This is a genomic window from Bradyrhizobium cedriense (assembly GCF_054602315.1).
In genome coordinates, this window is sequence record NZ_JBTSWB010000005.1 from 431,380 (window position 1) to 543,911 (window position 112,532).

A 112,532-nucleotide genomic window follows, 5' to 3' on the forward strand; every position below is an offset into this window, starting at 1 on the left:
CGGCCCAATGCGACACCAGCAGCGCGCGGGCACCTGCATAGAAGAACGAGCGCGCCAGGCCCGACAGCGCCTCGGCACCGGGCTTGTCCCCGGCGATGGTGTTGCAGGCGGACAGCACAACCCAATCGGCGTTGAGCTTGAGCTGAGCCACTTCGCTCGCGGTCAGAAGACCGTCGTCGAGCTCCGATGGCTGATCCGGTATGGAGAGAGCGAGCGAGGGCTCACCCAGTCCCTTGACGTCGCCGGCAACGAGACCGTGGGTGGCAAAGTAGATGATGCCGTATTGGGCAAGCGCTGCACGCTTGACCGTCGCTTCGTTGGCATCGCGACCGAGATGGATATCGGCCTCGGCGGCGCCGACATCTCTTGCCACCGCGTTCAACTCGTCGGCGGTATCGGGCAACTGCGGCAGCGCCTGGGCCAGCCGCGCGCGGTCGACGCCGGCGCCACGCCAGAAATCGGCATAGGCGATCGTCGCGATGCTGCGCGCGGCCATCTTGCCGCTCGCGGCGCGCCGGTCGGCAGGACCTTCGGCGGCAGGGTTGAATACCGGATCGCCGAAGCCGGTCATCGGCTTGACGCCCAGATCCCGGCGGGCAAAGGCGCGCAGCGATTTCAGGTTGATCACCGACGGCAGCACCGAGACCGCCTGACGCCGCAGCAGCCAGGCCGCATTGCGATAACCCTCGAGCCGGTCCGGGATCGCAGCTTGCGGCGTCTCCGTGACCAGCAGATGAAACGGCAATGCGGTCAGCGCTGCGGACGGCACGACCAGCAGGTTGCGCTTGTCCTTCGTCATCGCCTCAACCGGGCCGAGCAGCGCGACATAGAGCTCGCTCGCGAGCGCCAGGTCGAACAAGCCGGATTTGCCGGAGGCATCGTGCGCCTTGCCGACGTCCAGCCCCTTGCGGAAGGCGGCCACCTTCCGCGCCAGCACATCCGCTCCGAGAGGAATCTCCTTCCAGTCGACGCCCTCGCGCGTGATCGCGACGACATAGCTCTGCTTGTCGACGACGGAATAGACCACCATCGCCTCGTCGGCCGAGAGCAGCGACTGGATATCCTTCACGGCCAGCGGCAGCGGGTTGGAGAGCGAGGCATAGTCGGGAAATTCGACAGCAAGCGTCTTCTGCAATCCATTGCGCGCGCTCGCGATCGCCGCGATCCGCGCGCGGCTGCGCTGCTCGGCCGCAACGTCGCGGTGGGCGGACGGCTTCGACACCGCAGCGACGATCGCCTTGTCCAGCGCTTCGGACTCGGCCGCGAGATCCTGGTCCTTGCGCACGAGCTCGGCAAGCCGGTCGCTGCCGGCGGCAAGCCGCACCGCGAGCTTGTTCACGGCAGACGCGGCGGAAGATTGCGTGCCGCGCTGGATCGCCGCGAGCGCGTCATCGAGCGCCTTGTCGCTCGCCAGCAGCGACTGTTGCCGCGCAGCGAACAGGATCGGCAGCACGACACGCAGCTGCGCACGATTGGCCGCGAGCGTCTTCTGCGCGAACGGCAAAGCGTCCGCAGTGCGTCCCGTCGCCTGAAGGAAATGGGCGAGGTTGCCCGTCGAGGTCGCGACATCGGGATGATCAGGCCCGAGAGCACGCTCGCGAATCGACAGCGCGCGACGATAAAGCGGCTCGGCCTCGGCAAAGCGCTTCTGATGCTGATAGAGCCCGGCGAGATTGTTGAGCGAGCGCGCCACGTCCGGGTGATCCGGTCCAAGCACCTTTTCGCGGATCGCGAGCGAGCGCTTGATCGGGGCCTCGGCGTCGGCGTCGCGATTGAGGTCGCGATCGACCTGACCGATGTTGTTCAGGACCGTGGCGACTGCTGGATGCTCGGGTCCGGCGGCTTTCTGATAGATCGCGAGCGCACGCCGGAACAACGGCTCGGCGTCGGCAAAGCGCTCCTGCTTCACGTAGAGCGTGGCGAGATTGTTCAGAGCCCGGCCGACGTCGGGATGCTCTCGCGACAGACTCCTTTCACTGACGGCGAGCGCGCGCTTGAACAGCGGCTCGGCTTCAGTGAAGCGGCCCTGCCGCTGATACAGCGCGGCGAGATTGTTCAGTTCAGGCGCGATCAAGCCGGTGTCGAGGCCGAGCGACTTTTCCATCAGCGCGATGGCCCGCTTGTAGATCGGCTCAGCCAGATGGTCGCGGCCCTGGCCGGCATGGACCTGGCCGAGATTGTTGAGCGCGGCGGAGAGTTCGCGACCGTTGTCGCTCTTTTCGAGGCTTGCAACCATCGCCTGAGCCAAAGGCAGCGCTTCCGAATATCTGCCAGCGCTCACGAGCGCGTTGATCCGCACGCTCTCCGCGGCGAGCCCCTTTTGGGCGAGGCCGGACGTCGGCAGCGCCGCGATCGCGAGCGCCACAGCCGCGATCAGCATCAAACGACGGTGTTTCATGAACCCTCTCGCTGCGAGCCGTAAGACGTTACGGCCTTGGGTCGCAGCGATGGGCGGCAGCGTTCAAAGCGCTGCGCCCTGGTCCATCTTCTTGCGTGCTTCGCCAGCGAGCCGGACCAGCATCTTGCGCAGCGACGTGCCGTCAGTCACCCGCTCCGGGAAATCCAGCCGCAGCACGGCCTGGCCGTCCTGCATGTCGATGCCCTCGGGATCGCAGCCGGTGCAGCGCCACTCGCCCTCGGCCGCGCCAAGGAGCTTGGTCGCATAGAGGTTCATGGCGTCGCGATGGTCGGCATTCATGTGCTCGGCGGCGCCCTCTTCCGCCGCCAGCAGATCCTCGGCCCCGGTGAGGTCCGTGAGGAACTGCTCGGGCTCGAGATCGACGATCCGGCCGAAGCCGGCGACCAGATGGGTTCCGGTGGGCCGGATCCGGAAAAAGGAAAAATCCTTAAAGGATACAAAGCCTTCCGCTGAGGGATGGGCATTGAGGTACCGCCGCTGGAGAAGATCCCTCTCGGCGTCGGCCTGCTCCGCCCGACCGGACAGCATGATGCGGGCGCCTTCCAGGGGATCGCCGGCGGCGCGTTCATCCAGCATCAGGGAGACCCGGTTGTCCGCCAGGATGTTCCTGGTGTGCACGGCGAGGCGCGAGATCAGCAGGATCGGCGAGCCATCGGGGTGGCTGGCCAGATTGACCAGGGAACAATAGGGATCGCCGCTGCCGGCCATCAAGGTCGCGAGCGCCCCCTGCCGCGACCGCCGCAGCAGCGATCTGGCGAGCTTGCCGGGGTCGAAATCGGAGGTCGGTTGCATCGGCTTTCTCAGGTCAGGTGGTTGCATGAAGGGCCTTTTTTCGGGTAAACCGGGGCCCGGTTATGGGTCGAGACGCGGCGAATCTGCCGTGTTTCGTGGAACTTGGTCACACTTCAGCCTAGCTTGCATTGCTCGGTGACAAGGTTCGAACGCCACTTCGGCACCCATGTATGCGGCGCATCACTGGATTGCTCGCCGTTTCAAGCCACGACCCAAACGGAAAGCAGAAAGCAGAGGCTCATGCCCACAATCGCTTTGGTCGACGACGACCGCAACATTCTCACATCCGTCTCGATCGCGCTGGAAGCCGAAGGCTACCGCATCATGACCTACACCGACGGCGCCTCCGCGCTCGACGGTTTCCGCACCACCCAGCCCGATCTCGCCATCCTCGACATCAAGATGCCGCGCATGGACGGCATGGAAACGCTGCGACGTCTGCGGCAAAAGTCCGACCTGCCCGTGATCTTCCTGACTTCCAAGGACGAGGAGATCGACGAACTGTTCGGCCTCAAGATGGGCGCCGACGACTTCATCCGCAAACCGTTCTCGCAACGCCTTTTGGTCGAGCGCGTCAAAGCGGTGCTGCGCCGCTCGGCGCCGAAGGACCCGACTGTCACGCCGAAGGAGAACGACGCCAAGGCGCTCGACCGCGGCCTTTTGCGCATGGATCCGGAGCGGCACACCTGCACCTGGAAGAACGAGCCGGTGACGTTGACCGTCACCGAATTCCTGATCCTCCAGGCGCTGGCGACCCGCCCCGGCGTGGTGAAGAGCCGCAACGCGCTGATGGACGCCGCCTATGACGACCAGGTCTATGTCGACGACCGCACCATCGACAGCCACATCAAGCGGCTGCGCAAGAAGTTCAAGGTGGTCGATAACGAGTTCGAGATGATCGAGACGCTCTACGGCGTCGGCTACCGTTTCAAGGAAGCCTGAGGCTCACACAGCTTCACGGACGACCGAGAGCATCGCCGCTTCTGATTCCATCGGGAGCGGGATCGCTCTAGGATGCGGGGACCTTTTCGACGAATGTCCTAATGCGGACGTAAGCATTGCTTGACCGAACGCAGCCTGATCAAAACCAGAGCGCCGAGGATGTCGCATCCGGCGGCGTTCAGGAGCACGTTGCCGAAGACAAGCCGCAGGGCTGGCGACCGCTGAACTGGCTGAAACGCGCCGGGCAGTTCTTCTTCGCGCTGTCCTTCTCGAGCCTGACCCGCCGCATCGTCTCGCTCAACCTCGCCGGCCTCGTCGCGCTGGTGGCGAGTATCCTGTACCTGTCGCAATTCCGCGCCGGCCTGATCGATGCGCGGGCGCAGAGCCTCCTGGTGCAGGCCGAGATCATCGCCGGCGCAATCGCGGCCTCCGCCACGGTGCAGACCAACGCCATCACCATCGATCCCGACAGGTTGCTCGACCTCAAGCCGGGCGAGACCTATGGCGGTCCGGACGAGTATTCGCCGCTGGACTTTCCGATCAATCCGGAGCGCGTGGCGCCGGTGCTGCGCACCCTGATCTCGCCGACCAAGACGCGCGCCCGCATCTACGATCCGAACGGCAGCCTGCTGCTCGACAGCCGCAACCTCGAAAACGTGCTGCGCTTCGACCTGCCGCCGCCGGCCGAGAAACCGGGCTTCGTCGAGCGCGGCATGGTCGCAGTGCGCACCTGGCTGAACCGCGGCGACCTGCCGCTCTACCGCGAGCTCGGCCCCGAGAACGGCAACGGCTATGCGGAGGTAGGCGACGCGCTTCAGGGCCAGAAGCGCTCGATGGTGCGGGTCAATGCCCGCGGCGAGGTGATCGTCTCGGTCGCGGTCCCCGTTCTGCGCTCGCGCGCGATCCATGGCGCGCTGATGCTGTCGACCCAGGGCGACGACATCGACCAGATGGTCACCGCCGAGCGCCTCGCCATCCTGAAGGTCGGCGGCGTCGCCGCCGCCGTCATGATCATGTTGTCGCTCCTGCTCGCGAGCACGATCGCCGGGCCCGTGCGCCGGCTCGCCGACAGCGCCGAGCGCGTCCGCCGCCGCATCAAGGCCCGCATCGAGATTCCCGATTTCACGCGCCGCCGCGACGAGATCGGCCACCTCTCCGGCGCGCTGCGCGACATGACCAGCGCGCTGTACAGCCGCATCGAGGCGATCGAGATGTTCGCCGCCGACGTCGCCCATGAACTGAAGAACCCGCTGACCTCGCTGCGCTCGGCGGTCGAGACGCTGCCGCTGGCGCGCAACGAGACCAGCCGCGCGCGCCTGCTCGAGGTGATCGAGCACGACGTCAAGCGGCTCGACCGGCTGATCTCCGACATCTCCGACGCCAGCCGGCTCGATGCCGAGTTGCAGCGCCAGGATGCGATCCCGGTCGATTTGCGCCGCCTGCTGACGACGCTCGTGTCCGTCGCCAATGAGACCAAGCTCGGCCACGACGTTGCGGTCGAGACGCGCTTCGAGGGCCGCGGCCCGACCGACACCTTCGCCGTCAGCGGCCACGATTCACGGCTCGGGCAGGTGGTCTCCAACCTGCTCTCGAACGCGCAATCATTCTCCGAAGCCGGCAACAAGGTGCGCCTCACCTGCCGCCGCGTGCGCGGCGAGATCGAGATCGTGGTCGACGACGACGGCCCCGGCATTCGCGACGACGCGCTGGAGCGCATCTTCGAGCGCTTCTATACCGATCGTCCGCATCAGGGTTTTGGCCAGAACTCAGGCCTCGGCCTGTCGATCTCCAAGCAGATCGTCGATGCCCATGGCGGACGCATCTGGGCAGAGAACCGCCCCGGCCCGCTGGATGCCGACGGCGAGCCGACGGTCGCCGGCGCGCGCTTCGTGGTGCGGCTGCCGGCCCTATGACCGATGGCGGGCCCAGCGTTCACGCCTCCGCCGTCAAGGTCGGGACTTTTGCCGTCCTGATCCGTGGGCCGTCGGGCTCCGGCAAGTCCCGCCTTGCCTTTGATTTGATCATGGCAGGCCGCGCCGGCGTGGTCGAAAGGGCGGTCCTGGTCGGTGATGACCGTGTCCATCTGGCGACAGTCGGCCATGAAATTGAGGCCCGTCCCGCTCCGGCTTTGGCTGGCCTGATCGAGATCCGCGGCTTGGGGATCCGCCGCTGCGACTTCGTGGAGCATGCGACCGTCGGTCTCGTGGTCGATCTGGACGCGACGGATGCGGAACGCTTGCCGGCGCCCGAAGCCCTAAAAACAAGCATCCTCGGTGTCGAAATACCGCGAATACCCGTTGGCCGCGGCTATTCGCCCCTCCCCCTGGTTGTCGCCGCCTTGACCACTACCAAGAGTTCATCTTCCGTTAACCTCTCCGGCGATTGTTCGAAGGGAAATGGTAACCATATGAACCCCACTATCGCGACCGATTAGACCGGCGCAGCTCCCCTCATCCATCCGTCTAGATTCAGGGAGATACGCAACATCCCCTCTTGCGCGGGGGCTCTGGATGGTCAAAGTGGCGCGTTCGTGCGGTGCACCAAAAGCGCCCGCGAGGAGTTTTCCGATGATTGGTCTAGTACTTGTGACCCACGGGCGCCTTGCCGACGAATTCAAGGCAGCGCTTGAGCATGTCATGGGTCCACAAAAGCAAATCGAAGCGATCACGATCGGCGCCGAAGATGATTCCGATCTCTGCCGAAGCGACATCATCGAGGCGGTCAACCGCGTCGATTCCGGCGACGGCGTTGCGATCCTCACCGACATGTTCGGCGGCACGCCGTCGAACCTTGCAATATCCTGCATGAGCCGGCCCAAGGTCGAAGTGCTCGCGGGCATCAACCTGCCCATGCTGGTGAAGCTCGCCAAGGTGCGCGAGGAGCGGTCGCTGCCCGACGCGATCGCGATGGCCCAGGAAGCGGGCCGCAAATACGTCACCATCGCCAGCCGCGTGCTCGCCGGCAAATGAGCGACGAGGCGCCACAAGCGGGGGCAGGCGTGCCCGCGGGCGCGATCTCCAGGGATCTTCTGATCGTCAACAAGCGCGGCCTGCATGCCCGCGCCTCCGCGAAATTCGTCCAGCTGGTCGAGCGCTTCGACGCGCAGGTGTGGGTGACGCGCGGCGGCGAGACCGTCGGCGGCACCTCGATCATGGGATTGATGATGCTCGCGGCAGGGCCGGGCACGACGATCACGGTTGCGGCGGCAGGTGCCGACGCCGAAGGCGCGCTCGCGGCGATCACCGAACTCGTCGAGAGCAAGTTCAACGAGGAAGGGGTTTAGGCTCCTCACCGTCATTCCGGGAGGGCGCGTTAGCACCAGACCCGGAACCTCGAGATTCCGGGTTCGATGCTGCGCATCGCCCCGGAATGACCTTCTCTCACTTCGCCGGCGGCGCGATGTAGACGTTCCAGCTCATCGACGGGCCCGCCCTGCCGTGGGTGAAGCGGCGCGTCGTCATCACGATGCGCTCGGCATTCGGCGCGGTCTCCGACACCCATTTCTCGAAGGCAGGCAGACGACCGTCGGTCGGATCGAACACGCCGATGAAGCCGTATTTCCTGGCGTCGTCGCGCGAGGTCAGCCCGGAATCCCAGGCCTCCAGCGGCAGCAGCGCGGCCGGATGATCCGGGCTGTAGAACACCATCGGCTGGATCGACTCCATGGTGCCGGCGACGACGGCCCAGCGCAAGGCGAAGCGCGCGTGCCAGGCCTGGGTCAGCTCGCGCGCCAGCTCCGATCGCGCGCCATAGGTCGACGTATTGCCGGCGTTGGCCGCCATCTCGCGCGTGGCGATCCAGGGCGAGGCGGCAAGCGTCGCGACGCTGAGCACCAGCCAGATCGCGGCGATGTTGAACAGCGCTGCGCCCTGCACGCGCAGCGTCGGGATCGCGACCAGCGCGAGCGGGACCAGGAAGAACAGCGAGATGCCCCAATCGGTCTTCATGTAGATGCTGAAGACGAGCGCGCCGAGCGGCGGGCCGAAGGCGACGATGACCTGGATGATCCAGACGTTCAGCGCCTGCGAAAGATTGACGCCGGAATTGCCGCGGCGCGCCCAGGCACGCGTGACGATGCGCGAGGGGGCGCGCAGCAGCAACTTGATCCAAGGCGGCACCAGTGCCATGGCCAAGGCCGCGAGCGCCACCGGTAATGCCAGCAGCCCCAGATTATGCAGCACATAGCCGGCGACGAGCTGATGCACCTGGCCGCTGTCCTGGAGGCTGTAGGTGTCGCCGGCATAGGTCAGCGGCACGAAATGCACGTCCGCCAGCCAGACGATGTGCGGGATCATCGCCGCGACCATCGTCGCGATCGCCACCCATGGCGCGGGCGACGACAGGAATCGCAACCGGTCGGGATGGATCAGCGCGGCAAGGCCGATGGCGCCGATCATGGTCAGCACCCAGTATTTGGTCATCAGCGCCAGCGCGCCGGCCAGCCCGAGCAGGACTCCGGATTGCCAGCTGCGTTTCTCGAAGGCGTTGAGATAAGCGAGCACCAGGAGCGGCAGCGTGACGAGCTGGAGCAGGTCCGGGTTGTACTTGAAGCCCTTGAAATTGAAGATCGGGTAGAGAGCGATCATCACCACGACGAGGAACGCGCGTCGCGCATCCACCACGCGCAGCGCGACGAGCCAGCAGATCACCATGCCGACGCTCACCGTCGTCATCGCGAGCGCGTAGGTCGCCCAATCCGCCGCCGGGAACGCCTTGAACCAGAGGCCGGCCACCCAGCCCGACAGCGGCGGATGCTTGCCGTAACCCCAGAGGAGTTTCTGGCCCCAGCCATAGGCTTCTGCGACGTCCATGTGAACGTCCTGCGCCGCCTTGAGATTGATCAGGATGAAGGTCCAGAGCACCGCGTGCAGGATGGCGAACTGGATCACCAGCCAGAGCCGCGCGTCGGGGCGGACCGCACAGGCAACCAGCCAGGCCCGGAAGCGGTCGTAACTCAAGCGGGTCTTCGCCCGCGCTCTGGCGGATGGGATCGAGGTGGTCGACATGGGCCTGGACATGAGGCGTTGCGTAGCGCGTTTTGGCCTGCCGTGGAATCAGCTTGCGTGAAGAAAGGCCCTGAAATTACAGCAATATGGTTGCCGCACGGGGATGTGAGTGGTATCCCGCGCCCATGACGACCGTCCCCATTTCCAACATCCGCAATTTCTCCATCGTCGCCCATATCGACCATGGCAAATCGACGCTGGCCGACCGCCTGATCCAGATGACGGGCGGGCTCTCCGACCGCGAGATGGCGGGCAAGGAGCAGGTGCTCGATTCCATGGACATCGAGCGCGAGCGGGGCATCACCATCAAGGCCCAGACGGTGCGTCTCTCGTACCGCGCCAAGGACGGCAAGGATTACATCTTCAACCTGATGGACACGCCCGGCCATGTCGACTTCGCTTACGAAGTCTCGCGGTCGCTGGCGGCCTGCGAGGGTTCCCTGCTGGTCGTCGACGCCAGCCAGGGCGTCGAAGCGCAGACGCTCGCCAACGTGTACCAGGCGCTCGACAACAATCACGAGATCGTTCCGGTCCTGAACAAGGTCGATCTGCCCGCCGCCGAGCCCGAGAAGGTCAAGCAGCAGATCGAGGACGTCATCGGCATCGACGCTTCCGACGCGGTGATGATCTCGGCCAAGACCGGCCTCGGCGTTCCCGACGTGCTGGAAGCGATCGTCACCCGCCTGCCGCCCCCGAAGGGCGACCGCGACGCGACGCTCAAGGCGCTGCTGGTCGACAGCTGGTACGACGTCTATCTCGGCGTCGTCGTTCTCATTCGCGTCGTCGACGGCACGATGAAGAAGGGCCAGCGCGTGCGCATGATGGGCACGGGCGCCGCCTACGACGTCGAGCGCGTCGGCTTCTTCACGCCGAAGATGCAGCAGGTGGACGAGCTCGGTCCCGGCGAGATCGGCTTCATCACCGCCGCGATCAAGGAAGTCGCCGACACCCGGGTGGGCGACACCATCACCGACGACAGGAAGCCTGTCACGGAAATGCTGCCGGGCTTCAAGCCGGCGATCCCCGTGGTGTTCTGCGGCCTGTTCCCGGTCGATGCCGACGACTTCGAAACGCTGCGCGCGGCCATGGGCAAGCTTCGCCTCAACGACGCCAGCTTCTCCTTCGAGATGGAAACCTCCGCCGCGCTCGGCTTCGGCTTCCGCTGCGGCTTCCTCGGGCTGTTGCATCTGGAGATCATCCAGGAGCGGCTGTCGCGCGAATTCGACCTGAACCTGATCGCGACCGCGCCCAGCGTCATCTACAAGATGAAGCTCAACGACGGCAGCGAGATCGAGATCCACAATCCCATCGACATGCCCGACGTGGTCAAGATCGCGGAGATCCAGGAACCCTGGATCGAGGCCACGATCCTCACCCCCGACGAATATCTCGGCAGCGTCCTGAAACTGTGCCAGGACCGCCGCGGCTCGCAGAAGGAGCTGACCTATGTCGGCTCCCGCGCCATGGTGAAATACGACCTGCCGCTCAACGAAGTGGTGTTCGACTTCTACGACCGCCTGAAATCGGTCTCCAAGGGCTACGCCTCGTTCGACTATCATCTCACCGACTACAAGCCGGCCGATCTCGTCAAGATGCAGATCCTGGTCAACAACGAGCCGGTCGACGCACTCTCGATGCTGGTGCACCGCACCCGCGCCGAGGGCCGCGGCCGCGCCATGGTCGAGAAGATGAAGGACCTGATCCCGCCGCACATGTTCCAGATCCCGATCCAGGCGGCGATCGGCGGCAAGGTGATCGCCCGCGAGACGGTGCGCGCGCTGCGCAAGGACGTCACCGCGAAGTGCTATGGCGGCGACATCACGCGAAAGCGCAAGCTCCTGGAGAAGCAGAAGGAAGGCAAGAAGAAGATGCGGCAGTTCGGCAAGGTCGACATCCCGCAGGAAGCCTTCATTGCCGCGCTGAAGGTGGATAGCTGAGCAAGCGCTCACGCTTTCACAGACGCATCAGCCCCCGTCATGCCCGGGCCATTCGGATCGGGCAAAACAAAAATCCCGAAAACAACCCCATGCACAGTAGACGGGGCCTTGTTGGGATTGAGTTTTTTCGAAACTTCTGTTTTTGCGAATAGTATTTGACTCGTCGGGCAAAGCAGGCGCATGATGCCACCATCGCCCCCGTCGCGTCGCACCTCCCGTCGAGCCGGCCTGTCAGACTCCACCGCCGTCAGAGGGACGATCGCCAAGGCGGAGGAGACGCGAACTCATCGCGTTCATGAATTCGCGCCCGCCCGCTCAGCTCGAACCTGACACGCGATCAGTAGTCCCAGAACACCGGCACGAACCGAAAGGCGTCGCCGTCGAGCGCCACCCGACCGACGGACGGGAACGGCATATGGGTGGCGACCAGCAGCTCGCCGGTCCTCGCCAACTCCCGCAGGAGCCGGTCCCGGACGCGGGCGGCCTCCTCCGGGTCGTGTTCAAAGCCGTTGTACCAGTCGGGATGGTCGAAGCCGACCGTGAACACGGCGTCGCCGGCGAAGGTCAGCGCGTCACCGCCGGATGTCAGGCGGACCACGCTGTGCCCGGGGGTGTGTCCACCGGTGCGACGGACGACGACGCCCGGCGCAATCTCGTGCTCCTCGTCGAACTGCCGCAATTGATTGTGATATGCCTTCGTGAACTGCCCGGCGGCCGCCCGGAGCGCGTCGGGAAAGCCCGGCGGCATATCCGTACGGGAGAAATCAGGCGCCTCCCAAAACCTGACCTCGGCGGCCGCAACGTGAATCTGCAGGTCGGGTCGCAGCCGCTCCTTCACCCCATCGACGAGCAAGCCGCCGACATGGTCCATGTGCATGTGGGTCAGCACCACGTCGGTCACAGACGCGAGATCGATGCCGGCAGCTTCCAGTCGCCTGACCAGCTGCCCGGCCCGCGGCAAGTGCAAGTCCGGATCAGATCCGAGCCCTGCGTCGATGAGAATGGTCTTGCCGCCGCTGCGGACCAGGACCGCGTTCAGGGCCCAGTCGAAAGCGTCCGTCGGCAGGAACATGTCCTTCAGCCAGGCCGTTCGGACGGACGGGGCGGCGTTATGTCCCAGCATTTTTGTCGGCAGCGGGAGCACGCCGTCGCTGACCACCAGCACGTCGATCTCTCCGACCTTCAAGGCGTAGCGCGACGGGACCAGTTCTTCGGGCTCCGGCTTAGCGAGTTGCGAGGTGTTGTGTCGATTCATGTTCGTCTCCTGTTGCGTGGTGCGGATCGTTCGGTTCATTTCGAAATCTCCAGGTCTGTGTCGACGAGGTGTTCAGAGATCGGTGACGCGCTCCGGGTCGGCCGAGGCGAGCGCGGCGGCGCGTTCGGCGAGCGGCGGATAGATCCAGATCGTGTTGATCTCCCGCTTCGTCTTCTTCGCCTCCTCGCCGACCATCTCGACCTTCCGCTCCCAGCCGCGCGTGAAGAGCGCACCGGCTTCGCCGAGATCGAGGCAGGTGACGTAGGCCTTCTGGTGATACGGCCTGGTCGGAACGCCGAGCAGCTCGGCTGCGGCGTTGTTGCCGGCAAAGGCGCCCATCCGCGTGGCGTGCTGGCACGACATCAGCGCGTAGTTTCCGGCATCGTCGCAAGCTGCGCGCGCCGCGTCGCCGGTGGCGAAGACACCCGCCACGCCCGGCACGCGCAGATCGCGGTCGACCAGCAGCCGGCCGAAATTGTCGCGCTCGGCGGGAATCTGCGCGGTCAACGGGGCAGCCCGCATGCCCGCGGCCCAGATCACCGTCGCGGCTTCGATTCGCTCACCGTCGGACAGTGTGACACCGGTTTTGTCGAGCGAAGCGACACCGACGCCGAGCCGGGTCTCCACGCCGACCTGCCTCAACGTATCCTCGATGATGGGACGCGCAGCTTCGCCCATATCGGGAGCGATCGCCTCGTTGCGCTCGACGATGACGACCCGCGGCCTGGCATCCCGGCCGAGGCTCTCGCGGAGCCGCGCCGGCATTTCCGTCGCCGCCTCGATGCCGGTGAATCCGCCGCCGGCGACGACGACGGTGTCGCGCATTTCTGATATCGGCCAGCTCACCAGATGTTGCAGATGCCGGTCGAGAGCGATCGCATCGTCGAGCGTATCGACGCTGAAGCCGTGCTCGGCAAGGCCTGGAATGTTCGGACGGAAAAGCCGGCTGCCCGTGGCCACGACCAGGCGATCATAGGACAGCTTCGTTCGCCTCCCTCCGGGCGTCGCCACGCCTACTTCACGCGCCTTGATATCGACCGTCTCGGCACTGCCCTGCACGTAGACCACATCGACCGCCTTGAGCACGTCCAGCAGCGGCGCCGTCAACGTCTCGGGCTTCGGCTCGTAAAGCCGCGGGCGAACCACGAGTGTCGGCTGTGGTGCGACCAGCGCGATCTCGAGCTTGTCGGGCGAGGCACCCTTGATGTCGCGCAGGCGCGCGGCGGACAATGCGGCGTACATGCCGGCGAAGCCGGCGCCAATGATGACCAGTCGCATGTGGTGTCTCCTGTGATGTGAATGGATCGATGCGCAGGATCAGGCCGCGATGAACGCCGACAGCTCGGCGTTCACAATGCTCGCATGGGTCGTGCAGATGCCGTGCGGCAGTCCCTCATGGATTTTGAGCGTGCTGTTCTTCAGCAGCTTCGCCGACAGCGGCGCGGAGTCGGCAACCGGCACAATCTGATCATCGCCGCCATGCAGGACGAGGGTCGGCACCGCGATGCTCTTCAGGTCTTCGGTAAAATCGGTCTCCGAGAAAGCCTTGATGCCGTCGTAATGCGCCTTGGCGCCGCCCATCATGCCTTGGCGCCACCAGTTCCAGATCACCGCCTGCGATGCCTTGGCGCCGGGGCGGTTGTAGCCGTAGAAGGGACCGCTCGCGAAATCCAAATAGAACTGCACCCTGTTGGCGGCGAGTTGCCGGCGCAGATCGTCGAGAATGTCGATCGGCAAGCCGCCGGGATTTCCTTCCGTCTTCAGCATCAGCGGCGGCACTGCGCTGATCAGCACGAGCTTGGCCACACGACCGCGACCGTACCGCGCGACGTAGCGGACGGCTTCGCCGCCGCCGGTGGAATGTCCGACATGGATGGCGTTACGGAGATCGAGGTGGTCGACGACCGCCGCGGCATCGGCCGCGTAATGATCCATGTCGTGGCCGCCGCCGACCTGGCTCGAGCGTCCGTGCCCCCTGCGATCGTGTGCAATCACGCGATAGCCCTTACCGACGAAGTACAGCATCTGGGTGTCCCAGTCGTCGGCGCAAAGCGGCCAGCCATGATGAAAGACGATCGGTTGGGCGGATTTCGGTCCCCAGTCCTTGTAGAAGATCCGTACGCCATCCTTCGTGATCACCGACGTCATCGGATCGGTCCAGTGAGCGGAGGATTGCGAACGGCTCGATTCTTCTCCCGCCGTTGTCGATGAGCGGACGAAGAGTGAAATCGCAGACATGACCGAGGTCGCGAGGACCTTCCGGCGCGAGGTGTTTGCAATCTGATTGAGCGGGACTTTCCAGGTCATTCCTCTTCTCCATGTGGTTGGCATGGGCACGCTGCTGATCTAGCGAACCGGATGTGCCGGTGCCCCAGCGCCATTGCGGCGATTGCAGAGCAATTGCTGCTCGAGTCTTTCCGTTCAGGTTCGATCGAGACGCGGCTCCTGATTTCGTTCTGACGCGTTCTCTTCACGTGAACCGATTTCCACTTCGCCCGAAAACGCCCCTAGCGCCCACGCCGGCGCCAATCGGTCGGGGTCGCACCGGTCAGCCGTTTGAATGCAGCGGCGAACGCGGTCTGGGAGGCGTAGCCGAGCGCGGCGGCGACCGTCACGACCGACGCGTCCGTCTCGCGCAGCATCTGCATCGCCTGCTCGAGCCGGTGCTGGCGCAACCAGGCATGGGGCGAGAGCCCGGTGCTTTCCTTGAAGGCCCGGCAGAAGTGGAAGCGCGACAGGCGGGCCTCCGCAGCGAGCGCCGCGAGCGAGACATCCGCATCGCTCTCCGAACGGAGGCGCTCGATGGCGCGCATGAGCACCTTCGGCGCCAGCCCGCCCACGACCGGATGGACCGCAGTCGGCGCACCGGCATGCGCGGCCAGCAGACGCGTCGCGAGAAGGTCGGTCAGTTGCTGTCTGAAGAGCGAATCCAGCGTCTCATTGCCTTCCAGGACATCAGCGGCGCTCAGGAGCAGCCGGGACGTGATGGGATCGGGATGCGCCGTTCGCTCGACGAGATCGATCGGCTTGACGGTGTCGGCTTCGTCGGCCACGCGCGCGAGCGTTCTGTGCGGAAGGTAGAGCTGAACGACGTCGACGGGTTTCGGAATATCCCATCTGGAGCTCGCTCCCTCGGGGATGATGATCACGACCCCCGGACGAAACGTTCCCGTCGAGACAAACCGGCCCGAACGCCGCTCCATGCGCTGCACCGCGCCGTTGTAGGCCATGATCACATGATGGGTCATGGGCGCGACGACGTCGTGCAGCGGTTCGTGTTTCCAGTGTGCGATCCCGCCGCCGGATGGGTCCAGGGCCATGCGGAACGGCTCGGTACCGAGCACACGGGCCATTTCCGCGTCGGCGAGAGGCCGCTCGGCCGCGGTCGGAGTGGCCTTGCGCGCCTCGGACGGAGCCGTCGGCTCCTCCTGCGAATGATCGTGCGAGACAGGCTTGGTCATGGAATTGGGCATGGGCATGGGCTCGCATGCGCGGCGGCATGACGGTCGCGATGAAGGGCCGACGGCAGCGGGGGGTTACTTGCGAAGGGTGGCCAGCCAATCCTCAAAGCGGATGGCGCCGAGCCGCGGGCGGTCGCCGGGCGTGAGCGATCGGTCGTCCAGCTCCGCTCCGAAATAGCGGGCGTGGATGTCGGCAACGACCTTGCGCGGATCCTTGATCGCGGCCGTGTATCTCCGGCCGAATTCGTCGAGGCTCAGTCGCTCGGGACCGGCGAGCTCGATCATGCCGTTGATCGGATCGGCAAGCGTCACATCGGCGAGCGCGGCAGCGACATCGTCCGAGGCCACCGGCTGAAACAGCGCGGGCGACAGCCGGGCGATCTGTCCGTCGGAGGAGGACTCGACGATGCCGCCGACGAATTCGAAGAACTGGGTGGCGCGCAGGATGCTGTAGGGAATCGTCGAGCTGCGGATCAGATTCTCTTGTGCGAGCTTGGCGCGGAAGTAGCCGCATTCCGGAAGGCGGTCGGTGCCGACGATGGACAGCGCGACGTGATGCCGCACTTTGGCGACGGCCTCGGCCGCGAGGAGATTACGGCTCGACGTTTCGAAGAACGCCAGCACCGCACGGTCCTCGAAGGACGGTGAGTTCGCGACGTCCACGACGACGTCCGCGCCTGAAAGCGCCCGATCGAGACCCTCGCCCGTGATGGCGTTGACGCCTGTACGGGAGGATGCCTGAAGGACATCATGGCCCTTTTCACGGAGCATCCTCGCCAGTTTCGCTCCGATCAAGCCGGTCCCGCCGATGATGACGATCTTCATGATGATTTTCCTCGATTTTTCCGGCCAACGATGGCCTTGTTGCTGAAAGCGAGGATGCGCGCATGCGGACGGAAAAGCCTTGCAGCCGGCCTGAATTGGCCTTCAATTTTCCTTCGGTTCTCGTCCAAGCGGAGCGCGGACTTGCGTTTCTTGTTTGAAGATTTTTGTCTGGACGCCGAACGGCGCGAGCTCACCCGCGGGCCGGAGCTCGTCGCAATCGGGCCAAAGGTGTTCGATCTGCTGCTCCATCTGGTTCGCAAGAGGGAGCAGGTCGTGACGCGTGACGATTTGCTGGCGGCCGTCTGGGACGGCCGGATCGTCTCCGAATCGACGCTGACGAGCCACGTCAACGCGGTGCGCAGGGCGATCGGGGATACCGGCAAGGAGCAGCGCCTGATCCGAACGATTTCGCGCAAAGGCATGCGCTTTGTCGGCGAGGTCCGGGAAGACGAGCCGCCCGCTCGCGCGGTGGCTGCACAGTCGAACATCGCGGTCGAACCGCCCGGGCTCGCCCTGTCGCTGCCGGATTCTCCCTCGATTGCGGTGCTTCCGTTTCGAAACCTCAGCGGCGACACCGGGCAGGATTATTTTGCCGACGGCGTCGTGGAAGACATCATTACCGCGCTGTCGCGCATCCGCTGGCTGTTCGTGATCGCCCGCAACTCGAGCTTCACCTACAAGGGCCGGACCGTGGACGAGAAGCAGGTCGGCCGCGAGCTTGGCGTGCGCTACGTCGTCGAAGGCAGCGTGCGTCAGTCCGAAAGCCGGGTGCGCATCACGGGACAGCTCGTGGACGCCGCAACAGGCACCCATCTCTGGGCCGAGAGATTCGAAGGAACGCTCGATGACATCTTCGAGCTGCAGGACCAGGTCGCAAACAGCATAGTCGGCGCGATCGCCTCCCAGCTCGAGCGTGCGGAGATCGAACGCGCCCGGCGCAAGCCGACCGGCAATCTCAGCGCCTACGATCACTATCTGCGCGGCATGCCACATTTGCACCGTGGCACGCGGGAAGCGATCGACCAGGCGTTGCCGCTGTTTCTCAAGGCCATCGCGCTCGATCCCGAGTTTGCGTCGGCCCATGCCATGGCGGCCTGGTGCCATTGCTGGCGCAAGATCAACGGATGGATGACCGATCAGCCGCGGGAGTCCGCCGAGGGCATCCGGTTGGCTCGTCTGGCGATGGAGTTCGGCAAGGACGACGCCGTCGCGCTGACACGGGGCGGACACACGCTCGCCCATCTCGCCGGCGACGTGGACGGCGCCGTCGCACTGCTCGACAAGGCACTGTTGCTCAACCCAAACCTGGCAGCGGCCTGGTTCCTGGGAGGCTTCCTCCGGGCCGAGCGCGGCGATCCCGAGGCTGCAATCGAGTTCTTGACCCGCGCCATGCGGCTCAGCCCGCGCGATCCCGAGATGTTCCGGATGCAGGCCGGCATGGCGATGTCGCACCTGTTTTCCGGACGTTTCGACTTGGCCTTATCCTGGGGCGAACAATCTCTCCGGCAGCTGCCAAGCTTCGTGTTCGTCGCGCTGATCATTGCCGCCTGTCATGGGCTCGCCGGACAAGCGGAGCAGGCGCGGGATGCAGCGGATCATTTGCGCAAGCTCGATCCTGCGTTTCGTATCTCCAAGCTCGATGGCTGGATACCAATCCGGCGTCCGGAGCATCGCGCCAGCCTCACGAACGGCTTGCGGCTGGCGGGCTTGCCCGAGTGAGAGGCGCGCCGATGCCCCGCGTCCATGCCTTGCCCTCCGCCGGCAGATGAGCCACCATCCGTGCCGCGCACCACCAACAAAACCAAAAGCGCCGAGGAAACGCATGAGCAAGCCGTCAAGCTTCGATTATGGCTGGGTCGTCGTCGCCGCGGGAGCGCTGATGACCTGCGTCGGGTTTGGCACGATGCTGTCGCTTGCGGTGTTCCTGCAGCCGATCTCGGAAGCGATGGGCTGGTCGCGCGCCGGGGTGTCGGCGGCGGCGACGCTGGATTTTCTCTGCATGGCAGTTGCCGCGTTCTTCTGGGGCACGCTGTCGGACCGGTTCGGCACCCGCATCGTGGTGCTCGCAGGAAGCCTGCTGCTCGGTCTCGGCCTCGTCACCGCGAGCCAGGCGGCAACCCTCTGGCAATTCCAGCTTGGCTTCGGCGTGCTGATCGGCGTCGCCGCCGGCAGCTTCTACGCGCCGATGATGGCGCTCGCGAGCGCCTGGATCGAGAAGAATCGCAGCCTTGCGGTAGCTCTCGTCTCCGCCGGCATGGGCGTATCGCCGGTGACGATCGCGCCGGCCGCGAGCTGGCTGATCACGGCCTATGACTGGCGCACCGCGATGCTGGTGATCGGCATCGCCGCGTGGGCGCTGCTGATCCCCGCGTGCTTCCTGGTGCGGCCGGCACCGGCCGCGGCGGCCCCGGCAAGCAGCGACGCGGCACCGGAGATCGAGCTGACCGCGGCGCAGGCGCTGCGCACGCCGCAATTCATCGCGCTCGCGGCGGCGCATTTCGCCTGCTGCGCCGCGCATTCCGGCCCGATCTTCCACATGGTGTCCTACGCGATGGTGTGCGGCATCGCCCCGCTCACGGCGGTGACGGTCTACAGCGTGGCCGGCGTCTCCGGCCTCGGCGGGCGCCTGCTGCTAGGGGCGCTGGCCGACCGCATCGGCGCGAAGCCCGTGCTGGTCGGCGGACTGTTCGTTCAGGCGATGTGCATCGCGACCTATCTCGCGGTGGCGCAGCTCGGCGAATTCTACGCGCTCTCGGTGGTGTTCGGCCTCGCCTATGGCGGCGTGATGCCGCTCTATGCGGTGCTGGTCCGCGAGTTCTTCGGCGCTCGCATCATGGGCACGGTGTTCGGCGCGGTCTCGGCCTTCGCCAGCCTCGGCATGGCGCTCGGGCCCTGGGCCGGCGGGCTCGTGTTCGACAATTTCCAACGCTACACATGGCTGCACGCCGGGTCCTTCGCGATCGGGCTCGCCGCCGTCGCGGTGGCGCTGAGCTTCCCGACCAAGCGCAGGCGATCGCTCGATCTCGGCCCCGCCGCGGCCTGACGGCGGAACAATGCGCCTCGCGCCTTCGTGTTCGAACTACAACGGCCGGAGATTTGGGAACACACCGCGATCGATCGCGGCGAGCAGGACCGCCATGCCGCTCATCAGGCCCAGGCCCATGAGAGTGACCAGCGTCTGCGACGCGAGGCTGTTCCAGCCTTCGCTGAGGACTGCATGGGCAGCGAGGGACAGCAGAACACTGGCGCAATAGATCGCGAGCGAGTATTCGCCGCATCGTATCAGCGGGCGCAGCGGTCTGGCGTTCAAGATGCTGGCATTGCTCGGCAGAAGGCGCCAGCAGAGCAGTGCAAGCGCAGCAAAATGCAACAATCGCAAGATGTCGAGATTGGTCTTGTCGATCGGATAGATCAGCCGCGACAGCCATCCCGGCACGTAGTCTTCAATGGCATGGATCTGCCAGCCCAAGGTGATCACGAACGAGAACAGCACGTAGCTCGCCGCCAGCGCAGTAAGGACCCGCGACCTGAGAATGGCGAGTTGCCAATCGCCTCGGTTCGCCCCCCACCAGATGCCGATCACGAACAGCAACTGCCAGTTCAGCGGATTGAAATAGAGCTGCCCCCGTGGATAGGCCGGGATGTACCAGTCGAACAGATAAGCGAGAACATAGAGAGCAACGGATCCGGTCAGGGCCAGCGGCCAGGCGCCTATCGTCAACGGCAGGACGAGGATGAGCGCGAAGTGGAGGATGACCATCAACAGCAGAGGGTCCAGATTGACCGGTGAATACCGCAGCAGCGCCGCCTGAAGCAGCGTTTCAGCGGGCTGCTGCAGCAGGATGGCCAGGTTGGCGTGGTCGAACATGTCGGGCTGCCATGCCGCGATGAAGGACACCTCCGCCAGCAACAGGAAGACAGTCAGAATTTGCGCGATGTAGATCTCGACCGAACGCCGCAACATGCGCATCCCCGCCACCGCCGGGCCGGACCGGCGCAGGAGGTCGCCGTATACGATGCCCGACGCGAGGCCCGACAAGAATACGAGGATCTCCGCCGCATCGCTGAAGCCGAAATTCTTGGGCGTGAACCTGTTCAGATAGCTTTCCGGGATGTGATTGATGAAGATCCACCATAGCGAGAGGCCCCGGAACAGGTCGATGCGAAGATCGCGCTCCTTCATGGGCGGCGGTATGGTCGCAATCCACGTCACTCCTGTGCGCTGCCTCTCGTGATCAGGGCGTCTCGCCACAGCGAGCGTACTGGGCCGGCGCGGTAATGTCGTAGACGCCGGCTCCTCACTTCAATCAACCGCTGAAGGTACATTGCCGCGCCGCTACGGTCCAGAAAGCATGCCGCAGTTGCCATTATTGTCGAGACGTACCGAGGATGCGGGCGAAGCCCTCATTTTCCGCCCTGCATCGGCATGGCGCCCATCCGGCCACCCTGCATCATCGGCATCATGCCCATATTGGGCGCGAGCAATTCGTCGGCGGTCTTCTTCTGCTCGTCGGAGAGGGTGCCGACGAGGTTGGTCAGCGCCGATTTCATCGCACGGGTGGCCTCCAGCCGCGCCGACAGCCATTTTTCCTGCCAGGTCACCCGATCCAGCAAGGTCTCTGATCCGGAGCCGGCCATCGACCCGCGCAGCTCTCCGAGAGCCTTGGCATTTGCGCGCAACGCATCGGCGAACGCGTTCCAGGCAGGCGTCTGAGCATCGGTGACCTTGAGCTCGGTCCGCAGAAAGGCAATCCGGCCCTCCACGCGATCGACGGTCTCCATCCCGCTCATGCAGTCACCGCCGGACTGACGCATCATGCCCATCATCCGCATCATGTCGGACATCGGCATGTTACCGCCCATCATGCCCATCATGCGGCCGCCCATCTTGCCGTGAGAGGGGCCGGTGTTGCGGGGCGTCTCGGACGGCGTGGACGGTTTGGTCGCCTGTGTCTCCGACTGGTCCGGGTGGTGGCCCTGGTGCTCGGCAGGCGATTGCGCGAAGGCGGATGTGCCGAGGAACGTGAGCAGCAGGGTCGCCGCAAGCATGGGATGTCGCATCGTGTCTCTCCCGACGTTTGGCGTTTGCTGTGATTGTGGAGATCGCCCGCGGAATTCGACTTGACCCATGTCAAGGAAGCCGCTCGCCGCGAGCCGCACCATGAGACTGGATTGCTTCGTAATCCGCCCCCTCCCGCAAGCGGGGAGAGGTAGCCACATCACGCCACCAGCGCGGCGTCCTCGCTGCCGTCGATGCCGCGCTGTGCCGCGAGCAGGCTGATGATCTCCGCATTCGGCCGGGCCTTGCTGAACAGAAAGCCCTGGCCCTCATGGCAGCCTTCGGCGCGAAGACAGCTCAGCTCGGCTTCGGTCTCGACGCCTTCGGCGGTGATGGTGACGCCGAGGCCCTTGCCGAGGCTGACGATGGAGCGGATGATCGCCTGGGCCTCGCGATTGGCCCCTAGATCGCGCACGAAGGACTGGTCGATCTTGATCTTGTCGAAGGGGAAGCTGCGCAAGTAGCTGAGGCTGGAATAGCCGGTGCCGAAATCGTCCATTGAGATGCGTACCCCGAGCGCGCGCAGCGCGTGCAGGGTGGCCAGCACCTGGGCGCTCTTCTCCAGCAGCAGCGTCTCGGTTATCTCGAGCTCGAGCCGGCGCGGCGGCAGGCCGGAATGCTTCAGCGCGTCGGTCACCATCGAGAGCAGGTTGCCGCTGCGGAACTGGAGCGGCGACAGGTTGACGGCGACGCGGACGTCGTCGGGCCAGCTTGCGGCATCCAGGCACGCCCGGCGCAGCATCAAGCCCCCGAGCGGGTTGATGAGGCCGGTGTCCTCGGCAACCGGAATGAACTCGGCCGGCGAGACCATGCCACGCTCGGCGTGCGGCCAGCGCACCAGCGCCTCGAAGCCGGTGATGCGGCCGCTCTGGAGGTCGATCAGCGGCTGGTAATAAGGGCGCAGCACGTCGTTCTGGATCGCGTCGCGCAGCTCGACCTCGATCTTGCGGCGGCTCTGCGCCTTCGCATCGAGCGCGGCCTCGAAGAAGGCGAAGGTGCCGCGCGCATCCAGCTTGGCACGCGACAGCGCCATGTCGGCGCTCTTGAGCAGCTTCTCGGAATCATCGCCATCGCCCGGAGCCATCGCGATGCCGATCGAGGCGCCGATCACCACGGAATGGCCGTCGAGCAGATAGGGATCGGCGATGGCCTCCAGCAGGCGCTTGGCCAGCATGACCGCGTCCTCGGGGCGCGTCAGCCCGCTTTGAACGATCGCGAACTCGTCGGAATTGAGCCGCGCCAGCGCGTCCTCCTCGCGCAGGGTGGAGCGCAGCCGCTTGGCAACGCCGCGCAGCAGCTTGTCGCCGACCGCATGCCCCAGCGTGTCGTTGACCGCCTTGAAATTGTCGAGTCCCATCATCAAGAGGGCGACCTTCTCGGCGCTGCGCCGCGTGTGCAGCAGCTTCTCGTCCATCTCTTGCCGCAGCAGGCTGCGATTGGGCAGGCCGGTCAGGGCGTCATGCTGGGCCATGAAGGCAAGCCGCGCCTCGGCCCGCTTGCGCTCGGTGATGTCCATCAGCGCGAGCAGCACCGCAGGGCGGTCGGCATAGGTCAGCTCGCGGGAATAGATCGCAAGGTCGATCAGCGCGCCGTCGGCCTTGACGTGCTTCCAGGTGCGGCCGGCCTGTTCCTCGCTGGAGCGATCCGCGGTCCAGGGCGGCTCGCTGTCGAAGGCCTGCAAGGAGCGGATCTTCAGTTTCTCGAACTCGGCCCGGCTGTAGCCGTAATGCGCGATCGCGGCGGCGTTGACGCCGATGATGCACTCGTCGTCCAGCGCGCAGACGATCATGGGCACGGGATTGCCGTCGAACAGCAGGCGGAACGAGGCCTCGCGCCGCTTCAGCTCGGTGATGTCGACGCGCAGGCCGACGACGCCCCCATCATCGGTCAAGCGCTCGTCGATCAGGATGACGCGGCCGTCCGACAGCTTCTGCTCGTGGCGCGCGCCGGGCTGATAGAGCCTTTGCAGGCGCTCGGCGATCCACTCGTCCTCGTTGCCGACGGCCTCGGGATAGTCGCCGCGGGCGACGCCGATGCGCAGCGTGTCTTCGAGGCGTGCACCTTCCTCGAACAGATCGGCGGTCTTGCTGTAGATCTCGGCGTATTTCTTGTTCCAGAGAACGTAACGGCCTTCGGAATCGAGAAACACGATGCCCTGAGGCAGGATATCGATGGCCTGGCGCAGGCGCTCGTGGGATTTGCGCGCTTCCGCGATCGCGGCCTCCGCCTCGGCACGGCTGCGCAGGACTTCGTCGCGCGCGGAGCGGGCACGCGGCGCGCGCGCGAAGCGCGGCTTGCGCGCCTTCTGGCCGGCGCGGGCAAGCACGCTTTGCTTTCGCCTTCTTGCTTTTCGAGACCCCAAACTCAACTTCACTCGTCCCGGTACGCGCATTGCGGCCGCAGTCTTGGGGCAAGTGTCTGAAAAAAAAGTAATCTTGCCCGGCCGCGGCCCGCGCGAGCTGGACCTTGCTGCCTCTTTGCGCGCCGCGGTTGCGGCGGCAAGCGCCGCAAGAGCGTGTCTTGCGCCGCAATCAATGGGCGATCTGGCGCAAAATTGCGCGCGCACTTGAATCCGTTCCGGAATCGCACGCGATTGCATGCGGGCCGGAGATATTCCTCACGTCGCGCACGAATTTTGGTCAATGCAGGATACGGTTATTGCGCCGTTAAAAGGTGGCCGTTTGAGACGCGATTGGGCTCGACTGCCATGATGTTCGGCCCGCTCAAAGCCTCGTTCTTAACCCTGATGCAGCATTCGGCTATAAGGACGCCAGCATGAGTCGCCGCTGCATCACCCTCCTCCTGTTCTCATTCGCTTGCCTGGGCGCCGGCGGCGCGCTGGCCCAGGACAAGGGCAGCGTCAACCCCAAGCCGCTGCCGTCGCTGGCCAATCCGAACGATCCCGACCTCGCCGCCAAGGAACTGTTCGCGCGAAAGCTGCTCCCGTCGAAGGGGCCCGCCCATGTCATCGGCTCCTACACCAGGGGCTGCATCGGCGGCGCGGAGCAGATTCCGGTCAACGGCGACCATTGGCAGGTGATGCGCCTATCTCGCAACCGCAGCTATGGCCATCCCGACATGATCGCGCTGATCAAACGGCTCGCGGCGAGGGCGCACAAGAACGCAGGATGGCCCGGCATCCTGGTCGGCGACATCGCCCAGCCGCGCGGCGGGCCCGCACTGTCAGGCCATGCCAGCCACCAGATCGGCCTGGATGCCGACATCTGGCTGACGCCGATGCCGGACCGCCGGCTCTCGCGCGAGGAGCGCGAGGACATGTCGGCGGTGATGATGGTGCGCCAGGACCGGCTCGACGTCGACCCCAGGGTGTTCACGCCGGCCCATGTGCTGGTGCTGCGCGATGCGGCGCGGGAGCCCGCCGTGCAGCGCATCTTCGTCAACGCCGCGATCAAGAAGGCGTTGTGCCGCCAAGCCAAGGGCGATCGCGCCTGGCTGTCGAAGATCCGGCCGTGGTGGGGGCACGACTACCACTTCCACATCCGCATGCACTGCCCGGCAGGCGCCGGCGACTGCGAGGGCCAGCCGTCACAGGCCGAGGACGAAGGCTGCAAACCCGCCGATCTCGCCTACTGGTTCTCCGACGCGGTGCTGCACCCCAAGCCTCCGCCGGAGCCGCCGAAACCGAAGCCGCCGATGACGCTGGCGCAGATGCCGGCGGCCTGCAAGGCGGTGCTGCACGCGGCGGACGCGAGGCCGTAGCAGGCGCCACACTCACCGCTGTCGCCCCAGACAAGCGCGCCCCAAGCGTGCGCCGATCCGGGACGCCCGTCGTGATCGAGGCGCCGCCCTTTGACCTCCGGCGCCAGCCTGCTATCTTCGCGATTGCGATATCCCTGCCGGTCGTAAGCCGTCGCAAGGCCACGTGGAACAGCGCTTCCGCCCGTCGCGACCCGACCCACCCAACGCCAGATTTGCGCGCGCTTCCTGCGCCCGCGAACTCGCTCGGAGCGCATTCCATGTTTCGCATGTCCGGACTTTTCACCGCCTTCGTGATCCTCGCGAGCGCGAGCTTTTCGCCTGCAACTGCCGAGGACAAGACCATCACCGTGTTCGCCGCCGCCTCAATGAAGAACGCGCTGGACGAGATCGACGCCGCCTACACCGCGCGAACCGGCATCAAGTTCAGCGTCAGCTATGCCGCAAGCTCGGTGCTGGCGAGGCAGATCGAGCAGGGCGCGCCGGCCGACGTGTTCGTCTCGGCCGACACCGACTGGATGGACTACGCGATCTCCAAGAAGACCATCAACGAAGCGACCCGGGTCAACCTGCTCGGCAACAGCATCGTGCTGATCGCGCCGAAGGATTCCAGGATCGACGAGGTCAACATCGCGCAAGGCTTCGATCTCGCCAAGCTCGCCGGCGACGGCAGGATTGCGACCGGCGACGTCAAGTCCGTTCCGGTCGGCAAATATGCCAAGGCCGCGCTCGAGAAGCTCGGTGCGTGGCAGGCCGTCGAGCCGAAGTTCGCCATGGCCGAGAGCGTGCGCGCCGCGCTGACGCTGGTCGTCCGCGGCGAAGCCGCACTCGGCATCGTCTACTCGACCGACGCCAGGATCGAGCCAGGCGTGAAGATCGTCGGCACCTTCCCTTCGGAGTCGCATCCCGCGATCATCTATCCCGTCGCCGCGACCACGACCGCGAAGGGCGAGACCGGCGGCTACCTGGCTTTCCTGCGCTCCGCGGCGGCCAAGTCCATCTTCGAAAAATACGGCTTCAAGTTCCTGGTCAGTCCCACCACGTGATATCTGCGGCTTGATGTCCGAGATTTCCCCTGCCGAATGGACGGCGATCCTGCTCTCGCTCAGGGTCGCCATCATCGCGACGCTGGTGGCGACGCCATTCGGCATCGCGCTGGCGTGGCTGCTGGCGCGACGCGATTTCTGGGGCAAGTCGCTGCTCGACGCCGTCGTGCATCTGCCCCTCGTGCTGCCGCCTGTCGTCACCGGCTATCTGCTCCTGCTGACCTTCGGCCGCCGCGGCCTCGTCGGCGGCTTCCTCGCCGACCATCTCGGCATTGTGTTTTCATTCCGCTGGACCGGCGCGGCGCTAGCCTGCGGCGTGATGTCGTTTCCGCTGCTGGTCCGCCCGATGCGGCTCTCGATCGAGGCGATCGATCGCCGGCTCGAGCAGGCCGCCGAGACGCTTGGCGCTGCGCCGTGGAAAGTGTTTTTCACGGTGACGCTGCCCTTGGCGCTGCCCGGCGTGGTCGCCGGCATGGTGCTCGGCTTCGCCAAGGCGATCGGCGAGTTCGGCGCGACCATCACCTTCGTCTCCAACATTCCCGGCGAGACCCAGACGATTTCCTCGGCAATCTATTCGTTGATCCAGACGCCGGACGGTGATGCCGCGGCGGGCCGGCTGGTGATCGTCTCGATCGTGCTGGCGCTGGGCGCGTTGATCGCCGCCGAGTGGTTCGCCCGCCGCGCGACGGCGCGGCTGCACGGGAACTGACCATGCTGCGCGTCGACGTCGAAAAGCAGCTTGGCGAATTCTCGCTGCATGCATCCTTCGCCAGCGAAGGCCGTGCCATCGGCCTGTTCGGCGCCTCGGGCGCCGGCAAGACATCACTGGTCAACATGATCGCAGGGCTGTTGCGGCCCGACCGCGGTACCATCGTGATCGACGGCGAAACCGTCGACGACACCGCGGCGGGAATCCATGTCCCGGCTTGGCGCCGCCGCATCGGCTATGTGTTCCAGGACGCGCGGCTGTTTCCGCATCTCAACGTCGCGCAGAATCTCGACTATGGACGGCGGATGAACCGCCTGCCGGCCGATCCCTCTCAGCAGAAGCGCATCGTGGACCTGCTCGACATTGGCGCGCTGCTCGATCGCCGTCCCGGAAAGCTCTCGGGCGGCGAGCGCCAGCGCGTCGCCCTCGGCCGCGCGCTGTTGTCGAAGCCGCGGCTGCTGCTGCTCGACGAGCCGCTCGGCGCACTCGATGAAGGCCGCAAGCTCGAGATCCTGCCTTATCTGGTGCGGCTGCGGGATGAAGCCAACGTGCCGATGGTCTATGTCAGCCACGACGCCGCCGAGCTGCGCCAGCTAGCCACCCAGATCGTGATGCTGAAGCAGGGGCGCGTGACGAGCTTGGGCGGGGTGAAGGTGCTGACGTGAGGACGAGATGCAATCCCGCCGCAGCGGCGGTCTGGATGCTTCGGCGCAAAAGCTCCTCGCAATGACGAGGAGACACTAAACTCCCGCCACCGATGCCCACACATCGGCAAGCTTCTTACGCAGCGCCTGCGTGCGCGTCAGCGGCGCGGGCGTCTCGTCCTCTTCGGGCAGGCGAAGGCCGACGAGATTGACGCGGCCGCCGGAGATGCTGCGGGCAACGAGCACGATCTCGTCCAGCGCGAGCTCGGCGCCCTCCTTTGGCGCGCGCTCGAGATGGACGTCGAAATAGTCGGCGAGCGTGAGCTTGCTCTCCTCGTCGCTCGCCTTCACGCCGTAGATCTCGGCGAGCTCGGCGAGCGTGTGCTCGCCGGAGACCATGAAGTCGCCGAGCAGATGCGGATCGGGCGCTATGCCCGGCTGCATGTCGACGAAGAAGCGGTCGAGCGACTCGGCTTTTTCCGGCGGGGCCAGCAGGTAGATGTAGTCGCCGGGCGCGATCGGGTCGGCTTCCGCCGGCGTCAGGATGTGTTCGTTGCGGATCACCAGCGTCGGCTTGGACCAGGACGGGATCAGGCCGCGGCGAAAATACAGGCTCTTGGGCCGCACCGGATAGCCGACGAGCTGCTGCTCGAGCTGGCCGGGCAGATCCAGTTCGACGCGCCGCGGGCCGCGCTCGGCGCGCGGCAGCGCCACGTGCAGCTTGCGCGCGGCCGGAGCCAGGGTCCAGCCCTGCAGCAGCAGCGAGATGATGACCACGACGAAGGCGACGTCGAAATAGAGGTAGGCTTTGGACAGGCCGACCAGCATCGGGATCGAAGCCAGGAAGATCGCGACCGCGCCGCGCAGGCCGGTCCAGGCGATGAAGATCTTCTCGCGCCAGTTGAAGCGGAACGGAGCAAGGCACACGAACACCGCGAGCGGCCGTGCCACCAGCATCAGCACGAGCGCGACGGCGATTGCCGGTAATATGCTGGCGCCGAGCCGGCTCGGCGAGACCAAGAGGCCGAGCAGCACGAACATCACGATCTGCGCCAGCCAGGTCGCGGCGTCGAGGAACGTCACCACCGAATTGTGCGCGCGCGTCGGCCGGTTGCCGATGATGATGCCGGCGAGGTAGACCGCGAGGAAGCCGGAGGCGTGCATGATCTGCGAGCCGCCGAAGATCACGAGCGCCGCCGTCGTGACGAACGGCGCATGCAGCCCCTGCGGCAGCGCGACCTTGTTGAGCGCGATCACGACTAGGCGCCCGCCGATGACGCCGACCACGGCGCCGAGCACCGCTTCCTGGACGAACTCCATCAGAACATGGCCCGGCGAGCTCGAGCCGGCCGAGATGTACTCGACCAGCATCAGCGTGAGAAAGATCGCGAACGGATCGTTGGTGCCGGATTCCACCTCCAGTGTCGCGCCCACGCGCGGTCGCAGGCGCAGGCCCTGGGTGTGCACCAGCAGGAACACCGCGGCCGCGTCGGTCGAGGCCACCACGGCACCGACCAGCAGCGACTCCGTCCAGTTGAGGTCGAGCGCGTATTTCGCGAACGGCGCCGTGACCAGCGCGGTCAGCAGCACGCCGACCGTCGCGAGCACCACGGACGGCGCGAGCACGGTGCGGATGCTGGCGATGCGCGTGCGCAGGCCGCCGTCGAACAGGATCAGGGCGAGCGCGACCGAGCCGACCAGATAGGTGGTACGGACGTCGTCGAACTGGAGCTGCCCCGGCCCGGAATCGCCGGCGAGCATGCCGATCGCGAGGAAGACGAGCAGCAAAGGCGCGCCGAAGCGCAGCGCAAGCAGGCTCGAGAGAATGCCGGCCATGATGAGGACGGCGCCGAGCAATATGGCGATGCTGACAGAGTCGAGGGAAGCCATGCGGTGCTGCGGTTACTCCGGGAAACGGATGCGGTGTCGGTCAGGGAGGCAGCGGCTGCGCGCCCCCTCGCCTCGCCTGCGGGGAGACGGTTGGGGCTCGCCACGGGGGCGGCGACGGATGGACTCGCGGTGAGGCCCCCTCACCCGGATCGCACCTGACGATGTGATCCGGCCTCTCCCCGCAAGCGGGGACAGGCGAAGAGCGCGTTTGCCGACAGACCTGTTCAACCAACAATCATCCTGCTCCTGCATCCTTATCGTCCGTAGACTCGTGCGCCAACCCATTTTCCATGGTTCGCGGCAATCTGGCCCTATTTTACGGCCTTAACGCGCTTCACTTCGCGGTGTATCGATGGCCCGGCCCCACCCTTTGTGGGATTCTGCGGCGCCCTCGAATCAATTCCTCCCCGCTTGCCGACGAGACCGATGGACATGGACCTCAAAGACTTCATGGAGTTCGTGCAGACCACCGCACGCAGCGTCGGGGCGGAAATCTCCTCACCCTGGTTCTACCTGCAATTCGGTCTCATCCTGGCCGCGGCCGGCATCGCCTACGCCGCGGAAGCCGCGATTCGCAGCCGCATCGACATGACCTCGCTGGCGATGCGCTGGCCGCTGCCGCTCCGGCACTTCGTCCGGGTGATGGTCTCCAGCGCCTCGACGGCGGTGTTCACGCTGATCGTGATCATCTCGCGCGTGGTGATGTACCACGCGACCTGGCCGAGCCGCAGCTATCTCCTCATGGTCGCGGCCAAGCTTGGCTTCGCCTGGCTCGTGATCCGGCTCGTGACCTCGGCGCTGCGCAACGCCTTCATCGTCAAGCTGGTATCGATCACGGCGTGGTTCGTCGCCGCGCTATCCATCGTCGGCCAGCTCGATGCGACGGTCGACCTGCTCGATTCCTTCGCGATTGTGCTCGGCGGTCTCAGGCTGACCCCGCTGCTGGTGCTCAAGGCCGGCGCACTGCTTCTCATCGCGCTGTGGCTCACCAACATCGCAAGCAATTTCGCCGAGAGCCGGATCAACGCGACCACCGACCTGACGCCATCGGTGCAGGTGCTGCTGATGAAGATCATCCGGATCGGGCTGCTCACGGTCGCGATCGTGATCGCGCTCGGCGCCGTCGGGATCGACCTGTCGGCGCTCGCGGTGTTCTCCGGCGCGGTCGGCGTCGGCATCGGTATCGGCCTGCAGAAGATCGTGGCCAATTTCATCTCGGGCATCATCCTGCTCGCCGACAAGTCGGTGAAGCCCGGCGACCTCGTCACCATCGGCGACAATACCGGTCGCATCAGCGCGATGAAGACGCGCTACATCTCCGTCGCCGCCGGCGACGGCCGCGAATTCCTGGTGCCGAACGAGGATCTGGTGACGCAGAAGGTCGTCAACTGGACCTATACCGACAAGAACACGCTGGTGAAGATCGCCTTCGGCACCAATTACGACGCCGACCCGCGGCTCGTCTGCAAGCTCGCCGCAGAGATTGCTGCCGCTCATCCCCGCGCGCAGAAGGGCAAGCCGCCGAACTGCATCCTGACCGAGTTCGCGGAGGCCGGCATGAAGTTCTCGCTCACCCTTTGGCTCGCGGACCCCGACGGCATGGACACCGTCAAGAGCGACGTGATGCTGGCGCTGTGGGACGCGTTCAAGCGCGAAGGCATCCGGGTTCCCTATCCGGTCCGCGAAATCCGCATCCGCGGCGGCGCCCTGCCGGTTGAAACCACCGTAGAAGTCCCGAATTAGGCCGCTTTCGCCCCCAGGCTGGCACCCTCGGCTTGCATGAAGGCCCGCAATCATTAAATTGGGGCCTGAAATCAAGACTTTCCGCCAACACCGAGATCAGCCCCGAAAAGACCTGACACGCATGAGCTACGTCGAAGCCACCGATACCTCCCTGCGCAAGACCGGACAGATCAAGCTACATGGGCCGGGCGCCTTTGCCGGCATGCGCAAGGCGGGCGCGCTGGTAGCAAAATGCCTCGACGAGCTCACTGACATCGTCGGGCCGGGCGTGCCGACCTCGAAGATCGACGAATTCGTCCGCGACTTCGCCTTCAGCCATGGCGCCTATCCGGCGACGCTGATGTATCGCGGCTATCGCTACTCGACCTGCACCTCGCTCAACCACGTGGTCTGCCACGGCATGCCCGGGGACCGCCCGCTGAAGGAAGGCGACATCGTCAACATCGACGTCACCTTCATCGTCGACGGCTGGTACGGCGATTCCAGCCGGATGTATGCGGTCGGCCCGATCGCGCGCAAGGCCGAGCGGCTGATCGAGGTGACCTATGAAGCGATGATGCGCGGCATCGCCGCCGTGAAGCCCGGCGCCACCACCGGCGACATCGGCCACGCCATCCAGAGCTTCGTCGAGCCGCAGGGCATGAGCGTGGTGCGCGATTTCTGCGGGCACGGTCTGGGCCGCATGTTCCACGACGAGCCGAACATCATCCATGTCGGCCGCCCCGGCGAAGGTGTGCAGCTCAAGCCCGGCATGTTCTTCACCATCGAGCCGATGATCAATCTCGGCAAGCCCCATGTGAAGATCCTCTCCGACGGCTGGACCGCGGTCACCCGCGACCGCTCGCTCTCGGCGCAGTTCGAGCACTCGGTCGGCGTCACCGCGACGGGCGTGGAGATCTTCACGCTGTCGGAGCGGCACGGCGAGAAGCAGATCGGGTGATGCTTTTGGGCGGCGGCTCGGCATGAGCCGCATCGGCCATAGCAATTGACGGTTGCAAAAGCGGAGTTCCCCGGCGATGCTTGCCGCGCGATGCCCGCCAAGTCCGACCACGACAAGAGCAAGCCCGAGCCGGACACGCCGCATTATCACGGCCATCGCGAGCGGCTGCGTGAGCGCTTCTACAGCGCCGGTGCGGACGCGCTCAGCGACTATGAACTGCTGGAGATGGCGCTGTTTCCGGCGCTGCCGCGCCGCGACACCAAGCCGCTGGCGAAGACGCTGATCAAGACGTTCGGCTCCTTCGCCGAGGTCGTGCACGCGCCGGTCGCGCGGCTGCGCGAGGTCGAGGGGATCGGCGAATCCGTGATCAACCAGCTCAAGCTGATCGCTGCGGCGGCGCATCGCGTCGCCAAGGGCGGGGTCAACAGCCGCAACGCGCTGTCGTCCTGGAACGAGGTGATCGAGTATTGCCGCGCCAGCATGGCGTTCGCCGACAAGGAGCAATTCCGGCTGCTCTTCCTCGACAAGCGCAACCAGCTGATCGCCGACGAGGTGCAGCAGACCGGCACCGTCGACCACACCCCGGTCTATCCGCGCGAGGTGATCAAGCGCGCGCTGGAGCTGTCCGCCACGGCGCTGATCCTGGTGCATAACCACCCCTCCGGCGATCCCTCGCCGTCGCAGGCCGACATCCAGATGACGAAAGCCATCATCGACATCGCCAAGCCGCTCGGCATCGCCGTGCACGACCACATCATCGTCGGCAGGAACGGGCATGCGAGCCTGCGCGGCATGCGGTTGATCTAAGGCTGCTCGACCGTCATCACGACATGACGTTCGCTTCGGCCTTGCCGCTCGCTGAGTGCGTTGACCGGCGAAGAAGCGAAGGTGCGGGTTCCGCGCATGCGGCGAAACCGCAACCGAATTCAGGCAACGGAAACGACCCGAGACAGAGGAACAGAGAACCAGCTAAACGCGTTTTACCGGTCAACATGGAAAACGGAGATGTCCATGTCCAGTACCGGCGTCAGCCATCGATGGGCAAATATCAACGGGCGCAAGCTCTTCCTACGAGAGGCCGGACCTGCCGAGGCGCCGGTCCTGCTTCTGCCGCACGGCTATCCCTGTTCTTCCTTCCAGTTCCGGCGCCTGATGCCGGCGCTGGCCGACCGCTGGCGCACCGTCGCATTCGACTGGCCGGGCTTCGGCTACAGCGACACGCCCGATCCGGCGGAATTCAGCTACGACTTCGACGCCTATGCCAATGTGCTCGCCGATGTCGCCAATGCACTGCGGCTGGAGCGCTACGCGCTGTGGCTGCACGATTACGGATCGCAGATCGGCCTGCGGCACGCCATCGCCAATCCCGACCGCATCGCAGCCCTGATCATTCAGAACGGCGACATCTACGCGGACGTTCTTGGTCCAAAATATCAAACGATCAAGGCATGGTGGGCGGACAAGTCAGTTGAAAACCATCGGCCTCTCGAAGAAGCCGTGAGCGAGGACGGATTCCGCCACGAGTTCGTCGGCGAGGTCTCGGATGAGATCGCCAAGCGGGTTCCACCCGATCTTTGGAAGCTGCATTGGCCGCTCATGGACACGCCGACGCGCCGGGCAATTTCGATCCGGCTGATGGAAAAACTGGAACAGAACCTCGAATGGTTTCCGCGCTACCAGGCCTATCTCCGCGAGCGGCAACCACCGACGCTGATCGTGTGGGGGCCGCAGGACGGCTACATGCCCGAGCCGTCGGCGCACGCTTACCGACGCGACCTTACGAATGCGGAGCTGCACCTGCTCGGAGACGCCGGCCATTGGTTGCTGGAAACGCATTTCGAGGAAGTCCTGCCGCTCGTCCGCGACTTTCTATCGCGGACGTTGCGCTGAACTTCAGCAGGGGGGGAGTGAAAGGAGATCGTCATGTCGACAAGGCCGACCATTGCACGAATCTGGCGCGGGCGCACCCGACGGGACGTCGCGGAGACCTATGAATCCTATCTGCGAGCCGAGGGTATTCCGCCGCTGCAAAAGGTCGCCCTGGGAGTCCAGCTCTTCCGCGAGGATCGAGAGGAGGAGACCTGGTTCACGACCATTTCCTACTGGCCCGATATCGAGGCCATGACCGCCTTCACGAAGGGCCAGCCCACGAAGGTCCATCATCTCGATCGCGACGCCGAGTTGCTGATCGAACTCCCCGAACGTATCGAAGTCCACCGCATTCTCGTCAACGATCAAAACTTGCGCTGAAGGCGGCCCATGAGCAAACGTGCCGGAAGCAAGCAAGGCGTGCCCCATGTCACTGCCTCATCGCATCGCGGGTAACCTCGCCCTCGATCTCGCCAACACCATCAGCTGGCGCGGGACGGATCGGGAGGTCGACCATCTGGCAACGCACGCGGACATCCTGGCATGGTCGAGAGCAGCCGGATTGATCGACGGCAACCTCGCTCTTCGTCAGGCAGATCACAAGGCGCTGATGAAAGGCGTCCTCGACCTTCGTCTGGCGATAGGCGAGGTTGGATCGGCAATCGCGACAGGCAAGCCATCTCCCCGGGCTGCGCTGGACATCATCCGCGACTATGCCGCGAAAGCGCTCCGTACGGCCTCGCTGGCAGGACGCCCCGCGTCCCTGCGTTTCCAGGGCATAGACTCCATCACCGGCGCGGTCGCCTGGTCGGCGCTCGACCTGCTTCGGAGCGATGAACTCTCGCGCCTGAAGCAATGTCCATCCGACGACTGCCGCTGGCTCTTCATCGATCGAACAAAGAACGGCTCCCGTCGCTGGTGCGAGATGAGCACCTGCGGAAACCGTGCAAAGAAGCAGACCTATCGCGTAACCCGCGCTGACTGATCAGCGCGACAAAAAAGGGAGGGCTGCACATCGGCATGGACGTTTGCAATCAGAACGCCTGGTTCTTGGCGACTTTCAGGTGCTCATCTGCTGCTCTGATACCGCTCAATGCCTTGAGCGTCAGAGCGGTCGGTTGCTGCTTCCATTCGGCAACTATCTTCTCGGCCTTCTCGAGCTCCGGCTTGGACAACATGGAAGCCATCTCGTCCACGTTCTTTGCCGGCGCCAGCTGCGAGAGCTTGAAATACGCATACGACAGAGACAGATCTCTCGGCGTTCCCTTCCCTGCGGAATACGCGCGGGACAGGTTGAAGAGGGAGGCAGGATGTCCCTGATCGCCGGCCATCTTCCACCATTTCAGGGCCTCTTCCGAATCTCCTCGTCTGTCATACAGAAGAGCGACGTCGTGCTGGGCACGCGCATAGCCGGCCTTGGCGGAAACGAGCTTGTACTTCAATGCTTGATCCGGGTCGGTTGCGACGATGCCAACGCCTTGCCCGTCATAGTAGCAGCCGAGCTTGTAGGCTCCCAACGGGTCGTTGGCCGCAGCCGATTTCTGAAACCACTCGAATGCCTGGCTGCGGTCCTGCTGCGTGCCGATGCCGTTATTGAACATCATGCCGACATGGTACTGCGCCTCGGCGTCCCCTCGATTGGCCAAGGCCACCATCGCATTGAAAGTGCGGGTGTCATTCGCATTGGCGGGCATCGCGAAAAGCAGAAGGCACGAAAAGGCCAGGGCAACGAGTTTCATGTCAAAGCCCGATCGAGTTTGAACCATTCTGTCTTGGTCACTCGGAAGGCAGGAAGGTTCGAAACCTGGCCGAAATTTCGATATCGACGAATTGACCCGCCTTCGGGCAGGCGCGGCTCGAAGCAGCCCCGGCCGCAGTTCGTGACCTCGAAGCCGAGACCGCGCAGGCGCAGGAGCTGCGCCTCGATGTCGCTACGGGCATGTTCGAGCGTGAGCTGCGGGGGCTCCGGTCGGCCGTGGCGACGGCCTGGACGCCTACTGGCGCAGCATGATCAGGGGATCGGCGGTATCGGGGACGCGCCGCCATTGCGCGTTGTCGTCGGCCTCGAATTGCCAGGCCTCGCCTGATTTCGACATCAGGATGATCTGGCCGCGCTCGAGCCGCCATTGCGTCGGGTTGAACTGCGCGATCGCCGTATCGCATCTCGGCTTGAGGAAGACCTGGAAATTGTCCGGGCTCGCCTCGGTGTTGGTCAGCGTCAGCCCGCACACCGGCTGGCCGTTGCCGCGCACCATCGACCAGTCGCCGATCATCTGGTCCATCGACTTCGCCATCGAACGCGCGGCGGCGAGGTCCTGAAGGATGTAGACGCCCTCGCCCTGCCGCAGGCCCTCGAAAATGCCGGCCTCGACCTCGGTGAAGTCGATCACGGCATCACCGGCTGCGTCCTGCAAGCGAACGATGTCGAGGCCCCTGACGTTCCAGGCGACGATGTCCTTCGTGAAAGGCAGCGCGGTCTTGCAGGCGGGCTCGAGCTCCAGCTTGAAGCCTTGACCCGCGGCGTCGGCCTTGAGCGTGACGACGCAGGTCTTGCTGCGCTCGGTGGTCGAGAGCTCCCACTGTCCCGGCATCGATTTCTTCAGTGACGTCGCATCCTGCGCATGCGCGATGCCGATCGCGGCCAAGCAGGCCGCGACGGCGAATGCAACGACCCGAAGACCACTCATCAGCGTCCCTTGAACGGCGTTTCCGCAACAGGTGTCAGGGGCGCCTTGCCGGCGAACCAGGCCTTGAGATTGTCGACCACGAGCTGGTCCATCGCATTGCGCGTCACCACCGAGGCCGAGCCGATATGCGGCAGCAGCACGACATTCTGCATGGACTTGAGCTCGTCCGGCACGTTCGGTTCGGCCGCGAACACGTCGAGGCCGGCGGCGAGGATGGTGCCTGATTTCAGCGCCTGGATCAGCGCCGGCTCGTCGACCACCGAGCCGCGCGCCACGTTGACCAGCACGCCGCGCGGGCCGAGCGCCTTCAGCACCTCGGCATTGATCATCTTGTTCGTAGCCGCCCCGCCGGGCACGATCACCATCAGCGTATCCACCGCCTTCGCCATCTCGATCAGATCGGGATAGTGCTTGTACGAGACGTCCTTTGACGGATTGCGCGAGTGATAGACCACCGGCACCAGCGAGGCATCGAGCCGGCGTGCGATGGCCTGGCCGATGCGGCCCATGCCGACGATGCCGACCTTGCGGTCGCGCAGCGAGCCGACGCTGAGCGGATAGTTCTGCGTCTGCCATAGCCCGGAACGGACGTAGCGGTCGGCCTTGACGAACTCGCGCAGCGTGGCGATCAACAGACCCATCGCGACGTCGGCGACCTCCTCGGTCAAGACATCGGGCGTGTTGGTGACGATGATGTCGTGCTCGGCGGCGTATTTGGCATCGATGTGGTCGTAGCCGACGCCGAAGCTCGCCACCATCTCGAGCTTGGGCAATTGCGACAGCGAATCCCTGTCGGCGCGCACGGTGTGATAGGTCACGGCGACGCCGCGGATCTTCTCCCGGATCGCCGGCGTCAGCCGCTCGAGATCGCCGCGCGTCTCCGCCTTGTGCACGACGAAATGGTCGGAGAACCCGTTCTCGAGGATCGGCCGCACCGGCCCATAGATCAGAAGGTCGGTCTTCTCGGACGAAATCGAACCGGCAGCCATCAGTTTTCCTTTCCAAGCGCGCTCTCGTGCCAGCGCCGTAAAACGAGGTGCGAAACTAGCGCCAGCACCCCATAGATGACAATCCCGGCGAGCGACAACAGAAGCAGCGCGGCGAACATGCGGGGTATGTTCAAGCGATAGCCCGACTCGGCGATCCTGTAGGCGAGCCCGGAGCCGGCGCCGGCTGTTCCCGCCGCAATCTCGGCCACGACCGCGCCGATCAGCGACAGGCCGCCGGCGATGCGCAGGCCGCCGAGGATGTAGGGCAGCGCCGAGGGCAGCTTGAGAAAGCGCAGCGCTTGCTGGGGCGAGGCGCCATAGAGCTGGAACAGGCCGGCGAGATTGCGATCGACCGAATTGAGCCCGAGCGTGGTGTTGGACAGCACCGGGAAAAAGGCGACGATGAAGGCGCAAGCGACGACCGCGGTCTGCTGCTCCAGATAGATCAGGAGCAGCGGCGCGATCGCGATCACCGGCGTCACCTGGAGAACGACGGCGTAGGGGAACAGCGAATATTCGACCCATTTCGACTGGTTGAACAGCAGCGCCAGCGCGATGCCGCCGATGCTCGCCGCGACGAACCCCTCGAGCGTGGTCAGCAGCGTGGTCGCGAGCGATTGTGACAGCACCGCCCAATCCCTGACCAGCGTCAGAAAGATGATCGAAGGCGCCGGCAGCACGTAAGGCGGGATGTCCTTGAGGCGGACCACCGCTTCCCAGACCAGGAGACCGGCGGCGAACACGACGACGGGAAGCAGGAAGCGCAGCGCGCGCTGCGCCGCCGACGGCTTTGCGGAGACGACGGCTTGCGCGCTCATAGCGTCGACTGCCCCGAATAGGACGGCGCCAGCGCCGCCGACACCCTGCGGCAGTAATCGGAATAGGCGGCCGAGGTCCGAAACTCCTCGCCGCGCGGCTCGACCGTTTCGATGCGAAGGTCGGCCTGGATGCAGCCGGGCCGCGCCGTCATCACCACGACGCGCTGCGACAGATAGACGGATTCGAAAACCGAATGAGTGACGAAGATGACGGTCTTGCCGAGCCTGCGCCACAGCGCCAGCAGATCGTTGTTGAGGCGGAAGCGCGTGATCTCGTCGAGTGCGGCGAACGGCTCGTCCATCAGCAGGATGTCCGGATCGGTGACGAGCGCGCGCGCCAGCGACACCCGCATCTTCATGCCGCCGGAGAGCTCTCGCGGAAAGGCCTCTGCGAAATCGGCGAGCCCGACGCTGGCCAGCGCTGCGTCGGCACGCGCCCGCGCCTCCGCTTTCGGCACGCCTGCGAGCCTCAAGGGCAGCCGCACATTCTCGCGCACGCTGGTCCAGGGCATCAGGGTCGGCTCCTGGAACACGAAACCGATGCCGTGGCCGGGTTGCGAGACGCCCTCGCGGCGCGCCACCCGGACGATACCTGAAGACGGCGTGCTGAGTCCCGCGATCAGGCGCAGCGCGGTGGACTTGCCGCAACCGGACGGGCCCAGCAGCGAGATGAACTCGCCTTTGCGGACAGTGAGATCGAGCGGTCCGAGCGCCATGACGCCGGTGTCATAGACCTTCGTCACGCCGCGCAGGCTGACGGCGAGCGCCGTCAGGCTGGCTTCGACGACGGATGGGGTTTTGCGCTCTATCATCGATCGCAGGCTGTTGTCGGGCTCGATCGCGCCGCGTCTTTCACCTCTTCCCAACAGGGAGAGGTGAGCCCCAGCCGCACTGTCGTGCCTAAACTCAGCATGCGTTACGGCTTGTTCGGGCGCAGCTCGACGCCGACGCCCTTGTTGACGAAGCGCAGTGTGTAGGACTTGCGGAAGTCGAGATCCGACTTCACGACGCCCGCCTTCACCATCTTGTTGAAGAAGGAGGCGTAGCGCTCATCGGTCATCGCGCCGATGCCGTTCTTCAAGCTGTCGCCGGAATCGACGATGCCGTGCTCCTTCATCTTCGCGACGGAATAGGTGAGCAGGTCGTCGGTCATCTCCGGATTGAGCTTCTTGATCAGGGCATTGCCCGCGGAATTGTCGCGGTAGATGTAGTTGTACCAGCCGATCATGGAGGCATCGACGAAGCGCTGCACCAGATCGGGCTTCTTCTCGACGACGTCGCGGCGGGTCTCGATCAGCGTCGAATAGGTGTTGAAACCGTAATCGGCGAGCAGCAGCACGTTCGGCTTGAAGCCGGCGGCCTTCTCCACCGCGAAGGGCTCGGAGGTGACGTAGCCCTGCATCGCGCTCTTGGGATTGGCGATGAAGGGCTGCGGATTGAAATTGTAGGGACGGACGTTCTTCTCGCTGAAACCGTATTCGGACTTCAGCCATTGGAAGTAGCTGGTCATCCCCTCCTTGGAGACGAACAGCGTCAGCGGCTTGAGATCCTCGATCTTCGTGACCTTGGCGTCGGGCTGCGTCAGCATCACCTGCGGATCCTTCTGGAAGATCGCGGCGATGGTCACGACGGGGACGTTGTTGGCAACGGCGTCGAACGACATCAGCGTATTCGCGGCCATGAAGAAATCGATCTTGCCGGCGATCAGCAGCATGCGGTTGTTCTCGTTGGGACCGCCGGGGACGATGGTGACGTCGAGGCCGTATTTCTTGTAGGTACCGTCGGCGACAGCCTGGAAGAAACCGCCATGCTCGGCCTCGGCGACCCAGTTGGTGCCGAAGGTGACCTTGTCGAGCGTTTCGGCCTGCGCCGGCGCAAGAGAGACGAAAGCGGCCATCAGGCCCGCGATGAACGCTCGCCGCATATGAGAGGGGGTCATGATGGCACTCCGTCGATCGCTTCCAGCCCAATCGCGTCTGGCTCATATCGAACCAACGCGATAGAACCACATCACATTTTGGGGACGCGAGCCGGCCTGGCCCGCATCCCCCAGGGACGCAAATTACGTGACAAATTCGGGCAAAGAAACCTCCAAAGAAAATTCGCTGGCGCCGTCGCGCGACTGGACCGAGATCCGCTGGGCCGATGCTGCCGCTGCCGACGTGTCGCGCTGGATCGCGGTGCTGCCGCTGGCGGCAACTGAGCAGCACGGCCCGCATCTGCCGCTCACGACCGACGTGCTGATCGCGGACGCCTATCTCGCGCGCGTGCGCGAGCTGTTGCCCGCCGACGTTCCGGCCAGTTTCCTCCCCGTTGAGCCGATCGGGATTTCCACCGAGCATATCGACTATCCGGGCACGCAGACGCTGCCGACCGAGGTGGCGCTGAAGAAATGGACCGGGATCGGCGAGGACGTGGCGCGCCGCGGCGTGAAGAAGCTCGTCATCGTCACCAGCCACGGCGGCAACAGCGCAGCCATGATGCTGGTGGCGCAGGATCTTCGTGCACATCGCAAGCTGTTCGTGGTGACGACATCGTGGTCGCGGCTATCAGGGGCCGACACATTGTTCCCGGCTGAGGAAGTGCGCCACGGCATTCACGGCGGCGCGGTCGAGACCTCGATCATGCTGGCGCGCTATCCGGACCAGGTGCGCGGTGATGCGATTGCGGACTTTCCCGCGAGCAGCATCGCTATGGAGCGGCAATATCGCTGGCTGTCGACGCAGCGGCCCGCGCCGTTCGCCTGGCAGGCCCAGGATCTCAACGCCAGCGGCGCGGTCGGCAATGCGACGCTGGCGCGCCCCGAGAAGGGCGAGCAGTTGCTCGATCAGGGCGCAGCGGCGTTCTGCGAACTGCTGGCTGAAGTCGATAACTTCGACGTGAACAGGCTCGCCAAAGGCCCTCTCGGCTAGCCTGCATCCTACTGGATTCATTCAGGAAAGATCGGGACACCGCCTTCTCGTTTCCGGTCTTCGAACCGGACGCGAGGAGCGCCCGTCCAACTGGGCACGCGGGCCACAACGGACCGCCTCAACCCGGATGGAGTTTCACATGTCGATCAGGACCAAGATTGCCACCGCAGCGCTCGCTGCCCTCGCCGTCACCGGCAGCATCGTGTCCACCACCTCGCAGGCCGAAGCCAAGCAGCCCGGCTGGGTCTGGGGTGTGGGCGCCGGCATCGCCACCGCCGCCGTCGTCGGCTCCGCGATCGCCGCCACGAACGACCCCTATTATCACGGCTATCACCGCTGCGGCTGGGTCGCCCAGTACAACGCCTTCGGCCAGTACGTCGGCCGCGTTCGTACCTGCTACTGATTTGAGTATCTGAGGCCGATCTCTCGTGGATCCTGCGTCCGACACGGGCGCCTCATCCACCCCGTGTCGTGCCCCCGACCCCGCCCGGCTGTCCCCCCGGGCGGGGTCTTTTGTTGAGGCCCCGGGTCGTTGTTGCACACCCGTCACAATGCAGTGCGAAGCATCCACCCGCAGCAATCCACGCCAGTTGCAATTGCGAACTATTCGCAATAAATCTAGCAAGGGCACAGGAATCTGGGACTAAGTCGCGCCGGATCGCCTGGATGACTGAGGCCTGATGACATGGGCGCCGCGAATCGGCAGGGATGCCGGGTGTGGCGGGTGGGACAGATTCGCGTTTGGGGGCGTGCGTTTTGACGTTGAGGGGTCACCGTTACAGGTCCGTGCGGACGGCCGCGGCGATTGCCGCGGGCGTGCTGGCTTTTCCCGCGGCTGGCCACACGGCTGATCTGCCGCTGAAGGCCCTGGCCTTGAAGGCGGTCTACGACTGGACCGGCCTCTATATCGGTGCGCATGCCGGCTTCACCCGCGGCACATCCGCTGCAACGCTGGCCGATCCCGCAGTCGCGACCGACGATCACGTGTTCAACGGCATGACCGGAGGCGTCCAGGCCGGCTACAACCGGCGCCTCGACTCGGGTTTCGTGCTCGGCGTCGAAGGCGATATCTCCTTCCCGAACTACCTCCCCTCCAACCACGTCGTGTCATCGGCGGCGACCGCGCTGTCGAGCGCGGAGGAGCGCTGGGACTATGTCGCGAGCCTGCGCGCGCGGCTCGGCTATGCCAGCGGCAACTGGCTGTTTTACGCGACCGGCGGTGCCGCCTTCGCCGGCGAACGCTTTCTCTCGACGCCGACCGGCGGCAACGAAGAGAAAGTGTTGCACACGCGCTTCGGCTGGACTGCCGGGGGCGGCGTCGAATACGCCTTCGCGCCGCACTGGAGCGCGCGGCTCGAATATCTCTACAGCAAGTTCGAGAATGCCAACGTCACCTTCCCCTCGGGTGGACAATATTCGTCGTCGATGGACTTCCAGAGCCTGCGCATCGGCCTCAATCGCAAGATCGATTGGCCCGGCGTGCCGACCTACGACCCGAAATCCGACGTCACCGACACCGAGTCCAGCCGCTGGGAGATTCACGGCCAGTCGACCGTGCTCGGGCAGGGCTACCCGGCGTTCCGCGCGCCCTATACCGGACCGAACAGCCTGCTGCCGTCGCCGGATTTTCAGCAGACCTGGAGCAATTCGCTCTATCTGAATGCGCGGCTGTGGGACGGCGGCGAGGTCTATTTCAATCCCGAGTTGCTCCAGGGCTTCGGCTTCAACAACACGACGGGCGCCGCGGGCTTCCCCAACGGGGAAGCGCAGAAGTCCGGCTTTCCCTATCCGCACTTCAACGCCTCGCGGCTGTTCGTGCGACACACCTTCGGCTTCGGCGGCGAGCAGGAGGAGCTCGCCAGCGGCCAGCTTCAGCTCGCCGGCAAGGTCGACGTCTCGCGGCTGACCGTGCAGGTCGGCAAATTCTCGGTGGTCGACGTGTTCGACGGCAATGCCTACGCGCACGATCCGCGCAGGGATTTCATGAACTGGTCGATCTGGGCGTCCGGCGCCTTCGACTATGCCGCCGACAAGCTCGGCCTCGGCTATGGCGCCACCGCTGAATTGAACCAGAAGCAATGGGCGCTGCGCGGCGGCTACTTCCTGATGGATGCCGTCTCCAATTCCAACAATTTCGACATGAATATCGGCCGTCGCGGCGAGTACGTCGCGGAGCTCGAATTGCGCTATTCGCTGTTCGGCCAGCCCGGCAAGCTGCGCACGCTCGGCTTCGTCAACAGCGCCTTCTCCGGCAGCTATCGCGAGACGCTGGACAATCCCGCGTTCGGCGTCGACATCAGCCAGACCCGCCGCGGCCGCCTCAAATACGGCTACGCGTTCAACCTCGAACAGGCCATCACCGGCGACATCGGCGTGTTCGGCCGCTGGAGCTGGAACGACGGCCGCAACGAGATCATGGCCTTCACGGACATCGATCGCAGCCTGTCCGGCGGCGTTTCGGTCAAAGGTGCGACATGGGGCCGGCCCGACGACGTCGTCGCGATCGCCGGCGCCGTCAACGCGCTGTCGCAGGATCACCGCGACTTCATCGCAGCCGGCGGTCTCGGCCCGCTGATCGGCGACGGCCGGCTCAACTACCGCCGCGAACGCGTGCTGGAGACCTATTACGCCTACGCGCTGAACAAGAATCTCACCTTCACCGCCGACTACCAGCTCATCGTCAATCCCGCCTACAACGCGGACCGTGGACCAGTATCGGTGTTCTCGGGACGGCTCCACGGGGAGTTCTGAGCGGGCCTCAGAACAACAGCGCGACGCCCGAGCCGAACAGCAATGCGAGCACGATCCGGCGGAACGTGGTCTCGTCGATCCGGCCGAACAGCTTGAGCCCGAGCCACATCCCGGCAAGCAGGAACGGCAAGCCTAGCGCGAACAGCCTTGCCGTCTCGAGCGTAAGCGTCCCCTTGGCGCCCAGCAGCAGCGCCGCCATGGCGAACACCACGACCGCGACCGGCTGGAAGGTCGCGCGCTGGACGTCCTTGGGCAGTCCGCGCAGATTGTACCAGATGGTGACGACGATACCGGCAAGGCCAGTCAGCCCGCCCAGCAGGCCGTTGAGGAAACCGACCGTCATGTCGGCCGCCGGCGGCACGACGGCGGCTATCTTGAGCCGCGGCCGGAGCAACGCATAGAGGCTGTAGGCGATCAGGATCGCGCCGACCGCGATGCGGACGTTCTTCGGATCGGCCCAGGTCAGAAGCGACACGCCGACCGGAACGCCAAAGACGGCGCCGACGAGCAACGGCCACAGCCGGCGCCAGTCGAGCGCTGCGCGCAGCTTCCAGACCGAGTAGCCTTGCACCAGAAGACCGAAACCGACGATGAGGCTCGCGCTCTGCAGCGGCGTCAGCACGTAGAGCCACAGCGACGCTGCGACGAGGCCGAAGGCAAAGCCGGAGAGGCCGGCGACGAACGCGCCGGCGAACGTGGCCATCAGGAAAAGCGGAAGCTCGATTGCGATCCCGTCCATTGCTCGCTCCATAGATCAGCGAGCAGCACTTGCGTGGGATCACCACTTCACGGGGAGACTGCGACATCCCCGGGCTGCAAGCCTAGGTGAAGCCGCTTCCCTCCACAACGACATTTCTACGCCGCCCGGATCGCGTCGAGGAATTTTCCGACCTCGACCTTGAGGCGGCTGCTCTCGCCGGACAGCGACCTGGCCGACGCGAGCACGTTGGAGGAGGCCGATCCAGTCTGGTTCGCGCCGCGCTGCACGTCGACGATGCTGGCGGAGACCTGTTGGGTGCCGCGGGCGGCCTGCTGCACGTTGCGGGAAATCTCCCGCGTCGCCGCGCCCTGTTCCTCGACCGCCGAGGCGATCGCAGACGCAATCTCGGACATGCGCGTGATGGTGTCGCCGATCGCCTTGATGGCGCCGACCGAATCCTCCGTCGCGCTCTGGATCCCCGCGATCTGCTGACTGATCTCGCCGGTGGCCTTGGCGGTCTGCTCGGCCAGCGCCTTGACCTCGGAGGCGACGACGGCGAAGCCGCGCCCGGCCTCGCCGGCGCGCGCCGCCTCGATGGTGGCATTGAGGGCCAGAAGATTGGTCTGGCCCGCGATCTGGCTGATGAGCTCGACGACGTCCCCGATCCGGCCCGCGGCCCTGGCGAGCTCGCCGACATGGTCGTTGGTGCGCCCGGCCTGCTGCACCGCCTCGCCGGCGATGCGCGCGGAGTCCTGGACCTGGCGGCTGATCTCATCGACCGACGAGGCCATCTCCTCGGCCGCCGCGGCAACGGTCTGCACGTTGGTGGAGGCCTGTTCGGAGGCGGCCGCAACGGTCGCGGTGACCGTTTCGGATTGCGCGGCGGTGCTCGTCAGCGTTCCCGCAGACGCTTCCAGCTCCGAGGAGGCCGACGAGACCGTATTGATCACGTCGCCGATCATGGCTTCGAACTCGCGCGCGATCTGATCGACGCGTTGGCTACGCTTGAGCTTCGCTTCGGCTTCGACCGCGGCCGCCGCGTCGGCGGCTCTCTTGGCGAGCAGCGAGTCCTTGAAGTGCTGGAGCGAGCCCGCGACCTGGCCGATCTCGTCGTTGCGGCCCGTCGCCGGGATCTCGACCTCGTGCTGTCCGGCGGCGAGCGCGCCGATCACGTCGGCGATCCGGCCGAGCGGCGTCACCACGCGCCTGCGCAGCATCACGGTCACGCCGCCGAGCGTTCCGAGCAACGCCAGCACGGCTACACCGGCCAGTGCGAGCATTGCCAGCGCGCCGTCGCGCGCGGCCGAGGCGCGCTCGGCTGCTTCCGCCAGCGCGGCATCGCGCACGCCATAGAACAGCTGGATGGCCGGCACGATGACCTTCGCCAGCTCTTCGGCGGTGGCGCCGTACTTGCCGTCACTGCGGGCTGCAGGAATCTCCTTGTCCACGGCAATTGCGGCCTGTCCAAAATAGGATTCCGTTGCCGCCTTCAGCGCGGCAGCGATGCGGGAGGGATTTCCGAGCTGGTCGATCCCGGCCTCGATGCGCTCGCGGTCGGCCTCCACGCGCCCCTGCATGCGGTCCATCAGCGACAGTTCGGCCGCGGTGAGCGGGCGGCGTGCGGAGAGCGCCGGGGACAGCGTGGCCGCGCGGCTGCCGGCCGAAACCCGCAGATCCTGCGCCGTTCGCGCCAGGCTCAACAGCGCCGCAAGCGAGGAATCGGCATTGATGACCTTCGCTTCGAGCCGGTTCATGACCGGTTCGATGTTGCCGAGGACCTCGGCAACGCCGGGCAGGAAGCCCTTTGTCGCGGTGCTGTCGCGCGCCGCCAGGGGAACGCTCATCGCGCGATCCGCAGCGGTTGTGATCTCCTTCAGCCGACGCGCGGCACGGTCGAGATGTTCGGCAATCGCTCCGCCGTCGTCCAGCACCATGACGGCGCGCTTTGCGGCGTCGAAGCCCGTCTCGGCCGTTTTCGCAGCCTTCGCGGCAGCTTCGAGCTGCGCCTGCGTTGCGGCGCCTTCCTGGAAGATCGGTCCGATGTAAGGAGCGCGAAGGCTGGCGACGTGCTGGCTGGCCATTAGGGTCGCACCAAAGGCATCGACGGTCTTGATCGCGTCGGAGCGGTTGGTGAAGATGCGTGCCTGGGGTATCAGCACCTCGGCGCCGAGGATGACCGCAAATACCGTCACCGTCAGCATCGACAGCGCGAAAAGCTTCCCGATCCGCATCTTTCAGTCCCCAACCAGATTTCTGCAATGTCGAAACTTAGCCGTCGGGCCACTAAGACCCCGTTAAGGAACGATCCGTAGTTCCGCGGAGCGTCAGGTCGTCGCGGCGGACCTTGGAAGCAACCGTCCACGCGGGTTCCCCTCGCGGCCGAATGCCCGGTTATTTCCAGCGCTTCCCTCGTCTAATACCTATATCCACGGCGTGCGCTGTGCCGCGCCACACCCATTTACCTCGGAACCTCAATGCTCTGGCTCGAACTCTCCATCGTCGTCGTCCTGATCGTCATCAACGGCCTGCTCTCGATGTCCGAGCTGGCGGTGGTCTCGTCGCGTCCGGCGCGGTTGTCGCTGCTCGCAGCGAGGGGGGTGCGCGGCGCCGAGCGGGCGCTGACGCTGGCGGCCGATCCCGGCAAGTTCCTGTCGACGGTGCAGATCGGCATCACGCTGGTCGGCGTGCTCTCAGGCGCGTTCTCGGGCGCAACGCTCGGGCAGCGGCTGACGCAATGGCTGCTCGAGCTCGGCCTGTCCAAGGGCATCGCCGACATCGTCGGTGTCGGCATCGTGGTCACGCTCATCACCTACGCCACGCTGATCGTCGGCGAGCTTGTGCCGAAACAGGTGGCGCTGCGCGATCCCGAAAGCATCGCAGTCAGGGTCGCGCCCGCGATGCATGCGCTGGCGAAGATATCGCTGCCACTCGTGGCTCTGCTCGACATCTCCGGCAAGCTGATCCTCACCCTGCTCGGCCGCGGCGGCAAGGCCGAGGAGAAGGTCTCGGAGGACGAGATCCATCACCTCGTCAGCGAAGCGGAAAGCGCGGGTGTGCTCGAGCCGGGCGAGAAGGAGATGATCGCGGGCGTGATGCGGCTCGGCGACCGCCCGGTCGGCGCCGTCATGACCCCGCGCACGGAGGTCGACGAGATCGACCTGAACGACGATCCGGCCGCCATCCGGGAGATCATCGCCAGGAGTCCGCATTCGCGCTTTCCCGTCTCCGACGGCGACCGCGACAAGCCCATCGGCGTGCTCCAGGCCAAGGACCTGCTGATTGCCTACATGAACGAGCGTGCGCCGGACTTGCGCGCGCTCGTGCGCGAGGCGCCCGGCATCCCCGTGTCGGCAGATGCGCGCGACGTGCTGACCATCCTGAAAGCTGCGCCGGTTCACGTCGGCCTGGTCTACGACGAATACGGCGCCTTCGAAGGCATGGTGACGGCCACCGACATCCTGGAGTCGATCGTCGGCGCCTTCCATTCCGAGGCGGGACCGCCGGAGCCAGCCTATGTCAGGCGCGCCGACGATTCGCTTCTGATCTCCGGCTGGATGCCGGTCGACGAATTCGGCGATCTGCTCGGCGTCGAATTGCCGCCGCACCGCTACAACACCGTGGCGGGCCTGGTGCTGCAACAGTTCAACGTGCTCCCCAACGCCGGCGATGCGTTCGATTTCCGAGGCTGGCACATCGAGGTGGTCGATCTCGACGGACGCAGGATCGACAAGATCCTGGCGACCCGGCGGAGCGAGCAGGCGGCGGCGTGAGCTGAAATCTCCGGTCTCGTCCCGGACAAGCACGCCCAGGCGCGCGCCGACCCGGAAACCATCACGCGGGTACAGGTCTGGATCAGGCTTCGCGCTCATCCGAAACGACAGTGGAAATTAGAGCGTGCTTCAGGCCTGAAGAAGCACGCCCTCACCCGAACCTCACCCCGATCCGCCTCTCCTTGCGCCAGACCACGGTACAGGACCGATGCGCGCCATCGGCCTGGACGAACAGGGTGAAATGCTTGGGGATGCCGACGGGGCTGGTGACGTCGAGTGCGGCGCCGGTATCCGAGAGATTGCGAACGGTGCAATCGATCGCGCCGCCGCCGAACTCGATCGTTCCGGCCTTCAGCACCCGATGTCGGGCCTTGCTGCGTCGCTCGTCCATGGGCGGAATTTACACCCAAAGTTGAACCAAAAGTTAAGCGCCAGCGGCGATCGAAATGAGATTACGCGACCTGCATCCTACAGCGCCGGCTGGAACGTCTCCGCACGGGCCATCCGCCAGGCGTCGCGGAAGCGCGGGTCTTCCGTACCCTCGAGCAGTTCGCCGGGGCGCAGCGCCGGATAGAGCTGCGCGAAGGACTGCACGTTGGTCGTCGACGTCCGTTGGCTGAAATGGACCGGACGCAGCTGCTGCGGATGTTCGAGGCCCGCTGCGGCGATCAGCTCGGTCAGCGAGTGCAGCGTGGCGTGGTGATAATTGTGCACGCGGTCGATCTTGAGCGGCACGTAAAGCGCGCGCGCCCGCGTCGGGTCCTGCGTCGCAACGCCGGTCGGACAGCGGTCGGTGTGGCAGCTCAGCGACTGGATGCAGCCCAGCGAGAACATGAAGCCACGCGCCGAATTGCACCAGTCGGCGCCGATCGCCATGGCGCGCGCCATGTCGAAGGCGGTAGCGATCTTGCCAGACGCGCCGATCTTGATGCGGTCGCGCGCATTGATGCCGACCAGCGCGTTGTGGACGAAATTGATGCCCTCGCGCATCGGCATGCCCAGATGATCCATGAACTCAAGCGGGGCAGCGCCGGTACCGCCCTCATTGCCGTCGACGACGATGAAATCGGGGTAGATGCCGGTCTCGATCATCGCCTTGCAGATCGCCAGGAATTCCCAGGGATGGCCGATGCACAGCTTGAAGCCGGCCGGCTTGCCGCCGGACAGGCGGCGCATCTCGGCAATGAATTGCATCATGCCCACGGGCGTGGAGAAAGCGCGATGCGAGGCCGGCGAGATGCAGTCCTCGCCCATCGCCACGCCGCGGATCTTCGAAATTTCCTCCGAGACCTTGGCGGCCGGCAGCACGCCGCCATGGCCCGGCTTGGCGCCCTGGCTGACCTTGAGCTCGACCATCTTGATCTGGTCTTCACAGGCGACGCGCGCGAACGCTTCGGGATCGAAGGTGCCGTCGAGATGACGACAGCCGAAATAGCCGGAGCCGATCTCCCAGATGATGTCGCCGCCCATCTCGCGGTGATAGGGGCTGACGCCGCCCTCGCCGGTGTCGTGCGCGAAGCCGCCCTTTTTTGCGCCGGCATTCAGCGCCCGCACCGCGTTGGGGCTGAGCGCGCCAAAGCTCATCGCCGAGATGTTGAACACCGAGGCCGAATAGGGCGTCTTGCAGTCGGGGCCGCCGATGGTGACGCGGAATTTCTCCTTGGCGTGCGCCTTCGGCGCGACCGAGTGATGCATCCACTCGTAGCCCTGACGATAGACGTCCTCCTGGGTGCCGAACGGGCGCTTGTCGAGCTCCATCTTGGCGCGCTGATAGACCACAGCGCGGGTGTCGCGCGAGAACGGCATGCCGTCCTTCTCGCTCTCGAAGAAATATTGCCGCATTTCGGGCCGGATTTCTTCGAGCAGGAAGCGGATATGCGCTGAGATCGGGTAGTTGCGCAGCACCGCGTGGCTCTTCTGCAAGAGATCGCGGATGCCGAGCAGCGTCAGCGCGCCGAAGATCAGGATCGGGATCAGCAGGATGTCGAAGATCTTGCCGTCCGCGATGCCGATGCCGATCAGGAGCGCGGTGACCACCGCGCAGATCGTCAGCACGATGAAGCGCGGCGAGAAGGGCAGCAGCAAGGTCTCCATGATCCCCTCTTCCGCCAGCGGCAGGCGTTTGGGGGCTCCCTGCGTCTTGTTGTCGTCGGCCACGATTCGCATCCTCTCGTCAGCATGAGGCGTTACGATACGCCCCCGCCCGTCATACGGATATGACGCCGCCATTGTTTCAGGCTAGCGAATTCGGCCGAGACAAATCAATCAGCCCGATGGACGGGCTGCTGCAGTGCAATAGAGGAGGTGAGGATGGAGGATGGGTGCGGGTGGGTGCTCAAGGCTTTCGGCCAGCAGCAAAGCAGCTCCCCTGCCTGAAAACCCGCACTGCCCATCCTAGCACGCTCGCAGCGCGGCAAGAATGGCATTAGCCTGTCCCTCCAGATCGGCCTTGGCGACGCATCCCGGGCTGAATTTCAGAAAGCAGTGTTACGATCTGCCCGGCCTGCAGAGCTGCGGATCGAAACACGGGTGATTACCACATACCCGTCATCCTTCTTACTGCACTGGCGTTTATCGCCAGTAACCTCGCAAGGGAGCCTCGTGGTGCATGATCTGGAACGCAACAAGGCGAATGTGATCGCCTTCTACGAGTTGATGTTCAACGCATGCCGGCCCGCCGAAGCCATCGAGCGTTTCGTTGGAGACGAGTACATCCAGCACAATCCCCATGTGGCCGACGGAAAAGAAGGGTTCATCACCTATTTTGAGCGCATGGCTCGCGAATGGCCGGGTAAACGAGTCGAGATAAAGAGGGTCGTGGCCGAGAACGAGTATGTCGTTCTTCATTGCTCCCAACACTGGCCTGGAGACCATGACTACGCCGGCATCGACATTTTCCGGCTCGACGATCGGGGAAGGATCGTTGAACATTGGGATGTGCTGCAGATCACCCCCGAGCATGCAGCCAATTCGAACGGCATGTTCTGAGCTCGCCGCGCAATCCCGGCAGCCAGCGATCCGACGCGAAGACTGACAAAGGTCAGCCTTCGCTAAACTTGAGCCGGTGGACATGGGATCCCGGCTTTCGCCAGGACGACACCAAGCGGCCAAGCGAACCGAGCTTACCGCTCGACGAACGCCTTCTCGATCACGAAGTGGCCGGGCTTGTTGCCGCTTCCCTCGACGAAGTCGCGGCCTTCGAACATCAGCTTCAGCTCTTCGAGCATCGCCGGGCTGCCGCACATCATGATGCGGTCGGTTGCGATGTCGAGCGGCGACTGCCCGATATCGTTGAAGATCTGCTCGGAGCTGATGAGGTCGGTGATGCGGCCACGGTTCTTGAACGGCTCGCGGGTCACGGTCGGGTAGTAGACCAGCTTGTCCGCGAGCAGATCGCCGAACAGCTCGTCCTCGCGCAAGGTCGCGACGAGCTTCTCGCCGTAGGCGAGCTCGGAGACCTGGCGGCAGCCATGCACCAGCACGATGCTCTCGAACTGGTCGTAGACCTCGGGGTCCTTGATCAGGCTCGCGAACGGCGCAAGACCTGTGCCGGTCGAGAGCAGGAGCAGCCGCTTGCCGGGGATGAGGTTGTCGGTGATCAGCGTGCCGGTCGCCTTGCGGCCGACCAGGATGGTGTCGCCTTCCTTGATCTTCTGCAGGCGCGAGGTGAGCGGACCGTCCTGGACCTTGATCGAGAAGAACTCGAGCTGCTCCTCGTGGTTGGCGCTCGCCATGCTGTAGGCGCGCAGCAGCGGACGGCCATCAACTTCGAGGCCGATCATGGCGAACTGGCCATTCTGGAACCGGAAGCCGGTATCGCGCGTGGCGCGGAAGCTGAACAGCGTGTCGGTCCAGTGGTGGACGGAAAGAACCTTCTCTCGGTAAAACGCGCTCATGATTTTCGATATTCCGAATAACTGCGGTTTTAGGGCAAAAGCATTGCCCGGCCCTGAAAACGAGGCGGACACCATCTGCCATGGCGGAGGATTTCGCGTGTGTGATCTACGCCATTGAGATCAATAATCAACCTCGTTCCGGATGCAATTGATGCCGGTCAAACCGGCATTTGCGGCAGAATTGGTCACGTCCTTGGTGAATTTGCCGCCCGGCAGGCGGCAACGGCAATTTCCTTCCCTCTTGGCGCCTCGTTGGAGCACTAAATTTCCGCCGGGCTCGCGAGAATTTCATTAAGAATAGCTCTGATTTTCCTCCGGATTGGCGCCGACCTCCGCATTTTCGCGGCTTTTGGCGACAGGAACGACTGAAACATGGCGAGCGGCGAGCGGATCTTCGTCCAGGCGATCAGGCGCTACTGCGCGCAGCACGGCGTCACGGTCGATGTGCGTCCCGGCGGCTGGTTGATCGCAATGCGCCGGGGAGCGAGGCGCCACTTCGCTTTCGGCTATGACATCGGCCTCAACAGCGCCATCGCCCACCGCCTCGCCAACGACAAATCAGCCACGGCTGAAGCGCTGGCGCTCGAGGGGGTGCCGTGCGTTGCCCATCATCTCTTCCTCAATCCGAAAATGGGCGTCCATGTCGCCGGCGCCGATTGGCGACAGAGGATGCAGGCGCTGCTCGCGCAGCATCCGCAAGGCGTGGTGGTGAAACCGAACGAGGGAACATCGGGACGCGCGGTGTTCAAGGTGACGACCGAGGCGGAACTAGACCACGCCGTCGACGACGTTTTCTCGATGAGCGCAGGACTCGTGATCTCGCCCTATCTGGCGATCGAAGACGAGGTCCGTGTCGTGCAACTCGGTGATCTGCCTCTCGTCGTCTACAGCAAGCAGCGTGGCTCGGATTGGCGGCACAATCTCGATGCCACCGCAAAACCCGTGCTGCTGGAGGGCGGCGAGGTTCGAACGGCTTGCGTGAAGCTCGCGGCCGATGCCGCGAGCGCCGTCGGCATCGCCTTTGCGTCGATCGACGTGGTGCGAGTCGACGGCGAATGGAAAGTGCTCGAGATCAATTCCGGCGTGATGATGGAAGCGCTGGGCAAGCTGCATCCTGAACTGGTGCAGGCAACATATGACGCGGCGCTGGACCGGTTGTTCAGGGAAGATTAGCGGATGTTCCAGTTGTGAAATGGAACGCGGCGATCTAGCCTTGAGGCAGTGCACAGCAGCGGCCTGCACGTCTTGTTTGCGGTGGCTGCATCAATGGTCGTCAAAGAAACAACGAGGGGAACGCCATGAGCGGCAACGTCAATCGCCAGATCCTTCTGGTGGAGAAGCCGAGCGGCAAGCTCGGCCCCGAGCATTTCAAGATGGTGGAGAGCGCGGTGCCGGAGCCGAAGGACGGCGAGGCCTTGCTGCGCGTGCGCTACATCTCGCTCGATGCCGCCAACCGCGCCTGGATGCACGGCGCGACCTATCGTTCCGCGGTCGAAGCCAACAGCGTGATGGCCGGCGGCGCCATCGCCGAGGTCATCAGCTCGAAGGCACCGGGGCTAGCGCCCGGCGACATCGTCTTCGGCGACACCGGCTGGCAGGAATTCGCCGCGGTGTCGGCGAAGCATCTCACAAAGATGCCGAAGCTCGAACCGATGACGCACCTGCTCAGCGTGTTCGGCATCGCCGGCCTCACCGCCTATTTCGGCCTGCTGGAGATCGGCAAGCCCAGGGAGGGCGAGACGGTCGTAGTCTCGGCGGCCGCGGGCTCGGTCGGCTCGATCGTCGGGCAGATTGCGAAGATCAAGGGATGTCGCGTCATCGGCATCGCCGGCGGTGCCGACAAATGCAAATGGCTGACGTCCGAGCTCGGCTTCGATGCCGCCGTGGACTACAAGGACGGCGCGGTGTTCAAGGCATTGCGGGCAGCGGCACCGAAAGGCATCGACGTCTATTTCGATAATGTCGGCGGCGACATCCTCGAAGCGTGCCTGCCGCAGATGAACAATTACGGCCGCATCGCCTGCTGCGGCGCGATCTCGCAATATGACGGCGTCCCTGCCGCGCATGGTCCGCGCGGCGTGCCGGGGCTGATCGTGGTGAAGCGGCTCGTCATGCAGGGCTTCATCGTGATGGACTACATGAAGGACAGCCAGCGCGCGCTCGCCGACCTCCAGGCCTGGGTCAGGTCCGGCAAGCTGAAAGTGCAGGAGGACATCATCGACGGCCTCGAGAATACCCCGAAGGCGCTGATCGGATTGCTCGCGGGCGAGAACCGCGGCAAGCGCATGGTGAGGCTATGATCACGCCGCTGCATCGGCATAAATGACTTGCGGGTGAGGCCAAAGCGGCCAAAGATGCCGCTTTCGCGGCACCATTCGCGACGAATGCGATTGCATCATATTTTGGGAATTGTCGGTGCACCCGACGGGGCGGGAATCACTCAGATGTTCAACACGTTGAAACATGCCTCCATGTGCGCGGCATTGCTGGCCGCGACACTGCTCGCAACGGCCACGGCCGCAGTCGCGCAAGCGCCGACCGAGGCCCAGAAAGGCGCGATCCGGTCCGCGTGCCGCTCGGATTTCATGGCGCACTGCTCGAGCGTGACACCCGGCGGCGCCGAAGCGGTTCAATGTCTGGCGAAGAACATGTCCAGCCTGTCGCCGGGATGCCAAACCGCGGTTCGCGCGATCGAACCGCCCGCGGCTCCCAAGGCCGAAGCCGCTCCCGCCGCACCGAAGACCGAGGCGGCTCCCAAGGAAGCGGCGCCCAAGGCGGAGCCAGCGCCGGCATCGGCCGCGCCAAAAGCCGAATCCGCGCCCGCTGCGAAGCCGGCTGCGGCAGCAGCAGCACCGAAGCCCGCTGCAGCCAAGCCGCCGAGCAGCGCGCAACTTGCGGCGATCAAGAGCGCTTGCCGTGGCGATTATCCCAAGGTGTGCGCCAGCGTGCCGCCGGGCGGCGCGCCCGCGCTCGAATGCCTGGAGAGGAATAAGGCCAAGGTCTCGCCGGCCTGCGAGAAGGCCGTGAGCGCCGCGAGCGGTGGCGGCGCGGCAGCGCCTGCGGCGGGGGCCGCGGCCGCAGCGCCGGCAGCGGTGCCCACCGCGATCGTGCTGCGTCCGATGCGGCCGCGCGAAGAACTGTTCGTCGCCCGATCGGCCTGCGGCGCCGACATCCGCACGATCTGCGCCGGCGTCGAGGTCGGCGCCGGCCGCATCATGCAATGCCTTGCGAGCAACGCCGCCTCGCTGTCGCCTGCCTGCAAGGACGTGCTGGCGGCGTTTACGGCACGATAGAGGCAGCGAACGATGCCGCGACGAGGTGCGCGGCGATGAAGCGTGGCTCGCGCATGAATTTGCGCGCGCCTGCAACGGCAAGTCTTTTGCTAGTACATTTCGATAACGACAGGAGCGGGAGAACGACGTGCGTTCATTGCTGCTCGTTGCACCTGCACGCCTCGCTTTCGGGCGACCATGACCTTCGAGGCCACCGACGCCAATGCGGTGGTGTGCGCCCGCGGCGTCTATCGCGCCCGGTTGCGCCGGGCCGAACGCGGCCGTCGTCGTCCGCAAGCCGGTGCCGGCGGTTCGCTGCGCCCGGGTGCTGGTGAACGCGGTCTATGTGAAGCGCTGCGTCTGACGCCCCGGGTGGTCAATCCGGCGCGGTTTCGCTATGGTTCGCACCTTGAGGGTTTTCGGATGCGCGCAAAACGTGTGTCCGAAAGCGAGCCCCGGCATGCCGCGCGCCCTGGCAATAATTCCGCTGGCGCCGGACGCTGGAGCACATTAGTCTACCCCTAGATAGTAAGTATACTGTCAATTAGGGAGGCAGACGTTGCGGATCGCCGTGATTGGCGGGGGGCCCGGTGGGCTCTACTTCGCCTATCTCTGGAAGAAGCGTCACCCCGAGGATCAGGTCGACCTGTTCGAACAGAACCCGGCCGACGCGACCTGGGGCTTTGGCGTCGTGTTCTCGGACCAGGCGCTGGAATTCCTGCGGGCCGACGACCCCGAAACGGTCGACGCGATCGCGCCGCATATGGAGAGCTGGGAGAACATCACGCTGAACCTGCATGGCGACAACGTCGCCATCGACGGGGTCGGCTTCTCCTCGATTGGACGGCTCGAGCTTCTGAAATTCCTGCAGCAGCGCGCGCTCGACGTCGGCGTCACCCCACGCTTCGACACGCCGATCCACGGGATCGACCAGCTCAACGGCCATGACCTCATCGTCGCCGCCGACGGGCTGAACTCGCTGGTCCGGCGCGCCTTCGAAGGCGATTTCGGGACGTCGCTGTCCTACTCCTCCAACAAGTTCGTCTGGTACGGCACCTCGAAACGGTTCGACACGCTGTCGCAGACCTTCGTGAGGACCGAGCGCGGCGCCTTCAACGCCCATCACTACCGCTATTCGCCGAACATGAGCACCTTCCTGGTCGAATGCGACCACGCCACATGGCAAGCCTATGGCTTCGCCTACAAGGACGTCGAGCAATCCAAGGGCGTCTGCGAGGAGGTGTTTGCCGATACGCTCGGCGGGCATTGCCTGGTCTCCAACAAATCGGTCTGGCGCAATTTTCCCTGGGTCTGGAACGAACACTGGTCGTTCAAGAACATGGTGCTGATCGGCGACGCGCTGCATTCGGCACACTTCTCGATCGGCTCAGGGACGCGGCTCGCGATCGAGGACGCGATCGCGCTGGTCAAGGCGCTGGAGTCGGATGCGCATCTTGCGACCGCGCTGCACCGCTACCAGGCCGCGCGCAAGCCCATCGTGCAGAAGCTCGTCAACGCCGCGCGCACCAGCGCGTTCTGGTACGAGCACTTCGCCGAGCACATGAAGCTTCCCCTGATGGACTTCGCCTACAGCTACATCACCCGTTCCGGCCGTATCGACGATTCCCGGCTGCGGGCGATGTCGCCAGCCTTCATGGCGCGCTACGAGTCCGCGAAGAACGGCGGAGATGCGGCATGAGCAACGAGATCCGCGACCTGGTGCCCGCGGACGGCCCGGGCGCACGCGAAATCGGCTTTACCGTTCCGCAAGCCTACAATGCCAGCCGCGTGCTGTTCGACAATCTCGGCAAAGGCCGTGGCGACAAGCTCGCGCTGATCGGCCCGTCGGGCACGCGCAGCTATGCCGAGCTCTGCGCCGAGGCTTGCCGCTGGGGCAACGGTCTTGCCTCGCTCGGCCTGAAGCGCGGCGACCGCGTGCTTCTGTTCCTCGACGACACGCCGGCCTATCCGGCCGCGTTCTTCGGCGCCGTGCGGGCCGGCTTCGTGCCGCTCCTGATCAACACGCTGACGCCGCCGGACCTCCTCCAATTCTATCTCGCCGATTCCGCCGCGGCCGTGGCGGTGGCGGATGCCGAATTCGCTGCGCGCTTCAATGCGGAGGCGTGCAAGGCGACCGGCCTGCACACGCTCATCGTCGTCAATGGCGAGGCGGGCGATCACGCCGCGCCGAAGGCGGTCGCGGCGGCAGACTGGCTCGCGCAGTTCCCGCCCGAGCTGGCGGAAGCTCCGACACATCGCGACGAGATGGCGTTCTGGATGTACTCCTCCGGCTCGACCGGACGGCCCAAGGGCATCGTGCATCTCCAGCACGACATGGCCTACACCGATGCCGCCTTTGCACAGAACGTGCTGAAGCTGACGCCCGATGACATCTGCTTCTCGGTGCCGAAGATCTTCTTTGCCTACGGCTTCGGCAACTCCGTCACCTTCCCATTCTCGGCGGGCGCGGCGACGCTGCTGTTGCCGGGCCAGCCGAAGCCTGCCTCGATCTTCGCGGCGATCGAGCAATACAAGCCGACGGTCTTCTTCGGTCTGCCGACGCTCTATACATCGCTGACCAAGGCGGAAGGCGCGAACAAGACGAATTTCTCGTCGCTGCGCATGGCGCTCTCCGCCGCCGAGGTGCTCTCGGCCGAGGTCTTCAACGGCTGGAAGACGCTTACCGGCCTCGAAATCGTCGAAGGCCTCGGTTCGACCGAGGTGCTTCATATCTATCTCTCCAACCGACCCGAGCAGAAGAAGCTCGGCGCCGCCGGCCTGCGCGTGCCCGGCTACGAGGTCGCGCTGCGCGACAAGGACGGACGCGACGTCGCCGACGGCGAGGAGGGCATCCTGTGGGTGCGCGGCGATTCCAACACGCCGCTGTACTGGAATCGGCCGGACAAGTCCGCGGAAACCATTCGCGAGGGCGGCTGGATCTACACCGGCGACCGCTTCGTCCGCGATTCCGACGGCTTCCACTTCTTCCGCGGCCGTGCCGACGATCTGATCAAGATTTCCGGCCAGTGGGTCTACCCGCTCGAGGTCGAGCTGTGTCTCGCCGATCATCCGGATATCCGCGAATGCGCGGTGTTCGCGGCCGAATTGCCGGACCGGCGAATGACGCTCAAGGCCGTGGTGGTGATGAACAACCGCGCAGCCGACCAGGGTGAAGCGACGCGCAGGCTGCAGGATTATGTGAAGGGCAAGTTGTTACCCTACAAATATCCGCGCGAGGTGATCTTCATCGACGAGCTGCCGAAGACGGGGACGGGCAAGATCGACCGGCAGGCGTTGTTGAGGATGTGAGGCGACGGCGCTACCGCAGACTCGCTGTCGTCCCGGCGAAGGCCGGGACCCGTACGCCGCGGCGGTAATTGTTGCACGAGATGGTCATTGCCAGGCTTCGCCAAACTGCTGCTGCGGCGTATGGGTCGCGGATCTGCGCTTCGCATGTCCGGGACGACAGAGGAGAATGCGGCGCCTGTGTTACCACACGCGCCCTCATCCCGCCTTCCCCAGATGCTCCAGCGCGTCCTCGGGCCGCAGCGGCACGCGCGATGCCTCGTTGTTGAGATCGACAAGCTGCACCAGCAGCCCCATCAGCGTCTTGCGATCGGCCGGCTTCAGCGGCTCCAGCATGCGCGCCTGCGCGCGTTCGACCACCGGGATGATCTCGCGCAGGATCGCCACGCCCGCCTTCGTCAGGTAGAGCAGCTTGATCCGCTTGTCCTCGGGTGCCGGCTTTCGCTCGATATAGCCCTTGGCTTGAAGCCGCTCGATCACGCTGCCGAGCGTCGAACGGTCGAATGCGATCACCGCCGACAGCCGCGTCGCGTCGATGCCGGGATGGGTGTGGATCGCGACCAGCGCGGCATATTGCACCGGGGTCAGATCGAACGCCTTGCACTCCTCCATGAAGATCGAGACCGCGATCTGCTGCATGCGCCGAAACAGATAGCCCGGCGCGGCATAGACCGCGTCCATGGTGATCGCAGGGGCAGGCTTACTCGGCATCGGGCTGCTTCTCCGGCGCGGCATCGGCGAAGGCCGGCAGCGCCTTGGCGGTAGCCTCGGCCTTGAGCAGGCGCGGATAGGCGGAGACGTCGACGCCGAAGCGGCGCGCATTGGCAAGCTGCGGCACCAGGCACAGATCGGCAAGCGTCGGCGCATCGCCGAAGCAGAACGGCCCGGGTTCCTCCCTGATCAGCGTCTCGCAGGCCGACAGGCCCTCGCGATTGACCCAGGCCGCCCAGTCCTGGACCTTCTCCTCGGGCAGGCCGAGCTCACGCAGCCGCGCCAGCACCTTGAGGTTCTGCACCGGATGGGTATCGCAGGCGATCGCCAGCGCGAACGCCCTCACCTTGGCGCGGCGAAGCGGATCTTTCGGCAGCAACGGCGGTTGGGGGTGCGTCTCGTCGAGCCATTCGATGATCGCGACCGATTGCGTCAGCACCGTGCCGCCTTCGCTCTCCAGCGCGGGCACGAGGCCCTGCGGGTTGATCGCGAGATAGGCCGGCGCGCATTGTTCGCCCTTGCGAAGATGATGCGGCAGATGCTCGGCGCCGAGCCCCTTGAGGTTCAGCGCGATCCGCACCCGATAGGCGGCGCTGGAGCGGAAATAGCCGTGCAGCTTCATCGGGATCCTCCCTGTTTTCTGTCATTCCGGGGCTGGCGAAGCGAGAACCCGGAATCTCGAGATTCCGGATTCGATGCTATCGCATCGCTCCGGAATGACAGCAACAACATCTGCAAGGATTGACGCTATCCAGATCGTCAGTATACTGTCAATCAACAAACGATCGGGAGCAGCAACCATGGAAGCCGTGACCAAGACGCCGGAACGCGAGGCGTTCTACCGCAAGATCGACGGCGAGAATCTCACCGCGCTGTGGACGGTGATGAGCGACCTGATCACGCCGGAGCCGAAGAGCGCCTGCCGGCCGCATCTTTGGAAATTCGACGTCATCCGCGACTACATGCTCGAGGCCGGCAAGCTCATCACCGCCAAGGAGGCCGAGCGGCGCGTGCTGGTGCTGGAGAACCCGGGCCTGCGCGGCCAGTCCAAGATCACGACCTCGCTCTATGCCGGCGTGCAGATGGTGGTGCCCGGCGACGTCGCGCCTGCGCACCGCCACAGCCAGTCGGCGCTGCGCTTCGTGCTCGAAGGCAAGGGCGCCCACACCGCGGTCGACGGCGAACGCACCGCGATGGAGCCCGGCGACTTCATCATCACGCCGTCGATGACCTGGCACGATCATTCCAATGAGACAGACCAGCCGATGTTCTGGCTCGACGGTCTCGACATTCCCCTGGTGCAGTTCTTCGACTGCTCGTTCGCGGAAGGATCCAAGGAAGACCAGCAGAAGATCACGAAGCCTGACGGCGACAGCTTTGCGCGCTACGGCCACAATCTGCTGCCGGTCGACGTGAAGCGAAGCTCGAAGACCTCGCCGATCTTCAGCTACCCGTATGCCTACACCCGCGAGGCGCTGGAGAAAGCTCGCACGAGCCAGGAGTGGGATGCCTGTCACGGGCTGAAGCTGAAGTTCAGCAACCCCGAGACCGGCGATTTCGCCATGCCGACCATCGGCACCTTCATCCAGCTGCTGCCAAAAGGGTTTAAGACCGCGCGCTATCGCGCGACCGATGCGACGGTGTTCTGCCCGATCGAGGGCCGCGGTCGCAGCCGTATCGGCGACACTGTTTTCGAATGGGGCCCGCGCGAACTGTTCGTGGTGCCGAGTTGGCACTGGGTGACGCACGAGGCGGATGAGGACGCCGTGCTGTTCAGCTTCTCGGATCGCCCCGTGCAGCAGAAGCTGGATCTGTTCCGCGAGGATCGCGGCAACGCGTGAGGCGCGCTCCATGCTCCGTCATGGCCGGGCTTGACCATCTGGCTTGTGGTCATCTCCATCAACGCGTCATTGCGAGCGCGGCGAAGCAATCCAGAATCTTTCCGCGGAGACAGTCTGGATTGTTTCGTCGCTTCGCTCCTCGCAATGACGGCTGCAGCTACCGCCAGTGCAACAGCCGCGTCTCCAGCCAGCCGATCACCTTCCCCACCGCCAGCCCGAACACCGACAGGATCACCACGCCCGCAAGCAGCTGATCGGTCTGCATCAGATTGCCGGCCTGGAGCACGAAGGCGCCGATGCCGTATTGCGCGCCGATCATCTCGGCGCTGACGACGAGCAGCAGCGCGACGGAGGCGGTGATGCGGAAGCCGGCGAGGATTGCGGGTAGCGCGCCCGGCCAGATCACCTTGCGCACGATGGTCGCGAACGGAACGTTGAAGCTCTGCGCCATGCGGATCAGGTTTCGCGGCACCGCATCGACGCCGCTATAGACCGAGATCGCGGTCGAGAAAAAGACGCCGAGCGCAATGGTCGCGATCTTCGGCTCCTCGCCGATGCCGAGCCAGAGGATCAACAGCGGCAGCAGCGCAATCTTCGGAATCGGGAACAGCGCGGAGATGAAGGTGATGCCGACGCTGCGCGTCAGACGCGACAGGCCGATGGCGAAGCCGACTGCAATGCCGGCGGCGGTGCCCAGCAGCCAGCCGACACCGATGCGCAGCAGCGAGGCCGAAACGTGCTGCCAGAGTGCGCCCGAGATCGCGAGCTGGTAGATCGCGCGTGCGATCGCCGCAGGCGGCGGCAGGAACAGCGGATTGACGAGGCCGGCGCTGCCGGCGGCCTGCCAGATCACGATGACGAGCGCGAGCGCGATCCAGCCGCCGTAGCGGCTCGAGGCCGGCACGAAGCCGGCGCCGCGGAAGCGGACGCGGCGGGTCGCGGTCTCCTTCAAAGTCCCTTCGGCGGGTGCACGATCAAGCATGCTGGACCTCGCGCTCGGCATCGATCGCCTCGTTGCGGATCAGCGACCAGATCTGGTTCTGGAGTGCCAGCAGCTTCTCCCGCGCGGCAGCTTCGCCGCGTTCGGGGCGCGTCATCGGCACGGTCACGACCTCGCGGATGCGGCCCGGTCGCCGCGACAGCACCACGATGCGGTCCGCGAGCCGTGCGGCCTCTTCGAGATTGTGGGTGACATAGACCGCGCCCATGCCGCCGTCGGAGAGCAGGCGGACGAAATCCTCCATCAGCAGTTCGCGTGTCTGCGAGTCCAGCGCCGAGAGCGGCTCGTCCATCAGGAGAATGGCGGGCTTCACTGCAAGCGCGCGCGAGATGCCGACGCGCTGGCGCATGCCGCCGGAGAGCTGCTTTGGATAGGTGGTGCGGAAGTCGATCAGGCCGGTGCGGCGCAGGGCGTCGTCGACCAGTGCGCGACGCTGCGTGGCTGTGAGCTGGGCGTGCAGCAGCGGGAATTCGACGTTCCCCTCGACCGTGGCCCAGGGCAGCAGCGCAAAATCCTGGAACACGAAGGTCAGCGGATTGAGACTGTCCGACGGTGGCGTCCCGCGCAGCTCCGGCGCGCCGGAGGTCGGCTGCAAGAGACCGCCAAGGATCGACAGCAGCGTGCTCTTGCCGCAACCGGACGGCCCGACGATGGCCACCACCTCGCCGGCGCTGACCGTGAAGGAGACGTCTTCGAGCACGGCGAGATCACCGAAGCGATGGGTGATTTGGTTGGCGATCAGGTCCATTCTGTCTCGTCTTCCGCTCCGTCGTTCCGAGATGATCCGAAGGGACCAGACCTCAGTGTGCAACTGCGCACCCGGGAACCTCGAGATTCCGGGTTCGATGCTGCGCATCGCCCCGGAATGACCGGGACTCAATCCGCCTTCACATAATCCTTGGCGATGATCGCATTTGCGTCAAAACCCTTGTCGGCGAAGCCCTGCTCCTGGAGCCATTTGATCTGATTGCCGACGTTCTTCACGTCGAGCTTGCCGTCGGGGTCGACATAGGCGCAATTGCCGACCACCTGCTCGACCGGCAAATTGGTGTATTTGGCGATGATCTCCAGCAGCGGTTTTGTCTGCTCGTTGATGGGGGCGACACCGTCCTTCATCGCGGCGAGTATGACGTCGTGATATTCGCGATCCGCCTTGGCGAGCGCGCCGAGCAGCTTCGTCACCAGCGCCTTGTTGCTCAGCGTCTTCGGTGAGGCGAACACCGCGCCCAGCTGCCACGGCGTCTCGTCGCCGACCCAGCCCAGGAACTTCGCGCCGCCCTCGTCCATCAGCTTCCGCGCCGTCGAGACCGGCAGCAGCGCCGCGTCGACGGTCTCGCCCTTCAGCGCAGCCGCCGCATTCGACAATGACTGCAGCGGCACGATCTTCACGTCCGCGAGCTTGAAGCCGTATTTGTCGGCGAGCAGCCCGAGCGAATAGTGAAAGGACGATCCGACCTGCGTCATCGCCACGCGCTTGCCGGCGAGATCCTTCGGCGTCTTCAGCCCGGCCGCATAGGCGTTGTTGCTGGCGAAATAGCCGATCAGGGGATAGCCGGCCCTCTCGCGGCTCATGCCGCCGATCACCTTCAACACGCCCTTGCCAGCGAGATTGTAGAGGCCCGCGGTGAAGGCCGTGACGCCGAAATCGACATCGCCCGAGGTCGTCGCCACTGCTATCGGCTGCGCCGCGTCGAAGAATTTCAGCTCGACCTCCAGGCCGGCGTCACGGAAATAGCCCTTGTCCTGCGCGATGAAGACGGGCGCGGAGGACGACAGGCGGAGCACGCCGACCTTCGTCTTCACCGCCTCGTCGGCCCGCGCCGTGCCCGCCGCCAAGATCGCCAAGAGGCCGGCTATGGCGAGCCGCGCAATCCCGATCATCCCGTTTCTCCCTCGTCTTCCTTCGGCAGTCCGTCACAGCCCTTCGGGGACGATCTGGTCCCAACCGATAAAGGCGCCCTGTTGCTTCAACGTTTCCTGCAATTTTTCGACGGGGATGTCACGCGGGATTCGGTTGCCGGAGAGCGCCAGCGCGGCGGCGGAACCGGCGGCCTCGCCCATCACGAAGCAGGCGCCGGAGACCCGCGCCGCCGATTGACCCTCATGGGTCATCGAGGCGCAGCGGCCGGCAACCAGCAGATTGTCGATGCCCTCGGGCACCAGCATCCGGTACGGCAGCTCGTTGTAGCCGCGCGATTCCGGAATTGGCGGAAATGTGAATGCGACGTCGCCGGGAACATGGGCCTCGATCGGCCAGCCATTGACGCCGATGGAATCCGCGAAGGAGGCGCAGCCGAGCACGTCCTCGCTGCTGAGCTGGTAGCCGCCCTTGATGCGGCGGGTCTCGCGGATGCCGAGCTGCGGCGGCAGGTCGACGATGTAGGATTTTTCAAAGCCCGGCACGGTGCTGCGCAGGAATTCGTACGCGGCAAGCGCCTGCTTGCGGCCCTCGATCTCGCCGCGGGTGAGATCGTCGGGCTCGACGCCGTTGATGGCGTGGCCGTCCTCGCGCGCGACCTGGGTAAAGTTCACCCGCCATTCGATGCCCGATTTTTGCGGCCGCACGATCGCGCTCTTGCGTGGGAATGTGTGCGTGCCGGCAGCGAGCGCCTTCTCCATCAGTTGCGGGATGGTCCGCCAGGCCTCCCCTGCTTTCTCCGGATCGATGCCGTTGAGGCGGAGCATCATCGAGGGGTAGAGCGGATGCCCGTGCTCGTCGCCGATCTCGAACGGCGCGCCGGCCCACACGGCGAGATCGCCATCGCCCGAGCAGTCGATGAAGATTTCTGATCGCACCGCCTGCCGGCCGGCCTTGGTCTCGACCAGCAGCGCGTCGATGCGGCTGTTATCGCCCATCACGACGCCGGCACCGAGCGCATGGAAGAGGATATTCACTTTGTGACTGGCCAGAAGCTGGTCAGCCGCGATCTTGTACGCGGCGGTGTCGTAGGCCTGCGCGAAGACCTTGCCGAGGATCAGATGCGGCGTGTTGAGGCCGTTCAGCCGATCAATCCGCGCCAGCAGATCCGACGCCATGCCCTGCACCAGTCGCCGGTGCGCGCCATGGACATTGCCGTGCAGGCCGCAAAAGTTGGTGACTCCGGCCGCGGTGCCCATGCCGCCGAGGAAGCCGTAGCGCTCGATCAGCAGCGTCTTCCGCCCCGCGCGCGCCGCTGATGCGCCCGCCACGATGCCGGCCGGACCGCCGCCGAGCACGACGACTTCGTATTCGCCATAGAGCGGCACTTGTCGTGCCGGCTCTTCGATCATCGTGGCCCGCATGGCGCGTCCGCTCCCGAAATCTCTTGCTTGAGGGCGACTATGAATTAACGCGCAGAAAGCTACAATCCAACAAAATATGCGATCAGCTTTCGCGAATCGAGAAAGGCGGACATGGACATCCTGGTGAACCTGCAGGCCTTCCTCGCCACCGCGGATGCGGGCGGCTTCTCCGCCGCCGCGCGAAAACTTGATGTCTCGACCTCGGTCGTCGCCAAGCGCGTGACGCAATTGGAGGCACGAATCGCTACGCCGCTGTTTCAGCGCTCGACCCGGCAACTGCGGCTCACCGAAGCCGGGCAGCGCTATGTGCATCGCGCGCGCGGCGTCGTAGCCGACGCCACCGACCTGCTCTCGCGCATGGGCGAGAAGGGCCACGATCTCGCCGATCACCTGCGCATCAAGGCTCCGACCTCGCTGACCGTGGCGCGCCTTGCAGATGCCTTCAGCGCCTTCCAGACCCATAACCCTCGGCTGAAGCTGGACATCGTGTTGATCGATCGTCCGGTCGACCCTGTGGCTGAAGGTTTCGACATCGCCATCGGCGCCTTCCCGCATTCCTTCGGCGGCGTCGTCGACGAGCCCTTGTGCCCGCTGAAGCGGCTGCTCTGTGCCTCCCCCGCTTACTTGAAGAAGCACGGCGCACCAAGAAATCCGCGCGACCTCGTCGAGCATCGTTGCCTCAGTTTCATGCCGACCGGCCCCGAATGGGTCTTCGAGGGACCGCGCGGCCGCATCAGCGTCCAAGTCAGCCCACTGCTCTCCTCCAACGAAGGTCACGTACTGGCGCGCAGCGCCATCGCCGGCAACGGCATCGCGCTGATCTCGCATTATCTCGTGGCGGATGCCTTACGCGACGGGGCGCTCAAGCCGGTGCTGCGCGAGTTTCCGATTCCGGAATTGTGGGTGAAGGCCGCGATTCCCGAGCGGCGGCGGAATGCAGCCGCGGTGCAGGCGCTGCTCAACCTGCTGAAGACGTCACTCGCGTCGTCGCTGTGAGGCGTGTCAATTGCGAGGTAGCCGTAGCCCGCATGAGCGAAGCGACATGCGGGACCGCTTGTGGAATTCCCGGATATCGCTGCGCTCATCCGGGCTACGCGCGATTGACACAAGTTGGCAGTTGCCCTTGAACAGCGGACCTGAGAGAAGGGCGGCCATGGATTCGTTGGCCGTGAAATTCGCCCTGCCCGTCGCGACCGTCCTCGCACTGTCGGCGACTCCCGCCGCAGCCGTGGAACAAAACTGCCGCTTCATCCAGGCCAAGGCCGATCGCGAGGCTTGCTACAAGCGCCAGGAGGACGAGCTCGCTGCAAAGCGCAAGCCGGCGCCGGCGACCGACAGTAGCAACGCGCTCGAAACGCTGCGCCAGATGCGGCAGGACGAAGACGCCGTCTATCGCAGCATCAACAACATCTGCCGCGGCTGCTGACGGTCAGGCTTTTTCGCCGCCCCAATTCGCCGCGCGCTTCTCCGCAAACGAAGTCAGCCCTTCCGCCGCCTCGGCGCTCTGGCGCTTGAGCGAATGCAGCTGCACGAGGCGGCTGTAGGCGGCATCGTCCACCGCCATGCCACCGAACGAGCTTTCCAGCGCAAGGCGCTTGGTCTCGGCCATCGCCTCGGGTCCGTTGGCGAGCAGCTGCTCGACCACCTTGGCACCGGCGGCCTCGAGTTCGGCGAGCGGCACCACCTCGTGCACGAGGCCGATGCGACGGGCATCCTCGGCGCCGAAACGCTCGCCGGTCAGCGCGTAGCGGCGGACCTGCCGGACGCCGATGGCGTCGCAGAGCTGCGGGATGATGATGGCCGCGGTCAGGCCCCAGCGCACCTCGGTGATCGAGAACAGGGCGTTGTCTGCTGCGATCACGACGTCGCAGGCCGCGATCACGCCGGTGCCGCCCCCGAAGCAGCCGCCCTGCACCAGCGCGACGGTCGGGATCGGCAAGGTATTGAGCCGCTGCACCGCCTCGAAGGTCGCACGCGAGGCTGTTTCGTTCACTTCGGTCGATTGCGGCCGCACGCCATTGATCCATTTGAGGTCGGCGCCGGCCTGGAAATGCTTGCCATTGCCCCTGAGCACGACGACGCGCAGGTTCGGCTTTCTGCCGAGATCGTCCATGGCCGCGAGCACCCCCGCGATCAGGGCGTCGTCATAGGCATTGTTGACCTCCGGCCGGTTCAACGTGACGGTCGCGACGCCGCGCTCATCTGATGTCCACAGGACAGGGTTGGCGGTCATCGGCGATCCTCCGGTCGGTTTGTTTGCTGCTCACTATGGCCGAGGCCGCGCGTCCTGATCCATATCTTTCCGGCGTGGGGCAGCCGCGTCCATCGCATGGCGGCTTGTGTCATGCTGGCCGCCGGGCGGAAAAAGATCAGGACGGGACACAAACATGCGCATCTGCATTTTCGGCGCGGGCGCCGTCGGCAGCCACATTGCGGTCCGGCTGGCGCGCGCCGGCCACGAGGTCAGTTGCGTGATGCGGGGAGCGCATCTGGAGGCGTCCCGCGCAGCCGGCCTCAAGCTGCGTGTCGGCGATTCCGAGGTTGGCGCCAAGGTGAACGCATCGGGCGATCCGGCCCAACTCGGCCCCCAGGACGTCGTGATCTCGACGCTGAAGGCGACCGCGCTGACCGGGCTGGTCTCCAACATCAAGCCGCTGCTGAAGGACGACACGGCGATCGTGTTCGCCCAGAACGGCATTCCCTGGTGGTACGGCATCGGCCTGCCGCCGCGGCACCCCGCCCCGCCGGACATTTCCTTCCTCGATCCCGGCGGGCGCCTCCGCGCCTGCATCCCGAAGGAACGGATCATCGGCGGCGTCGTCTTTTCGTCCAACGAGGTGATCGCGCCGGGCGTGGTGCACAACCTCACGCCCGAGCGCAATCGCCTCTTGATCGGCGAGTGCGACGACCGCAATTGCGAGCGCATCACCAGGCTGCGCGGCGTCTTCAACGATGCGCGGCTGGAATCGCCGCCTGTGGCCGAGATCCGCGAGGCGATCTGGTCAAAGCTGCTGACCAACATGTCGCTGTCGGTGCTGTGCCTGCTCACCGGCCAGACCGCCCGTGGCGTGCGCGACGACCCCGCCTTTGCGGAGGTGATTCCACGCATGCTGAACGAGGCCAACGAGATCGCCCAGCACTTCATCCCCGAAGTCAAGCGCGTCACCCGCAGCGGCCCTGCCCCCAATCACAAGCCGTCGCTGCTGCAGGATTACGAGCTCGGTCGCGCCATGGAGATCGACGTGTTGGTGAAGGCGCCCCAAGCCTTCGCGCGCACCGCCGGCCTGTCGACACCGACGCTCGACCTGATCGCCGCGCTCGCAATCCAGAAGGCGCGCGACAAGGGGCTCTATTCCGCGTGAATCGCGATGCGCTTCACATTATCTTCTGGAGTATGATCCTTCTGGAAAGCCGCTGCACACTGCCCGGATCATACCCGTGCCTCAGGTGAGTTCGTCGATCCAGGCCACCAGCGTATTCAGCACTTCCGTCAGCGCTTCGTCATTGCTGCGGCCGGACTTCTTCAACACCGCGAAAGAGTGATCGCCGCCTTCGACTTCATGCAGCGTTGCCTTCGCGCCAAGCCGCTCGATGACAGGCTTGAGATGGCCGAGATCGGCAAGCCCGTCGCGCGTGCCTTGCAGGAACAGCATGGGGATCGCGATGCCGGCAAGGTGCTCGGCCCGATCGGCCGACGGCTTCTTGTCGGCATGGAGGGGAAAGCCGAGGAAGGCGAGCCCTTTGACACCGGGCAGCGGTGCCTTCGACTGCGCCTGCGACGTCATGCGCCCGCCGAACGATTTGCCGCCGGCGACGAGCTTCAATCCCGGGCACAGCCTCGCGGCCTCCGCGACTGCAGCGCGGATCGCGGCATGCGCGACCGCCGGCGAGTCGGGACGCCCCTGCTTCTTCTCCATGTACGGGAAGTTGAAGCGGAACGTCGCGATGCCGCGCTCCGCGAGACCTGCTGCGGCCTTCTCCATGAAGGAATGCCGCATGTCGGCACCTGCGCCGTGCGCCAGCACGTAGCAGGCGCGCGGCAGGCCCGGCTGCGTCAGGATCGCCGAGACCGTGCCAATGCGCTCGATGTCGAGCTTGAGCTCGCGCGTCTCGACCAAGACTGAATGTTCCCGAATGGATCGGGCCAATGGTACCTGCGCGACCGCGATCTGAAAACACGAAACTTCGCGCGCTCGTCGCGGGCGTGTGTGCACCTCGACGCGAGCGGAAGCCGTCAGCTGACCCGGCGTTCCCGACCTTCCCAGAACGGCCGGCGCAGCTCGCGCTTCAGCACCTTGCCGGCGCCGGACAGCGGCAGCGGCGTCTCGGTGATCTCGATGCTGCGGGGACATTTATAGCCCGCGATCAACGTCTTCGTGAACTCGATCAGCTCGCCGGCCGAAACCTCCGCGCCATTGCGTCTGACCACGACGGCATGGACCTGCTCTCCCCATTGTTCATTGGGAATTCCGATGACGGCGCATTGCAGCACCGACGGGTGCTGCGCCAGCGCGTTCTCGACCTCGACCGAATACACGTTCTCGCCGCCCGAGATGATCATGTCCTTCACGCGATCGACGACATAGATGAACCCGTCCTCGTCCATGTAGCCGCCATCGCCCGTGTGCATCCAGCCATCGACGACGGCGCGCGCGGTCTCCTCCGGCCGTTCCCAATAGCCCATCATCACCGTGTCGCCGCGCACCACGATCTCGCCGACGGCGCCTGCCGGCACCGGTCGGTCGTTCTCGTCAACGATCCGCACCTCGCAGCCGAGCGTGGCGCGGCCGGCACCGCGGTGGCGCCCCTTCCTGCGCCCCTCCCCGACATGCTGGTCGGGATGCAGCAGCGTCGCGATCGGCGACAATTCAGTCATGCCATAGGCCTGCGTGAAACGCACATGCGGCAATGCGCGAGCGGCCCGGTCGAGCACCGCCTCGCTGATCGGCGAGGCCCCATAGATGATGTGCCTGAGCGACGACAAATCGTAGTTGCCGATCGCGGGGTGATCGACGAACATCTGGATCATCGTGGGCACCAGAAGAACGTCGGTGACGCGCTCGTTCTGCATCGCAGCCATCACACCTTCGGGGGTGAAGCCCTGAACGATCACGTTTGACCCACCGGAGAGCAGCAGCGAATACATCGCAGCGCCGTTGGCGAGATGGAACATCGGCGCCGCATGCAGATAGGTCGTGCTCGCCGGAAACAGTCCTTCGCCGAGTGCGTTGAGCGCGTTGGCCATCAGATTCTGGTGGCTGAGCATCACGCCCTTGGAACGCCCGGTGGTGCCGCCGGTGTAGAAGATGCCGGCGAGATCGTCGCCCTTGCGCATGGCATCGGCAACCGCAGCGCTGCCGGCCACCAGATCCTCGTAGCTCTCCATCCCGGCCGGCACCTCGCCGTCATCGGCATAGATCAGCTTCAACCCCGGAATGGCGCCGGCGAGCTGCGCGCCGACTTGGGCGAACGCCTTGTCGACCAGCAGAACGGAGGCACGGCAGTCGCGCAGCGCATCTTCGTTTTCCAGGGCACTCCAGCGGATGTTGAGCGGCACGATCACGCCGCCCGCCCAGCCGGTCGCGAGGTAGAGCTCGAGATAGCGGTCCGAGTTGAAGGACAGCACTGCGACGCGATCGCCGTCCTTGACGCCGCGCGAGCGCAGGCCGCCGGCCAGCCTTGCAACGCGTTCGCCAAGCTGGCCCCAGCTGCGGCGCCGCTGGCCATAGACGGTGGCGAGCCCGTTCGGGTTGATCTGCAGCGCGCGCCGCAGCCCGTGCGTGATGTTCATGGCGTTCCTCCTCCTGTGCGCTTCGTCCCTGTTGCTTTGCGTCCTGAGTTGCGCCGTTGCGGCGCCCTCGGCGTCTTCTTTGTCATCTGCGGCCTGCCGTCGGTCGCCAGGCCTTCGGTCAGCCGAACCGTAAACTCGTCGGCGATCGCGGTCGGCGACAGCCCGCCGTCACGGCGATACCAATGGCCGATCCAGTTGAGCGAGCCCGCGATCGCGAACGCCGCAAGCTTGGGGTCGCAAGGCCTGATCGAACCGTCGTCGATGCCGCCCGAGATGTACTTCCGGAAGGTGGCGTCGATCCGCTTCTTGGCAGCGCGCGCGACACCGGCGTTTCGCTCGGTCAGGTCGCGCAAGTCGAAACGCACCAGGCTCGCGCCGAAATCGGTCGCCATCAGCCCGGCATAGGCGTGCACGAGCTTGCGCAGCTTGGCGAGGCCCGAACCGCCGCCGGCGTTGATCTCCGTGATCACGCCGTCGACGAGCTCGGCGCCCATCGACCAGCACTCGAACAGGATTTCGTCCTTGCTCCGGAAGTAATTGTACAGCGCGGGCTTGGTGATGTTCAGCCGATCGGCGACCTCGTTCAGGGTCACGCGATGATAGCCCTGCTCCAGGAAGAGCTGTACCGCAGCCCGCAGCACCGCCTCGCGCTTCTCGTCGCGGGCGCGGCGCCTGCTCTCGAACGGCAGCCAGGGGGAAGGCGGCGGCGGGGGCGGCGGAATGGACGGCGCTGAAGCCATGCTCGATCGGTTGACTCTGGTGGGCATCGGGCGATATGTTACCCACGGGTAAGAAAAAGTCCAATGGGTAATTTATTTGGAGGAAGCGATGTCTGACGTCATCGTCGCAGGGGTCGGCATGATCCCCTTCGCCAAGCCGGGCGCCAGCGCGCCCTATCACGAGATGGGGACGCAGGCGGTCAAGCTCGCGCTGGCCGACGCAGGCCTCGGCTACGAGACGGTCCAGCAGGCCTATGTCGGATACGTCTACGGCGATTCCACCTGCGGGCAGCGCGCGCTCTACCATGTCGGAATGACCGGCATCCCCATCGTCAACGTCAACAACAACTGCTCGACCGGCTCGACCGCGCTGTTCATGGCGCGGCAGATGATCGCGAGCGGCGCGCTCGATTGCGTGCTGGCGGTCGGCTTCGAACAGATGAAGCCGGGCGCCCTCGGCAGCGTCTATACCGATCGCCCGAGCGCTTTCGAAGAATTTGACGCGGCTGCGGACCAGCTGATCGACGCCCCCGGCATCCCGCTGGCGCTGCGCTATTTCGGCGGCGCCGGGCTCAGCCACATGAAGAAGTACGGCACACCGCTCGACGCCTTCGCCGAGGTGCGCGCCAAGGCGAGCCGTCATGCCAGGAACAATCCGCTCGCCCTCTTCCGCAAGGAAATCACGGCGGACGACGTGATGAACGACCAGGTGATCTGGCCCGGCGTGATGACGCGCCTGATGGCGTGCCCGCCGACCTGCGGCGGCGCCGCCGCCGTACTGGTATCCGAGCGATTTGCTGACAAGCATGGCATCGGCAAGCAAGTGCGCATCGCGGCGCAGGCCATGACCACCGACACGCCCTCCACCTTCAAGGCCGGCGACATGATGCAACTGGTCGGCTACGACATGGCCAAGGAGGCGGCAGACCAGGTTTATGAAAGCGCCGGCATCGGCCCTCGCGATCTCGATGTCGTCGAGCTGCACGACTGCTTCGCTCACAACGAGCTCATCACCTACGAGGCCCTCGGGCTCTGCGGCGAAGGAGAAGCCGGCAAGTTCATCAATGACGGCGACAACACCTATGGCGGCCGGATCGTGACCAATCCGTCCGGCGGTTTGCTGTCGAAGGGACATCCGCTCGGGGCGACCGGGCTTGCGCAGTGCTACGAGCTGACACGGCAATTGCGCGGCACGGCAGGACCCTCGCAGGTCGAGGGGGCGAGGGTCGCGCTCCAGCACAATCTCGGCCTCGGCGGCGCCTGCGTCGTCACCCTCTACCAGCGGCACTGATCTCCGCCATGGTCGATCAGTCCGCCGTCGGGCGCTGCTTCACGCCCGTCACCGCCCGCGTGGAGCCGGGTCGTCTTCGCTACTTCCTGAATACGCTGGGTGAGCAGAACCCGGTCTATCGCGACGCAGATGCCGCGCGCGCATTCGGATTCGCCGGCACGCCGGTGCCGCCGACCTATCTGTTCTGCCTGGAGATGATGGACGTCGACGACCCCTTCGAAATGTTCACCGCGCTCGGCATCGACCTCGCCCGCGTGCTGCATGGCGAGCAGAGCTTCGTCTATCACGCACCGGTTCTGGTCGGCGACACCCTGACGTTTCGGCCGTCCGTGACCAGCGTGACGGACAAGAAGGGCGGCGCGATGACGCTGATCGGCATCCGATGCGAGGTGACCAACCAGGATGGCGTGCATGTCGCCGATACCGCGCGCACCATCGTGGTCCGCAACGAGGTTGCGTCATGACGGCATCCGCAGACATCAAGGCCGGCGACCGCATCGTCCATAAGGTCTTTCCGCCGATCACCCGCCACACGCTCGCGCTCTATTGCGGTGCATCGGGCGATCATAATCCGATCCACGTCGACATCGACTTCGCCAAGTCGGCCGGATTTCCCGACGTGTTCGCCCACGGCATGCTGGCGATGGCCTGTCTCGGGCAGGCGCTCACGGATGCGGTGCCGCCATCGAAGCTCCGCGGTTTTGCGACCCGGTTCGTCGCGATCACCCAGCTCGGCGCCAAGCTCACATGCGAAGGCACCGTGACCGAGCTTTTCGCCGAAGACGGCGAGCGGCGCGCAAGGCTGGCGCTCACCACCAGGGACGATCGCGGCGAGGTCAAGCTCCAAGGCAACGCCGTCATCGCGCTGTGACGGCAAAGAGGATACATGCAAATGGCAAAACTGCAGGGAAAGGTCGCGCTCGTCACCGGCTCGGGCCGCGGCATCGGACGTGCGATCGCACTCAAGCTCGCGCGCGAGGGCGCCAGGGTGGTCGTCAATGACCTCGATGCCGAGCCCGGCGATGCCGTGGTCGCGGAGATCAAGGCGCTCGGCGGCGACGCCGTCGCCGTGAACGGCAGCGTCTCGGAAGCGGGTTTCGCCGACCGCTTCGTCGGCGCCGCACTGGACAAGTTCGGCGGGCTCGACATCATCGTCAACAATGCCGGCTACACCTGGGACTCCACCATCCAGAAGATGACGGATGAGCAGTTCCAGGCCATGCTCGACGTCCATCTCGTCGCCCCGTTCCGGCTCCTGCGCGCGGCCGCCGAGCCGATCCGCGTCTTCGCCAGGAAGGAGGCCGAGGAGGGGCGCGAGGTGTTCCGCAAGGTCGTGAACATCTCCTCCATCGCCGGCCTCTACGGCAATGCCGGACAGGCTAGCTATTCCTCGGCCAAGGCCTCGCTGATCGGGTTGACCCGCACCATGTGCAAGGAGTGGGGCCGCTACAAGGTCAACGTCAATTGCGTCGCCTTCGGGCTCATCAACACCCGTCTGACCCAGCCGATCGAGGCGCAGCAGAAGACCATCGACGTCGCCGGCCGCGACATCAAGGTCGGCGTGCAGCCCCACATGCTGGAAGCCATGTCGCGCATGATCCCGCTCGGCCGCGGCGGCACGCCGGAAGAGGCGGCCGACGCGGTCTATCTGTTCTGCAGTCCGGAATCCAACTATATCAGCGGCCAGGTGGTCGTCGCCGGCGGCGGCCTGATTGTCTGAGAACGAGGCCCCGATGCATTATCGATCGTCATGGATGACCGAGGAGCTGGACACGTTTCGCGACCAGTTCCGGAAATATCTCGCCAAGGATCTCGCGCCGCATGCCGAGAAGTGGCGCGAGCAGAAGATGGTCGACCGCTTTGCCTGGCGCGGGCTCGGCGAGATGGGCGCGCTCTTGGCCAGCGTGCCGGAGGAATATGGCGGCCTGGGCGCCACCTTCGCCTATGACGCCGCGGTGCTTGACGACCTCGAAAGCACCGTGCCGGAGCTGACGACCGGCGTCTCCGTGCACAGCGCCATCGTCGCGCATTACATCCTCAATTACGGCTCGGAGGAGCAGAAGAAGCGCTGGCTGCCGAAGATGGCCTCGGGCGAGATGGTCGGCGCCATCGCCATGACCGAGCCCGGCACCGGCTCGGACCTGCAGGCCGTCAAGACCACGGCGAAGAAGCAGGGCAATTCCTACGTCATCAACGGCCAGAAGACGTTCATCACCAACGGCCAGGCCGCCGATCTCGTCATCGTGGTCGCGCGCACCGGCGATGCCGGCGCGAAGGGCATTTCGCTGATCGTGGTCGAGACGGCGGGCGCGGATGGTTACAAGCGCGGGCGTAACCTCGACAAGATCGGGTTGCATGCGTCCGATACGTCGGAGCTGTTCTTCGACAATGTAACCGTGCCGCCGGAGAACCTGCTCGGCAAGGAAGAGGGCCAGGGCTTCGTCCAGCTGATGCAGCAATTGCCGCAAGAGCGCCTTGCGCTCGCGGTCGGCGCGGTCGCCGCGATGGAACGCGCGGTCAAGCTCACCACCGACTACACCAAGGAGCGCAAGGCGTTCGGCAAGCCGCTGATGGACTTCCAGAACACCGCCTTCAAGCTCGCCGAGCGCAAGACCGAAGCGATGATCGCGCGCGTCTTCGTCGACTGGTGCATCGAGCGCCTGGTCGCCGGCGACCTCGACACCGTCACCGCGTCGATGGCGAAATACTGGTGCTCGGAGAAGCAGGTCGAGACCGCAGACGAATGCCTGCAGCTGTTCGGCGGCTACGGCTACATGCAGGAATACCCGATCTCGCGCATCTTCATCGATTCGCGCATCCAGAAGATCTACGGCGGCACCAACGAGATCATGAAGCTGCTGATCGCGAGGTCGCTGTAGATCACCGCGCACGCCAGTCGCGCGGCCGGCAGCCGAAGCGCTGCTTGAAACGCCGGGTGAAGTGGGAGAGGTCCGAGAAGCCCCAGTCGAACGCGATGGCGCCGATCGCACGGTCCGCCATCGCGGGATCCCCGAGATCCCTGGCGATGCCGTCGAGCCGATGGTCGATGACGTAATCAGTGAAGCTGGAGCCTGATCGTGCCAGCAGCTTGTGCACGTACCGCTCGCTGATGCCGACGGCCTCGGCGACATCGGCGACTGCAAGGCCGGGCTCGCGGAGCCGCCGGTGAATGGCACGCTTCAACGCCAGCGTGGTTGCGTCGGCAAGACTCTCGGACTCCGCAGCGCCTGCCCGGCTCCGCCGCGACAGGCTCACGGCGACGAGCTCTATCAACGCCCGGAACAGCCGCACGCCCTCGTCCTCGGTCATGCGCAGCGCCCCCTCGCTGAGCGCGCGCGCCGTCTCGGCGACGAGATGACCGACGAACGGATCGTCGGAGACGCGCGCCGCAGCGACGTCGAACGAGGCCGGCAGCCGTTCGCGCAGGGCCTCTGCCGGCACCCAGAACGAGGCGACGCGCAATTGCGGACCCCGATCGTGCAGAAGCGCAAACCGCCGGTCACTATCGAAGATGCCGACCTGTCCGGGCGACAGGCTGATCTCGCGATCCCCCTGCTGAATGCGACAGCGGCCGGCCAGCTTCAGGTTGAGGTAGAAGCAACTGCGGTTGGATGCCGCGATGTCGGCCGCAGAGCGCCGCACCACATGCTCGGGAAAGCTGACGCGGTTGATCGCGGCATCGCCGAGGCGGACGTGCTCGACGCTGGCGGGAAAGCCGGTTACGGCCGCCGGCTCCGGCGTCAGATTCATGAAGGCCTGGCAGATCGCCTCGCGATAATAGGCGAATTGCTCGGGCGGCCGCACGCCCGCGGTATTCCAGGCCGATTGACGTGACGGAACGGCGCGCTCGATCTGCTGCATCGGTTCACTCCGAGACCAATCCGGTTCACTTCCAGCCAAGCGGCAGATGGCCGGCCGGTCCACAATTGACGCACGGCAGCACTGCACCGACCAAGCGGCGCGGCCTTAATCTAACCACATCCTCGGGAGGAGCCACAACATGTCGACCTACGTTCTCGTCCACGGCGCCTGGCACACCGGAGCCGAGTTCGAGCCTGTCGCCGCGCCGATCCGCGCGGCCGGGCATCAGGTCCATACCCCCACCATCAGGGGCAACCGACCGGGCGATGCCAAGACGACCGGGCTGAAGGAGGCGATCCAGTCGATCGCTGACTACCTCGCCGAGAACAATCTGAAGGACGTCATCCTGCTCGGCCATTCCTATGGCGGCATGATCATTACGGGCGTTGCCGACCTCGCGCCGGAGCGCATCCGCCGCCTGGTCTACTGGAATGCCTTCGTGCCCAACAACGGCGAATGCCTCAACGACATGGTGCCGCCGCACTATATCGGACTGTTCGACGCGATCGCGGCCGAGCGCGGCGACGGTTCGGTGGTGCTGCCCTTCCCGATCTGGCGCGAGGCCTTCATCAACGATGCCGATATCGCGCTGGCGCAGAAGGCCTACGACGTCCTCAATCCGCATCCACTCGCGACCTTCACCGACAAGATCACGCTCAAGACCAATCCGGCCGAGATGCCGCTGGCCAAATCCTACATCAACTGCACCGAAGACACCGCCCTGCCGCACAGCCATGGCTGGCATCCGCGTCTGTCGGAGAAGCTCGGCCTGTTCCGCCTGGTGCAGGTGCCGGGAAGCCACGAGCTGTGCTTCTCCGATCCGGCGCGGCTCGCCAAGGCAATCATGGAGGCGGGACGCGACTGACTGGGGCGTCCCGTGACGGCGCTCACCATCCGTGAGCGCCACTCAATTCGGATGCCACCAGCGGCCGCCGATGACGACGCCTTCCGAGACGATCTTGCGATCGCCGATCAGGTACTCGCCGACGACGTCCTCGTAGTCGAACTGGCCCTGCCTCACCGTAACAAGCGTGGCGTCGCCCACGCTGCCCGGCTTGAGGCTGCCGAGCTCGGGGCGCCGCAGCGCCATCGCGGCGTTCACGGTCGAGGCAGCGATCACATCGGACAGCTCCATGCCCATGCACAGGAACTTGGACATGGTGGTCACCTGGTCGTAGGCCGGGCCGTCGATGCAGAGCTGGTGGATGTCGGACGAGATCGTGTCGGGATAGAAGCCGTTGGCGAGCATGGCGCGCGCGGTCTTGAAGGCGAACGAGCCCTTGCCGTGGCCGATGTCGAACAGCACGCCGCGTTCGCGCGCATCCAGCACCGCCTTCTTCACCGTGCCCTGCGCGGTCGCTGGCGTATTCGGGAACGGACGGAACGCGTGGGTGAGCACGTCGCCGGGACGCAGACGGGCCAGCACCTCCTCATAGCTCGGCGGCGGATGGTCGATATGCGCCATCAGGGGCATGCCGACCTCGTTCGCAACCTCCAGCGCGATGTCGAGCGGCACGGCCCCCGAGGTGCCCGACGAGTGCAAGCCCACGCGCACCTTGATTCCGACGATGAGGTCGCGATTGGCATCGGCCACCTTGGCCGCCTCGATCGGATTCATCAGCCGCAACTCCTCGCTCTCGCCGACCATGATCCGGTGCGAGAAGCCGAAGATGCCGGCATGCGAGACGTGCAGGTATGCGAGGATGCGAACCTGGCTCGGCTCGATCACGTGCTTGCGGAAGCCGGCGAAGTTGCCGGGCCCGGCGCTGCCGGTGTCGACCGCCGTGGTGACGCCGGAGAGGCGGCAGAATTCCTCGGCATCGATGCCGAGCGAGGTGCCGCCCCAATAGACATGGGTATGGAGATCGATCAGCCCCGGCGTGACGATGAGCTGCGAGACGTCGCGCACCTCGGTGCCCGGATCCGCCTTGAGCCCGGCGCCGATCGCGGCGACCTTGCCGCCGGAAAAGGCGACATCGGTCACGGCATCGAGCTTCTGCGACGGGTCGACCACGCGGCCGCCACGCAGGATCAAGTCGAAAGGCATGGTGGTCTCCGGAGGGGGTAGCGAAATGTGGCTGGCAGATCAGCCAGACCAGGAAGAGTCTGTTGCTTCTAGCAATTCCTGCGCCGAAGGGCCCGCCGAACAGCGACCATTCCTCTAACAAACTGGCGATCCCGGCATGACTCGAACATGCGACCTACGGCTTAGGAAACCGTGATCAAGACAGCGATATCAATGCGTTAGTGATAGCGAGTTGCAATTATGTTGCAATTGGATCACCGCAGCCATCAACAAACGTCGCCGTTCGACTTCACGCTCTCCTGAGAACGTGCCGCGGGATGGCAAGGGCGCTTCATGCGCAGAACTTCGGTGCCGAACGCCTCCCTCCTCATTCCGATTGGTTCGGAGCCCCGAAACCCTGCGGCCCGACGTCAGGAGCTTTCCCTGCAGACACTTTGCTGAGACTCCTGCCACTGGCCTTTGACCGCTCGTGAAGTGGCGAGAATGCCCGAAATCCCGCCGCTCCGACGCTATGTTGTTATCTCCGGCGGTCTCAGACGAGGCGACCTTCATTTTGCGGTGAATCGTCGATTGCGCCTTTGTTTCTTAGAAGCATCTTCCTCGATCACCAATCGTTCCCGGAGTTGGGCGATAGCACGTTGAAAAACAGCCGGATCGTCCATTGCCCGGGAAAGAACAATCGCTCCTTGAATAGCAAGAACGGCCTCCTCCGCGAGGATGCGCGATTGATCGACGTTACGGCCCTGCCGAATAAGCGCTGAATGCAACGCCTCCACCCAGGCTACGAAATAACCTCGGATGGCTTGCGCGAAGAGGTCACGCGTATTGGCGACAGCCAATGCACCGACAAGGCACACGCGCCGGCCGGACCTGAAATATCGGTCCGTCGAGTCGAGCATGGCACCGATGGCGCCGTTGACATCACTCTCGTTACGCAACGGGGAATATATGGCATCCTCAAACCATTGGCTGATTTCGTCAAGAACAGCCCGCACCATCTCCTCTTTTCCGTTTGGGAAGAAGTGGTAGAGGCTGCCCTTGCCGAGACCAGTCGCCTTGCCGATCAAGGCAAGGCTTGCGCCTTCATAGCCATGTTCGCGGAAAACTTCGGCCAACGGTGCAATGGCGTCGGATCTCTCAGCGACCATGCGGGCCATGATCAGAGGCCCAGATCACTGAGGCTGGCATGATCATCCGGCCGACGGCCAAGGGGCCATTTGAACAAACGATCGCTTTCTGCAATCGGCATTTCATTGATGCTCGCGTGCCTGTGCGTCATCAGACCGTCGTCTGCGAATTCCCAGTTCTCGTTACCATAAGCGCGGTACCAGTGGCCGCCATCGTCGCGATATTCATAAGCGTAGCGTACCGCGATGCGGTTACCGGTGAAAGCCCAAAGCTCCTTGATGAGGCGGTATTCGTGCTCCTTGTTCCACTTACGTGTCAGAAATGCCTGAGCTTCTTCACGATTGCTCGCGAATTCAACGCGGTTTCGCCAGCGGGTGTCGAGCGAATAGGCCAGAGCGACCTTGGCCGCGTCGCGAGTGTTCCAACCGTCTTCAGCCAACCGAATCTTTTCGATGGCGGTTTCGCGGGTGAAAGGGGGGAATGGGGGACGTGACATCTTCATCTTCCTTCTAATCAAGACATTTGTACCACTTGGTACTTTGTGTACCGATTGGTACAATCGCGTATGGTGCTGTCGTTGTCAAGCGGAATGTCCATCTGACTGTTTGATCGGTTTCCAGCGGCGCGTGGTGGCCTCGTTGCTGGCGGCGGCCGACCATGTCGGAGCGTTCTCACTCTAGTGTGATCGCAAGGGGGGCCATACGCGTCAGCATTCTCGAAGACGAAGTTAGTCTCGGCCCTCGCAAGATACTCGGCAACATCTGAACGGCTTGCCGGATGTTCTTCGGGTCGGCTGCCATTGCGCGGCGTACATGAGCGCTACGAAAAGTGGGAATTTGGTTTGAGTGAGCTTTCGCCACGGCACCACGGTTCGCGGCCACTCGCAGGCTGCGGGCGCGACCGCCGGCAGCTTTGGAAAGTCGATCTTCGGACCAAGACGAGTGAGGCTCCTATCGCCTCGCCGGCCTAACACCGGCCAAGTCGAACCCACAGGACAGCGATTGCGAGATCCTGGTATCAGTCGTCGAATTCGGAACTGCTTGTCGCCTCACTACCGGCCTTGGGAGCGTTACCGGGAGAGGCCGCCGCCGGGCTCTTCTTCTTGATGCGCATGGCTTGGATCGTCACATAGAGATCCCGGGGAGACGCTTTGTCGAGATCCTGTAGGTCTCGATAGTTGGCGAGAAAGTCCAGAATGCTCGGCCGTATCGGCTGCGTTTCCGTCGGCGACCTCGTCTTCAACTTGCGATCTAGATCCAGCTTGGTGAGTTCGATGGCGTGTTTTCGCCATTCGACTTCCCTATCTTGCTTGTCGCGGGCGCCTACGAAGAACTTAGCGGCTATCCCGGTTATTATCGCGCCGACGATCGTGGCGGTCGCTCCGGCCAGCGCGGTGACACCCGCCAACTTGGTCGAATCGAGCTTGGATAGTTCTGCGAAGAAATCCTGTATCGCGCTCATGCTTGGGATCTCACGCCGACATGAAACCGCCGGCTTGCCCTTCGGTCCGCCCGACGATGAACTTCCGCTCCAGCACCTTGCCCGCAGAGTCCTTGGCGATCACCACCAGTTCGGCTCCGCCTTCTCCGGCTGGTATGCGCATCTCCTCGTGACACGGCGGGTCGGGGCAATCGCTGTCGTGAACCACCTTGCCGTTCAGTCGCACAGTAATGCGGGTGGTGCCGATACCGCCCAAGATCGTGAATCGAAAATTTCTGCCTTCGACGGGCGGCTTTGCGTCCAATTCCATATCTCGAGCCAATAGTTCGATGAGATTGCTGCCGGCACAACTTAGCAGACATTTCCCCAAAAACAGCAACTTCGGTCTGCGAAGCCGCGCCGTGTTTCGAGTAGCTGAATCCGCCATCGCGCACGCTTCGCGGCGCGCGCCCTGGGCGGGTCATCTGTAACTCGTGCGGAAGTCTCAAAGCCGCCTTCGATCTCATTCCAACACAGGGCCATTTGTCGGACTGGAATGTCCAGAAAACGAGCTTCGAATGATCTATCGGACGGGAAACGAATTACGTACGCGACACCTCGTCCGTGTTGCATCCGTGTTGCACTGAGTGGACGGTGCTGGGGCGTAACCCATTGTAATCGGTGGTACTGAGCGTAATGGGCGGTAATATCGTTTTGGCGCCCATCTTATACCGGAACGGAGCGCGTACGGCGCAGAATCCCCATTAATTAAAGGGTTTCTCGTGGTCGGAGACTGGCGATCCCGGCATGACTCGAACATGCGACCTACGGTTTAGGAAACCGCCGCTCTATCCGGCTGAGCTACGGGACCGCGGAACCCGCTCATCGGCGGGTTGCCTGGAGGTGTACATATCAAAGCGAGGGCCGAATCGGAAGCCCTCGCCTCGATCAAGGCAGACCCCATCCGACAGCCTCACGCCTTGATATTGTTGTCCTTCACCACCTTGCCCCAAGTGGCGACCTGCTTGTCGAAGAAGGTCTTGAAGGCGGCGCCGTCCTGGAGGAGCAGCGTCATGTGCTGGGTCTCCTTCAGCTGGGTGGCGGTCGCGGGCTCGCTCAGGATATCCCTGGACGCCGTCGCCATCGCCGCGACGACATCTGGAGGCGTGCCTGCGGGCGCGAACATGCCCCACCAGGCCAGCGTCTCGAAATCGGGAAAGCCGGCCTCGATCGCGGTCTGCGTGTCCGGCAGGGCCGGCAGCCGCTCGCGGCCGAGCTGCAGGATCGGGCGCAGCATGTTGGTGCCGAGCTGGGCGGCAACCAGCGCGGCCGAACCCGCGATGAGATCGACATGGCCGCCGAGCACGTCGTTCATCGCCGGTCCGCCGCCGCGATAGGGCACGTGCATGATCTCGACGCCGGCCTTGCTGCCGAGCACCGTCATGGCGAGATGACCGAGCGTGCCGATGCCGACGGAAGCGTATTTCACCGCGCCGGGGGTCGCCTTGCAGGCCGCGACCACGTCGGCAAAGCTCTTGTAGGGACGGCCGGCACCCGCGGCGATCACGTAAGGCGCTGTGCCGATCAGCAGCACCGGCATCAGCTCGCGTTCGACATCGACCGGCGGCTTGTCGAGGATAGACGGGATCACCGCGTGGGAATCGAACGTCACCAGGAATGTCGAGCCGTCAGCCGGGCTCTTGGCGACCTGCGCCGCACCGAGCGCGCCGGCGGCGCCCGATTTGTTCTCGACCACGACGATTCGGCCAAGCTTGGTTTGCAAATTGCTCTGGAGCAGCCGCGCCATCGCGTCGGTCGATCCGCCCGGCGGGAACGGCACGACCAGCGTGATCTTCGAAGCTTGCGCGCTCGCCGGAGCCATCGCGAGGATGGCAGGCGCGGCCAGCAGCGCCCGTCTTGTGATCGTCATGGTCTTCCCTCCCTTGTTGTTGCGCCCGGCTTTTTTGCTCTTTGGCGCCAAAGCGTGATCCGGAAAAGCGTGCAGCGGCTTTCCGAAAGATCATGCTCAAGATGAATACCTGAAGCGCGAAGCGCTTCAGGTCGTGCCGAAGCCCGACCCCGCTTTCTTGTATTCTGGCCGCGGTGGACTGAAGATGTCCAGCACGCGGGCGCCGTCCGGGCCGGCGCGCATGGTGTGCGGCACGTTGCCGGGCGTGCGCCAGAAGTCGCCTTTCTTCACAGGGATCTCCTCGCCGCCCTGGACGCGGATGGCGGAGCCGTCGAGCAGCACGCCCCATTGCTCCTCGGGATGGTGATGCAGCGTGCCCTGCGCGTGCGGCGCCAGCATCACCACCGAAAGCATCGCCTGCTCGCCGGAGAAGATGCGCGTGGTCACGCCGGCTGCGAGCTCGCGGAACAGCCCGTCGGCGGGATTGTCGATGTTGTGGAATTCTTCCTTCTGGCTCACGTCACCCTCCCTTCATTCATCGCTTTCAGGCTTTGCCGTAGGAACCCTGGTATCGGCCCTCGCGGATCGCCTTCATCGTCTCCTCCTCGCGCGCCACCTGGGCACGCACCGCGTTCAGCAGCGCGGCGGCGCCGGCGGCGGGGAACGACACTACGCCGTCCTCGTCGCCGACCATGATGTCGCCGGGCGAGATCACGCTGCCGCCGATGGAGACCGGCACGTTGATCTCGCCGGGGCCGTTTTTGTAGGGGCCGCGATGGATCACCGCGCGGGCGTAGCAGGGAAAGTCGTCGGCCGCGAACGCCGCGACGTCGCGGATCGCGCCGTCGATGACGTAGCCTTCGGCTTTGCGCCACTGCGCGATGTTCTTCATGATCTCGCCGACCAGCGCCCGCGTCTCGTCGCCGCCGCCATCGACAACGATGACGTCGCCGGGCCCGACCAGGTCGAGCGCGCGGTGGATGGCGAGATTGTCGCCGGGACGGGTACGCACCGTGAAGGCCGTCCCCACCAGCTTGCCGCCGCGATGATAGGGCTTCAGCCCCACCGCGCCCGGCAGCCGGGCGAGATTATCGGAGATGACCGAGGTCGGCGCATCGCGAAAGCCTGCGATGATGTCGGCCGGCGGCTTCGGTACGCTGTTGGCTACAATGGTGATCGTCATGCTCGTCCTTCCTGGATGCCTATTTGAAGGAGGTCAATTCTGGCCTGCACATTGCAACGATGTCCCAATGTCCGCGAAGATACTGCACAGATTGTGAAGCAGTTCACAATTGGGAGAATTGGCCCGAGAGATAGTTCCGTCGCGGCATATCACGGCACCTTAGTTTTCCTTGAGAGCCGAGCATGGCAACCGACAAGATCTCGTTCATGAAACTGGAGCTGCGGCCTTCCAGAGACATCACAACGCAGCCGCCGGCCATCGTGCCCTTCGCGGATTGGGACTACTACTACACAACCCAACCTCTAGGATGGCGCGCCAATCCTCCGGTCGAAGGAATGCCGGCCTCGGTGATCGTGCCGACCGGCTTCGTGACAGATCTCGCGAGTATTCCTGCCATCTTCTGGAGCATACTCCCGCCCGGCGCACGATACTCCTATCCTGCCATCATTCACGATTATCTCTACTGGTTTCAGCCGTGCGAGCGTGCGCAGGCCGACGCCGTATTCAAAGCCGCGATGGAGGACATGAGAGTGCCGGCCGCCAAGATCGCGGTCATTTACAATGCCGTCCACGTTGCCGGCAAAACGGCGTGGGACAACAATACGACATTGCGCGAGGCGGGAGAGAAGCGTGTCCTGAAGATTTATCCGACCAATGTGCTGACAAGCTGGACCGCCTGGAAGAGACAGAACGTCTTTACATGATCTCATCTTAAAATGAGGAGACGCAGGCATGGTCGTGTCGAGACGGGCGCTAGTGATCGGCAACGGCGGTTACCGGGGCCGCCTTGCGCTCAGATGCCCGCCCAATGACGCCGCTCGAATCAGACAAAGCCTGACCGAGCTCGGCTTCGACGTGACTACCACGTTCGGCGTTGACCTCGATTTCGCCGCGATGCGGTCCGTCGTCGGCAACTTCATCCGGCTTGTGAACGATCCCGCGACGACGACGTCCTTGCTCTACTACTCCGGCCACGGCGTGCAGATCAACGACCGGAACTACATGATCCCGGTCGATTTCGATCCGCTCAAAAAGTACCAGGAAATCCCGTTCGTCAGCGTTCAGTCTATCGTCGAGCAAATGACGAGCGCGACGGCCGTTCGCATCATTCTGCTCGATGCCTGCCGCAGCAATGCCGACGCTCAAACGTTTGTCGAGCACGTACCCTCCGCGAAGGGGCTCAAGATCGACAAGGACGTTTTCCAGGGGGATCAACTGGTCACGGCAAATGGCCTTGCGTCGATGCAGGCCGAAATCAACACGTTCATCGCGTTTGCGGCTGCGCCGGGCAAAGTGGCTTTCGAAGGAAACGTCGGTGAATCGCTCAGCCCGTTCACGGCCAGTTTCCTGAAATACATCGATTCCGTCGACTTGCCGATTTCCAACCTCACCAGCCGCGTGCGGCACGACGTCCTGGCTCGCACGGAGAACAACCAGAAGTCCTGGGATCAGTCGTCCTTGATGGAGCCCTTCTACTTCAATCCCGGTAGCCTCCTTCTGTTCACCGGCAATCTCATGGCGCTGGTCAGCTTGATTGTTTCCATCATTCCCTACTCGATGGTTCTCGGTTGGAGCCAGTTGACGTGGCCATGGGTCGCCACCGGCTTGGTCATGCCAACCATATCGCTATGCGTTCTGTTGTTCGGCATGCAAAGCGTCTATTCGCGACTACGAGGGCGATATGTAAGAGAGGCTGACGACGCGATTACGGTTCGGCGCCATCTCACCACATCCGCACAGAAGGGCATCCTGGGCGGCTATCTCGGATCGTCAGTCAGCGCAATGCTTCTGAGCGCACTTTATTATCTCAACTGGGAAATGGATTACGATTCATTTGCTAGCGTTCCACTCGAAATCACCATCGCGACAACACTAGCCGCCGGTCTCCTCGGCGTGCTCAGCCTGTTTTGGGCGCGCGCTTCGATCGGCCTTGGGGGGCTCATCATCTCGGCGGCCCCATCACGCACTCGAATCCTGCTGGGCACGACGTTCGGCGGCATCCTGGCTGGCTTGATCGCGACGCCCCTCATTATGATGCGTTTCGGTCCGACGCCTGACCGCCCCCCGATGACACCCGATCTCTTGCTGCCCGGAACGATTTTGGGCGCGTCCATCTTCATCTTCTCGGTCGTGAATTTCGATTTCGAGCGGTTGAGCGCGCGCAGGATCTGGCAAAGTGTGAAAGCTTCGCTCATCGCTCTCGGCGTCGGCGCGATGGCAGCTGTCGTCATCTTCAGCCCTCTATATCTGCTCGGCATCGCCAACGCCGTTAAGACGTATCTCGAGGACAACTATGACAACATGGCCGCCCTGGCAAAAGGGGGCGCCGCCTATGGAATTCCTGTCGGCATCGTCTTGGGAATCGTGATCGGCACCGCCGTTATCCTAACGGAGCGATGGTCGAAGAAGCCTGTGCTCGACTGAATCTCAACGACAGAGATGCAGGGACATCAAGGGATCCCCGCGCGTCTCGCTCTCCAGCTAGCCGCTCAATCGACCGACGCCTGTGCCTTCGCCGGCCAGATCCGGAACGCGCGCCCCTCCTTCATCCACGCCGCGCGCTCGTCGCGCAACAGTGTGCGGCGGACTTTTCCGGAATCGTCGCGCGGCGGGGCGTTGACGAACTCGAAAGTTTCCGGATGCTTGTAGCGGCTCAGCCTGTCCTTCAGGAACTCGGCCATGCCGTCTGCGACGGCCTGGCCATCGGCATCCGGCTCCGGCTCGATGATGGCATGGACTCGCTGGCCCAGTTCCGCATCGGGCAATCCCACCACGACGCATGAGCGCACGCCGGGACAGGCGGAGACGGCAGCCTCGACCTCGGCCGGATAGATGTTGGCACCGCCGCGCAGCACCATGTCGGCGAGGCGATCACCGAGATAGAGATAGCCCTCCGCGTCCAGCCGGCCGATGTCGCCGAGCGATTCCCAGCCGTCGCTGCGGCGCTTCGGCTCGGCACCGAGATAGTGGTAGGTGGCATCCTTGCCGTCGTTGTTGAGGAAATAGATCTCGCCGGTTTCCCCCGGCGCGACGTCGTTGCCGTCCTCGCCGATGATGCGAAGCTTCGCCATGTCGCCGATCTTGCCGACCGAACCCTTGTGCATCAGCCATTCCGTACCGGAGATGATGCAGGCGCCCTGGCGCTCGGTGCCGCCATAGAGCTCCCAGATCCGCTCAGGCCCGAGCCAGGCGATCCAGTTCTCCTTCAGCCAGGGCGGCATCGGCGCGGCCATGTGGAAGACTGTCTGCAGGCTCGACACATCGTAGGCGTTGCGCACGTGCTCCGGCAGAGCCCAGATCCGGTGCATCATGGTTGGCACGAAATTGACCCATTGCACGCGCTCGCGTTCGATCTGGCGCAGCGTCTCCTCGGCGTCGAACCTGGTCAGGCCAGTGAGCTGTCCACCCGTGAACAGCGCGTAATGCGACACGATGAACGGCGCATTGTGATAGAGCGGACCGGGATTGAGCAGCGAGACGCCGACGGGGATGTTGAGCGGCGGCGCGACCGCGGTGTCGGTCACCGCCGGCTGATGATCGAGGATCACCTTGGGACGGCCGGTCGAGCCGCCTGACGTCATGGCCTTCCAGTACCGGGCCACCGGCGGATCGAGCCCCTCGTCAGAGAAACCCTGCGGCACGAAATCAGCGGGAAGACGGTTCGGCGCGTTCCAATCGGCTTCGCCGCCGACCACCAGCGCCGGCTTGAGGATGTCGAGCACCGCGGCGGCTTCGCCGCGCGGCAGCCGCCATGACAGCGAGGTCGGCGTCGCCCCGCACTTCCACACCGCAAAGGACGTCTCGAAGAACGCGTTACCGTTGGGCAATCCGATCGCGACGAAATCGCCGGGCTTGACGCCCCTCGCCATGAAGGCCCGCGCGCGCCGGTTGGCGCCGCGCTCGAGTTCGTCCCATGTCAGCGTGTCCTGCCCGTGACGGACAGCGATCGTGCCATGTGGTTTGCGTTCGGCGTACCAGCGCGGCACGTCGGACAGGGGCAGCAGCATCGGGCATTTCCACTTCGTGTTCTTGGCGTCGGCTCGGAAGTGAGGCCTTCGCAGTCCAAGTGTAACAGCATGCGGGCGCAACGCTGTGACTCCCGAGCCACGTCAAGTACAAAATGTCAGCATCCCAGACATGAAATTCCCGCATTCCATGGGTGACAAGGCCGCGATAAAGGGGCAAAAATCCGGCTCGACTCAGTCTGGGTTGAGTCTTGCAAGGAATGCTCTCGTAGAATGTCGACTGTAGCTTCATCGCGTCGTGCAGCGCTGTTTCTCGTTGCCGCAGCGGGATTTTTCCTGCTGACGCACGCGCGTGCCGAGGCGCAATGGTGGAAGCGCGCACCTGTCGATTTCGAGGAATGCGCCGACGCCGCCGAGAAGGCCGCAACCAAGGCGGAGAAGACGGCGGCGCTTGCCGATTGCAATGCCAAGTTTGCCGGCCGCCGCAAGCCCGGCGGCGGCTATTCCTATTACGACTTCCTCCAGGATCGCACCTTCGACATCGCCGGGCCGAACCCGACGCCGGAGGAGCAGAGGAAGATCGACGAAGCCTACACCGCCTACCTCGCCAGCCAGCGCCGCAGCAATGAGGCGGCCCAAGCCATGGCCCGCCAGCAGCGCGAGCAGCAAGAGCAACAGGTGCAGCAGCTTCAGCAGGTCGCGTTGCGAACCGAAGTCGAGCGCGTGCCTCTCCCGGTCGAGCGGCCGAAGGTCCAGCAGGCGGCAGGCCCGAGGCCGAAGGGCGCGACCTGCATCAAGGGCTCATTCTCCTGCGAATGGCCGCGGCTATCGGAAAGCCTGAACGATCTGAAGAAGCTGTTCAACCCGACGCCGAGCAAGCCCGCGAAGAAGGGCTGAGCTGCACCCACAACCGTCATTGCGAGGAGCCCTTGCGACGAAGCAATCCAGTGTCTTTCCGCAGCGGGATTCTGGATTGCTTCGCTACGCTCGCAATGACGCGTTGGATGGAGATCAGCTCCGACCCTCAGTTCGTGCGCTTCTTCTTGCCCTGCTTCGGCTTCGCCACCGGCGCAGTCGCTGGCTCTGTCACCGTCGGCGAACTCCCCAACTGCGACCGGCTCTCCTGCAATCGCCTGTCATAGCCAGGTGAGTTCATCACCGTCGGCGGCCTCGCATAGGCGAGCGTTGATGAACCGCAGAAGGCGGTCAGCACGAGCCCGATCGTCAAACAACGCTTCATCGCGCTCCTCCTTCGCAACTCACGCCGAGGCGCGGATCTGCTGTGGCGTCAGCCGCAGCGGGCCGTCGCCGGCCGCCTCGGCCTCCTTGATCAGCGCAACAATGCGGCGCATCAGCGGCACATCGACATTGTTCTGCTCGGCCAGCGCGATGACCGCACCCTGGAGATGGTCGATCTCGGTCTTGCGGCCCTGTTTCAGGTCCTGCCACATCGAGGAGCGCGCTTCCGGATCGATCTTCATGGTGCGGCCAAGGACCGCGTTGAAGATCACATCGGGCAGCCGCAGCAAGGCCGGGGTCCACCTCATCGGGATCGGCGTCGCCGAGACGGGCGTGATGCCGGCCGCAGTCAGCGCGGCGAGCCCCTCGGCCATCTGGTCGGCGAACAATCTGCGCCAGTCGCGATTCGCCAGTTGCGCGGCGAGCGGCATGTCGGACAGCGCGCTCAGCGCATTGTTCAGATTGATGATCAGCTTGCCCCATTGCACGCCGGAGATGTCGCGGCTGGCGTGCATCCTGAGCCCCGGCACCGAGAGCGCCGCAGCCGTGTTCGCCTCGTCCTCCCCAACATGAATGTCGCCTGAGGTCGCGCGGTGGAAACGGCCCTCACCCATCGCGATCACATTGAACGGCACCATGCCGGCGAGCACGCGGCGTCCGCCAAGCCGCTCGCGCAGCACCGCGACATTGCCGATGCCGTTTTGCAGGGACACGATCACGGCATCCTGCGGCGCATGCTGCGCGATCTGGTCCGCCACGTCGGCGGTGTCGGCGCTCTTCACCGTGACCAGCACGACGCCGGCGCTGTGGAAGATCGCAGCATCGTCCGACAGCGCGAGCTGACCTGCGCCGAGCTTCTTCTCGGAGCCGTCGAAATCGGTCAGCCGCAGACCGAACCGTTCGATCTCGGTCTTCACCCGCGGCCGCACCAGGAACGCGACGCGGCGGCCGGCGGCTGCCAGCATGCCGCCGACGAAACAGCCAATGGCGCCCGCGCCAGCCACCACGATCGATCGATCCGAAACCACTGAGCTCGCTCCATGAGTGACCGGCCTTCGATAGCAGAGGCGAGGCCGGCTGCCCATCGCGTCGCAACCGCCTTGTAACCGTCATGAGTGCCCCATATGTTTTTGCCCCGGGGGCACGGCGAGCGCTCGCCGAACGAGACGCCAAAGGAGAGCACCATGGGTCTACTCGACGTCCTCAACGGCATGCAGAACGGCCCCCGCGGCCCGAGCAAGCCGAGCTCCGAGCAATCCTCCGGCGGCATGTCGCCGATGACCATGGCGCTGCTCGGCCTGCTCGCCTGGAAGGCGTTCAAGCATTTTACGGACAACCCGTCCGGCTCAGCGCCGCAGCCGTCGCCGACGCCCGCGCCTCCGCCGGTGAACGCCGGTGCGGGTGGCGGTCTGAGCGACATGCTCAAGGGCGGCCTTGGCGGCCTGCTTGCGGGCGGCGCCGCCGGTACCGTACTGAGCGGCGGGCTCGCCGATCTCCTCAAGCAGCTCCAGCAGAGCGGCCACGGCGACGCCGCGAGTTCCTGGGTCGGCCGGGGCGAGAACAAGCCGATTGCACCGGGAGATCTCGCCAGCGCACTCGGCGCCGACCAGATTGAAAGCCTCTCCGCCCAGAGCGGCCTGTCGCGCGAGGAGCTGCTCTCCGGTCTCAGCCAGTACCTGCCGCAGGTGGTCGACCATCTGACGCCGGAAGGACGGCTGCCGAGCGAGAATGAGATCTCGGGCAGGATCTAGTCAAAATCCGATCGACGCATTCTCGGGAAGGGGGAGCATTCTATGAGCATGGGCGGCCTGCTGTGGATCATCGTCGTCGGCTTCGTCGCCGGCCTCATCGCGCGCTGGCTTGCGCCGGGGCCGAACAAGCCGAGCGGCTTCATCCTCACGACCATCCTCGGCATCGCCGGCGCATTTCTGGCGACCTTAATTGGCCAGGCCATCGGCCACTACAGCCCCGACCAGGGCGCCGGCTTCATCATGGCCACGATCGGCGCCGTGGTGGTGCTGTTCATCTGGAACCGGCTGGTGGCGAGCGGCGTGATCAAGGGGTAGCGCTCAGGGGGCCGAGGGACGGCACTTCGCCACCACGTCGTCATGCCCGGGCTTGCCCCGGGCGTCCACGTCTTTCAATCCGCGGCACCACGTGGATGGCCGGGACAAGCCCGGCCATGACATTGAAGCGGGCGGGGGGGACGTCATCACGTAACCAGATGCATCCCCGCATCCATCCGCACGACCTCGCCGGTCATGTTGCTGGAAGCCGGCATCGCCAGGAAGCAGACGAGCTGCGCGATGTCTTCGGCGGATGAGGCAACCTTGAGCGGCACCTTCGCCACCACGCTGTCGCGCACCTGCTTGGCGCCGGCTTCGCCACGGCCCTTGGTGAACCAGGGCGTGTCGATATAGCCGGGGCAAACGGTGTTGACGCGAATCAGCGGCGCTAGCGCGCGCGACAACGACAAGGTCATCGTGTTGAGCGCGCCCTTGCTGGCGGCATAGGCGATTGACGAGCCGACGCCGCTGATGCCGGCGACCGAGGACACGTTCACCACCGCGGACGGACGCCCCGAGGCCTTTGCTGCATCCTCCAGCAGGCTGCGCGCGGCGCGCACCATTTGGAACGGGCCGATGGTGTTGACGCCGTAGACCCGCTGGAAATCCTCCGCCGACAATCCGTCGAGATCGGCGTGCGCGACATGTTTCGTGGTGCCGGCATTGTTGACGAGGATGTCGAGCCGGCCCCAGCCGGCGGCCGCCGCGACGATCTTGCGGCAATCCTCATCCTTCGAGACATCGCCCTGCGCGACCAGGACTTCCGCAGCGCCGGCCTTGCGGCAAAGGTCCGCGGTGGCCTCGGCATCCTTCTGGCTCGACGAATAGTTGATGAGGAGCCGCGCTCCGCTCCGCGCGAGAATCTCCGCAGTTGCCGCGCCGAGCCCGGACGCCGACCCCGTCACGATTGCGCACAGACTGTCCTTTGCCATCCCGGATTTCCCATGTTGTGACATTGGCGTTCTCTTTAGCGAGTTTGCCGCGCCCTGCAAATCGAGCAAACTCCGCTAAGCGGAATTAGCCGCCTGCGGGCCCTCACGCCCATGCCCACACCGCAGGTTGGCCTGCGATCAACGCTTGTCAGGGCCATGGCTTTTTCCGATCATCGGGCGCAAGAAGAATTGCGCGCTGGCCTCGTCTGAGGGGGCGCGCCAAGGGTAAAACACGGGGAACGCTGTGGCGGAGAGTGACAATATCGTCGTCGAGACCGCGGAGAAGATCTTCGCCGATCTCGCCGATCCGCAGACCATCAACAACGACAAGGCGGAGTCGTGGCAAGCGCCGCTGTGGCAGGCGCTGAGCGAAGCCGGCCTGCCGCTGTCGTGGGTGCCTGATGACCTCGGCGGCTCCGGCGCCAGCCTTGCCGACGGTTTTGCGCTCCTGAACGCCGCCGGCCGTTTCGCGGTCGCGGTGCCCCTGGCCGAGACCATGCTGGCGGGCTGGTTGCTGGCACAGGCGAAGATCGCCTCGCCCGAGGGCGAGATGACGGTGCTGCCGGCCTCGCCGAAGGATCGTATCACCATCGATGTCGAGGGCGCGCTCTCCGGCCGCGCCCGCGGCGTGCCCTTTGCCAAGACAGCGAAACATCTTGCGGTGCTGGCGCACGGCAAGGACGGCGCCGTGATCGCGCTGGTCGACGCGGCCAGGGCGCGGATCGAGGCCGGCCTCAATGTCGGCTACGACCACAGCGACACCGTGACGCTCGACAGGGTGCAGCCGATCGCCATCAGGCCCGCATCGAAGGTCTTTGACCAGACCACGCTGATGCTGATGGGCGGCGTCGCGCGCAGCCTTCAGATCGCCGGTGCGCTGGAGTCCATGCTCGACATCTCCGTACGCTATTCCAACGAACGCGTCGCCTTCGAGAAGAAGATCTCGAAGTTCCAGGCCGTGCAGCACAATCTCGCGCGCCTTGCCGGCGAATCCGCCGCGGCGCTTGCGGCGGCGACGTCGGCCGCCGACGCGATCGCCAACGCAGAATCCTTCAACGACGCGGTCTATCTCGAAGCCGCCTCGGCAAAGATCCGATGCGCCGAAGCCGCGGAAAAGGGCGGCGCCATCGCGCACCAGGTGCACGGCGCGATCGGCTTCACCATGGAGCACATCCTGCACCGCTATTCGTTGCGAGCGCTGGCCTGGCGCGACGACTTCGGCTCGGAGAGCCATTGGGCCGTCGAGCTCGGCAAGCTCGTGGCAAATCGCGGCGCCGACGAATTGTGGCCGCTCGTGGCTTCGCGCTGATCAGGGAACGAGACCTATGACCGCTGCCCTTCGTTTCGATCCGATTCGCCTGCCGCCCGAATGCGAGCAGTTGCGCAAGGAAGTGCGCGCTTTCCTCGCCGAGGAAATCGCCGCCGGCACCTTCGATCCGCACAAGCCCAACCGCGAGGACACCGACGCGCCGGAATTCTCCCGCCGGGTCGGCGCCAAGGGCTGGCTGGGGATGACCTGGCCCAAGAAATATGGCGGCCAGGAGCGTTCCTTCCTCGAACGTTACGTGGTGACCGAGGAGATGCGCGTTGCCAACGCGCCGACGCGGCGTTTCTTCGTCGCCGACCGCCAGAGCGGGCCGGTGCTGATCAAATACGCGCCCGAGCACATCAAGATGGACATCCTGCCGCGCATCTGCCGCGGCGAGATCTGCTTCGCCATCGGCATGAGCGAGCCGAACTCAGGCTCCGACCTGTTCGCGGCGAAGACGCGCGCGACCAAGACCGAGGGCGGCTATCTCATCAACGGCACCAAGATCTGGACCTCGTCGGCGCACATCGCCGACTACATGATCGCGATCTTCCGCACCTCGCCACCGACCAAGGAGAACCGCCGTCACGGCCTGACGCAGTTCCTGGTCAAGATGAAGCAGCCGGGCATCAAGGTGAACCCGATCGGCCAGATCACAGGCCAGTACGAGTTCAACGAGGTCGTCTTCACCGACTTCTTCGTCCCGGATGATCACGTGCTCGGCGAGGTCGACGGCGCCTGGAAGCAGGCCACATCGGAGCTCGCCTACGAGCGCTCGGGTCCCGAGCGTTTCCTGGAGACCTATTACGTGCTGACCGAGCTGGTGCGCGCGGTCGGTCCCAATCCCGATACGCGCAGTGCCGAGGGCATCGGGCGCCTGGTCGCGCAGCTCCACACCATGCGGCGCATGTCGGTTTCGGTCGCCGGCATGCTGCAAGCCGGCAAGGAGCCGGTGGTGGAGGCCTCCATCGTCAAGGACATCGGCACGGTCTGGGAGCAGCAGCTGCCGCATCGCGTGCGCGATCTCGCCGCCTTCGTCGAGGAGACCGCGACCAACCGCGAGACGCTGGAGCGGCAGCTCGACTTCGCCATCAAGACCGCGCCCAAGCTCACCATCCAGGGCGGCACCACCGAGGTGCTGCGCGGCATCATCGCCCGCGGACTTGGCTTGCGCTAGTCGCGCGGACTTGGCGTGCTGACGCGGGTGGACGACGCTATCACGGCTCGCTCCGATCACCTCTCCCATAGGGAGCGGTCGATTTGCACCAGAAAATCGGGTGAGGGGCTGGGCTTCATCGAGGGACTGAAACCCCTCACCCGGCTAGGCGCCGACCTCTCCCAATGGGAGAGGTGGTTCTTCGCTACGGATACATCGAGCTATGGGAGGCAAAGAATGAGCACCTACACAGATATCGGCGTCGAGAAGGTCGGGCATGTCGGCACCATCGAGATCCGCCGTCCGCCGCTGAACTTCTTCGACATCTCGCTGATCAACCAGATCGCGGATGCGCTCGACGAATTCGACCGCAACATCGAGATCCGCGCCTCGGTTCTGTCGGCACAGGGCAAGGCGTTCTGCGCCGGTGCGAACTTCGGCGATCCGGCGCGGCAGGCGCAAGAGGCGAGCGAGGCCGACAAGAAGGGCGACCCGGCCGACAGCCTCGGCCCGATCAACCATCTCTACATCCAGGCCGTGCGCATCTTCCGCGCCAAGAAGCCGATCGTTGCCGCCGTGCAGGGCGCCGCCATCGGCGGCGGCCTCGGGCTCGCGGTCTCCGCCGATTTCCGCGTCACCTGCCCCGAGGCGCGCTTCTCCGCAAACTTCACCAAGCTCGGCTTCCATCCCGGCTTCGGCCTGACGGTGACGCTGCCCGAGCTGATCGGCAAGAACAACGCCGAGCTGATGTTCTACACCAGCCGCCGCGTCACCGGCGAGGAGGCCTACAAATGGGGCCTCGCCAACGAGCTGGTGCCGCAGGACCAGGTGAAATCGGCTGCGATGAAGCTCGCCGGCGAGATCGCCGAATGTTCCCCGCTCGGCCTGCTCTCCACCCGCGCGACCATGCGCAATGGCCTCGCCGACCGCGTCATGGCCGCGACCAACCACGAGCTCGCCGAGCAGACTCGCCTGCGCGCGACGGAAGATTTCAAGGAAGGCGTGAAGGCCACCGAAGAGCGGCGGGTGGCGAGTTTCAGGGGGCGGTGAGCCCTTTCCTTTTCCCTTCAGGGAGAAGGTGGCGCGAAGCGCCGAATGAGGGTCTTTCTCCACGAGCGAGCAACTTGCTGCGCGGCGAGAGACCCCGTCTCGCCGTTTCGCGGCGACCCACCCTCTCTCACAAGGTCCCACAAGGGGAGAGGGGAAAATCCGCCCGGCCTTTCAGCTCACCCGAAACGTCACGCCGCCCAGCGGAAACGCATTGCCTGACACCGCGATTCCCTTTGCCTTCGCCGCGTCCAGCACGCGCGCGACGTCGGTCACACGAAACTCCAGCGCGCTCATGATCTCGCTGTCACCCTTCACGAAGCGGAAGGTGGCGTTGGGCAATTTCAACTCGGCGTCTTCCGGCGCAATGCCGATGATCCTGGCCCAATGCGCGGCCAGGCCCTGCGGATCGGGGCTCTGCATCTCCACCGCGGTGAGCGCCTGCGTCACATCCTTGCGGATGAATTTCTGCCAGTCGGGTCCCGCCGGCGGATAGGCGCCGTGAATGTCGTCGCTGCCTTCGGTGTGGTTGAACTCGATGAAGGCGGCGCGGCAGTCGCGCGGATGGAGTTGCACGCCGTGATAGGGCGCATGGTCGATGACATTGGCCGTTCGCACGCCCATGGCGTTGGCGTTGCGTCCACGCTCGTCCGGATCGTTGCAGCAGAAGATCGCCATGTAGCCGCCGCGGCCGCCGGTCTTCTCGATGAACCGGCCGGCCGTGGTGCCGTCCTTGAAGGGCGCGACCACCTCCAGCAGGATCGTATCGACCGGAAGCAACGCGTTCTCCAGGCCGTATTTCGCGACATTGCCGTCGCGATAGCACACAGCGAGGCCCATGATCTCCGCGATGTCGGAGATCACGGGCGCGAGCTGCGGCGCGACCAGACAGATCTGCCGCAGCCGCATATAGGGCGCCATGGTCATGCGCCCTTGAATGTGGGCTTGCGCTTCTCGACGAAGGCCCTGGCGGCCTCCTTGTGGTCCTCGGTGTCGCCGCAGCGGGTATGATGGATCGCCTCGCCGTCGAAGCAATCCTCCAGCGCCAGATGCTCGGCATTGTTGATGTTGCGCTTGATGAATCCGAGCGCGATCGAGGGACCCTGCGCCAGCGACAGCGCGAGCTCGTGCGCGGCGGCATCGATCTCCGCATCCGGCACGACCTTGGTCACCATACCGATCGCATGCGCTTCCTTCGCCGTGAGCACCGGCGACATCAGATAGAGCTCGCGCGCCCTTGCGCTGCCGAGCAGCTGCGTCAGGAAATAGGTCCCGCCGTAATCGCCGGAGAATCCGACCTTGGCAAAGGCCGTCGTGATCTTGCAGGACTCAGAGGCGATGCGAAGATCGCAGGACAGCGCCATCGACAGGCCCGCACCGGCCGCCGCACCATCGAGCTGCGCCACCACGGGCTTGGGCATCTGGTGCAGGATGCGCGAGACCTCCATGCCGCGGCGCAGATTGGCGAGCTTCTGCTCGAACGGCAGCGGCGCGCGGCCCTCCGCCATCGACTTGACGTCGCCGCCGACGCAGAACGAGCCGCCGGCGCCCTTGAACAGCACCGCCCGCACCTCCGGATCGTCGGCCGCGCGCCGCGCCGCCTCGACCAGCCCGCGCACCATGTCCGGGTTGAGCGCATTCTTGCGCTCGGGACGGTTCATGGTGATCGTGAGCAGCCCGGCTTCGAGCTTCTGCAGAACCATGTCGTTGCTCACAGGGCGTCTCCCTTGTTGTTATATGTCTTCGTCATTCCGGGTCTCGCGCAACGAGACCCGGACCTCGAGATCCCGGGCTCGCGCTCAGGCGCCCCCCGGGATGACGCTTCGCGTCACTTCTTCACCAGCGGGCAGCGCGACTGCTCCAGCGGCTGGAAGGCTTCGTTGCCGGGGACGGTGGCAAGCAGCTTGTAGTCGTCCCAGCGGCCCTTGGACTCCGACGGCTTCTTCACCTCGAACAGGTACATGTCGTGGATCATGCGGCCGTCGTCACGGATCTTGCCGCCCTTGGCAAAGAAGTCGTTGATCGGCGTCTCCTTCATCACCTTCATCACCGCCGCGGCGTCGGTCGTGCCGGCTGCCTTCACGGCTTTCAGGTAGTGCGTGACGGAGGAATAGACGCCGGCCTGCGCCGAGGTGGGCACCCGCTTGGTGCGCTCCATGAAGCGCTTCGAGAATGCGCGCGTATCATCGTTGAGATCCCAGTAGAACGCTTCCGCGAGCAGCAAGCCCTGCGCGGTCTCGAGCCCGATCGAGTCGATATCGGTGACGAAGGCGAGCAGCGGCGAGACCTTCTGACCACCCTTGGTGATGCCGAACTCCGCCGCCTGCTTGATGGCGTTGATGGTGTCGCCGCCGGCATTGGCGAGCCCGATGACCTTGGCTTTGGAAGCCTGGGCCTGGAGCAGGAAGGACGAGAAATCCGACGTGTTGAGCGGATGGCGGACGCTGCCAAGCACCTTGCCGCCGGTCTTCGTCACGACGGCGCTGGTGTCCTTCTCCAGATCCTGGCCGAAGGCGTAGTCGGCGGTGAGAAAGAACCAGCTGTCGAGGCCCGACTTCACAGCCGCAAGACCGGTCACATTGGCCTGGCCGTAGGTGTCGAACACATAGTGGATGGTGTAGGGACCGCAGGCCTCGTTGGTGAGACGGATCGAGCCCGGGCCGTTGAACATGATGATCTTGTTGCGCGCTTTCGCGATTTCGCCGGCGGCAAGCGCGGTCGCTGAGGCCGCGACGTCGTAGATCATCTCGACGCCCTGGTTGTCGAGCATGTCGCGGGCGATGTTTGCGGAGAGGTCGGCCTTGTTGAGATGATCGGCCGCCAGCACCTGGATCTTGCGCCCCAGCACCTCACCGCCGAAATCCTCCACGGCCATCTTGGCCGCGGTCTCGCTGCCCGAGCCGGTGATGTCGGCATACAGGCTCGACATGTCGAGAATGCCGCCGATCTTCAGTGGCGGCTTGTCCTGGGCCTGCGCGACGCTCGCACTCAGGGCAAGCGACGCAGCAAAAATGCCCGACAAAATATTCTTCATGGAAAAAGACCTCCTTATCGCGCCGTACTCTGATGGCGGCTTGGTTGTTGCTCTTGGCTACAGCTGTTCGCTATCGCTATTGCCGCAATCCTGCCGCATGCGCAACAGCGCAGCAAGCGCATGGACGTTGAGAGCGCACGATTGGCGCGTACGTTTTCCGCAAAACGGAATGGTGAGATGCGGAGAACTCTACTCCCGGTCATTGCGAGCGAGCGAAGCAATCCAGAAGCCTTCCGCGGCGGCAGTCTGGATTGCTTCGTCGCAAGGGCTCCTCGCAATGACGGAGTTTGACGAAGCCTCTTCGCGTCCAACCACGCATGAGTTAAGATGAACGTATAACGCAACCTCTCCGGGTCACGTGAAGCGACGGCTTCATCTCTTCGTCACATGTCTTCTCATCGCGAGTCGCACCGCGCTCGCCAATCCGTGCCAGTTCGAATCCCAGGGCGAAGCCCGCGTTGCCGCGATCGTCGATGCGCGCAGCGTTCGTCTCGATGACGGCCGCGAGATCCGCCTCACCGGCATCGAACCGACGTCGACGACGAAGCAGACGCTGACATCGCTGCTCGCCGGCCGCGACGTGACGCTCCGAGGCACCGACGACACGCCCGACCGCTACGGCCGCCAAGGCGCGCTGCTCTTCGTCGGTGAAAGCAAGGTCCCTGTGCAGGCGACGCTGCTCGCCCAGGGCGATGCCATTGCCTCCGCCGACATCACGGACAAGGACTGTGCGGCCTCCCTGATGGCGTCCGAAGCCGCAGCACGGCGCCAAAAAATGGGCAGCTGGGCTGACCTGTCGGCCATAAAAAACGCGGAAAGTCCGGACGATATTTTGGCGGAGATCGGGCGCTTTACGGTGGTCGAGGGCAAGATCCTGTCGGTCCGTCAGGCTGGGGCGGTGACCTACCTTAACTTCGGGCGGAACTGGACACGTGGCTTTGCCGTGACTATTTCAAAGCGTACACTATCGGCGTTCGAAAGCGCTGGAATAGCCCTTAAGTCCCTGGAAAATAGGCGCATTCGCGTTCGGGGCTGGGTTGAGGGGAATACGGGGCCGCGCATCGAGGTTCGCCTCGTGGGGCAGATCGAGTTGCTGGGCGCAAACGAGCCGACAGGGGTAAGGCCTTAGATCAGGCCAGGCACGGGTTAACGACGTGGATGGGGTGCTAGAACGGCACGTACGCACCGAACGCCGCCGACTGCGGGCGGCGCCGGCCGCGCTATGCCTTGTCCTGGGCGCGGCTCTCGGCGGCTGCGGCGACATGGGGAGGTTCCAGACCGCCGCGGCCCCGGCGACCGTCGCGATGCCGAAGCCGAAGCCGGCCATCGCACAGACCCCCGCCACGGAAAAAGAGCACGAGCGCATCCTGGCGAGCTATGGCGGGACCTACGACGATCCCAAGCTCGAGGCGCTCGTCAGCAAGACCGTCGACCGGCTGGTGGCGGCTTCCGACCGCCCCGACCAGGGCTACAAGGTCACCATCCTCAATTCCGGCGCGGTGAACGCCTTCGCGCTGCCCAACGGCCAGCTCTACGTCACCCGCGGCCTGCTCGCGCTCGCCAGCGACACCTCCGAATTGTCTTCCGTGCTCAGCCACGAGATGGCGCATGTGCTGTCCAAGCACGCCGCGATGCGCGAGGACCAGGCCCGCCAGGCCGCGATCGTCACCCGCGTCGTCACCGACATGAGCAACGATCCCGATCTCACCGCGCTCGCGCTGGCCAAGACCAAGCTCACCATGGCGAGCTTCTCGCGCAAGCAGGAGATCGAGGCCGACGGCATCGGGGTGGGCATTTCCGCCAAGGCACATTTCGACCCTTACGGTGCCGCACGCTTCCTGTCCGCGATGGAACGCAATGCGGAGCTGAAGGCCGGCAAGAGCTCGCTCGATCCGCGCGCGCAGGATTTCACCTCGTCGCATCCGGCCACCCCGGAACGTGTGCAGAATGCGCAGAACATCGCGCGGCAATACACTGCGCCGGAGGGCGCCGAGCGCGATCGCGAAAGCTATCTCGCCGCGATCGACAACCTCGTCTATGGCGAAGATCCCAGCGAAGGTTTCGTGCGCGGCCGGCGTTTCCTGCATCCGAAGCTCGGCTTCACCTTCCAGGCGCCGGACAATTTCACGCTCGACAATACAGCCCAGGCCGTGATCGGCGTGCGCGAGGGCGGCGCACAGGCGATGCGTTTCGACGTCGTGCGCGTGCCGGCCGAACAATCGCTAGGCGACTACCTCAATTCCGGCTGGATGGAAGGCGTCGAGAAGGCGTCGACCGAGGATATCACGATCAACGGTTTTCCGGCGGCGTCCGCCACCGCCAAGGGCGACCAGTGGCAGTTCAAGGTCTATGCGCTGCGCTTCGGCAGCGACGTCTACCGCTTCATCTTCGCGACGCGGCAGAAGTCGACCGAGAGCGACCGCAACGCCCGCGAGACCGTCAACTCATTCCGTCGCCTGACGCTCGACGAGATCCAGGCTGCGCGCCCGCTGCGCATCAAGGTCATCACCGTGCAGCCCGGCGATACCGTGGAATCGCTCTCCCACCGCATGGCCGGAGTCGATCATCCCGCCGAGCGCTTCCGTGTCCTGAACGGCCTCGAGCGCAACGCGCAGGTGAAGGTGCGCGACCGCGTGAAGATCGTGGCTGACTGACGTGCGCTAAGCCGCAGCTGCCGCGGAGCAGGCAAAGCGCAAGCGTGCCCACCGTTCACGATCACAATCGTTTAGAGATGGTGAGCACGGCGCTTACGCGCCTTTTCCCACCCTGCCGGCTCCGAACCGATCAGCGCCCCGCGTCCATATCGCCGGCCTCGCGCTGGCCGCTGAGCCAGAGCGCGAGCAGGGTCCAGAACGCGCCGGACAGCAGATACGCACCCGAGGCGATGACGCCGAGATTGTTCGCGAGCAGCAGCGCCACCAGCGGCGCGAAGCCGGCGCCGAACAGCCACGCCATGTCGGAAGTCAGCGCCGAAGCCGTGTAGCGGTATGTCTGCCTGAAGTTCGAGGCGATCGCACCCGAGGACTGGCCGAAGGACAGGCCGAGCAAAATGAAGCCGATCACCATGTAGATGGTCTCGCCGAACGCGCCGGCATCGAGCAGCTGCGGTGCAAAGCCGCTGTAGATCGCGATCGCGATCGCCGATCCCATCAGCAGTGACTTGCGGCCGACGCGGTCGGCGATGATGCCGGAGATCACGATCGCGGCGACGCCGAATACGGCGGCGACGATCTCGATGATCAGGAAGCGCACCGGGCTCTCGTGGGTGAACAGGAACACCCAGGACAGGGGAAACACCGTGACCATGTGGAACAGCGCGAAGCTCGCGAGCGGCGCAAAGGCGCCGAGCATGATGTTCTGGCCTTCGCGTGCGACCGTCTCGGAGATGCGCGAGGGCTGCAATTCGCGGGTTTCGAACAGCGTGGCATATTCCTCCGTCGTCACCATGCGCAGGCGCGCGAACAGCGCCACGACGTTGATGGCGAAGGCGACGAAGAAGGGATAGCGCCAGCCCCAGGCGAAGAAATCATCGGCCGACAAATTGCCGGCGAAATAGGCGAACAGCGCGCTCGCCACGATCAGCCCGAGCGGGGCGCCGAGCTGCGGCACCATCGCGTACCAACCGCGCTGGGAGGGCGGAGCGTTCAGCGCCAGCAGCGAAGCCATGCCGTCCCAGGCGCCGCCCCAGGCCAGACCCTGCGCGATACGCGCCAGCGCCAGCAGCCAGATCGCGGCGACGCCGATCTCGTGATAGCCGGGCAGGAACGCGAGCGCCACGGTGGCGGTGCCGAGCAGGAACAGCGCCGAGATCAGCTTCGCCGTCTTGCCGTACGTCCGGTCGATCGTCATGAAAATGACGGTGCCGATGGGCCGGGCCATGAAGGCCAGCGCGAAGATCATGAAGGAATAGAGAGTGCCGGTCAGTTCGCTCGCGAACGGGAAGACCAGGCGCGGGAACACGATCACCGAGGCGATCGCGAAGACGAAGAAGTCGAAGAATTCCGAGGTGCGGCCGATGATGACGCCGATGGCGATCTCGCCGGGACTGGCCTGGTCGTGGCCGTGCTCACCCGTGTGGAGGTCTGCCATTGCGGGGGTCTGTGCCGTCGCCATTCGTGCGCCCTTAACGTCCTGAAAACCAAAGCCGACCGCCCGGCGGCAGGCCGGGCATCCGGCCGTGTCTGGCTCAACATTCCGCACTGCAACATTGGACAAATTGTCCAATGTCCGGATTGTTGCGCCGCAGCTACCCGTTGGCCCCGCAAAGGAAACTCATTCTCAAAGGCTCGGCCCGTGTCTCGTTTCAAGATCCTGGCGCTACTACCCCTGGCGGTTGCGCTCAGCGGCTGCAACTACGTCGTGCTGGCGCCAGCCGGCGACATCGCCATCCAGCAGCGCGACCTCGTCATCATCTCCACCGTCCTCATGCTTCTGATCGTCCTCCCCGTGATGGCGCTGACGGTGCTGTTCGCCTGGCGCTACCGGCAGTCCAATACGGACGCTCGCTACGAGCCGGATTGGGACCACTCGACCAAGCTCGAGCTGGTGATCTGGTCCGCGCCGCTTCTGATCATCGTCTGCCTGGGCGCGCTGACATGGATGGGCACGCATCTGCTCGATCCGTACCGCACGCTCGGCCGCATTCATGGCGACCGCGCCGTCGACCAGTCCAAGGCCCCGCTTGAAGTCGACGTCGTCGCGCTCGACTGGAAGTGGCTCTTCATCTATCCGGACTACGGCATTGCGACCGTCAACGAATTGGCCGCGCCCGTCGATCGTCCGATCAACTTCCGCATCACCGCCTCCTCGGTGATGAACTCGTTCTACATCCCCGCGCTCGCCGGCCAGATCTACGCAATGCCGGGCATGGAGACCAAGCTCCACGCCGTCGTCAACCACCCCGGCACCTACAAGGGCTTCTCGGCGAACTACAGCGGCGCCGGCTTCTCCGGCATGCACTTCAACTTCCAGGGCCTCGACGACAAGGGCTTTGACGCCTGGATCGCCAGCGCCAAATCGGCCGGCGGATCGCTAGGCCGCGCCGAATATCTCCAGCTCGAAAAGCCGAGCCAGAACGAGCCGGTGCGGCGCTGGGGCACCGTCGATGCCGATCTCTACCGCCTGATCCTCAACATGTGCGTCGAGACCGGCAAGATGTGCCAGAGCGAGATGATGGCGATCGACGCCAAGGGCGGCGCCGGCCATCAGGGCCTGAACAACACGCTGCCGCTGGCCTACGACAAATACGCCCGCCGCGGCACCGCGCTCGGGCCGGAGCCGAGCTTCGTCGCCGACACCTGCACGCCGGATGCGCCGCAGGGCAGGACTACCGCCTCGATCACGGCCCCGACCGACACCGCGCCGCTCATCGGTGCCGGCCTGAAGCGGCCGTCGTTCACGCCGCTCAAGTCCTCGTCCTTCTTCCTCGGACTGCGTCCGAAATCAGACTCCTAGCAGAGATCCCGCATGTCTCCTGATCTTCTCAAGCTCATCTTCGGCCGGCTCGGCTTCGAATCGCTGCCGCTGCACGAGCCGATCGTCGTCGGCACCTTCGTGGTGGTCGCGCTCGGCGGCGCCGCGCTACTCGGCGGCCTCACCTATTTCCGTCTCTGGGGCTATCTCTGGCGCGAATGGTTCACCAGTGTGGACCACAAGCGCATCGGCATCATGTACATGATCCTCGGCATCGTGATGCTGCTGCGCGGCTTCGCCGACGCGCTGATGATGCGCGGCCAGCAGATGCTCGCCTTTGGCGGCTCCGAAGGCTACCTCAACGCCCATCATTACGACCAGGTCTTCACCGCCCACGGCGTGATCATGATCTTCTTCGTGGCGATGCCGCTGGTCACCGGCCTGATGAACTATGTCGTGCCGCTTCAGATCGGCGCACGCGACGTGTCGTTCCCGTTCCTGAACAATTTCAGCTTCTGGATGACGGTCGGCGGCGCGGTGCTGGTGATGGCCTCGCTGTTCATCGGCGAATTCGCCCGCACCGGCTGGCTGGCTTATCCGCCGCTCTCGAACATCGGCTACAGTCCCGATGTCGGTGTCGACTATTACATCTGGGCACTTCAGATCGCCGGCGTCGGAACGACGTTGTCCGGCATCAACCTGATCTGCACCATCGTCAAGCTGCGGTGCCCCGGCATGACGATGATGAAGATGCCGGTGTTCACCTGGACCTCGCTCTGCACCAACGTCCTGATCGTCGCCTCCTTCCCCGTCCTGACCGTCGTGCTCGCGCTGCTGTCGCTCGACCGCTACGTCGGCACCAATTTCTTCACGAACGATTTCGGCGGCAGCCCGATGATGTACGTGAACCTGATCTGGATCTGGGGCCACCCAGAGGTCTACATCCTTGTTCTCCCCGCCTTCGGCATCTTCTCGGAGGTCACCTCGACCTTCTCGGGCAAGCGGCTGTTCGGCTACACCTCGATGGTCTACGCCACGGTGGTCATCACCATCCTGTCGTACCTCGTCTGGCTGCACCACTTCTTCACGATGGGCTCGGGCGCCAGCGTCAACTCCTTCTTCGGCATCACCACGATGATCATCTCGATCCCGACGGGCGCGAAGATGTTCAACTGGCTGTTCACAATGTATCGCGGCCGCATCCGGTACGAATTGCCGATGATGTGGACCGTCGCCTTCATGCTGACCTTCGTGATCGGCGGCATGACCGGCGTGCTGCTCGCGGTGCCGCCGGCCGACTTCGTGCTGCACAACAGCCTGTTCCTGATCGCGCACTTCCACAACGTCATCATCGGCGGCGTGGTGTTCGGTGCGTTCGCCGGCATCAACTACTGGTTCCCGAAGGCGTTCGGCTTCAAGCTCGATCCGTTCTGGGGCAAGATGTCGTTCTGGTTCTGGGTCACCGGCTTCTACCTCGCCTTCATGCCGCTCTACGTGCTCGGCCTGATGGGTGTGACCCGACGCCTGCGCGTGTTCGACGATCCCTCGCTTCAGATCTGGTTCGTCATCGCCGCGATCGGCGCCCTCTTCATCTTCATTGGCATTCTCTCGATGCTGATGCAGTTCGCAGTCAGCCTGCTCAAGCGCGAGCAGCTCAAGGACGTCACCGGCGATCCCTGGGACGCGCGCACGCTGGAATGGGCGACATCTTCGCCGCCGCCGGACTATAACTTCGCCTTCACCCCCGTCGTTCACGACAATGACACGTGGTGGGACATGAAGAGGCGCGGCTACCAGCGTCCGCTCACCGGGTTCAAGCCGATCCACATGCCGAGCAGCACCGGAACCGGCATCATCCTCGCCGGCCTCGCCACCGCAATGGGTTTTGGCCTGATCTGGTACATGTGGTGGCTCGCCGCCGTGAGCTTCATCGCGATGCTCGTCGTCGGCATCGGCCATACCTTCAACTATCACCGCGACTTCGACATTCCGGCTGAGGACGTCATCCGGACCGAAGACGCGCGCACGAAACTGCTCGCCGGAGCCAAGTAAATGACTGTCGCTGTCCATCCCTCGCAAACCGGCGAGCCGGTCTTCTATCTCGCCGACGAGCATCCGCACCCGGAAGGCTGGAGCACGTCGCTCGGCTTCTGGATCTACCTGATGAGCGACTGCCTAATCTTTGCGATCCTGTTCGCCACCTATGGCGTGCTCGGCGGTAATTACGCCGCCGGCCCCGCCCCGAAGGATCTGTTCGACCTCAACCTCGTCGCGGTGAACACCTCGATGCTGCTGCTGTCGTCGATCACCTATGGTTTTGCGATGCTGACGATGCAGCAGAACAAGGTCGCGCAGACGCAAGCGTGGCTGGCGATCACCGGCCTGTTCGGCCTCGCCTTCATCGGCATCGAGCTCACCGAGTTCGCCCACATGATCCACGAGGGCGCCACCCCGCAGCGCAGCGCCTTCCTGTCCGCCTTCTTCACCCTGGTCGGCACCCACGGCCTGCACGTCTCCTGCGGCCTGATCTGGCTGGTGACCCTCATGGTGCAGGTCCAGAAGTTCGGCCTGATCGAGGCCAACCGCCGCCGCCTGATGTGCCTGTCGATGTTCTGGCATTTCCTCGACGTGGTCTGGATCGGCGTCTTCACCTTCGTCTATCTCCTGGGAGTTCTGCGATGAACACCGATATCCATGCCGCTCACGCGGACGACCATCACCATGGCGACGGCCACGCCCATGGCACCTTCTCGAGCTACATGCTCGGCTTCGTGCTCTCGGTCGTGCTCACGGCGATCCCGTTCTGGCTCGTGATGAGCGGTACGCTGCCGAGCAAGCAGGTCACCGCGCTGGTGATCATGGCCTTCGCGGTCGTGCAGATCGTCGTGCACATGATCTACTTCCTGCACATGAACACGGCATCCGAGAACGGCTGGAGCATGATGGCGTTGATCTTCACCATCGTCATGGTGGTGATCGCGCTGTCGGGTTCGCTGTGGGTGATGAGCCACCTCAACAGCAACATGATGCCGATGCACCAGATGAGCGGGATGAAGTGAGCGAACGCGGGATCGTAACAGGCAAGGCAGAGGGGACGCGCAGCCTTGCCGTGCGCCCTTCGCTGTGGCTTACGGTCCTCTCGCTCGCGGCCTTCGCCACCCTGATCGCGCTCGGCGTCTGGCAGATCGAGCGCCGCGCCTGGAAGCTGGCGCTGATCGACCGCGTCGACCAGCGCGTCCATGCCCCGGCGGGGCCGATACCCTCGCCGGCAGCATGGCCCAAAGTCTCCACCGCCGACGACGAATACAGGCACGTCACCGTCAACGGCCGCTTCCTGCATGACCGCGAGACGCTCGTTCAGGCCGTCACCGAGGAAGGCCCCGGCTATTGGGTGCTGACGCCGCTGAAACGCAGCGACGGCACGCTGGTGCTGATCAACCGCGGCTTCGTGCCGCCCGAGCGGCGCGACGCATCGACGCGCAGGGACGGCAATCCAGACGGTCAGGTCGAGATCACCGGCCTCCTCCGCATGACTGAACCGAATGGCGGATTTCTCCGGAACAACGTGCCCCAGCACAACCGCTGGTACTCGCGGGACGTCGCCGCCATTGCGGCGGCCCGTGGCCTCCGCGATGTCGCACCCTTCTTCATGGATGCCGACGCCGGATCACAAATTGCCGGCGGCCCTATCGGCGGATTGACCGTGATCCGCTTTCCCAATAACCACCTGATCTACGCGCTGACGTGGTTTGCCCTGGCGTTCATGCTGGCCGGCAGGCTTTTCGTCACACTCGGCGGCGGGCTGTTCCGCCGCAAGCGCTTCGTCCAGGAACCGGAAGACGGCTCGGCTGCCGCCGTCCGCAGGACGGGATCAGATGCTGGAACGATCGTCGAGCCTGGCTGACGACGGGAAGACGCTTTCCCAAACACTTGCGCGTGGCGAGACCGTCGTCACGCGGCAATCGCAGACGGACGCGCGCGGTGAGCTGATCGGCACAGCGCTCACCGACGACGAGACCAATCGCAAGAACATGGCGCTGCTGATCCAGTTGCGCTGGACCGCCGTGATCGGCCAGATCGTGACCATCGGCGTCGTGCATTTCGGCTTGGACATTCCCCTGCCGCTGGAGCGGATGGCCGCGGTGATCGGCGCGCTGGTGCTGCTCAACGTCTCGAGCCTGGTCTGGGTGCGCCACCGCGCTGCGATCACCAACAACGAACTCCTGGTCGCCTTGATGCTGGACGTCGCCGCGCTGACCGCGCAGCTCTACCTGTCCGGCGGCGCCACCAATCCCTTTACCTCGCTGTTCCTGCTCCAGGTGACGCTGGGTGCGGTGCTGCTCGATGCCCGCTCGACCTGGTCGCTGGTGGCCCTGACCTGCGCGAGCTTCGTGTGGCTGACGCTTGCCTACCGGCCACTCGACCTGCCGCCAAATCCCCTCAGCGAGGCCTACAGCCTCACTGTAACGGGCATGCTGCTCGGCTTCGTCCTCAATGCCGTGCTGATGGTGGTGTTCGTCACCCGCATCAACAGGAATTTGCGCGAGCGCGACGCGCATCTGGCGGCGTTGCGCCAGCATGCCGCCGAGCAGGACCACATCGTCCGCATGGGCCTGCTCGCCTCCGGCGCGGCGCACGAGCTCGGCACACCGCTCGCCTCGCTCTCGGTGATCCTCAGCGACTGGCGCCGCATGCCGGATCTTGCCGCGGATCAGGAACTCGCCGAGGACCTTGCGGAGATGGAGACCTCGCTGCAGCGCTGCAAATCGATCGTCACGGGCATCCTGGTGTCGGCGGGCGAAGCGCGCGGCGAAGGCTCCTCGCCGACGACGGTGACGGCCTTCGTCACCGCGCTGGTGGAGGAATGGCGCGACGCGCGCTCGGCACGCACGCTCTATTTCGTCAACACGTTCGGCGAGGACGTCGCGATCGTCTCCGACGTCGCGCTGAAGCAGGTGATCTTCAACGTGCTCGACAACGCCTATGAGGTCTCGCGTGACTGGGTCGAACTCGTCGCCGAGCGCGAGGGTGACAATCTCGTGCTGGCGATCAGCGACCGCGGCCCCGGCTTTGCACCGGAGATGCTGGCGCAGCTCGGAAAGCCCTATCAGTCAAGCAAGGGCCGCGCCGGCGGCGGGCTCGGCCTGTTTCTGGTGGTGAACGTCGTTCGCAAGCTGGGCGGCACCGTGACCGCCGAGAACCACAGGAAGCGCGGCGCCACGGTGCGCCTGACGCTGCCGCTCGCAACGCTTGCGATCGGAGGGAATTTTGACGCCTGACCGCTCGCTCATCGTCGTCGAGGACGATGCCGGCTTCGCCCGCACGCTGAAGCGCTCCTTCGAACGCCGCGGCTACGAGGTCGTGCTCGCCGCCTCGATCGAAGAGGTGCGCAAGGTGCTGGAGCAACGCTCCTTCGGCCATGCCGTGGTCGACCTCAAGCTCGGCGGAGCCTCGGGGCTGGCCTGCGTCGAGCTCCTGCACACGCATGATCCGGACATGCTGATCGTGGTGCTGACCGGCTTTGCCAGCATCTCGACAGCCGTCGAAGCCATCAAGCTCGGTGCCTGCCACTATCTGGCAAAGCCGTCGAACACCGACGACATCGAGGCCGCCTTCAACAAGGCCGAGGGCAACGCCGAGGTCGCGCTCGACGCCCGGCCCACCTCGATCAAGACGCTGGAATGGGAGCGCATCCACCAGACCCTGATCGAGACGGATTTCAACATCTCTGAAGCAGCACGACGACTGGGCATGCACCGGCGGACGCTGGCGCGGAAGCTCGAGAAGCGTCCGGTGAAGTAGGCGTCGAGCGCTGCCGCCGACGCGGCAGGTGATCGCGATCAGCGGCCGCCGGGAAGATACTCTCTCTTGCAGATCGCGATGTTCTTGTCGCGGCCCGGATAGTTGGATCCGAACGCACCCACATATTTGAGGCAGTCCATGTACTTCCGATTGCCCATCCAGCTGTACTCCGGGCCAAATGCGCCTGCAGCGGCGGGCGAGTATGAGGCCGAGCCGGCCAGCAAGCCGATTCCGACGATGGCTGCGAAAGCGGCGATAGCAAAACGAGGAAACTTCATCACCCTTCTCCCTTGGCATCTGCAGCCGGGACATCCGGCGCATGGGCAGCACTCTGGCGGAAAGCGGGGCGAGGGTAAGTGCCTGGCATCACACACCGCGACCCGAGCGGCGAAGGTGCAGTCGATCTTCGAGGCAGACGGCTGCGGGAGCAGCGGCCGCTCGAGGCAGTATCCGTGACGAAAAAAAGCCCGGCCGAACGGCCGGGCTTTTGATCTGTTGCGATCGACGCGCGAGGTGCTTACGCGGCCTCGTCGGCGACGGCGGTGTCGTCGCCGTCGGTATCGTCCGTCTCACCCTCGGCATCCGCATCGGCTTCGCCCTCGGCGGCTTCCGCCTTGGCGTTGCGGCGCGGGCTCTTGGCGAGCTGGGCCTCGATCTCCTTGACCGCTTCCGTCTCGGTGGAGTGCTGCACCACCGCGATCTCGCGGGAGAGACGGTCGAGCGCCGCTTCATAGAGCTGGCGTTCGGAGTACGACTGCTCCGGCTGCGATTCCGAGCGGTAGAGGTCGCGCACGACTTCCGCGATCGCGACGATGTCGCCCGAATTGATCTTGGCTTCGTATTCCTGGGCGCGGCGCGACCACATGGTGCGCTTGACGCGGGCGCGGCCCTTGAGCGTCTCCAGCGCCTTCTTCACCAGCGCCGGGTCGGACAGCTTGCGCATGCCGACATTGGCGACCTTGGCGGTCGGAACGCGCAGCGTCATCTTGTCCTTGATGAAGTTGATGACGAACAGCTCGAGCTTGGCGCCGGCGATCTCCTGCTCCTCGATGGC

The 112,532-nt window shown here is 64.8% G+C and carries 107 protein-coding genes, 1 tRNA gene and 1 pseudogene (2 of these 109 only partly in view); 56 read left to right on the plus strand and 53 right to left on the minus strand.

The features are described 5' to 3' along the window. Together ACYCVF_RS23275 and ACYCVF_RS23280 are read right to left on the minus strand one after the other, a co-directional pair. Positions 1-2,398 carry the 5' portion of a CHAT domain-containing tetratricopeptide repeat protein gene (locus tag ACYCVF_RS23275; protein ID WP_459600636.1) on the minus strand. It extends 191 nt beyond the left edge of the window, so 2,398 of the gene's 2,589 nt are visible here — the first part of the coding sequence; the start codon lies at positions 2,396-2,398; its stop codon lies off the left edge, out of view. Between the two features lie 63 nt (positions 2,399-2,461). Next, positions 2,462-3,211: a HugZ family pyridoxamine 5'-phosphate oxidase gene (locus ACYCVF_RS23280; protein ID WP_459600637.1), complete on the minus strand. Its 750-nt coding sequence runs from the start codon at positions 3,209-3,211 to the stop codon at positions 2,462-2,464. Positions 3,212-3,451: 240 nt separating this feature from the next. Here ACYCVF_RS23280 and ACYCVF_RS23285 point away from each other — a divergent pair, with 240 nt between their 5' ends. From ACYCVF_RS23285 to ACYCVF_RS23305, 5 genes are all read left to right on the plus strand, one after another. Continuing rightward, entirely contained in the window at positions 3,452-4,153 is a 702-nt protein-coding gene (locus ACYCVF_RS23285) for a response regulator transcription factor (RefSeq protein ID WP_007597749.1), read from the plus strand. A 116-nt stretch (positions 4,154-4,269) separates the two neighbouring features. After that, a complete protein-coding gene (locus tag ACYCVF_RS23290) occupies positions 4,270-6,066 on the plus strand; it encodes a stimulus-sensing domain-containing protein (RefSeq protein WP_459600640.1) in 1,797 nt (598 codons plus the stop codon). Then, positions 6,063-6,587, plus strand: a complete 525-nt coding sequence (locus ACYCVF_RS23295) for an HPr kinase/phosphorylase (protein WP_459600642.1) — start codon at positions 6,063-6,065, stop codon at positions 6,585-6,587. Before ACYCVF_RS23290 ends, ACYCVF_RS23295 begins: the two co-directional genes overlap by 4 nt. A 133-nt stretch (positions 6,588-6,720) precedes the next feature. After that, a complete protein-coding gene (locus tag ACYCVF_RS23300; RefSeq protein WP_024339151.1) occupies positions 6,721-7,122 on the plus strand; it encodes a PTS sugar transporter subunit IIA in 402 nt (133 codons plus the stop codon). After that, positions 7,119-7,436 (plus strand): HPr family phosphocarrier protein, encoded by a 318-nt coding sequence (locus tag ACYCVF_RS23305; RefSeq protein WP_459600645.1) that lies wholly within the window; start codon positions 7,119-7,121, stop codon positions 7,434-7,436. Before ACYCVF_RS23300 ends, ACYCVF_RS23305 begins: the two co-directional genes overlap by 4 nt. 97 nt (positions 7,437-7,533) lie before the next feature. Here ACYCVF_RS23305 and ACYCVF_RS23310 read toward each other — a convergent pair whose 3' ends face one another. Then, positions 7,534-9,159, minus strand: a complete 1,626-nt coding sequence (locus tag ACYCVF_RS23310; protein WP_459600889.1) for a glycosyltransferase family 39 protein — start codon at positions 9,157-9,159, stop codon at positions 7,534-7,536. 125 nt (positions 9,160-9,284) lie between these two features. Between ACYCVF_RS23310 and lepA the strand changes: the two genes are divergently transcribed. After that, positions 9,285-11,096: a translation elongation factor 4 gene (gene lepA / locus ACYCVF_RS23315; protein ID WP_459600647.1), complete on the plus strand. Its 1,812-nt coding sequence runs from the start codon at positions 9,285-9,287 to the stop codon at positions 11,094-11,096. A gap of 337 nt (positions 11,097-11,433) precedes the next feature. Here the strand turns inward: lepA and ACYCVF_RS23320 are convergent, their stop codons facing one another. From ACYCVF_RS23320 to ACYCVF_RS23340, 5 genes are all read right to left on the minus strand, one after another. Then, positions 11,434-12,390, minus strand: a complete 957-nt coding sequence (locus tag ACYCVF_RS23320; RefSeq protein ID WP_459600649.1) for an MBL fold metallo-hydrolase — start codon at positions 12,388-12,390, stop codon at positions 11,434-11,436. A 33-nt stretch (positions 12,391-12,423) separates the two neighbouring features. Continuing rightward, positions 12,424-13,629, minus strand: coding sequence for an NAD(P)/FAD-dependent oxidoreductase (locus ACYCVF_RS23325; RefSeq protein ID WP_459600651.1), 1,206 nt, complete (start codon positions 13,627-13,629; stop codon positions 12,424-12,426). A gap of 39 nt (positions 13,630-13,668) precedes the next feature. Then, a complete protein-coding gene (locus ACYCVF_RS23330) occupies positions 13,669-14,499 on the minus strand; it encodes an alpha/beta fold hydrolase (protein ID WP_459600891.1) in 831 nt (276 codons plus the stop codon). 359 nt (positions 14,500-14,858) lie between these two features. After that, entirely contained in the window at positions 14,859-15,812 is a 954-nt protein-coding gene (locus ACYCVF_RS23335) for a helix-turn-helix transcriptional regulator (protein ID WP_459600653.1), read from the minus strand. A gap of 75 nt (positions 15,813-15,887) precedes the next feature. Beyond that, positions 15,888-16,637 (minus strand): SDR family oxidoreductase, encoded by a 750-nt coding sequence (locus tag ACYCVF_RS23340; RefSeq protein WP_459600655.1) that lies wholly within the window; start codon positions 16,635-16,637, stop codon positions 15,888-15,890. 141 nt (positions 16,638-16,778) lie between these two features. On the opposite strand from ACYCVF_RS23340, the gene ACYCVF_RS23345 reads away from it, so the two are divergent. After that, positions 16,779-18,356 carry a winged helix-turn-helix domain-containing tetratricopeptide repeat protein gene (locus tag ACYCVF_RS23345; protein WP_459600657.1) on the plus strand — a complete coding sequence of 526 codons (1,578 nt, stop codon included), beginning with the start codon at positions 16,779-16,781 and terminating at the stop codon, positions 18,354-18,356. A 103-nt stretch (positions 18,357-18,459) separates the two neighbouring features. Beyond that, positions 18,460-19,680, plus strand: coding sequence for an MFS transporter (locus ACYCVF_RS23350; RefSeq protein ID WP_459600659.1), 1,221 nt, complete (start codon positions 18,460-18,462; stop codon positions 19,678-19,680). 36 nt (positions 19,681-19,716) lie between these two features. On the opposite strand, the gene ACYCVF_RS23355 is transcribed toward ACYCVF_RS23350, so the two are convergent. The 3 genes from ACYCVF_RS23355 to ACYCVF_RS23365 all read right to left on the minus strand — a co-directional run bounded on the left by ACYCVF_RS23355 (position 19,717) and on the right by ACYCVF_RS23365 (position 24,022). After that, positions 19,717-20,820 carry an OpgC domain-containing protein gene (locus ACYCVF_RS23355; protein ID WP_459600661.1) on the minus strand — a complete coding sequence of 368 codons (1,104 nt, stop codon included), beginning with the start codon at positions 20,818-20,820 and terminating at the stop codon, positions 19,717-19,719. A 221-nt stretch (positions 20,821-21,041) separates the two neighbouring features. Beyond that, a complete protein-coding gene (locus ACYCVF_RS23360; protein ID WP_459600663.1) occupies positions 21,042-21,800 on the minus strand; it encodes a Spy/CpxP family protein refolding chaperone in 759 nt (252 codons plus the stop codon). A gap of 56 nt (positions 21,801-21,856) precedes the next feature. Then, a complete protein-coding gene (locus tag ACYCVF_RS23365) occupies positions 21,857-24,022 on the minus strand; it encodes a putative bifunctional diguanylate cyclase/phosphodiesterase (RefSeq protein ID WP_459600665.1) in 2,166 nt (721 codons plus the stop codon). A 449-nt stretch (positions 24,023-24,471) separates the two neighbouring features. Between ACYCVF_RS23365 and mepA the strand changes: the two genes are divergently transcribed. The 4 genes from mepA to modC all read left to right on the plus strand — a co-directional run bounded on the left by mepA (position 24,472) and on the right by modC (position 27,833). Then, positions 24,472-25,416 carry a penicillin-insensitive murein endopeptidase gene (gene mepA / locus ACYCVF_RS23370; RefSeq protein ID WP_459600667.1) on the plus strand — a complete coding sequence of 315 codons (945 nt, stop codon included), beginning with the start codon at positions 24,472-24,474 and terminating at the stop codon, positions 25,414-25,416. Positions 25,417-25,673: 257 nt separating this feature from the next. Continuing rightward, positions 25,674-26,459: a molybdate ABC transporter substrate-binding protein gene (gene modA, locus ACYCVF_RS23375; RefSeq protein WP_459600669.1), complete on the plus strand. Its 786-nt coding sequence runs from the start codon at positions 25,674-25,676 to the stop codon at positions 26,457-26,459. A 13-nt stretch (positions 26,460-26,472) separates the two neighbouring features. After that, complete coding sequence (gene modB / locus ACYCVF_RS23380) at positions 26,473-27,168, plus strand: molybdate ABC transporter permease subunit (protein WP_459600671.1); 696 nt, start codon at positions 26,473-26,475, stop codon at positions 27,166-27,168. 2 nt (positions 27,169-27,170) lie between these two features. Next, on the plus strand, positions 27,171-27,833 hold the full coding sequence (gene modC, locus ACYCVF_RS23385; protein ID WP_459600673.1) for a molybdenum ABC transporter ATP-binding protein: 663 nt from the start codon (positions 27,171-27,173) through the stop codon (positions 27,831-27,833). Positions 27,834-27,908: 75 nt separating this feature from the next. On the opposite strand, the gene ACYCVF_RS23390 is transcribed toward modC, so the two are convergent. After that, the gene (locus ACYCVF_RS23390) at positions 27,909-29,702 is read right to left on the minus strand and encodes a potassium/proton antiporter (RefSeq protein ID WP_459600675.1); all 1,794 of its coding nucleotides are present in this window, start codon (positions 29,700-29,702) and stop codon (positions 27,909-27,911) included. Positions 29,703-30,128: 426 nt separating this feature from the next. On the opposite strand from ACYCVF_RS23390, the gene ACYCVF_RS23395 reads away from it, so the two are divergent. The 6 genes from ACYCVF_RS23395 (at position 30,129) to ACYCVF_RS23420 (ending at position 35,239) form a co-directional block, all read left to right on the plus strand. Next, positions 30,129-31,445, plus strand: a complete 1,317-nt coding sequence (locus tag ACYCVF_RS23395; RefSeq protein ID WP_459600677.1) for a mechanosensitive ion channel family protein — start codon at positions 30,129-30,131, stop codon at positions 31,443-31,445. Between the two features lie 121 nt (positions 31,446-31,566). Then, positions 31,567-32,385: a type I methionyl aminopeptidase gene (gene map, locus ACYCVF_RS23400; protein WP_459600679.1), complete on the plus strand. Its 819-nt coding sequence runs from the start codon at positions 31,567-31,569 to the stop codon at positions 32,383-32,385. A 90-nt stretch (positions 32,386-32,475) separates the two neighbouring features. Continuing rightward, positions 32,476-33,192 carry a RadC family protein gene (gene radC / locus ACYCVF_RS23405; protein WP_459600893.1) on the plus strand — a complete coding sequence of 239 codons (717 nt, stop codon included), beginning with the start codon at positions 32,476-32,478 and terminating at the stop codon, positions 33,190-33,192. A gap of 198 nt (positions 33,193-33,390) precedes the next feature. Then, complete coding sequence (locus ACYCVF_RS23410; RefSeq protein ID WP_459600895.1) at positions 33,391-34,275, plus strand: alpha/beta fold hydrolase; 885 nt, start codon at positions 33,391-33,393, stop codon at positions 34,273-34,275. Between the two features lie 33 nt (positions 34,276-34,308). Further along, positions 34,309-34,635 carry a hypothetical protein gene (locus ACYCVF_RS23415; RefSeq protein WP_459600681.1) on the plus strand — a complete coding sequence of 109 codons (327 nt, stop codon included), beginning with the start codon at positions 34,309-34,311 and terminating at the stop codon, positions 34,633-34,635. Between the two features lie 46 nt (positions 34,636-34,681). Continuing rightward, the gene (locus ACYCVF_RS23420; RefSeq protein ID WP_459600683.1) at positions 34,682-35,239 is read left to right on the plus strand and encodes a CGNR zinc finger domain-containing protein; all 558 of its coding nucleotides are present in this window, start codon (positions 34,682-34,684) and stop codon (positions 35,237-35,239) included. Between the two features lie 49 nt (positions 35,240-35,288). Here the strand turns inward: ACYCVF_RS23420 and ACYCVF_RS23425 are convergent, their stop codons facing one another. From ACYCVF_RS23425 to ACYCVF_RS23450, 6 genes are all read right to left on the minus strand, one after another. Next, the gene (locus tag ACYCVF_RS23425) at positions 35,289-35,993 is read right to left on the minus strand and encodes a tetratricopeptide repeat protein (protein ID WP_459600685.1); all 705 of its coding nucleotides are present in this window, start codon (positions 35,991-35,993) and stop codon (positions 35,289-35,291) included. Between the two features lie 255 nt (positions 35,994-36,248). Further along, complete coding sequence (locus ACYCVF_RS23430) at positions 36,249-36,941, minus strand: AprI/Inh family metalloprotease inhibitor (protein WP_459600687.1); 693 nt, start codon at positions 36,939-36,941, stop codon at positions 36,249-36,251. Then, positions 36,941-37,930, minus strand: a complete 990-nt coding sequence (locus ACYCVF_RS23435; RefSeq protein WP_459600689.1) for a 2-hydroxyacid dehydrogenase — start codon at positions 37,928-37,930, stop codon at positions 36,941-36,943. Before ACYCVF_RS23435 ends, ACYCVF_RS23430 begins: the two co-directional genes overlap by 1 nt. After that, positions 37,930-38,748 carry an ABC transporter permease gene (locus ACYCVF_RS23440; protein WP_459600691.1) on the minus strand — a complete coding sequence of 273 codons (819 nt, stop codon included), beginning with the start codon at positions 38,746-38,748 and terminating at the stop codon, positions 37,930-37,932. Before ACYCVF_RS23440 ends, ACYCVF_RS23435 begins: the two co-directional genes overlap by 1 nt. After that, entirely contained in the window at positions 38,745-39,560 is an 816-nt protein-coding gene (locus ACYCVF_RS23445; RefSeq protein ID WP_459600693.1) for an ABC transporter ATP-binding protein, read from the minus strand. Before ACYCVF_RS23445 ends, ACYCVF_RS23440 begins: the two co-directional genes overlap by 4 nt. Before the next feature lie 104 nt (positions 39,561-39,664). Continuing rightward, positions 39,665-40,687: an ABC transporter substrate-binding protein gene (locus tag ACYCVF_RS23450; protein WP_459600695.1), complete on the minus strand. Its 1,023-nt coding sequence runs from the start codon at positions 40,685-40,687 to the stop codon at positions 39,665-39,667. A gap of 166 nt (positions 40,688-40,853) precedes the next feature. Here ACYCVF_RS23450 and ACYCVF_RS23455 point away from each other — a divergent pair, with 166 nt between their 5' ends. From ACYCVF_RS23455 to ACYCVF_RS23465, 3 genes are all read left to right on the plus strand, one after another. Next, the gene (locus ACYCVF_RS23455; protein WP_459600897.1) at positions 40,854-41,660 is read left to right on the plus strand and encodes a creatininase family protein; all 807 of its coding nucleotides are present in this window, start codon (positions 40,854-40,856) and stop codon (positions 41,658-41,660) included. A 139-nt stretch (positions 41,661-41,799) separates the two neighbouring features. Further along, the gene (locus ACYCVF_RS23460) at positions 41,800-42,063 is read left to right on the plus strand and encodes a hypothetical protein (protein WP_459600697.1); all 264 of its coding nucleotides are present in this window, start codon (positions 41,800-41,802) and stop codon (positions 42,061-42,063) included. A gap of 383 nt (positions 42,064-42,446) precedes the next feature. Further along, a complete protein-coding gene (locus ACYCVF_RS23465) occupies positions 42,447-44,411 on the plus strand; it encodes a carbohydrate porin (protein ID WP_459600699.1) in 1,965 nt (654 codons plus the stop codon). Positions 44,412-44,418: 7 nt separating this feature from the next. On the opposite strand, the gene ACYCVF_RS23470 is transcribed toward ACYCVF_RS23465, so the two are convergent. Together ACYCVF_RS23470 and ACYCVF_RS23475 are read right to left on the minus strand one after the other, a co-directional pair. Then, the gene (locus ACYCVF_RS23470) at positions 44,419-45,150 is read right to left on the minus strand and encodes a sulfite exporter TauE/SafE family protein (protein WP_459600701.1); all 732 of its coding nucleotides are present in this window, start codon (positions 45,148-45,150) and stop codon (positions 44,419-44,421) included. 116 nt (positions 45,151-45,266) lie between these two features. Next, complete coding sequence (locus ACYCVF_RS23475) at positions 45,267-47,342, minus strand: methyl-accepting chemotaxis protein (protein WP_459600703.1); 2,076 nt, start codon at positions 47,340-47,342, stop codon at positions 45,267-45,269. A gap of 243 nt (positions 47,343-47,585) precedes the next feature. Here ACYCVF_RS23475 and ACYCVF_RS23480 point away from each other — a divergent pair, with 243 nt between their 5' ends. After that, positions 47,586-48,881 (plus strand): hemolysin family protein, encoded by a 1,296-nt coding sequence (locus ACYCVF_RS23480; RefSeq protein WP_459600705.1) that lies wholly within the window; start codon positions 47,586-47,588, stop codon positions 48,879-48,881. Between the two features lie 151 nt (positions 48,882-49,032). Here the strand turns inward: ACYCVF_RS23480 and ACYCVF_RS23485 are convergent, their stop codons facing one another. Continuing rightward, the gene (locus ACYCVF_RS23485; protein WP_459600707.1) at positions 49,033-49,272 is read right to left on the minus strand and encodes a PilZ domain-containing protein; all 240 of its coding nucleotides are present in this window, start codon (positions 49,270-49,272) and stop codon (positions 49,033-49,035) included. A gap of 77 nt (positions 49,273-49,349) precedes the next feature. Beyond that, entirely contained in the window at positions 49,350-51,047 is a 1,698-nt protein-coding gene (locus ACYCVF_RS23490; RefSeq protein WP_459600709.1) for an FMN-binding glutamate synthase family protein, read from the minus strand. A 438-nt stretch (positions 51,048-51,485) separates the two neighbouring features. On the opposite strand from ACYCVF_RS23490, the gene ACYCVF_RS23495 reads away from it, so the two are divergent. Then, positions 51,486-51,869 carry a nuclear transport factor 2 family protein gene (locus ACYCVF_RS23495; protein ID WP_459600711.1) on the plus strand — a complete coding sequence of 128 codons (384 nt, stop codon included), beginning with the start codon at positions 51,486-51,488 and terminating at the stop codon, positions 51,867-51,869. Positions 51,870-52,003: 134 nt separating this feature from the next. On the opposite strand, the gene ACYCVF_RS23500 is transcribed toward ACYCVF_RS23495, so the two are convergent. Further along, positions 52,004-52,777 carry a ferredoxin--NADP reductase gene (locus tag ACYCVF_RS23500; RefSeq protein ID WP_459600713.1) on the minus strand — a complete coding sequence of 258 codons (774 nt, stop codon included), beginning with the start codon at positions 52,775-52,777 and terminating at the stop codon, positions 52,004-52,006. Positions 52,778-53,149: 372 nt separating this feature from the next. On the opposite strand from ACYCVF_RS23500, the gene ACYCVF_RS23505 reads away from it, so the two are divergent. The 6 genes and pseudogenes from ACYCVF_RS23505 (at position 53,150) to ACYCVF_RS23530 (ending at position 59,358) form a co-directional block, all read left to right on the plus strand. Next, positions 53,150-53,950 carry an ATP-grasp domain-containing protein gene (locus ACYCVF_RS23505; RefSeq protein WP_459600715.1) on the plus strand — a complete coding sequence of 267 codons (801 nt, stop codon included), beginning with the start codon at positions 53,150-53,152 and terminating at the stop codon, positions 53,948-53,950. Positions 53,951-54,075: 125 nt separating this feature from the next. Then, positions 54,076-55,077: an NADP-dependent oxidoreductase gene (locus ACYCVF_RS23510; RefSeq protein ID WP_459600717.1), complete on the plus strand. Its 1,002-nt coding sequence runs from the start codon at positions 54,076-54,078 to the stop codon at positions 55,075-55,077. Between the two features lie 144 nt (positions 55,078-55,221). Continuing rightward, a complete protein-coding gene (locus tag ACYCVF_RS23515) occupies positions 55,222-56,070 on the plus strand; it encodes a cysteine rich repeat-containing protein (protein WP_459600719.1) in 849 nt (282 codons plus the stop codon). 127 nt (positions 56,071-56,197) lie between these two features. After that, positions 56,198-56,413 (plus strand): annotated as a pseudogene (locus tag ACYCVF_RS23520) (hypothetical protein). Between the two features lie 195 nt (positions 56,414-56,608). Further along, entirely contained in the window at positions 56,609-57,748 is a 1,140-nt protein-coding gene (locus tag ACYCVF_RS23525) for an FAD-dependent monooxygenase (protein WP_459600721.1), read from the plus strand. After that, a complete protein-coding gene (locus ACYCVF_RS23530) occupies positions 57,745-59,358 on the plus strand; it encodes a benzoate-CoA ligase family protein (RefSeq protein ID WP_459600723.1) in 1,614 nt (537 codons plus the stop codon). Before ACYCVF_RS23525 ends, ACYCVF_RS23530 begins: the two co-directional genes overlap by 4 nt. A 195-nt stretch (positions 59,359-59,553) precedes the next feature. Here ACYCVF_RS23530 and ACYCVF_RS23535 read toward each other — a convergent pair whose 3' ends face one another. Beyond that, the gene (locus ACYCVF_RS23535; RefSeq protein WP_459600725.1) at positions 59,554-60,066 is read right to left on the minus strand and encodes a MarR family winged helix-turn-helix transcriptional regulator; all 513 of its coding nucleotides are present in this window, start codon (positions 60,064-60,066) and stop codon (positions 59,554-59,556) included. Further along, a complete protein-coding gene (gene maiA, locus ACYCVF_RS23540; protein WP_459600727.1) occupies positions 60,056-60,688 on the minus strand; it encodes a maleylacetoacetate isomerase in 633 nt (210 codons plus the stop codon). Before maiA ends, ACYCVF_RS23535 begins: the two co-directional genes overlap by 11 nt. A 178-nt stretch (positions 60,689-60,866) precedes the next feature. On the opposite strand from maiA, the gene gtdA reads away from it, so the two are divergent. Continuing rightward, the gene (gtdA, locus tag ACYCVF_RS23545; RefSeq protein WP_459600729.1) at positions 60,867-61,907 is read left to right on the plus strand and encodes a gentisate 1,2-dioxygenase; all 1,041 of its coding nucleotides are present in this window, start codon (positions 60,867-60,869) and stop codon (positions 61,905-61,907) included. Between the two features lie 157 nt (positions 61,908-62,064). Here the strand turns inward: gtdA and ACYCVF_RS23550 are convergent, their stop codons facing one another. From ACYCVF_RS23550 to ACYCVF_RS23565, 4 genes are all read right to left on the minus strand, one after another. Next, positions 62,065-62,889 carry an ABC transporter permease gene (locus tag ACYCVF_RS23550; protein WP_459600730.1) on the minus strand — a complete coding sequence of 275 codons (825 nt, stop codon included), beginning with the start codon at positions 62,887-62,889 and terminating at the stop codon, positions 62,065-62,067. Next, entirely contained in the window at positions 62,882-63,655 is a 774-nt protein-coding gene (locus ACYCVF_RS23555) for an ABC transporter ATP-binding protein (protein ID WP_459600732.1), read from the minus strand. Before ACYCVF_RS23555 ends, ACYCVF_RS23550 begins: the two co-directional genes overlap by 8 nt. 128 nt (positions 63,656-63,783) lie before the next feature. Next, entirely contained in the window at positions 63,784-64,788 is a 1,005-nt protein-coding gene (locus ACYCVF_RS23560) for an ABC transporter substrate-binding protein (protein WP_459600734.1), read from the minus strand. Between the two features lie 33 nt (positions 64,789-64,821). Further along, positions 64,822-66,189 (minus strand): FAD-dependent oxidoreductase, encoded by a 1,368-nt coding sequence (locus ACYCVF_RS23565; protein WP_459606626.1) that lies wholly within the window; start codon positions 66,187-66,189, stop codon positions 64,822-64,824. Positions 66,190-66,300: 111 nt separating this feature from the next. Here ACYCVF_RS23565 and ACYCVF_RS23570 point away from each other — a divergent pair, with 111 nt between their 5' ends. After that, entirely contained in the window at positions 66,301-67,185 is an 885-nt protein-coding gene (locus ACYCVF_RS23570) for a LysR family transcriptional regulator (RefSeq protein WP_459600738.1), read from the plus strand. 157 nt (positions 67,186-67,342) lie between these two features. Further along, the gene (locus ACYCVF_RS23575) at positions 67,343-67,615 is read left to right on the plus strand and encodes a hypothetical protein (protein ID WP_459600740.1); all 273 of its coding nucleotides are present in this window, start codon (positions 67,343-67,345) and stop codon (positions 67,613-67,615) included. A gap of 3 nt (positions 67,616-67,618) precedes the next feature. Here the strand turns inward: ACYCVF_RS23575 and ACYCVF_RS23580 are convergent, their stop codons facing one another. Further along, positions 67,619-68,422, minus strand: coding sequence for an enoyl-CoA hydratase-related protein (locus ACYCVF_RS23580; RefSeq protein ID WP_459600742.1), 804 nt, complete (start codon positions 68,420-68,422; stop codon positions 67,619-67,621). A 154-nt stretch (positions 68,423-68,576) separates the two neighbouring features. On the opposite strand from ACYCVF_RS23580, the gene ACYCVF_RS23585 reads away from it, so the two are divergent. After that, on the plus strand, positions 68,577-69,551 hold the full coding sequence (locus tag ACYCVF_RS23585) for a ketopantoate reductase family protein (protein ID WP_459600744.1): 975 nt from the start codon (positions 68,577-68,579) through the stop codon (positions 69,549-69,551). A gap of 81 nt (positions 69,552-69,632) precedes the next feature. Here the strand turns inward: ACYCVF_RS23585 and ACYCVF_RS23590 are convergent, their stop codons facing one another. The 3 genes from ACYCVF_RS23590 to ACYCVF_RS23600 form a co-directional block, all read right to left on the minus strand. After that, complete coding sequence (locus tag ACYCVF_RS23590) at positions 69,633-70,307, minus strand: alpha/beta hydrolase family protein (protein ID WP_459600746.1); 675 nt, start codon at positions 70,305-70,307, stop codon at positions 69,633-69,635. A gap of 116 nt (positions 70,308-70,423) precedes the next feature. Continuing rightward, on the minus strand, positions 70,424-71,980 hold the full coding sequence (locus tag ACYCVF_RS23595) for an acyl-CoA synthetase (RefSeq protein WP_459600748.1): 1,557 nt from the start codon (positions 71,978-71,980) through the stop codon (positions 70,424-70,426). After that, positions 71,977-72,720 (minus strand): TetR/AcrR family transcriptional regulator, encoded by a 744-nt coding sequence (locus ACYCVF_RS23600; RefSeq protein WP_459600750.1) that lies wholly within the window; start codon positions 72,718-72,720, stop codon positions 71,977-71,979. The genes ACYCVF_RS23595 and ACYCVF_RS23600 overlap by 4 nt, the downstream gene beginning before the upstream one ends. Before the next feature lie 88 nt (positions 72,721-72,808). Between ACYCVF_RS23600 and ACYCVF_RS23605 the strand changes: the two genes are divergently transcribed. From ACYCVF_RS23605 to ACYCVF_RS23625, 5 genes are read left to right on the plus strand one after another with little or no spacing between them, the layout of a single operon-like run. Continuing rightward, on the plus strand, positions 72,809-73,990 hold the full coding sequence (locus tag ACYCVF_RS23605; RefSeq protein ID WP_459600752.1) for a lipid-transfer protein: 1,182 nt from the start codon (positions 72,809-72,811) through the stop codon (positions 73,988-73,990). 8 nt (positions 73,991-73,998) lie between these two features. Then, positions 73,999-74,454: a MaoC family dehydratase N-terminal domain-containing protein gene (locus ACYCVF_RS23610; protein WP_459600754.1), complete on the plus strand. Its 456-nt coding sequence runs from the start codon at positions 73,999-74,001 to the stop codon at positions 74,452-74,454. After that, complete coding sequence (locus ACYCVF_RS23615) at positions 74,451-74,861, plus strand: MaoC family dehydratase (RefSeq protein WP_459600756.1); 411 nt, start codon at positions 74,451-74,453, stop codon at positions 74,859-74,861. Before ACYCVF_RS23610 ends, ACYCVF_RS23615 begins: the two co-directional genes overlap by 4 nt. Positions 74,862-74,882: 21 nt before the next feature. Beyond that, positions 74,883-75,710, plus strand: a complete 828-nt coding sequence (locus ACYCVF_RS23620; protein ID WP_459600758.1) for an SDR family NAD(P)-dependent oxidoreductase — start codon at positions 74,883-74,885, stop codon at positions 75,708-75,710. 13 nt (positions 75,711-75,723) lie between these two features. Then, positions 75,724-76,869 carry an acyl-CoA dehydrogenase family protein gene (locus ACYCVF_RS23625; RefSeq protein WP_459600760.1) on the plus strand — a complete coding sequence of 382 codons (1,146 nt, stop codon included), beginning with the start codon at positions 75,724-75,726 and terminating at the stop codon, positions 76,867-76,869. Between the two features lies 1 nt (position 76,870). Here ACYCVF_RS23625 and ACYCVF_RS23630 read toward each other — a convergent pair whose 3' ends face one another. After that, entirely contained in the window at positions 76,871-77,851 is a 981-nt protein-coding gene (locus tag ACYCVF_RS23630) for a helix-turn-helix domain-containing protein (protein WP_459600762.1), read from the minus strand. 139 nt (positions 77,852-77,990) lie between these two features. On the opposite strand from ACYCVF_RS23630, the gene ACYCVF_RS23635 reads away from it, so the two are divergent. Beyond that, a complete protein-coding gene (locus ACYCVF_RS23635) occupies positions 77,991-78,716 on the plus strand; it encodes an alpha/beta fold hydrolase (RefSeq protein ID WP_459600764.1) in 726 nt (241 codons plus the stop codon). A 42-nt stretch (positions 78,717-78,758) separates the two neighbouring features. On the opposite strand, the gene ACYCVF_RS23640 is transcribed toward ACYCVF_RS23635, so the two are convergent. From ACYCVF_RS23640 to ACYCVF_RS23680, 9 genes are all read right to left on the minus strand, one after another. Next, a complete protein-coding gene (locus ACYCVF_RS23640) occupies positions 78,759-79,898 on the minus strand; it encodes an amidohydrolase/deacetylase family metallohydrolase (protein ID WP_459600766.1) in 1,140 nt (379 codons plus the stop codon). Between the two features lie 527 nt (positions 79,899-80,425). Beyond that, a complete protein-coding gene (locus tag ACYCVF_RS23645; RefSeq protein ID WP_459600768.1) occupies positions 80,426-81,034 on the minus strand; it encodes a TetR/AcrR family transcriptional regulator in 609 nt (202 codons plus the stop codon). A gap of 2 nt (positions 81,035-81,036) precedes the next feature. After that, positions 81,037-81,501 (minus strand): nuclear transport factor 2 family protein, encoded by a 465-nt coding sequence (locus ACYCVF_RS23650; protein ID WP_459600770.1) that lies wholly within the window; start codon positions 81,499-81,501, stop codon positions 81,037-81,039. Between the two features lie 521 nt (positions 81,502-82,022). Beyond that, on the minus strand, positions 82,023-82,466 hold the full coding sequence (locus ACYCVF_RS23655; protein WP_459600772.1) for a hypothetical protein: 444 nt from the start codon (positions 82,464-82,466) through the stop codon (positions 82,023-82,025). Positions 82,467-82,476: 10 nt separating this feature from the next. Continuing rightward, positions 82,477-82,872 carry a hypothetical protein gene (locus ACYCVF_RS23660; protein WP_459600774.1) on the minus strand — a complete coding sequence of 132 codons (396 nt, stop codon included), beginning with the start codon at positions 82,870-82,872 and terminating at the stop codon, positions 82,477-82,479. A gap of 346 nt (positions 82,873-83,218) precedes the next feature. After that, positions 83,219-83,295: transfer RNA gene (locus tag ACYCVF_RS23665), tRNA-Arg, on the minus strand. 102 nt (positions 83,296-83,397) lie between these two features. After that, the gene (locus ACYCVF_RS23670) at positions 83,398-84,354 is read right to left on the minus strand and encodes a tripartite tricarboxylate transporter substrate-binding protein (RefSeq protein WP_459600776.1); all 957 of its coding nucleotides are present in this window, start codon (positions 84,352-84,354) and stop codon (positions 83,398-83,400) included. A gap of 126 nt (positions 84,355-84,480) precedes the next feature. Then, on the minus strand, positions 84,481-84,852 hold the full coding sequence (locus ACYCVF_RS23675) for a dimethylsulfonioproprionate lyase family protein (RefSeq protein WP_459600778.1): 372 nt from the start codon (positions 84,850-84,852) through the stop codon (positions 84,481-84,483). A gap of 25 nt (positions 84,853-84,877) precedes the next feature. Next, positions 84,878-85,516 (minus strand): RraA family protein, encoded by a 639-nt coding sequence (locus ACYCVF_RS23680; RefSeq protein WP_459600780.1) that lies wholly within the window; start codon positions 85,514-85,516, stop codon positions 84,878-84,880. Positions 85,517-85,698: 182 nt separating this feature from the next. Here ACYCVF_RS23680 and ACYCVF_RS23685 point away from each other — a divergent pair, with 182 nt between their 5' ends. After that, on the plus strand, positions 85,699-86,220 hold the full coding sequence (locus ACYCVF_RS23685) for a DUF1353 domain-containing protein (protein WP_459600782.1): 522 nt from the start codon (positions 85,699-85,701) through the stop codon (positions 86,218-86,220). 28 nt (positions 86,221-86,248) lie between these two features. Beyond that, positions 86,249-87,940, plus strand: coding sequence for a caspase family protein (locus ACYCVF_RS23690; protein ID WP_459600784.1), 1,692 nt, complete (start codon positions 86,249-86,251; stop codon positions 87,938-87,940). A gap of 65 nt (positions 87,941-88,005) precedes the next feature. Here the strand turns inward: ACYCVF_RS23690 and ACYCVF_RS23695 are convergent, their stop codons facing one another. Further along, positions 88,006-89,523, minus strand: a complete 1,518-nt coding sequence (locus ACYCVF_RS23695) for an AMP-binding protein (protein ID WP_459600786.1) — start codon at positions 89,521-89,523, stop codon at positions 88,006-88,008. Positions 89,524-89,754: 231 nt separating this feature from the next. Between ACYCVF_RS23695 and ACYCVF_RS23700 the strand changes: the two genes are divergently transcribed. Next, positions 89,755-90,378 (plus strand): hypothetical protein, encoded by a 624-nt coding sequence (locus tag ACYCVF_RS23700; RefSeq protein WP_459600788.1) that lies wholly within the window; start codon positions 89,755-89,757, stop codon positions 90,376-90,378. A 127-nt stretch (positions 90,379-90,505) separates the two neighbouring features. Here ACYCVF_RS23700 and ACYCVF_RS23705 read toward each other — a convergent pair whose 3' ends face one another. Then, a complete protein-coding gene (locus ACYCVF_RS23705; RefSeq protein ID WP_459600790.1) occupies positions 90,506-90,721 on the minus strand; it encodes a hypothetical protein in 216 nt (71 codons plus the stop codon). A gap of 19 nt (positions 90,722-90,740) precedes the next feature. After that, on the minus strand, positions 90,741-91,748 hold the full coding sequence (locus tag ACYCVF_RS23710) for a 2-dehydropantoate 2-reductase (RefSeq protein ID WP_459600792.1): 1,008 nt from the start codon (positions 91,746-91,748) through the stop codon (positions 90,741-90,743). 156 nt (positions 91,749-91,904) lie between these two features. Here ACYCVF_RS23710 and ACYCVF_RS23715 point away from each other — a divergent pair, with 156 nt between their 5' ends. Together ACYCVF_RS23715 and ACYCVF_RS23720 are read left to right on the plus strand one after the other, a co-directional pair. After that, the gene (locus tag ACYCVF_RS23715) at positions 91,905-92,471 is read left to right on the plus strand and encodes a YidB family protein (RefSeq protein WP_459600794.1); all 567 of its coding nucleotides are present in this window, start codon (positions 91,905-91,907) and stop codon (positions 92,469-92,471) included. A gap of 42 nt (positions 92,472-92,513) precedes the next feature. Further along, positions 92,514-92,786, plus strand: coding sequence for a GlsB/YeaQ/YmgE family stress response membrane protein (locus ACYCVF_RS23720; RefSeq protein ID WP_459600796.1), 273 nt, complete (start codon positions 92,514-92,516; stop codon positions 92,784-92,786). A gap of 146 nt (positions 92,787-92,932) precedes the next feature. On the opposite strand, the gene ACYCVF_RS23725 is transcribed toward ACYCVF_RS23720, so the two are convergent. Continuing rightward, a complete protein-coding gene (locus tag ACYCVF_RS23725) occupies positions 92,933-93,718 on the minus strand; it encodes an SDR family NAD(P)-dependent oxidoreductase (protein ID WP_459600798.1) in 786 nt (261 codons plus the stop codon). Between the two features lie 244 nt (positions 93,719-93,962). Here ACYCVF_RS23725 and ACYCVF_RS23730 point away from each other — a divergent pair, with 244 nt between their 5' ends. The 3 genes from ACYCVF_RS23730 (at position 93,963) to ACYCVF_RS23740 (ending at position 97,233) form a co-directional block, all read left to right on the plus strand. Further along, complete coding sequence (locus tag ACYCVF_RS23730; RefSeq protein ID WP_459600800.1) at positions 93,963-95,027, plus strand: acyl-CoA dehydrogenase family protein; 1,065 nt, start codon at positions 93,963-93,965, stop codon at positions 95,025-95,027. Positions 95,028-95,043: 16 nt separating this feature from the next. Continuing rightward, positions 95,044-96,204, plus strand: a complete 1,161-nt coding sequence (locus ACYCVF_RS23735) for an acyl-CoA dehydrogenase family protein (RefSeq protein WP_459600802.1) — start codon at positions 95,044-95,046, stop codon at positions 96,202-96,204. 216 nt (positions 96,205-96,420) lie between these two features. After that, positions 96,421-97,233 carry an enoyl-CoA hydratase/isomerase family protein gene (locus ACYCVF_RS23740; protein WP_459600804.1) on the plus strand — a complete coding sequence of 271 codons (813 nt, stop codon included), beginning with the start codon at positions 96,421-96,423 and terminating at the stop codon, positions 97,231-97,233. Positions 97,234-97,404: 171 nt separating this feature from the next. Here ACYCVF_RS23740 and ACYCVF_RS23745 read toward each other — a convergent pair whose 3' ends face one another. From ACYCVF_RS23745 to ACYCVF_RS23755, 3 genes are all read right to left on the minus strand, one after another. Beyond that, positions 97,405-98,151, minus strand: a complete 747-nt coding sequence (locus tag ACYCVF_RS23745) for a VOC family protein (protein WP_459600806.1) — start codon at positions 98,149-98,151, stop codon at positions 97,405-97,407. 2 nt (positions 98,152-98,153) lie between these two features. Next, positions 98,154-98,945, minus strand: coding sequence for an enoyl-CoA hydratase (locus ACYCVF_RS23750; protein ID WP_061022550.1), 792 nt, complete (start codon positions 98,943-98,945; stop codon positions 98,154-98,156). Between the two features lie 113 nt (positions 98,946-99,058). Then, on the minus strand, positions 99,059-100,264 hold the full coding sequence (locus tag ACYCVF_RS23755) for an ABC transporter substrate-binding protein (protein ID WP_459600809.1): 1,206 nt from the start codon (positions 100,262-100,264) through the stop codon (positions 99,059-99,061). Between the two features lie 358 nt (positions 100,265-100,622). Between ACYCVF_RS23755 and ACYCVF_RS23760 the strand changes: the two genes are divergently transcribed. Both ACYCVF_RS23760 and ACYCVF_RS23765 read left to right on the plus strand, forming a co-directional pair. Then, the gene (locus ACYCVF_RS23760; protein ID WP_459606627.1) at positions 100,623-101,393 is read left to right on the plus strand and encodes a thermonuclease family protein; all 771 of its coding nucleotides are present in this window, start codon (positions 100,623-100,625) and stop codon (positions 101,391-101,393) included. A gap of 34 nt (positions 101,394-101,427) precedes the next feature. Continuing rightward, on the plus strand, positions 101,428-102,918 hold the full coding sequence (locus ACYCVF_RS23765) for a M48 family metalloprotease (protein WP_459606666.1): 1,491 nt from the start codon (positions 101,428-101,430) through the stop codon (positions 102,916-102,918). A gap of 130 nt (positions 102,919-103,048) precedes the next feature. Here ACYCVF_RS23765 and ACYCVF_RS23770 read toward each other — a convergent pair whose 3' ends face one another. Beyond that, positions 103,049-104,377, minus strand: a complete 1,329-nt coding sequence (locus ACYCVF_RS23770; protein WP_459600815.1) for an MFS transporter — start codon at positions 104,375-104,377, stop codon at positions 103,049-103,051. A gap of 180 nt (positions 104,378-104,557) precedes the next feature. Here ACYCVF_RS23770 and cyoA point away from each other — a divergent pair, with 180 nt between their 5' ends. From cyoA to ACYCVF_RS23805, 7 genes are read left to right on the plus strand one after another with little or no spacing between them, the layout of a single operon-like run. After that, on the plus strand, positions 104,558-105,718 hold the full coding sequence (cyoA, locus tag ACYCVF_RS23775) for a ubiquinol oxidase subunit II (protein WP_459600817.1): 1,161 nt from the start codon (positions 104,558-104,560) through the stop codon (positions 105,716-105,718). A 12-nt stretch (positions 105,719-105,730) separates the two neighbouring features. Next, complete coding sequence (gene cyoB, locus ACYCVF_RS23780) at positions 105,731-107,728, plus strand: cytochrome o ubiquinol oxidase subunit I (RefSeq protein WP_459600819.1); 1,998 nt, start codon at positions 105,731-105,733, stop codon at positions 107,726-107,728. Further along, positions 107,729-108,358, plus strand: coding sequence for a cytochrome o ubiquinol oxidase subunit III (gene cyoC / locus ACYCVF_RS23785; protein WP_459600820.1), 630 nt, complete (start codon positions 107,729-107,731; stop codon positions 108,356-108,358). Further along, a complete protein-coding gene (gene cyoD, locus ACYCVF_RS23790; RefSeq protein ID WP_459600822.1) occupies positions 108,355-108,735 on the plus strand; it encodes a cytochrome o ubiquinol oxidase subunit IV in 381 nt (126 codons plus the stop codon). The genes cyoC and cyoD overlap by 4 nt, the downstream gene beginning before the upstream one ends. Continuing rightward, positions 108,732-109,580 (plus strand): SURF1 family protein, encoded by an 849-nt coding sequence (locus ACYCVF_RS23795; protein WP_459600824.1) that lies wholly within the window; start codon positions 108,732-108,734, stop codon positions 109,578-109,580. The genes cyoD and ACYCVF_RS23795 overlap by 4 nt, the downstream gene beginning before the upstream one ends. Further along, on the plus strand, positions 109,552-110,955 hold the full coding sequence (locus ACYCVF_RS23800; RefSeq protein ID WP_459600826.1) for an ATP-binding protein: 1,404 nt from the start codon (positions 109,552-109,554) through the stop codon (positions 110,953-110,955). The genes ACYCVF_RS23795 and ACYCVF_RS23800 overlap by 29 nt, the downstream gene beginning before the upstream one ends. Then, positions 110,945-111,478: a response regulator transcription factor gene (locus tag ACYCVF_RS23805; RefSeq protein ID WP_459600828.1), complete on the plus strand. Its 534-nt coding sequence runs from the start codon at positions 110,945-110,947 to the stop codon at positions 111,476-111,478. Before ACYCVF_RS23800 ends, ACYCVF_RS23805 begins: the two co-directional genes overlap by 11 nt. Before the next feature lie 38 nt (positions 111,479-111,516). On the opposite strand, the gene ACYCVF_RS23810 is transcribed toward ACYCVF_RS23805, so the two are convergent. Beyond that, positions 111,517-111,756: a hypothetical protein gene (locus tag ACYCVF_RS23810; protein WP_459600830.1), complete on the minus strand. Its 240-nt coding sequence runs from the start codon at positions 111,754-111,756 to the stop codon at positions 111,517-111,519. 239 nt (positions 111,757-111,995) lie between these two features. Next, a protein-coding gene (locus ACYCVF_RS23815) for a CarD family transcriptional regulator (RefSeq protein WP_459600832.1) crosses the window boundary here: on the minus strand, positions 111,996-112,532 show its 3' portion. The gene runs 273 nt beyond the window's last position; the window shows 537 of its 810 coding nt (coding positions 274-810); the start codon falls outside the window, past its right edge — the gene reads right to left on this strand; it ends in the stop codon at positions 111,996-111,998.

Excerpts from the sequence above, each read along its gene's own strand:
- ACYCVF_RS23280 (WP_459600637.1), bottom strand. The coding sequence starts at position 3,211 with ATGCAACCGACCTCCGATTTCGACCCCGGCAAGCTCGCCAGATCGCTG.
- ACYCVF_RS23285 (WP_007597749.1), top strand. The coding sequence starts at position 3,452 with ATGCCCACAATCGCTTTGGTCGACGACGACCGCAACATTCTCACATCC.
- ACYCVF_RS23295 (WP_459600642.1), top strand. The coding sequence starts at position 6,063 with ATGACCGATGGCGGGCCCAGCGTTCACGCCTCCGCCGTCAAGGTCGGG.
- ACYCVF_RS23300 (WP_024339151.1), top strand. The coding sequence starts at position 6,721 with ATGATTGGTCTAGTACTTGTGACCCACGGGCGCCTTGCCGACGAATTC.
- ACYCVF_RS23305 (WP_459600645.1), top strand. The coding sequence starts at position 7,119 with ATGAGCGACGAGGCGCCACAAGCGGGGGCAGGCGTGCCCGCGGGCGCG.
- ACYCVF_RS23310 (WP_459600889.1), bottom strand. The coding sequence starts at position 9,159 with ATGTCGACCACCTCGATCCCATCCGCCAGAGCGCGGGCGAAGACCCGC.
- lepA (WP_459600647.1), top strand. The coding sequence starts at position 9,285 with ATGACGACCGTCCCCATTTCCAACATCCGCAATTTCTCCATCGTCGCC.
- ACYCVF_RS23320 (WP_459600649.1), bottom strand. The coding sequence starts at position 12,390 with ATGAACCGAACGATCCGCACCACGCAACAGGAGACGAACATGAATCGA.
- ACYCVF_RS23325 (WP_459600651.1), bottom strand. The coding sequence starts at position 13,629 with ATGCGACTGGTCATCATTGGCGCCGGCTTCGCCGGCATGTACGCCGCA.
- ACYCVF_RS23330 (WP_459600891.1), bottom strand. The coding sequence starts at position 14,499 with ATGACGTCGGTGATCACGAAGGATGGCGTACGGATCTTCTACAAGGAC.
- ACYCVF_RS23335 (WP_459600653.1), bottom strand. The coding sequence starts at position 15,812 with ATGACCAAGCCTGTCTCGCACGATCATTCGCAGGAGGAGCCGACGGCT.
- ACYCVF_RS23340 (WP_459600655.1), bottom strand. The coding sequence starts at position 16,637 with ATGAAGATCGTCATCATCGGCGGGACCGGCTTGATCGGAGCGAAACTG.
- ACYCVF_RS23350 (WP_459600659.1), top strand. The coding sequence starts at position 18,460 with ATGAGCAAGCCGTCAAGCTTCGATTATGGCTGGGTCGTCGTCGCCGCG.
- ACYCVF_RS23355 (WP_459600661.1), bottom strand. The coding sequence starts at position 20,820 with ATGAAGGAGCGCGATCTTCGCATCGACCTGTTCCGGGGCCTCTCGCTA.
- ACYCVF_RS23360 (WP_459600663.1), bottom strand. The coding sequence starts at position 21,800 with ATGGTGCGGCTCGCGGCGAGCGGCTTCCTTGACATGGGTCAAGTCGAA.
- mepA (WP_459600667.1), top strand. The coding sequence starts at position 24,472 with ATGAGTCGCCGCTGCATCACCCTCCTCCTGTTCTCATTCGCTTGCCTG.
- modA (WP_459600669.1), top strand. The coding sequence starts at position 25,674 with ATGTTTCGCATGTCCGGACTTTTCACCGCCTTCGTGATCCTCGCGAGC.
- modB (WP_459600671.1), top strand. The coding sequence starts at position 26,473 with ATGTCCGAGATTTCCCCTGCCGAATGGACGGCGATCCTGCTCTCGCTC.
- modC (WP_459600673.1), top strand. The coding sequence starts at position 27,171 with ATGCTGCGCGTCGACGTCGAAAAGCAGCTTGGCGAATTCTCGCTGCAT.
- ACYCVF_RS23390 (WP_459600675.1), bottom strand. The coding sequence starts at position 29,702 with ATGGCTTCCCTCGACTCTGTCAGCATCGCCATATTGCTCGGCGCCGTC.
- ACYCVF_RS23395 (WP_459600677.1), top strand. The coding sequence starts at position 30,129 with ATGGACATGGACCTCAAAGACTTCATGGAGTTCGTGCAGACCACCGCA.
- map (WP_459600679.1), top strand. The coding sequence starts at position 31,567 with ATGAGCTACGTCGAAGCCACCGATACCTCCCTGCGCAAGACCGGACAG.
- radC (WP_459600893.1), top strand. The coding sequence starts at position 32,476 with ATGCCCGCCAAGTCCGACCACGACAAGAGCAAGCCCGAGCCGGACACG.
- ACYCVF_RS23410 (WP_459600895.1), top strand. The coding sequence starts at position 33,391 with ATGTCCATGTCCAGTACCGGCGTCAGCCATCGATGGGCAAATATCAAC.
- ACYCVF_RS23415 (WP_459600681.1), top strand. The coding sequence starts at position 34,309 with ATGTCGACAAGGCCGACCATTGCACGAATCTGGCGCGGGCGCACCCGA.
- ACYCVF_RS23420 (WP_459600683.1), top strand. The coding sequence starts at position 34,682 with ATGTCACTGCCTCATCGCATCGCGGGTAACCTCGCCCTCGATCTCGCC.
- ACYCVF_RS23425 (WP_459600685.1), bottom strand. The coding sequence starts at position 35,993 with ATGAAACTCGTTGCCCTGGCCTTTTCGTGCCTTCTGCTTTTCGCGATG.
- ACYCVF_RS23430 (WP_459600687.1), bottom strand. The coding sequence starts at position 36,941 with ATGAGTGGTCTTCGGGTCGTTGCATTCGCCGTCGCGGCCTGCTTGGCC.
- ACYCVF_RS23435 (WP_459600689.1), bottom strand. The coding sequence starts at position 37,930 with ATGGCTGCCGGTTCGATTTCGTCCGAGAAGACCGACCTTCTGATCTAT.
- ACYCVF_RS23440 (WP_459600691.1), bottom strand. The coding sequence starts at position 38,748 with ATGAGCGCGCAAGCCGTCGTCTCCGCAAAGCCGTCGGCGGCGCAGCGC.
- ACYCVF_RS23445 (WP_459600693.1), bottom strand. The coding sequence starts at position 39,560 with ATGATAGAGCGCAAAACCCCATCCGTCGTCGAAGCCAGCCTGACGGCG.
- ACYCVF_RS23450 (WP_459600695.1), bottom strand. The coding sequence starts at position 40,687 with ATGACCCCCTCTCATATGCGGCGAGCGTTCATCGCGGGCCTGATGGCC.
- ACYCVF_RS23460 (WP_459600697.1), top strand. The coding sequence starts at position 41,800 with ATGTCGATCAGGACCAAGATTGCCACCGCAGCGCTCGCTGCCCTCGCC.
- ACYCVF_RS23470 (WP_459600701.1), bottom strand. The coding sequence starts at position 45,150 with ATGGACGGGATCGCAATCGAGCTTCCGCTTTTCCTGATGGCCACGTTC.
- ACYCVF_RS23475 (WP_459600703.1), bottom strand. The coding sequence starts at position 47,342 with ATGCGGATCGGGAAGCTTTTCGCGCTGTCGATGCTGACGGTGACGGTA.
- ACYCVF_RS23480 (WP_459600705.1), top strand. The coding sequence starts at position 47,586 with ATGCTCTGGCTCGAACTCTCCATCGTCGTCGTCCTGATCGTCATCAAC.
- ACYCVF_RS23485 (WP_459600707.1), bottom strand. The coding sequence starts at position 49,272 with ATGGACGAGCGACGCAGCAAGGCCCGACATCGGGTGCTGAAGGCCGGA.
- ACYCVF_RS23490 (WP_459600709.1), bottom strand. The coding sequence starts at position 51,047 with ATGCGAATCGTGGCCGACGACAACAAGACGCAGGGAGCCCCCAAACGC.
- ACYCVF_RS23500 (WP_459600713.1), bottom strand. The coding sequence starts at position 52,777 with ATGAGCGCGTTTTACCGAGAGAAGGTTCTTTCCGTCCACCACTGGACC.
- ACYCVF_RS23505 (WP_459600715.1), top strand. The coding sequence starts at position 53,150 with ATGGCGAGCGGCGAGCGGATCTTCGTCCAGGCGATCAGGCGCTACTGC.
- ACYCVF_RS23510 (WP_459600717.1), top strand. The coding sequence starts at position 54,076 with ATGAGCGGCAACGTCAATCGCCAGATCCTTCTGGTGGAGAAGCCGAGC.
- ACYCVF_RS23515 (WP_459600719.1), top strand. The coding sequence starts at position 55,222 with ATGTTCAACACGTTGAAACATGCCTCCATGTGCGCGGCATTGCTGGCC.
- ACYCVF_RS23530 (WP_459600723.1), top strand. The coding sequence starts at position 57,745 with ATGAGCAACGAGATCCGCGACCTGGTGCCCGCGGACGGCCCGGGCGCA.
- ACYCVF_RS23535 (WP_459600725.1), bottom strand. The coding sequence starts at position 60,066 with ATGCCGAGTAAGCCTGCCCCTGCGATCACCATGGACGCGGTCTATGCC.
- maiA (WP_459600727.1), bottom strand. The coding sequence starts at position 60,688 with ATGAAGCTGCACGGCTATTTCCGCTCCAGCGCCGCCTATCGGGTGCGG.
- gtdA (WP_459600729.1), top strand. The coding sequence starts at position 60,867 with ATGGAAGCCGTGACCAAGACGCCGGAACGCGAGGCGTTCTACCGCAAG.
- ACYCVF_RS23550 (WP_459600730.1), bottom strand. The coding sequence starts at position 62,889 with ATGCTTGATCGTGCACCCGCCGAAGGGACTTTGAAGGAGACCGCGACC.
- ACYCVF_RS23555 (WP_459600732.1), bottom strand. The coding sequence starts at position 63,655 with ATGGACCTGATCGCCAACCAAATCACCCATCGCTTCGGTGATCTCGCC.
- ACYCVF_RS23560 (WP_459600734.1), bottom strand. The coding sequence starts at position 64,788 with ATGATCGGGATTGCGCGGCTCGCCATAGCCGGCCTCTTGGCGATCTTG.
- ACYCVF_RS23565 (WP_459606626.1), bottom strand. The coding sequence starts at position 66,189 with ATGCGGGCCACGATGATCGAAGAGCCGGCACGACAAGTGCCGCTCTAT.
- ACYCVF_RS23570 (WP_459600738.1), top strand. The coding sequence starts at position 66,301 with ATGGACATCCTGGTGAACCTGCAGGCCTTCCTCGCCACCGCGGATGCG.
- ACYCVF_RS23575 (WP_459600740.1), top strand. The coding sequence starts at position 67,343 with ATGGATTCGTTGGCCGTGAAATTCGCCCTGCCCGTCGCGACCGTCCTC.
- ACYCVF_RS23580 (WP_459600742.1), bottom strand. The coding sequence starts at position 68,422 with ATGACCGCCAACCCTGTCCTGTGGACATCAGATGAGCGCGGCGTCGCG.
- ACYCVF_RS23585 (WP_459600744.1), top strand. The coding sequence starts at position 68,577 with ATGCGCATCTGCATTTTCGGCGCGGGCGCCGTCGGCAGCCACATTGCG.
- ACYCVF_RS23595 (WP_459600748.1), bottom strand. The coding sequence starts at position 71,980 with ATGAACATCACGCACGGGCTGCGGCGCGCGCTGCAGATCAACCCGAAC.
- ACYCVF_RS23600 (WP_459600750.1), bottom strand. The coding sequence starts at position 72,720 with ATGGCTTCAGCGCCGTCCATTCCGCCGCCCCCGCCGCCGCCTTCCCCC.
- ACYCVF_RS23605 (WP_459600752.1), top strand. The coding sequence starts at position 72,809 with ATGTCTGACGTCATCGTCGCAGGGGTCGGCATGATCCCCTTCGCCAAG.
- ACYCVF_RS23610 (WP_459600754.1), top strand. The coding sequence starts at position 73,999 with ATGGTCGATCAGTCCGCCGTCGGGCGCTGCTTCACGCCCGTCACCGCC.
- ACYCVF_RS23615 (WP_459600756.1), top strand. The coding sequence starts at position 74,451 with ATGACGGCATCCGCAGACATCAAGGCCGGCGACCGCATCGTCCATAAG.
- ACYCVF_RS23620 (WP_459600758.1), top strand. The coding sequence starts at position 74,883 with ATGGCAAAACTGCAGGGAAAGGTCGCGCTCGTCACCGGCTCGGGCCGC.
- ACYCVF_RS23625 (WP_459600760.1), top strand. The coding sequence starts at position 75,724 with ATGCATTATCGATCGTCATGGATGACCGAGGAGCTGGACACGTTTCGC.
- ACYCVF_RS23630 (WP_459600762.1), bottom strand. The coding sequence starts at position 77,851 with ATGCAGCAGATCGAGCGCGCCGTTCCGTCACGTCAATCGGCCTGGAAT.
- ACYCVF_RS23635 (WP_459600764.1), top strand. The coding sequence starts at position 77,991 with ATGTCGACCTACGTTCTCGTCCACGGCGCCTGGCACACCGGAGCCGAG.
- ACYCVF_RS23640 (WP_459600766.1), bottom strand. The coding sequence starts at position 79,898 with ATGCCTTTCGACTTGATCCTGCGTGGCGGCCGCGTGGTCGACCCGTCG.
- ACYCVF_RS23645 (WP_459600768.1), bottom strand. The coding sequence starts at position 81,034 with ATGGCCCGCATGGTCGCTGAGAGATCCGACGCCATTGCACCGTTGGCC.
- ACYCVF_RS23650 (WP_459600770.1), bottom strand. The coding sequence starts at position 81,501 with ATGTCACGTCCCCCATTCCCCCCTTTCACCCGCGAAACCGCCATCGAA.
- ACYCVF_RS23655 (WP_459600772.1), bottom strand. The coding sequence starts at position 82,466 with ATGAGCGCGATACAGGATTTCTTCGCAGAACTATCCAAGCTCGATTCG.
- ACYCVF_RS23660 (WP_459600774.1), bottom strand. The coding sequence starts at position 82,872 with ATGGCGGATTCAGCTACTCGAAACACGGCGCGGCTTCGCAGACCGAAG.
- ACYCVF_RS23670 (WP_459600776.1), bottom strand. The coding sequence starts at position 84,354 with ATGACGATCACAAGACGGGCGCTGCTGGCCGCGCCTGCCATCCTCGCG.
- ACYCVF_RS23680 (WP_459600780.1), bottom strand. The coding sequence starts at position 85,516 with ATGACGATCACCATTGTAGCCAACAGCGTACCGAAGCCGCCGGCCGAC.
- ACYCVF_RS23685 (WP_459600782.1), top strand. The coding sequence starts at position 85,699 with ATGGCAACCGACAAGATCTCGTTCATGAAACTGGAGCTGCGGCCTTCC.
- ACYCVF_RS23690 (WP_459600784.1), top strand. The coding sequence starts at position 86,249 with ATGGTCGTGTCGAGACGGGCGCTAGTGATCGGCAACGGCGGTTACCGG.
- ACYCVF_RS23695 (WP_459600786.1), bottom strand. The coding sequence starts at position 89,523 with ATGCTGCTGCCCCTGTCCGACGTGCCGCGCTGGTACGCCGAACGCAAA.
- ACYCVF_RS23700 (WP_459600788.1), top strand. The coding sequence starts at position 89,755 with ATGTCGACTGTAGCTTCATCGCGTCGTGCAGCGCTGTTTCTCGTTGCC.
- ACYCVF_RS23705 (WP_459600790.1), bottom strand. The coding sequence starts at position 90,721 with ATGAAGCGTTGTTTGACGATCGGGCTCGTGCTGACCGCCTTCTGCGGT.
- ACYCVF_RS23715 (WP_459600794.1), top strand. The coding sequence starts at position 91,905 with ATGGGTCTACTCGACGTCCTCAACGGCATGCAGAACGGCCCCCGCGGC.
- ACYCVF_RS23720 (WP_459600796.1), top strand. The coding sequence starts at position 92,514 with ATGAGCATGGGCGGCCTGCTGTGGATCATCGTCGTCGGCTTCGTCGCC.
- ACYCVF_RS23725 (WP_459600798.1), bottom strand. The coding sequence starts at position 93,718 with ATGGCAAAGGACAGTCTGTGCGCAATCGTGACGGGGTCGGCGTCCGGG.
- ACYCVF_RS23735 (WP_459600802.1), top strand. The coding sequence starts at position 95,044 with ATGACCGCTGCCCTTCGTTTCGATCCGATTCGCCTGCCGCCCGAATGC.
- ACYCVF_RS23740 (WP_459600804.1), top strand. The coding sequence starts at position 96,421 with ATGAGCACCTACACAGATATCGGCGTCGAGAAGGTCGGGCATGTCGGC.
- ACYCVF_RS23745 (WP_459600806.1), bottom strand. The coding sequence starts at position 98,151 with ATGGCGCCCTATATGCGGCTGCGGCAGATCTGTCTGGTCGCGCCGCAG.
- ACYCVF_RS23755 (WP_459600809.1), bottom strand. The coding sequence starts at position 100,264 with ATGAAGAATATTTTGTCGGGCATTTTTGCTGCGTCGCTTGCCCTGAGT.
- ACYCVF_RS23770 (WP_459600815.1), bottom strand. The coding sequence starts at position 104,377 with ATGGCGACGGCACAGACCCCCGCAATGGCAGACCTCCACACGGGTGAG.
- cyoB (WP_459600819.1), top strand. The coding sequence starts at position 105,731 with ATGTCTCCTGATCTTCTCAAGCTCATCTTCGGCCGGCTCGGCTTCGAA.
- cyoC (WP_459600820.1), top strand. The coding sequence starts at position 107,729 with ATGACTGTCGCTGTCCATCCCTCGCAAACCGGCGAGCCGGTCTTCTAT.
- cyoD (WP_459600822.1), top strand. The coding sequence starts at position 108,355 with ATGAACACCGATATCCATGCCGCTCACGCGGACGACCATCACCATGGC.
- ACYCVF_RS23800 (WP_459600826.1), top strand. The coding sequence starts at position 109,552 with ATGCTGGAACGATCGTCGAGCCTGGCTGACGACGGGAAGACGCTTTCC.
- ACYCVF_RS23810 (WP_459600830.1), bottom strand. The coding sequence starts at position 111,756 with ATGAAGTTTCCTCGTTTTGCTATCGCCGCTTTCGCAGCCATCGTCGGA.